The sequence below is a fragment of the Aeromicrobium tamlense genome (genome assembly GCF_013408555.1).
Lineage (GTDB): Bacteria > Actinomycetota > Actinomycetes > Propionibacteriales > Nocardioidaceae > Aeromicrobium > Aeromicrobium tamlense.
Map to the genome: position 1 here is coordinate 1,006,642 of NZ_JACBZN010000001.1, position 114,135 is coordinate 1,120,776.

Genomic DNA, 114,135 nt, shown 5'->3' on the forward strand with positions numbered 1-114,135 from the left:
CTCGGTGCGAGCGTCGTCGTGCTCGACGAGTCCGAGGGCGACGCCCACCGGCAGGAGCAGGCGCAGCTGCTCGAGGTCCTGGGTGCCGACGTGCGCCTGGGCCCCGGCACCGCCGCCGAGCTGCCGCGGGACGTCGACCTCGTGATCACGTCACCCGGCTGGCGCCCCACCGTGCCGCTGCTGGCCGAGGCCGCCGGCCGGGGCATCCCGGTCTGGGGCGAGGTCGAGCTGGCCTGGCGCCTGCGGGGCGCCGATCCCGCGCCGTGGCTGGCCGTCACGGGCACCAACGGCAAGACCACCACGGTGCAGATGCTCGAGGCGATCCTGCAGGCGGCGGGGCTGCGCGCCCAGGCCGTCGGCAACGTCGGCACCCCGATCCTCGAGGCCGTCATGGACCCCGAGGGCCGCGACGTGCTGGCCGTCGAGCTCTCCAGCTTCCAGCTGCACTGGACGCAGTCGATGGCGGCCGAGTCCGCCGCCGTGCTGAACCTCGCACCCGACCACTACGACTGGCACGGCGGGGCGCAGGCCTACGCCGCCGCGAAGGGCAAGGTCTACGAGCAGGTCCGGCGCGCGTGCGTCTACAACGTGGCCGACGAGGCCACGAGGCACCTGGTCGAGGAGGCCGACGTGGTCGAGGGCGCCCGCGCCATCGGGTTCACCCTGGGCATCCCCGAGCCCGGCATGGTCGGCATCGTCGACGACCTGCTGGTCGATCGGGCCTTCGTGGACTCCCGCGCCACGAGCGCCGCCGAGATGGCCTCGATCTCCGACCTCGACGACGACTCGCCGCACAACGTGCAGAACGCGCTCGCGGCCGCCGCGCTCGCGCGGGCCCACGGGGTCGCCCCGGTCGCGGTCCGCGACGGCCTGCGCGCCTTCCGCCTCGGACCTCACCGGATCAGCACGGTCGCCGAGCGCGACGGCGTCCGCTGGGTGGACGACTCCAAGGCCACCAACCCGCACGCCGCTCGCGCCTCGCTGCGCGCCTTCGACCACGTGGTCTGGGTCGCCGGGGGACTGGCGAAGGGCGCCACGTACGGCGACCTGGTCCGCGACGTCCGCGAGCACCTGCGGGCCGCCGTGCTCATCGGCGCCGACCGCGACCTCATCGCCGCCGAGCTGGCCGCCCAGGCGCCCGACGTGCCGGTCGAGCTCGCCGACGGCGACGACGCCGACGCGCTGATGGACGCCGTCGCGACCGCCGCCCGGCGCCACGCCCGTCCGGGCGACACCGTCCTGCTCGCTCCCGCCGCCGCCTCGATGGACCAGTTCCGCGACTACGCCCACCGCGGCGACGCGTTCGCGCAGGCCGTCGACCGCCTCGGCTGACCCCGGTCCGCTCGGAGGCGGTGAGTGGTCAACCACTCCCGGTGACCGCCGGTGACCGGTCAACCCTTCGGGGCTCCGTTCAGGTTGAGGGCTCACCGCCCCACCCCGGGTTCGGTTCCCCACTCACCGCTCCCGCGGCCGGACGCGGCGACACGCGCCCGGAGGTCCACGCGGCACGCCGTCCCACGGGCCACACTGGGGAGCAGTTTCCCTTTCTTCCCCGAAGGAACGCCATGAGTACCACCGCTTCTCGGCGGTCGTCGAGCACGCTCGAGACCGTGCGGAACCTGCTGGAGCGACCGCTCGCGTCGTACCAGCTCGTGCTCGGCACGACCGGCCTGCTGCTTGGGCTCGGTCTCATCATGGTCCTCAGCGCCAGCTCGGTGTTCGCGCTGCGCGTCTACGGCAACTCCTTCGAGATCTTCAGCCGCCAGGCGATCTTCGCTGTCGTCGGGCTCGTGGGCATGGTCATCGCGATGCGCATCCCGCTCGAGCGGGTGCGCCAGCTGTCGCGACCCGTCCTGCTCGTGGTCGTCGTGCTGATCGGGCTGACCTTCACGCCGCTGGGCATGGACATCAACGGCAACCGGAACTGGATCCCGCTGTTCGCCGGCTTCAACCTCCAGCCGTCCGAGTTCGCGAAGCTCGCGATCGTGATGTGGATCGCCGACCTCTACACCCGCCGACACCGACACCTCGGCACGCCGCGATTCGTCATCACGCCCGTCGTCCCGATCGCGGGAGCCGTCTCGGCGCTCGTCGTGTTCCAGAAGGATCTCGGCACCGCGGTCATCCTGTTCGCGATCATCGCGGGCATGCTGTGGGTCGCCGGCCTGCCGCTCAAGCCGATGCTGGGCTTCGGCGCCGGCCTCGTCGTGCTGCTGCTGTTCTTCGTGGCCACGGCGCAGCACCGCGTCGACCGCTTCATGTCGTTCCTCAACCCGATGGCCGATCCCGAGCAGTCGGGCTACCAGGCGATCAAGGCCATGATGGGCTTCGCCCGCGGGGGCTTCTGGGGCCTGGGCCTGGGCAGCAGTCGTCAGAAGTGGGGCGCCCTGCCCGAGGCGCACACCGACTTCATCCTCGCGGTCATCGGCGAGGAGCTCGGCCTGGCCGGCAGCCTCGTGATCCTGGCCCTGTTCGGCCTGCTGGCGTACACCGGCTTCCGCATCGCCCACCGCAGCCGCGACCGCTTCGCGCGCTACCTCGCCGCCGGCATCACGATCTGGCTCACGACGCAGGCGATCATCAACATCGGCATGGTGCTCGGCCTGCTGCCGGTCATCGGCGTGCCGCTTCCGCTCGTCTCGTACGGTGGTTCCAGCATGCTCGCCACACTCGCCGCGCTGGGCCTCCTGGCCAACTGCGCCACCACCGAACCCGGCGCCGCCCGCGCCCTGTCCGTCTCGCGTCGTGCCAAGGCGCGCAAGAAGCAGCGGGCGGGTCGCTGACGATGCGTGTCCTGCTCGCCGGCGGTGGTACCGCCGGTCACACGTCTCCGCTGCTCGCGACCGCCGCGGTCCTGGCCGACGCGGGCGACGACATCGTCTGCCTGGGCACTCCGCGCGGCCTCGAGGTCACGCTGATCCCGCAGGCCGGCCACGCGCTCGAGCTGGTGCCGCCGGTGCCGCTGCCGCGCCGCCCCAACGCCGACCTGGTGAAGCTGCCCGCCAACCTGCGCCGCTCGGTCTCGGCCACGCTCGAGGTCTTCGACCGGTTCCGTCCCGACGTCGTCGTCGGCTTCGGCGGCTACGTCTCGGTGCCGGCCTACCTCGCGGCCCGCAGGCGCAAGCTGCCCCTCGTCGTCCACGAGGGCAACGCGCTGCCCGGCATCGCGAACAAGCTCGGCGCGCGCCTCACCCGTCACGTGGCGACCAGCTTCCCCGACACCGAGCTGCGCCACGGCACCTACACGGGCCTGCCGATCCGTCGGCAGATCGCCGACCTCGACCGGTACGCCTCGCGGGCCGAGGGCCGCCGGCACTTCGGCCTCGACCCCGATCGCCCGACGATCCTGGTCACCGGAGGCTCGCAGGGCGCCCGTCGCATCAACACCACGATGGCCGCCGCCGCGCGTGACCTCGCCGACGCCGGCATTCAGGTGCTGCACGCGGCCGGTCGTCCCGAGGAGGTCGAGCTCGACAGCCGTGCGGACGACCCGCCCTACGTCGTCGAGCAGTACATCGACCGGATCGACCTCGCCTACGCCGCCGCGGACCTGGTGGTGTGCCGCTCGGGCGCCAACACCGTCACCGAGGTCGCGGCCGTCGGCCTGCCGGCCGTCTTCGTCCCGCTGCCGATCGGCAACGGCGAGCAGGCCCTCAACGCCCACCCGGTGGTGGGTGCCGGCGGTGCGCTGCTGATCGAGGACGGCGCGTTCACGCCGGCGTGGGTCGACAGCGCGATCGTCTCGCTCGTCACCTCGCCCGAGCGCCTCGAGCGCATGTCGCAAGCCGCCTCCGGCATCGTCCGGCGCGATGCCGCCGAGCGTCTCGCGCAGATGGTGCACGAGGCGGGGGAGGCCGGCCGGTGAGGATCGACCTGCCGTCCGAGGTCCTGCCCGCCGACCGGCTCGGCCGCGTGCACCTCATCGGCATCGGCGGCGCGGGGCTCTCGGCCATCGCCCTGCTGATGCACGAGGCCGGCGTCGACGTGAGCGGCAGCGACGGCAAGGACTCCGCCGTGCTCGACCGTCTGCGTGCCGCCGGCATCACGTGCCACGTCGGTCACGACGCCGCGCACCTGGCCGACCGCGACACGGTCATCGCGTCCACCGCGGTGCCCGAGGACAACCCCGAGGTCGTCGAGGCGCGCCGCCGCGGCCTGCGCCTGTGGCCGCGCTCGGCCGGCCTCATGTCGACGATGCTCGGCGACCGCCGGATCGCGATCGCGGGCACGCACGGCAAGACCACCACCACCGCGATGCTGACGTTCGCGCTGCGCGGCGCCGGCGCCGACCCGTCGTTCGCGATCGGGGCCGAGGTCGCCGGGCTGGGCACCAACGCCCGCCGCGGCACCGGTCCCGAGTTCGTCGTCGAGTCCGACGAGAGCGACGGCGCCTTCCTGCACTACCGCCCGCACGCCGCCGTCGTCACGAACATCGACGCCGACCACCTCGACACGTGGGGCACGGTCGAGGCGTACGAGCTCGCCTTCGCCCAGTTCGCCGCCACGGTCGACGAGGTCGTCGTGGTCTCGGCCGACGACCCCGGCTGCCGTCGCCTGCGCGACACCGTGAGCAGCCCGCGGATCCTCACCGCCGGGTTCGCCGAGGACGCGCACGTCCGCGGCACGGACGTCGAGGTCGCTGGCTCGACCACCCGCTTCACCCTCCACGTGCCGGGCCTGGAGCCCACCGAGGTCGTCCTCGCCGTCCCCGGACGGCACTACGCCGCCGACGCCCTGCTCGCGCTGGCCATCGGCCTCGAGCTGGGGCACGACCTCGCCGGGATGGTCGAGGGCCTGGCGGGCTACACCGGGGCCGCGCGCCGCATGGAGCCCAAGGGCGAGGCCGGGGGAGTGCGCGTCGTCGACTCCTACGCGCACCACCCCACCGAGATCGCGGCCGATCTGGCTGCCGCCCGCGCGCTCGCCGGCGACGACCGTCTCGTCGTGGTCTTCCAGCCCCACTTGGTCAGCCGCACCCGCCTGTTCGGCGAGCGCATGGGCCAGGAGCTCGCCGCCGCCGACCTCGTCGTGGTGGCCGACCTCTATCTCGCGCGCGAGGCCGCCGATCCCGCGGTCACCTCGGCCCTCGTCGTCGACGCGGCCGGCCCGGACGCCCACCTGGGCGGTCCGGTCGAGGACGTGCCCGCGTTCCTGCAGCCGATGCTGCGCCCGGGCGACCTCGTGCTGACGCTCGGCGCCGGCGACGTCACGACCGTGGGCCCGGCGCTGCTGGACCTCCTGCGGGACTCCGGCGATGAGTGACCGCTTCAGCGAGAAGCTCCGGCTCAAGCGGCGCAGGTCGCGCTGGCGCATCGCGGGGATCGTGCTGCTCGTCCTCCTCGTCGCGGGCGCGGTCTGGGCGATCTGGTTCTCGAGCCTCTTCGAGACGCGCGAGACCACGGTCTCCGGCACCGAGCACGTCCCGGTCGAGCGCGTGGTGCGCGTCGCCCAGGTGCCGCTCGGCGAGCCGGTGCTGCGCGTGGACACCGACGCGATCGAGGAGCGGGTCGCCGCGCTCAAGCCCGTCCGGTCGGTGCGCGTCGAGCGCGACCTCCCGCACACGATCCGCATCGTCGTCACCGAGCGCACGGCCGTGGCGTGGGTCGACCGCTCGGGCACGCCGTGGGCCGTCGACGCGACCGGCGTGGTCTACCGGCCGCTGAACTCGCGCCCGGGCCACCTGCCGCAGCTGGACGTCGACGCCGACGACCGCCGCGTCGTCGCGGCCACCGCCCGCGTGGCGGCCGACATCGCCGACGGCGACCGCGAGCTGCTCGCCGACACGAACGCCATCACGGCCGAGACGCGCGACTCGATCGAGCTCGCGCTGACGAGGGACCGCACGGTCGTGTGGGGGAGTGCGGAGGAGGCCGGGCCCAAGCTCGCCGTCCTGCGACCGCTGCTGCAGATCGAGGCCAGCAGCTACGACGTCAGCGCGCCCGAGCGCCCGACGACGCTCGAGTAGACGCGCGTCCCCCGAGTAGACGAACAACACGCCGCCGGCGCGGCGTGTCGTCCGAGATCGATCCGGCGTACCCACCTAGTGTCAAGACATCGACGAGGTTGACATAACTATAAGCCTCGACTTGAACGTTAAGGTTTCGAAGGGGAAGACGACATGGCGGTCCAGAACTACCTTGCGGTGATCAAGGTCGTCGGCATCGGCGGCGGTGGTGTCAACGCCGTCAACCGCATGATCGAGGCCGGGCTCAAGGGTGTGGAGTTCATCGCGATCAACACCGACGCCCAGGCGCTGCTGATGACCGATGCCGACGTGAAGCTCGACGTGGGGCGCGACTCCACGCGAGGCCTCGGCGCCGGCGCCGATCCCGAGATCGGCAAGAAGGCCGCCGAGGACCACGCCGAGGAGATCGAGGCGGCCCTCAAGGGCGCCGACATGGTCTTCGTCACGGCGGGCGAGGGCGGTGGCACGGGCACCGGCGGCGCTCCGGTGGTGGCGCGCATCGCGCGCTCGCTCGGCGCCCTCACCATCGGGGTCGTCACGCGACCCTTCAAGTTCGAAGGCCGCAACCGCGCGGCCCAGGCGGACGTGGGCGTGCAGCGACTCCGCGAGGAGGTCGACACCCTCATCGTCATCCCGAACGACCGACTGCTCTCGATCAGCGACCAGAACATCAGTCTGCTGGACGCGTTCCGCCAGGCCGACCAGGTGCTCTACCAGGGCGTCTCGGGCATCTCCGAGCTCATCACCACGCCCGGCCTGATCAACGTCGACTTCGCGGACGTGAAGTCGATCATGAGCGACGCCGGCTCGGCCCTCATGGGCATCGGCTCGGCGCGCGGCGAGCACCGTGCTGCCACGGCCGCCGAGCTGGCCGTCTCCAGCCCGCTGCTCGAGGCCTCCATCGAGGGCGCCCGCGGCGTGCTGCTGTCCATCGCGGGTGGCTCCGACCTCGGCCTGTTCGAGATCAACGAGGCCGCCGAGCTCGTCCAGGAGGCCGTCCACGACGACGCCAAGATCATCTTCGGCACGGTCATCGACGACTCGCTCGGCGACGAGGTGCGCATCACGGTCATCGCCGCCGGCTTCGACGGCGGCGAGCCGAAGCAGCGCGACGCCGCCCAGCCCGCGCTGCGGGGTCGCGACCAGCAGGCGCCCGCGAAGGAGTCGGCCCCGGCCGCCCCGAGCAAGCCCGCCGAGCGCACCGAGGCCTCCGAGCAGCGTGTCGTGTCCGAGCCCGTCCCGGTGTCCCAGCCCGCGGGCCAGGAGTTCGGCGACGGCCTCGACATCCCGGACTTCCTGCGCTGACCGTGCCCGACAGCACGCCCGGCTCCTCCGCGCCGTTCTGGTTCCGGTCCGACCTCGGGGTCGCGGCGTTCGGCTTCACCGACGCGCGCACCGACCTGGGTCGGGGCCCGATCGACGGATCACCCGCGGAGGGCCCGGGCGTCGTGGCCGCGGCGCTCGGGGGCCGGCCGGCCCTGATGCGCCAGGTCCACGGTGCCGACGTGGCCGTCGCCGACCCTGACGCCCAGCCCGAGGCCGACGCGCTCGTGCTCGACCGGCCGGGCGTCGTCGCGATCGTCCGGGTCGCCGACTGCGTCCCGATCGTCGTCGCGTCGCCCGACCGGCCACTGGCGGCCGTCGTGCACGCGGGTCGCGTGGGCATGGCGTCCGGCGTGGTCCCCGCGGCCGTGGCCGCCCTGCGCGAGCGCGGCGCCGACCGGCTCGAGGCGTGGGTCGGACCCCGGGCCTGTGGCTCCTGCTACGAGGTGCCGCAGGCGATGGCCGACGAGGTCGCCGCGGCCGAGCCCGCCGCCCGGGCCACCACCCGGCAGGGTACGCCCGGCCTCGACATCGGCGCCGGCGTGCTGGCCCAGCTCGAGCGCGACGGCGTGGTCGCCCACGACCTCGGTGGCTGCACGATCGAGGACGAGCAGTTCTGGTCGCACCGGCGTCAGGGTGAGGCCGCAGGACGCTTCGGCGCCGCGGTCGTCCTGCGCGAGGGGAGTGCCGATGTCGCGCCGTGACGCGCTCGCGCAGAACCTCGCGGCCGTCCGCGAGCGGATCGCCCGCGCCTGCGAGCAGGCCGGCCGCGATCCCGGCGAGGTCACCCTCGTCGTCGTCACCAAGACCCACCCGGCGAGCGACGTCGAGCTGCTCGCCGACCTCGGCGTCACCGACGTCGGCGAGAACCGCCACCCCGAGGCCGCCGACAAGCAGGCCGAGGTCGCGGCGAGCGGGGCCTCGCTGCGCTGGCACTTCGTCGGAGGGCTCCAGACCAACAAGGCCGGCGCCGTCGCCCGCTACGCCGACGTCGTCCACAGCGTCGATCGCGCGAAGCTCGCCCGGTCGCTCGACCGCGGGGCCGAGGCGGCCGGGCGCACGCTGCGCGTCCTCGTCCAGGTCGACTTCGACACCACCGACCCCGGCCGCGCGGGCGTCCCGCCGGCCGACGTGCAGGCGCTCGCCGACGTGATCGTGGGGGAGTGCCCGCACCTCGAGCTCGGGGGCGTCATGACCGTCGCGCCGCTCGGGCAGGACCCCGAGCCGAGCTTCGCGCACCTGCGCGAGATCAGCGCCGACCTGGTGCGCACCGTGCCGTCCGCGACCACGATCTCGGCCGGCATGAGCGAGGACTTCGAGGTCGCGATCCGGCACGGCGCGACACACGTGCGCGTGGGTCGTTCGGTGCTGGGGCAGCGCCCTGTACTGCAGTAGTCTCAACAACGTCAAGACCGAAGATCGGGAGTGAGCATGGCTGGCGCAATGCGGAGGATGGGCGAGTACCTCGGACTCGTCGAGCAGGCCGAGTACGACGAGGCGCTGGAGTACGAGCCGGAGGCCCCGGCACGCACCGCCGCGCCGGTGCGTCAGGCTGCCCCCCAGTCGGTCGCGCCGCGCACCGTGACGGCCCTCGACGACCGCCGTCAGCCCGGCCTGTCCGTGGCCGACCTGGCGCGCATCGAGACCGTCACACCCCGCACGTACAACGATGCCCGCACCATCGGCGAGTCGTTCCGCTCGGGCGTGCCGGTGATCATGAACCTCTCCGACATCGGCGACGACGACGCGAAGCGTCTCGTCGACTTCGCCGCCGGACTGGTCTTCGCCGTCCACGGCACGATCAACCGGATCACGGCGAAGGTCTTCCTGCTGTCGCCCGAGGGAGTGCAGGTGTCCGACGAGGACCGCGCCACCCTCGCCGCCGGCGGCTTCTACAACCAGAGCTGAGGCCCCGTGTCACCGATCGGGACCATTCTCTACAACCTCATCTACCTGGCGATCATCTTCGTGATCGCCAGGTTCGTCGTGGACTGGGTGCAGCTGCTTGCCCGCCAGTGGCAGCCCCGCGGCTTCATCGCGGTGCTGTGCGAGTTCATCTTCACCGTCACCGACCCGCCGCTGCGCGCCCTGCGCAAGGTCATCCCTCCGATCCGTCTGGGTGGCGTCATGCTCGACGTCTCGGCGATGGTCCTGTTGCTCCTGTTGTTCATCGCGCAGTCCCTGGTGGTCGTCATCTTTTAGGTGATCGTTGAGACTTGAGCACCGGCCCGCTGCCCGGTGCTTAGGATGAGGCGGTACCGTTGACGAGGCCCCGAATCTTTCCCCCGACAGACCCGACTCACACGCAGAGGTGACCAGATGGCGCTCACGCCCCAGGACATTCGCGACAAGCAGTTCACTGCCGTGCGCTTGCGCGACGGCTACGACATGGGTGAGGTCGAGCAGTTCCTCGATGAGGTCGAGGTCGAGTTCGAACGCCTCGTCAACGAGAACTCCGAGCTGAAGGCCAAGGTCGCCGAGCTCGAGGCCGCGCTCGAGGAGGCCTCCAAGGCCCAGCCCGCTCCCGCCGCCGCCAAGCCCGAGCCCGTCAAGGAGCCCGAGCCGGTCAAGGAGCCCGAGCCCACCCCGGCCCCCGCCGCTCCGGCCCCCGCCGCTCCGCAGGAGCTGCGCGTCACCTCCACCGCCGAGGCCTCCACGGCCGCCGCGCGCCTCCTCGAGATCGCGTCGGCCAACGCCGACCAGCTCATGGACGCCGCGAAGGAGGAGGCCGACACGATCATCGGTGAGGCCCGCGTCGAGGCCGAGCAGCTCTCGGCCGAGGCCCGTCGCAACGCCGACACGCTGCAGTACGAGTCGCGCAAGCGCGCCGAGCAGCTCGACGTCGAGACCGAGCAGCGCCGCAAGGAGGTCATCTCCAGCCTCGAGCGTGAGCGTCAGGAGCTCCAGGGCGAGATCGACCACCTGCGTGCCTACGAGCGCGAGTACCGCGCCCGCCTCAAGGCCTACTTCCAGGACCAGCTCGCGCAGCTCGAGGGCAGCTCGCCCGTCGCGCCGCAGCAGGGCTCCGCGCTGGACAGCAAGGACTGATCTCGCGGCACCGCGTCACTGAGTCGAACGACGGCGCCCGATCCCTCCGGGGATCGGGCGCCGTCGTCGTTCGTGATCGCGTGGCGTCGGGTGGAGAGACGCGAGCGGGGTGCCGGGACCGAAGTCCGGGCACCCCGCTTTCTCGTTCGAGGGTCAGGCGCGAGCCAGGCTCACTGCGAGGCCGAGATCCTCGTCGTGCACGTCGTCGGCCTCGCCGGGCGCGAACGCGACCGCCAGGACCTCCTCGGCGATGCTGTCGCCGTGCTCGCGCAGCGCCTCGGCGGTCTCGCCCTCGGCGGCCCACGTGAGCGTGATGCGGTCGGTGATCTCCAGCCCGGCGGCCTTGCGCGCCTCCTGGATCACGCGCACGGCCTCACGGGCCAGGCCCGCGCGGCGCAGCTCGTCGTCGATGGCCAGGTCGAGCGCGACGGTCTCACCCTGCTCGTTGACGACCGACCAGCCCTCGCGCGGACGCTCGGTGATGATGACGTCGTCGGCCTCGACCTGCCACGACTCGCCGCCAGCCGTGACGGTGGCCTCGCCGGACTCGAGCGCGCGGGCGAGCTCGCCGGCGTCGGTCGCGGCGATGGCCTGCGCGACCATCGGGGTCTGCTTGCCGTAGCGCTTGCCCAGCTGGCGGAAGTTGGCCTTGGCCGAGAACTCCACGAGGTCGGCGCCGGCGTCGGCCAGCGAGCCGAGCTCGACGATGTTGAGCTCCTCGCACACCTGCGCGCGCAGGTCCTCGCCGAGCGACTCGAAGTGGGCCGAGCCGATGAGCGCACGGCGCAGGGGCTGGCGCGTGCGGACCTTGGCCTCGGCGCGGGCGGCGCGACCGAGCTCGGTGACGCGTCGGGCCAGGCCCACGCGTGCGGCCAGGCCCTCGACGCGCAGCGACGCGTCGGTCTCGGGCCACGACGCGAGGTGCACCGACGGCGCGGCGTCGGGGTCGACGGGGACCACGAGGTCCTGCCAGACCCGCTCGGTGACGAACGGGACGAGCGGCGCCATGAGGCGTGTCAGCACGTCGAGCACCTCGTGCAGGGTGGCCAGGGCGGCCGCGTCGCCGCGCCAGAAGCGCTTGCGCGAGCGACGCACGTACCAGTTGGACAGGTCGTCGACGAAGGTCGCCAGGACCGCGCCGGCGCGCTGGGTGTCGAAGTCCTCCAGGGCCGACGTGACGTCGGTGACCAGGTCCTGCGTCTGCGACAGCAGCCACTGGTCGAGGACGCCGCGCTCGGCCACCGGGGGAGCGTCGGTGGCCGGGCTCCAGTCGGCGGCGCGGGCGTACAGGACGTGGAACGCCACGGTGTTCCAGTACGTCAGCAGCACCTTGCGCACGATCTCGGTGAGCGCGGTGGGGCCGATGCGGCGCGCCGACCACGGCGAGCCCGCGCACGCCATGAACCAGCGCAGCGCGTCGGCGCCGTGCTCGTCCATGAGCGGCATGGGCAGCAGGATGTTGCCCAGGTGCTTGCTCATCTTGCGGCCGTCCTCGGCCAGGATGTGGCCCAGGCACACGACGTTCTCGTAGCTGGACTCGTCGAACACGAGCGTGCCGACGGCCATGAGGGAGTAGAACCAGCCACGGGTCTGGTCGATGGCCTCGGAGATGTACTGCGCGGGGTAGGCGCGCTCGAACCTCTCCTTCGAGCCCTCCACGTGCGGGTAGCCCCACTGCGCGAACGGCATCGAGCCGGAGTCGAACCACGCGTCGATGACCTCGGGCACGCGACGGTACGTGCCGGGCTCGCCGTCGACCGTGAAGGTGACGTCGTCGATGTACGGGCGGTGGGGATCGAGGTCGGACTGGTCGGTGCCGGTCAGCTCGGACAGGTGGGCCAGCGACTCGACGCAGACGACCTTGCTCGGATCGGCGTCGTTGCGCCAGATCGGCAGGGGCGTGCCCCAGAAACGGTTGCGCGAGAGCGACCAGTCGATGTTGTTCTGCAGCCAGTCGCCGTAGCGGCCGTGCTTGATGGTCTCGGGGTACCAGTTGGTCTTCTCGTTCTGCGCGAGCAGCTCGTCCTTGCGCGCCGTGGTGCGGATGTACCAGGCGGGCAGCGCGAAGTACATGAGCGGCGTGTGGCAGCGCCAGCAGTGCGGGTAGCTGTGCTCGTAGTCCAGCGCGCGGAACAGCAGGCCGCGCGACTCGAGGTCGGCCACCAGCGTGGGGTCGGCCTCCTTGAAGAAGGCGCCGCCGACGAGCGGGACGTCGGCCTCGAAGTGGCCGTCGGGCGCGATCGGGTTGACCACGGGCAGGCCGTACGCCTTGCAGACCGCCATGTCGTCCGCGCCGAACGCGGGGGACTGGTGCACCAGGCCGGTGCCGTCGTCGGTGGTGACGTAGTCGCCCAGGACGACGAAGTGCGCGTCGGGGATCTCGACGAGGTCGAAGGGGCGACGGTACGTCCAGCGCTCCATGTCACGACCGGTGACGGTCTCGACGGTCTCCCAGCCCTCGCCGAGGGCGGAGGCGACGAGCGGCTCGGCCACGACGACGCGGTCGGTGCCGTTCGTGGCCACGACGTAGGTGACCTCGGGGTGCACGGCGACGGCCGTGTTCGACACGAGGGTCCACGGCGTGGTGGTCCAGACCAGCAGGTCGGTGCCCTCCCACGGGCCCGACGTCAGCGGGAAGCGCACGTAGACCGAGGGATCGACGACGGTCTCGTAGCCCTGCGCGAGCTCGTGGTCGGACAGCGTGGTGCCGCAGCGCGGGCAGTACGGCGCGACGCGGTAGTCCTCGACCAGCAGGCCCTTGCCGTGGATCTGCGACAGCGCCCACCACACGCTCTCGACATACGAGGCGTCCATCGTGCGGTAGGGGTCGGACATGTCGGTCCAGTACGCCATGCGCTCGGTCATGGTCTCGAACTGGTCGACGTTGCGCAGGACGGACTCGCGGCACTTCGCGTTGAACTCCGCGATGCCGAAGGCCTCGATGTCGGGCTTGCCGTTGAAGCCGAGCTCCTTCTCGACGGCGATCTCCACGGGCAGGCCGTGGCAGTCCCAGCCGGCCTTGCGCTCGACGTGGAAGCCCTGCATGGTCTTGAAGCGCGGGAAGACGTCCTTGAAGACGCGGGCCTCCACGTGGTGGGTGCCGGGGACGCCGTTCGCGGTGGGCGGGCCCTCGTAGAAGGTCCAGCGCGGCGCGTCGGCGCGGGTGCTCAGGCTGGCGGCGAAGGTGCCCTGCTCGGCCCACAGGTCGAGGATCTCGCGCTCCATCGCCGGCAGGTCGACGTGGGCCGGCACGGGCCGGTATCGCAGCGACTCAGCGGGGGTGGCGGAGGGACCGGATGCAGCCTGTGCTGCGGGGGCGTTCGGGGCGTCCTGACTCACTCGGCCAATCCTACGGTGGGGCGACTTGCACGCGTCCCGTGGTCGGTCTACTGTCCCGGGCATGCCCAAGACCACGTTGGCCGTCCGCGCGGACGAAGAGCCCTGGACCCCTGCGGAGGCCAAGGCCGTGCGCGAGGAGCTCGTCGAGGACCTCGCCCGCCTGAGGACCGAGCTCGACCACTCCGCCCGTGATCTGCAGGACATCCTGGCGGGCGGTGTCGACGGCGCGGGCAACGACCAGGCCGACGTCGGCTCGAACAGCCTCGAGCGCGACGCCGAGCTCTCGCTCGCCGCGAACCAGCGCGAGCTGCTGCTGCAGACCGAGAAGGCGCTGGCTCGTCTCGACGACGGCACCTACGGCGTCTGTGAGCAGTGCGGCGAGCCGATCGGCAAGCTGCGCCTCATGGCGTTCCCCCGCGCGACGCTGTGCATGGACTGCAAGCGTCGCGAGGAGCGTCGCTGACTCCCGTGACCCCGTCCTCGGACCCGTCGACCGAGCCGATCGGCCGTCGCCGGGTCGGCCTGTTCGCGTTCGTCGCGATCGCGGTCGTGGCGCTCGACCAGCTCACCAAGTGGTGGGCGGTCGCGCGGCTCGACGGCCGTGACGCCATCCCGCTGCTGGGCGACCTGCTGAGCCTGCGCTTCGTGCTCAATCCCGGCGCCGCGCTCGGCACCGCCGCGGGCTACACGATCGTGCTGAGCCTCGTCGCGATCGCCGTCACGGTCACCCTCATCGTCATCGCGCCCCGGCTGCGCGACCCGTGGTGGGCCGTGGGGCTCGGGCTGTTCCTCGGGGGCGCCGTGGGAAACTTGATCGACCGGCTCTTCCGTGAGCCGTCGTTCCTGCGGGGCCACGTCGTGGACTTCATCGACTACGCCGGCTTCTTCGTGGGGAACGTGGCCGATATCGCCCTGACGGTGGCGGCCGTGGTCATCATCTGGCGGTCGTGGCGAGGACATCGCTTCGACGGCACCCGGGAGGAATCGTGACCGACGACGCCACGCAGGTGCGCAGCGTCTACATCCCCGAGGGCCTGGCCGGCGAGCGCGTCGACGTCGCCCTGGCCCGGCTCTTCGGCGTCTCGCGCACGCGCGCCGGCGACCTCGTCGCCGAGGGGCTCGTGCTGCTCGACGGCAGCCAGCCGATCAAGTCCGAGCGCGTCGAGCCCGGCGCGCTGATCGAGGCCACCATCCCCGCACCCCGGCGCGCCGTGGTGGTCCCCACCGAGGTCGAGGGCATGTCGATCGTGCACGAGGACGACGACATCGTCGTGGTCGACAAGCCGATCGGCGTTGCGGCGCATCCCGGCGTGGGCTGGGACGGGCCCACCGTCTCGGGTCACCTGGCCGGCGTGGGCGTGCGGATCTCCACCAGCGGCGCGGCCGAGCGCCAGGGCATCGTGCAGCGCCTCGACGTCGGCACCAGCGGCCTCATGGTCGTGGCCAAGTCCGAGCGCGCCTACACCGTGCTGAAGCAGGCGTTCCGCGACCGCACGGTCGACAAGACCTACCACTCGCTCGTGCAGGGCCACCCCGACCCGCACACCGGCACGATCGACGCGCCGATCGCCCGGCACCCCAAGCACGACTTCAAGTTCACGGTCCGCGCCGACGGCCGCGCCTCGGTCACGCACTACGACACGCTCGAGGCGCACCGCTTCGCGTCGCTGCTGGAGATCAAGCTCGAGACCGGTCGCACCCACCAGATCCGCGTGCACATGGCCGCCATCAAGCACCCGTGCGTGGGCGACCCGTTGTACGGCGCCGACCCGGTGCTGGCCAAGCGCGTCGGCCTCGAGCGCCAGTGGCTCCACGCGGTGCGGCTCGGCTTCACCCACCCGGCGTCGGGGGAGTGGGTCGAGTACGAGAGCCCCTACCCCGACGACCTCCAGCGCGCGCTCGACGTCGTCCGCGAGCTGGACTGACCCGCAGTTTCCCCGGTTAACCGGGGAAACCGTCACCTCGCGAGGTTCGCGAACCTCGCGAAGTGACAGGAAACCTCGTTCAGTCGCCGCCGGGAGTCGCGGCCGGGAGGTGGAGGGCGTCCGGCACAATGGGCGCATGAGTCCTGTCGTGCGCCAGTCGGAGAAGTTGAGGGATGTCCTGTACGACATCCGCGGCCCCGTCAGCGCGCGAGCTGCCCAGCTGGAGGCCGAGGGTCATCGGATCCTCAAGCTCAACATCGGCAACCCGCAGCCGTTCGGGTTCGACGCGCCCTCGGAGATCCTCCAGGACGTCATCGCCGGCCTGCCCACGGCGCAGGGCTACTCCGACTCGCGCGGCATCCAGTCCGCGCGGCGTGCGGTGGTGCACCACTACCAGCTGCAGGAGGGCTTCCCGGCCCTCGACATCGACGACGTCTGGCTCGGCAACGGCGTCAGCGAGCTGATCCAGATCGCCCTGCAGGCGCTGCTCGACAACGGCGACGAGGTGCTGATCCCCACGCCGGACTACCCGCTGTGGACCGCGGTGACGAACCTCGCCGGTGGGCGCCCCGTGCACTACCGGTGCGACGAGGACAACGACTGGAACCCCGACCTGGCCGACCTCGAGGCGAAGATCACCGATCGCACCAAGGTCATCGTCGTCATCAACCCGAACAACCCCACGGGCGCCGTCTACAGCCGCGAGACCCTCACGGCGATCGCCGATCTCGCGCGCAAGCACGACCTGATCCTCATGGCGGACGAGATCTACGACAAGATCCTCTACGACGACGCCGTCCACATCCCCTTGGCCAGCATCGCGCCCGACGTCCTGACGCTGACGTTCAACGGCCTCTCCAAGGCGTACCGCGTGTGCGGCTACCGTGCGGGCTGGCTCGTCGTCACCGGTCCGCTCGAGCGCGCCCAGGACTATCTCGAGGGCCTCACCCTGCTGGCGTCGATGCGGCTGTGCCCCAACGTGCCGGCACAGAACGCGATCCAGGTGGCGCTCGGCGGCTACCAGTCGATCAAGGAGCTGATCCTGCCCGGCGGCCGCCTGCTGGAGCAACGCGACACCGCGGTCAACGAGCTGCGCAAGATCCCCGGCGTCAGCGTCGTCGCGCCGCGCGGCGCCCTGTACGCGTTCCCGCGCCTCGACCCCGAGGTCTACCCGATCAAGGACGACCAGCAGTTCGTGCTGGACCTGCTGATGTCGGAGAAGATCCTGCTGACCCAGGGCACGGGCTTCAACTGGCCCGATCCCGACCACCTGCGCATCGTCACCCTGCCGTGGTCGCGCGACCTGGCGGAGGCGATCCAGCGCATGGGCCATTTCCTCAGCACCTACCGCCAGGACTGACGCAGCCTCCCCAGCCAGCCAGTGCGCCGCTCGGGCTCCGGCGGGGGCGGCGTCGCCGCCTGGTCGGCGAAGTCCTTCTTGCGCCACCGGTGCTTGAAGGCCGGGTCGGGCGTGCTCCAGCCGGGACCGTAGATCGTCTCGAGGTAGCCCACGGGGTCGGCCGGCAGCGGCACCGTCACGCCGAGGAACTCCCGCTCGCTGGTGGGGAACATGGTCGCGCGGTCGAGGGCACCGCGCGTGCCGGGGTACCAGGCGATCCGGTCACCCTCGAACAGCGCCGAGAACACGTCGACGTTCTTGCCGCCCCCGGCGGGCGCGACGTGCCGGTGGCCGAAGAAGTCGCCCTTGACCGTGAAGCCGCGCGCCCGCAGGAAGTCCTCGACCAGCGCGTGGGCCTCGGGCAGCGTGGCGGCCTCGTGCGGCTCGAACGCCACGATGAGGTCGAGGTCGTCGTCGTGCGGGATGAGGTCGCCGTCGCGCACCACGGCCAGCGCCGCGCCGTAGCCGAAGCACACGTGAGGCGTCAGGTCCCGGAGCGCGTCGGCCACCGCGACGGTGGAGCGGACGTAGTCCTGCTTCTCCTCGGCCGACCAGAACCGGAAGGACCGCGTGGGACCGTGCGCCGTCCAGTCGAGGGAGCGGTCGTGGAGCACGCCCTCGCTCACGGTGCGGACGAACTCGCGGCGCGCCTCGTCGCTGAGCTGCTTCGCCGCCGACTTCATGGCCGTGCGGGCCGGCTGGTAGTGCCCCGCGACGGTGAGCGCGAGGGGTCCGGCGAGCAGCTCGAACGTCGGCCGCAGGTCGTCGGGGACGTCGACCGTCCGGGCCCGGACCCAGGCCTGCAGCTCCTCGGCGCGGCCGGGCGCGTCGTAGACCGTGACCCAGGGACCGCCGGGGGAGCCGATCAGCACGCGCACGTCGCGGCTCTCGATCGCGGCGCGGGCCGCGATGCCACGCAGGTGCAGGGCGGTGAGCTCGACCGGCTCGGCGAACGCGACCTCGGCCCACGGCAGAGCCTCGTGCTCGGTGCGGATCTGCACGCCGTGCGGGTGCTCCGCGTCGAGAAGACGCTCGGGGTCGAACGTCTCGCGGAACCCGTCGGCGAAGCTGCTCGCCGTGATCGTGACGCGAGCGGCCAGCTCGACGGGGGAGAGCGCCGGCGTGGTGGACACGCCCAGGGACTGCAGCCGCAGGATGGACGGCGAGGCCAGCTCGACGCGCACGCGGTCGACCGTGGTCGGTGGGAGGGCGACGTGCAGCTGGCCGGCGGGCCGGACGAAGTCGAGGTCGGGGAAGGCGGCGCGGGCCGACCGGACCGTCTCGGTCAGGAGCTCGCCGAGCGTCTCCACCTCAACGCCTCGTGAGCAGCGCCCGCGCGACGTAGGCGTCGTCCTCGCGGTACTTCGCGAAGCCGTAGCCCTCCACCGCGTAGGTGACGTCGAAGCCGTGCAGGACGGCCTGGGCGTTGAACGAGGTGGGGTCGACGAAGCGGCGGTAGTGGCGGCCGGTGACCTTGGCGCCGCTGGAGTCGCGCAGAGTGCGGTACTCGACGGCGAGCCGGTCGCCGGGCGAGGTGAGCTCGGCGACCAGGCGCAGGAACGCCGCCTGCTCGTCGTCGGTGATCGCGTGCACGAAGAAGCGTGCGTAGACGAGGGTGTTCCCGGGCTCGACGCGCAGCTGCGCGGCCAGCCCCTCTTGGTCGATCGAGGCACTGACGAACTCGACGTCGAGCCCCAGCTCCTCGGCCAGCTCGGAGCACGCCTCGACCGCGGCCTTCGAGCCGTCGACGCCGGTCACGTCGTGCCCGTGCGCGGCGAGGAAGAGCGAGTCGCGTCCCGATCCGCTGCCGAACTCGAGGATCCGCGTGGGCCCGTCGAGCTCGCCAGCCACGAAGGCGGCGAACTGGGACGGGACGGGACGCCGGGCGACGCCGCCGTCCGCGTAGAACGCGTTCCAGTAGTCCGTGCGCTCCGCCGGCACCACGCCGGACGGCTCGTCGGATCGACTCATGGGTCACCCCCTGCTCAGCACGCCCCGTGCGTCACGAGGCGAAATTCCGCTCACCGTACCGGCTCGGCGGGCCGTTCCGCGAGGGAATCGGCGGTCCGGCGTGTCAGCCGTTGCGGAAGCTGCGCCGCACCTCGCGGGCGCCGCGCTCGTCGAGCTCGCGCAGCTCGCGGGCGATGTCGGCGCTGGCCTTGCGGGCGTGGTTCAGGTCCTCGCGCACCTCCTGCAGGTGCTCCTTCCAGGTGCGCTCGAAGCCGTTCATGCTGCCGATCCGCTCGTCCTCGGGGGTGAGGCGGCCCTCGCGGATCGCGAGGCGGATCTCCTGCAGGCGCTCGGCGGCCGTGTCGAGGGCGCGCGCGCAGTCCTGCAGCTCCTCGCCGACGGAGGCGATGTCGTCGGGGCGCGACAGCCGTGTGGGATCGGGCGTGGACTGGTCGTCCCCGGACTTCACCGGCCCGGCGATCGCCTGCCGCTGCCGGGGGAGCTGCTCGACGAGCTGGTTGTCGAGGCGGTTCACCCCGCGCAGCGCCTCGACGAGCTCGTCGAAGATCGCCTGCACGGTCTGGCGGTAGCGCTCGGCGATCTGGTCGGCCTTGCCGTCGAGCATGATCGCGACGGACCCGTGCCGGTCGGTGAACTCGAGGCCGGCGAGGCGCCGCAGCGGGCCCTCGACCTGGTTCAGGACCTGCTGGTCCGCCATCTTGATCAGGTCGCTCGCCTCGGTGGGCGGCTCGGGCTCGCGGCGTTCGTGGTCGCGATCGGCGCCGCCGCCACCGCCGCCGCCGCCCTTGCGGTCCCTCTCGGCCCGCTCGCGCTCGCGACGCTCGGCCCGCTCGCGCTCGCGATGCTCGGCCCGCTCGCGCTCGGCCTCGCGGTGCTCGCGGGCAGCCTGCTCGTTGAGGTCGCCCACCTGGTCGCGCAGGTCCTGGCGGGCCTGACGCCAGCGGCGACGGGTCTCGTCGAGGGTGCCCAGGGCGTCGGTCATGCGATCGGCCTGGCGACGGATCAGCTCGACGAGATCGGAGAGCTGATCGGCGTCGGCCTCCAGGACCTGGCCGAGCGTGCCGGCGACGCGCGACATCGCGCGGACGGTGGGTCCGCGCGTCTCCTGCGGCGCGTCGGCCTCGCGCAGGCGCTTGCCGACGTCGGTCAGCTCGGCCACGAGGTCCTGGAGCTTCTCGGCACCGTGACGCAGACGATCCGGATCGCCCGGGACGTCGAGTGCGTCGGGATGGAAACGGATGACCTGCTGCAGGTCGACAGCCATGATGAACCCCCCGAGTTCGAGTCAGTGCTGGGCAATTTCTACCACTGACGGAACGAGTCGGCAGCCAAGGGCTGATTTCTGTCGGGTGTGTGGCCCATGATCGAGGGATGAGCGACATGATCCGCGCGACCGGACTGGTCAAGCGCTATGGCGACGTCGAGGCCCTCGCCGGGCTCGACCTGGCGGTGCCCGAGGGCACCGTCCTGGGACTGCTCGGGCCCAACGGTGCGGGCAAGACCACGGCGGTCCGCATCCTCACCACCCTGCTCACGCCCGACGAGGGCCAGGCCACGGTGGCCGGGGTCGACGTCCGGGCCGATCCCGACGGCGTGCGCCGGCGCATCGGCCTGTCCGGGCAGTACGCGGCGGTCGACGAGTACCTGACGGGCTACGAGAACCTCGAGATGGTCGGGCGGCTGTACGGGATGAAGGCCAAGGACGCCGGCGCGCGCGCCCGCGACCTGCTCGCCCGGTTCGGCCTGTCCGACGCGGCCGACCGGCCCTCGAAGACCTACTCCGGCGGCATGCGTCGCCGGCTCGACCTCGCGGGCGCTCTGGTCGCCGAGCCGCCGGTGATCGTGCTGGACGAGCCCACCACGGGCCTCGACCCGCGCAGCCGCCAGCAGATGTGGGAGGTCATCTCCGACCTCGTCTCCTCCGGCGCGACGGTGCTGCTCACGACGCAGTACCTCGAGGAGGCCGACCTGCTGGCCGACAACATCATCGTGATCGACCGCGGGCGGTCGATCGCCGAGGGCACGGCCGACCAGCTGAAGTCCCAGGTCGGCGGCGAGCGGATCGAGGTCGTGGTGGACGACCCGGCCCACGCGTCGCGCGTCCGCGACTTCCTCGCCGAGGTCGCCAAGGGCGAGGTCACGGTGCGCGAGCGCTCCGTGGCCGCCGCGGTCAGCGGCTCTGGCGCCGACGACCTCATGCAGGTCCTGGGCAACATCCGCGGGGCGGGCATCGACGTGCTCGACATCGGCCTGCGGCGTCCCACCCTCGACGACGTGTTCCTGTCCTTGACCGGCCACGAGGCCGAGGACGCCACCACCGATCAGGAGGTCACGCGATGACCACCCTCACCCAGCGCAGCGGTCCGCTCCGCGTGCTCAGCGACGGCTGGGTCTGCGCCAAGCGCAACCTCATCAAGATCAAGCGCGTCCCCGAGATCATGGTCTTCGTCCTGATCTCGCCCATCATGTTCGTCCTGCTGTTCGCGTACGTGTTCGGCGGCGCGATCGACGCCGGTCCGGGCCTGGACTACAAGGAGTTCCTGATCGGCGGCATCTTCGCGCAGACCGTGGTGTTCGGCGCCACGTTCTCCGGCGCGGCGATGGCCGAGGACATGCAGAAGGGCTTCATCGACCGGTTCCGGTCACTGCCGATGTCCCGCTCGGCGGTGCTCGTGGGGCGCACGGGCGCGGACGTCGTCTACAACGTGCTCTCGCTGATCATCATGGCGCTGACGGGCCTGCTCGTCGGCTGGCGCGCGCACAACGGCATCCCGAAGATGCTCGGCGCCTTCGCGCTGCTGCTCGTGTTCGCCTACGCGATCAGCTGGATCATGGCGTGGATCGGCCTCATCGTGCCCAGCGTCGACGTGATCAACAACGCGTCGTTCATCGTGATCATGCCGCTGACGTTCGTCTCCAACGCGTTCGTGCCCACCGAGTCGTTCCCCGACTTCCTCAAGCCGTTCGTCGAGTGGAACCCGGTCTCGGCCGTCACCCAGGCGGTGCGCGAGCTGTTCGGCAACGTCCCGGACGGCGTGCCCGTGCCCGACGCCTGGAGCCTGCAGCACCCCGTGATCTACACGCTCCTGTGGACCGTGCTGATCGTCGCGGTGTTCGTGCCTCTGTCGGTCCGCGCCTACCAGCGCGCCGCGAGCAAGTAGCGCACCGGGGGAGGACTCCCGCGCGGGCGTGCCCTACCGACTCCGGTCGGGCGCTCACGTAGGCTGGAGTCCTTCCCCGATCCCCGGCCGCCGACCCTGTCTGCGGCTTCGACCACTGTCCCCGGATCCGGGACCAGAACGACGTAGCGGAGGCCGACGGCGACCATGGCGAGTGACTCGAGCTTCGTGCACCTGCACGTCCACACGGAGTACTCGATGCTCGACGGACACTCGTTGCTGGACGGGCTGTTCGAGCGCACGGCGCAGCAGGAGATGCCGGCCATCGCGATGACCGACCACGGCAACGTGCACGGCGCCTACGACTTCTGGAACACCGCTCGCAAGCACGGCGTCAAGCCGATCATCGGCCTCGAGGCCTACCTCACGCCGGGCACGCACCGCAGCGAGAAGAAGCGCGTCCGCTGGGGCCGTGGCAACGCGGCCGAGGAGGGCGGCGACGACGTCGCCGGCGGTGGCGCGTACACCCACATGACGATGTGGGCCTCGTCCACCGAGGGCATGCACAACCTCTTCCGGCTGTCGTCCCTGTCCAGCCTCGAGGGCTACTACTACAAGCCGCGCGCCGACCGCGAGCTGCTCGAGCGCTACTCCACCGGACTCATCGCCACCACGGGCTGCCCGTCGGGCGCCGTCCAGACCCGGCTGCGGCTGGGCCAGTACGAGGAGGCCCGCCGCGAGGCCGCCGAGCTGCAGGAGATCTTCGGAAAGGAGAACCTCTTCCTCGAGCTGATGGACCACGACATCTCGGTCGAGCGCCGGGTCCGCGAGGACCTGCTGCGCCTCGGCCGCGAGCTCGGCATCCCGCCCGTGGCCACGAACGACTCGCACTACACGCACCCGCAGGACGCGGCCGCGCACGACGCGCTCATCTGCGTCGCGTCGGGCAAGCGCATCAGCGACGAGAAGCGCCTGCGCTTCGACGGCGGTGGCTACTACATCAAGTCCGCGGCCGAGATGCGGTCCCTGTGGGAGGACAAGCACGGGATGAAGGAGGCGTGCGACAACACGCTGCTCATCGCCGAGCGCTGCGACGTCGAGTTCACCGAGTCCACGGGCGGCTACATGGCCCGCGCCGACGTCCCCGACGGCGAGACCGAGGAGTCCTGGTTCCGCCAGGAGGTCTGGCGCGGCATCGAGGCCCGCTACGGGAAGGACTTCGGCGACGACGTCCGCGCCCGTACCGAGATGGAGCTCGCGGTCATCGCCCAGAAGGGGTACTGCGGCTACTACCTCGTGGTCGCCGACTTCATCAACTGGTCGAAGGACAACGGCATCCGCGTCGGACCCGGCCGTGGCTCGGGCGCCGGCTCGATCGCCGCCTACGCGCTGCGGATCACCGACCTGTGCCCGCTGCAGAACGGCCTGATCTTCGAGCGCTTCCTCAACCCCGAGCGCCCCTCGATGCCCGACTTCGACATCGACTTCGACGAGCGTCGTCGCGGCGAGGTCATCCAGTACGTCACGCGCAAGTACGGCACCGACAAGGTCGCCCAGATCGCCACGTTCGGCCGGCTCAAGTCCAAGGCCGCGGTCAAGGACGCCAGCCGCATCCTGGACTACCCGTTCGCGATGGGCGACAAGATCACCAAGGCGATGCCCGCCGACGTGATGGGCAAGGGCGTCAAGCTCGGCGACATCTTCGACGAGTCGCACAGCCGCTACAACGACGGCAAGGACTTCCGCGACCTGCATGCGCAGGACCCCGACGTCCGCAAGGTCTACGACATCGCGCTCGGCCTCGAGGGCCAGATCCGCAACTGGGGCGTGCACGCCGCCGGCGTCATCATGAGCAGCGACCCGCTGCTGGACATCGTGCCGATCATGAAGCGCGAGGCCGACGGCTCGGTCATCACCCAGTTCGACTACCCGATGTGCGAGTCGCTCGGCCTGGTCAAGATGGACTTCCTGGGCCTGCGCAACCTCACGGTCCTCAACGACGCCATCGAGAACATCAAGGCCAATCGCGACGTCGACCTCGTGCTGGAGGACCTGGGCTTCGACGACCCCGAGGCCTACGCGCTGCTGTGCCGCGGCGACACCCTCGGCGTCTTCCAGCTCGACTCGCCGCCGATCCGCCAGCTGCTCAAGCAGATGCAGCCGGACAACTTCGAGGACATCAGCGCCGTCATCGCGCTGTACCGCCCCGGACCGATGGGCGCGGACAGCCACACGAACTATGCGAAGCGCAAGAACGGTCGCCAGGAGATCGACTACATCCATCCTGAGCTGACCGAGGCGCTGAAGCCGATCCTGGGCACCACCTACGGGCTGATCGTGTACCAGGAGCAGGTCATGGAGATCGCCCAGGTGCTGGCCGGGTACTCGCTCGGACAGGCCGACAACCTGCGTCGCGCGATGGGCAAGAAGAAGCGCGAGGTCCTGCAGCAGGAGTTCGTGGGCTTCGAGGCCGGCATGATCGAGCGCGGGTTCTCCAAGGCCGCGGTCAAGACGCTGTGGGAGATCCTCGTCCCGTTCGCCGACTACGCCTTCAACAAGGCGCACTCGGCCTCGTACGGCGTCATCAGCTACTGGACCGCCTATCTCAAGGCGCGCTACCCCGCCGAGTACATGGCGGCCCTGCTCACCAGCGTCAAGGACGACAAGGACAAGTCCGCGCTCTACCTGGCCGAGTGCCGGCGCCTGGGCATCAAGGTGCTGCCGCCCGACGTCAACGACTCGGTCGCGAACTTCGCCTCGGTCGGGCCCGACATCCGCTTCGGCCTCACCGCCGTGCGCAACGTCGGCGCCAACGTCGTGGCCGGCATCATCGAGGCCCGCGAGACCAAGGGCGCGTTCACGGACTTCGCCGACTTCCTCGACAAGGTCCCCACGCAGGTGTGCAACAAGCGCGTGCTCGACTCGCTCATCAAGGCGGGTGCGTTCGACTCCCTCGGCCACGGCCGGCGGGCGCTCGCGTCGATCGCCGAGGAGGCCGTCGACCAGTACATCGACATCAAGCGCAACGCCGCGATCGGCCAGGACTCGCTGTTCGGCGCGTTCGAGGAGGAGTTCGACGGACTCGGCATCACGGTCCCCGACATCGCCGACTGGGACAAGACGCAGAAGCTCGCCTTCGAGCGCGACATGCTCGGCCTCTACGTGTCCGACCACCCGCTCGGCGGGCTCGAGCACGTGCTGGCCGCCAACTCCGACTCCTCGATCGGCACCCTGCTCGACGGCGACCGTCCCGACGGCGACGTCCTCAAGCTGTGCGGCCTGGTCACCAACGTGCAGCGCCGCATGAGCAAGAAGGGCGACACCTGGGCCACGATCACGCTCGAGGACCTCGAGGGCTCGGTCGACATCGCCGTGTTCCCGGCCGCCTACAACCTCGCGTCGTCGGTGCTCACGCAGGACTCGCTCGTGGTGGCCAAGGTCCGCGTGCGGCGCAACGACGAGGGCATGGACCTGTCGGCCAACGAGGTCACCCGGCCCGCGATCGGCGAGGGCCGCACCGACCAGCCGCTCGTCGTCAGCCTGGCGGCGTCGCGCTGCACGATCGACACGATCAACGCGTTCAAGCAGGTGCTGGGCTCGCACCCGGGCGTCACCGAGGTGCACCTGCGGCTCACGGGCCAGGGCAAGACCACCACGATGCGCCTCGACAAGGGCCTGCGCGTCTCCACGACGTCGTCGCTGTTCGCCGACCTCAAGGAGCTGCTCGGCCCGGGGTGCCTCGCATGACCCGCACCACCAAGGTGCTGCTGGCCGTCGTCGCCTCGGGAGCTCCCGCGGCGTTCGCCTGGTGGGCGTTCGCGCGGCCGTCGCAGTGGCTGGCCACCGAGCGCGGCCTCGTCCTCACCGAGGGCAACGCCGCCGGCACGTTCCAGGTCGTCGCGGTGTTCACGATCATCGGGATCGTGCTGGGCGTCGTGTCGGGCGTCGTGGTCCACCGCGTCACCCGGGCCGTCCGCTGGGAGATCGTGCTCGGCCTCACGGCGGCGTCCACCGCCGCCGCGCTGCTGTGCTGGCGCCTCGGCATCTGGCTCGGCCCCGGCCCGCTCGAGGACGTCACGGGTCTGAAGGCAGGGGAGCAGGTGTCCGCCCCGCTCGCGGTCGACGCCCTCGTCCCGTTCCTGGTGTGGCCGCTCGTCTCGGTGCTGAGCTACACGCTCTCGCTCTACCTCAGCACCGACGGGACCGAGGACGACGAGGAGATCGACGACGTCAGCGCGCGATCCGAGCGGTGACCGCCCGGGTGTGCGCCACGAGGTCCTCGGGCGCCAGCTCGAGGTCGAGGCCGCGCCGGCCGCCCGAGACGAACACGGTCGGGTGCGTCAGCGCGCTGACGTCGACCACGGTGCGGTGCAGCTTGCGCTGGCCGAACGGGCTGATCCCGCCCAGGACGTAGCCGGTGGCCCGCTGGGCCGCCGCGGCGTCCGCCAGCTGGGCCCGCTTGCCGTTCAGCGCCGAGGCGGCGCGCTTGAGGTCGAGGCTTCCCGAGACCGGGACCACCGCGACCGCCAGGAGGCCGTCGACGTCGATCATCAGCGTCTTGAAGACCCGCGCGTGCTCGAGGCCGAGCGCGTCGGCCGCCTCGTGACCGTAGGACCGGGCGCGGGGGTCGTGCTCGTACGTGTGGGCGGTGACCTCGACGCCGGCACGGTGCAGTGCCGCAAGCGCGGGGGTCGCCTCGCCGACCTTCTTGTTGGCCACGAGCGAGAGGCTACCTCCGTCCGGGGTCAGATTTCCGGCGTTACGGACCATTTCCTCGGCCGGCGAATCGTCAGGGGCGGTCGAGGGTGGCGCGCACTGCGAGGCCCAGCAGCAGGGCCCAGAACGCGGCGCCGACCGACAGCAGCGAGATCCCCGAGGCGGCGAGCAGGAACGTCAGTCCCGCGCTCGTGCGGTGCCGAGGCTGCTCGAACGCGCCCTGCAGCGATCCGACGAGCGCGCCGATCAGCGCGAGTCCGGCGACCGCCTCGATGATTCCCGGGGGAGCGACCGCGGCCAGCGCGACGACGAGTCCCGCGGCCGCCGCGATGACGAGGTACCCCACGCCGGCCGACACGGCGGCGACCCAGCGGCGCTCCCGGGGGCCGGCCTCGTCCCCGGCCGCGAGCGCGGCCGACAGCGCGGCGAGATTCATCGCGTGACCGCCGAACGGGGCGACGAGCGCGGTGCCGACGCCCGTCGCGACCACCGACGAGCGCCACGGCACGGAGAAGCCGAAGCTGCGCAGCACCGCTGCGCCGGGCAGGTTCTGCGAGGCCATCGTGACGATCGTCAGGGGCAGCGCGATGCCGACGATCGCGGGCCACGTCCACGTCGGGGTGGTCCACTCCAGCCGCGGGACCAGCGAGGCGGTGTCGAGCGACTGTCCGGAGCGGTTCGCGGCCACCGCGATCGCGCCGACGGCGACGAGCAGCGCCACCGGGACGGCCCAGCGCGGAGCCACGCGGCTCGTCACGAGCCACGCGAGGATCACCGGCAGGACGTACCCCGGCGAGTCCGCGAGGGCGAGGAACGGCGCGAGGCACAGCTGCAGCAGGATGCCGGCCAGCATCGCCTGGGCGATCTCGGTGGGGATCCGCGCCACGAGGTCGCCCAGCAGGGGGACCGCGCCGATCAGCGCGATGAGCACGCCCGTGACGACGAACGCGCCCACGGCGGCGGGCCAGCCGCCCTCGACGGCGCCCGTGGAGACCAGCAGTGCGGCGCCCGGCGTGGACCACGCGAGGGTCACCGGCACGCGGTGCACGAGCGCGAGCCCGACGATGAGCAGGCCGAAGCCCACGGTCAGCGCGAGCAGGCCGCTGGCCGCCTGCGACGGCGACGCCCCGACGGCGCGCAGGCCCGCCAGCACGACGGCGAACGACGACGTGAAGCCGACGAGGGCGGTGACGGCGCCGGCCGTGACGGGCTGCTGCCAGCGCACGGCGTCGGGGGAGCGGGACACGCTGCGAGGCTAGGCCATGGCGCGACCTAGACTTCACACGTGCTTCGACGACTCGACCTGAGAGACCAGACCGACGGCTACCGCGACGCGGTGCCCCGTGCCGAGGTCGACGTCGAGCATGCCCTCGCGGCCGTCGTCCCGATCTGCGACGACGTGCGCGATCGAGGCGCCGAGGCGGTGCTCGACGCGGGCGAGCGCTTCGACGGCGTGCGCCCCGAGCGGCTGCGCGTCTCGGCCGAGGACATCGAGAAGGCCCGCGCCGGACTCGACCCGGCCGTGCTCGACGCGATCGACGAGTCGATCCGCCGGCTGCGAGCCACCTGCGAGGCCGAGCTCGAGCGCACGGTCGAGATCGAGGTCGCGCCCGGCGCCACCGTCGAGCGGCGCATCGTGCCGATGCAGCGCGTCGGCCTCTACGTGCCCGGCGGCCTCGCGCCGCTGGTCAGCACCGTGATCATGAACGCCGTCCCCGCCCAGGTCGCGGGCGTCCCGGGCATCGCCCTGGCCAGCCCGCCACAGGCCGAGTTCGGCGGCCTCCCGCACCCCACGATCCTGGCCGCCTGCGCGCGACTGGGCATCGACGAGGTCTACGCCGCCGGTGGCGCGCAGGCGCTGGCGATGCTGGCGTACGGCACGCAGGAGAGCGAGCCGGTCAACCTCATCACCGGCCCGGGCAACATCTACGTCGCCGCCGCGAAGCGTCACCTGCAGGGCGTCGTCGCGATCGACTCCGAGGCCGGTCCCACCGAGATCGCCATCGTGGCCGACGCCACCGCCGATCCCGCGTTCGTCGCGGCGGACCTCATCAGCCAGGCCGAGCACGACCCGATGGCCGCCGCGGTGCTGATCACCGACTCGCTCGAGCTGGCCGACGCCGTCGACGCCGAGCTGGAGCGCCAGGTGCCCACCGCGCGCCACGAGGAGCGGATCCGCACCGCGCTCGCGGGCCAGCAGTCGGCGACCGTCCTGGTGCGCGACACCGGCCAGGGCGTCGACGTGGCGAACGCGTACGCCGCGGAGCACCTCGAGATCCAGACCGCCGACTCGGCGGCCGTGGCCGCCAGGATCGTCAACGCCGGCGCGGTCTTCGTCGGGTCGTTCGCGCCCGTGTCGCTGGGCGACTACGCCGCCGGCTCGAACCACGTGCTGCCCACCGCGGGCTGCGCGTGCCACTCGTCGGGCCTCTCGGTGCGCGCGTTCGTCAAGAACATGCACGTCGTGACCTACAGCGACGCCGCCCTGCGCGAGGTCGGACCGCAGGTGGTCACGCTCGCCGAGGCCGAGGACCTGCCCTCGCACGGCGCCGCCGTGACCGTCCGCCTGGAGCGCGAGGCGACGACGCGATGACGGTCCCCGCCTGGGTGCCCATCCGTGACGAGCTGCGCGACGAGGTGCCCTACGGCGCCCCGCAGATCGACGTCCCGGTGCGCCTCAACACGAACGAGAACCCGTACGGTCCCAGCCAGGAGGCCGCGGCCGACATCGCCGCGGCCGTGCAGGAGGCCGCGCTCGAGCTGAACCGCTACCCCGACCGCGAGGCGTGGGCGCTGCGCGAGGCCCTCGCCGGCTATCTCGGGCACGGCCTCACGGCCGAGCGCGTGTGGGCGGCCAACGGCTCCAACGAGGTCATGCAGCAGATCCTGCAGGCCTTCGGAGGCCCCGGCCGCACCGCCGTGTCCTTCGCGCCGACCTACTCGATGTACCCCGAGTACGCCCGCAACACCCACACCCGCTGGGTGGCCGGACGCCGGCGCGAGGACTTCGCGATCGACGTCGCCGCGGCGGTCGCGCTGATCGAGGCCGAGCAGCCCGAGGTCGTCTTCCTGACCTCGCCGAACAACCCCACGGGCACCGCGCTGGCGCCCGAGGAGCTGCGCGCCGTGCTCGACGTCGCTCCCGGCATCGTCGTGGTCGACGAGGCCTACGCGGAGTTCCGCCGCGCCGGCACGCCCACGGCACTCGAGCTGCTGGACGACCACCCGCGACTCATCGTCACGCGCACGATGAGCAAGGCGTTCGCGCTGGCCGGTGGCCGGCTCGGCTACCTCGCGGCCGACGCTGCGGTCGTCGACGCGCTGCGCATCGTGCGGCTGCCGTACCACCTGTCGGCCGTCACGCAGGCCACCGCGCTCGGCGCCCTGCGGCACACCGACGAGCTGCTCGCCCAGGTCGACGCGCTGCGCGAGACCCGCGACGAGACGGCCGACTGGCTGTCCGGACGCGGGTACGACGTGGCCGCCTCCGACGCCAACTTCGTGCTGTTCGGGCATTTCGCCGATCGCCACGCGGTGTGGGAGGGTTTGGTCGACCGAGGCGTCCTCATCCGCGAGGTGGGGCCCGAGGGCTGGCTGCGGGTGTCGATCGGCACCCCCGAGGAGATGCAGGCGTTCCGCGCCGCACTGATGGAGGTAGACCCCCGATGAGCGAGCGCAGGACCGCACGGATCGAGCGGAAGACCTCCGAGTCGCACGTCGTCGTCGAGCTCGACCTCGACGGCAGCGGCCGCACGGAGATCAGCACGGGCGTGGGCTTCTACGACCACATGCTCACGGCGCTGGGCCGCCACTCGCTGATGGACCTCACCGTCCGCTCCGAGGGCGACCTGCACATCGACGCCCACCACACGGTGGAGGACACCGCGATCTGCATCGGCCAGGCGATCCGCGAGGCGCTCGGCGACAAGGCCGGCATCCGCCGCTACGGCAACGCGATGGTGCCGCTCGACGAGGCCATCGCGCAGTGCGTGGTCGACGTCTCGGGCCGTCCCTACTTCGTGCACACCGGTGAGCCGGAGCGCCAGATCACCGCGATCATCGGCGGCTCCTACATCGGCTCGCTGACGTCGCACGTCTTCGAGTCGATCGCGCACCACGCCGGGATCACGATGCACATGAACCTGCTGGCCGGTCGCGACCCTCACCACATCGCCGAGTGCCAGTTCAAGGCGCTCGCCCGCGCCCTGCGCACCGCCGTCGAGCCCGACCCGCGTGAGACGGGCATCCCGTCCACGAAGGGCGCGCTGTGAGCGGAGCGGCCCGATGACCACGGTCGCGGTCCTGGACTACGGCTCGGGCAACGTGCGCTCCGCGGTGCGCGCGGTCGAGCGTGCCGGCGAGGCCACCCAGGTGTCGGTCGTGCTGACCTCCGACCGCTCGGTCGCCGAGCAGGCCGACGGTCTGCTGGTGCCCGGCGTCGGCGCGTTCGCGGCGTGCATGCGCGGCCTGCGCGAGGTCGACGGCGAGCGGATCATCGAGCGCCGGCTCATCGCGGGCCGTCCCGTGCTGGGCATCTGCGTCGGCATGCAGATCCTGTTCGCGGAGGGCATCGAGCACGGCGTGCGGACCACCGGCTGCGGCGAGTGGCCGGGCACGGTGGAGCGCCTCCAGGCGCCGATCGTGCCCCACATGGGCTGGAACACGATCGAGCCTCCCGCCGAGTCGCGGATGTTCGCAGGCCTGGAGTCCGAGCGGTTCTACTTCGTGCACTCCTACGGCGTGCGCGACTGGCTCGTCGACGCCGAGGGCACCGCGTTCACGCCGCCCGGCGTCACGTGGACCGGGTACGGCGGCGACCGCTTCGTCTCGGCCGTCGAGCACGGCCCGCTGTGGGCCACGCAGTTCCACCCCGAGAAGTCGGGCGACGCGGGCCGCCGCCTGCTCGAGAACTGGATCGCCACCCTCTAGCCGACGAACGATGAGGCATTCGGGTACCCCAGCGGGGCCGTATGCCTCATCCTGCGTCCCTCAGGCCCGGTAGCGCTCGGGACGGTGGTTGAACGCCAGCACGATGTTGAGGATGACCGCGCCCATCGCGGACAGCAGCACGTTGTCCCACGGCACGACGAGGATCGCCGCCAGCACCACCAGCACGTCGAGCGCCATCTGCACGTAGCCGGCGCGCAGGCCCGCCTGCTCCTGCGCGATGAGCGCCAGGACGCTGAAGCCGCCGAGGCTCGAGCCGTGCCGGAAGAGGATGAGGATGCCCGTGCCGGCGAGCAGGTTGCCGGTGACGATGCCGTAGACCGGGGCAAGGTCGGGGGAGGGGATCATCTCGGCGTGGATCGCGGTGAAGAACGAGAGCAGCGCGACGGCGATCACCGACCGGACGGTGAACTGCAGGCCCTTCTTCCACAGCGCGAGCGCGAAGAACGGCACGTTCGCCACGAGCAGGACCACCGGGAGCGGCAGCGCCACGGCGTAGGTGATCAGCAGCGAGAGTCCCGCGGTGCCGCCCGTGACGGCGTGCGCCTCGTAGAGCAGGTGCAGGCCCAGCGAGGCCAGCCACGTGCCCGTCAGGACGCCCAGGACGTCCTCGGCGGGAGTGTGGGGCAGGGTGACGGCGGTCGGCTCGGTGGGATCGTCGTCCTCGGGGGACGGATGCTCGGCGTGGCTGTCGTTCATGGCCCGCTCACTCTACGGAGGTGCCTCGATACGATCGCGGGGTGACTCTCGAACTCCTCCCCGCCGTCGACGTCGCCGAGGGACGGGCCGTGCGCCTCGTCCAGGGCGAGCTCGGCAGCGAGACGTCCTACGGCTCCCCGCTCGACGCGGCCCTGCAATGGCAGGCCGATGGCGCCGAGTGGATCCACCTGGTCGACCTCGACGCCGCGTTCGGGAAGGGCAGCAACCGCGAGCTGCTGGCCGAGGTCGTCGGCCGCCTCGACGTGAAGGTCGAGCTGTCGGGCGGGATCCGCGACGACGAGTCGCTCGACGCCGCGATGGCCACCGGCTGCCGCCGGGTCAACCTCGGCACCGCCGCGATCGAGGATCCCGACTGGTGCCGCTCGGCGATCGCCCGGTACGGCGACCGCATCGCCGTGGGCCTCGACGTCCGCGGCCGCACGCTGGCCGCCCGCGGCTGGGTCAAGGAGGGCGGCGACCTCTTCGAGACCCTGGCGCGGCTCGACGCCGACGGCTGCGCCCGCTACGTCGTCACCGACGTCACGAAGGACGGCACGCTGTCCGGCCCCAACCTCGACCTCCTGCGCCAGGTCTGCGAGCAGACCGACCAGCCCGTCGTCGCCTCCGGCGGCGTCTCCAGCCTCGACGACCTGCGCGCGATCGCCTCCCTCACGGGGATCGGCGTCGAGGGCGCGATCGTCGGCAAGGCGCTCTACGCGGGAGCGTTCACGCTGCCCGAGGCGCTCGACGCGGTCCGGGACTGACATGGGCGCGCAGGTCGACTGGAGCCGCTTCAGCGCCGACCCGCGCCGTCCCGAGGTCGCGGGCGTGCGCGCGTCCGACGCCGATCGCGAGACCGCGATCGAGTGCCTGCGCGAGGCGTACGCCGACGGCCGGCTCGACCGCATCGAGTTCGACCGGCGCTCCGCCGACGCGCTCGCTGCGACGCTGCTCGGCGAGTTCGCGCCGCTGCTGCAGGACCTCGAGCCGCAGCTGCCGCAGGAGTCGTCGGTCCACGAGCAGGCGGTGCGGCGCTACCGCCGCGAGGCGCGCGACGCCCGCAACGGATTCGTGGGCATCAGCGTCCTGACCACGGGCATCTGGGGCGCCACGAACTTCGGTGACATCCTCGCGGGGCAGGCCGGCTTCTTCTGGCCGGTCTTCCCGATCCTGGGCGTCGGCGCCGGCTGGCTGATGCAGGTCCTCAAGCGCAAGGACCGCATCGAGCACCACGAGCGCCGCATCGTGCGGCACCGCCGCGAGACGACGGAGGACTGAGGCTCAGCAGCCGTCGCGCATGAGGTCGGGACGCGTGCCCGTGGTGACCTCGAGCATCAGGACCTTGCTGGTCGGGCCGACCGCCTCGGTGTCCTCGGCGAACAGGAAGCCCAGCCACGCGTCGCCCTCGGTGACGAACACCCCGGTCTGGCCGTAGCCGGCCTCGGTCATCTCGGCGGTCTCGTAGACGCCGGTGACGTCCTTGAGCGTGCTGCCGACACCGAGGCCGTCGGCGGTGCGCGGCTGCTCGCCCCGCACGCCCAGCGACACGACGGTGCCGTCCTCCTTCGTCAGCACGTCGAGCGAGGAGGCGTACGCGGACTTCCAGCCCAGCGGCTCGGTGCGGCCGCACTCCTCGCCGGGCACCTCGACGTCGGCGTCGAACAGGCCGGTGGCGAGCGCCTCGTCCTTCGACATCCCGGTGGTGACGGGGCCGACGGCGCCGGGCACGACGGTGAGCTCCTCGATCGCCGGCAGCGGCGCGGGCGCCTCGGCGGTGGGCGACTCGGTGGTCGCGCTGGGCGAGGCCGAGGTCGTCGACCCGGTGGGATCGGGCGTCTCCTCGGGCGAGTCGGAGCACGCGGCGAGGGTCAGGGCAGCGACCGCGGCGACCACCCACAGGCGGCTCGTCGCGACGGCGGACCCACGGACTACGCTCATGGCCGTGAGCCTAGCCGTCCGTGTGATCCCCTGTTTGGACGTGGACGGCGGTCGCGTCGTCAAGGGCGTCAACTTCGTCGACCTGCGCGACGCGGGCGACCCGGTCGAGATGGCGCGCGTGTACGACGCCGAGGGCGCCGACGAGCTGACGTTCCTCGACATCACCGCCTCCAGCGGCGACCGCTCCACCACCTACGACATCGTCGGCCAGACCGCCGAGCAGGTCTTCATCCCGCTCACCGTCGGCGGGGGAGTGCGCACCGTCGACGACGTCGACCGGCTGCTGCGCGCGGGCGCCGACAAGGTCGGCATCAACACCGCCGCGATCGCCCGACCCGACGTGATCGGCGAGATCGCGCACCGCTTCGGGAATCAGGTGCTCGTGCTGAGCGTTGACGCTCGACGTGCAGATGATCAGCCCAGCGGGTTCGAGGTGACCACCCACGGCGGCCGGCGCTCCGCCGGCATCGACGCGATCGAGTGGGTGCGCCGCGGCTCCGAGCTCGGCGCGGGCGAGATCCTGCTCAACTCGATGGACGCCGACGGCACGCAGGCCGGGTTCGACCTCGAGATGATCCGTGCCGCCCGCGGCGTCACGGACGTCCCCCTCATCGCCAGCGGCGGCGCCGGTCGCCTCGAGCACTTCGCGCCCGCGGTCGACGCGGGCGCCGACGCCGTGCTCGCCGCCAGTGTCTTCCACTTCGGCACGCTGACGATCCCCGCAGTGAAGGAGACGCTGCGAGCCGCCGGACACGTGGTCCGGTGAGCGCCCCGGCTCTCGACACCCTCAGCGGCGGCGGCACCGACCGGCTGACCCGGCGCGGCTTCCGCGTCATGGGGCGCGGCATCGCGCGCCAGAAGGTCATGTTCACGTGGGCCGCGCTGGCCTCGCTGCTGTTCGGCGTCATGACCGTCGCCGACGCGTGGGTGCTGGGCTGGGCCACCGACCACGTCATCACACCATCGGTCGAGGCCGGCGCGATCGACTGGTCCACGCTGTGGACCGGCGTCGGGCTGTTCATCCTCGCGGCGCTGCTGCGCACCGTGGGCGTCGTCGGCCGTCGCCTGCTCGGCGGCGTCGTCTTCTACCGGCTCGTGCGCGACGACCGCCTGCGCGTCACCCGCCGCTACCTCCAGCTGCCGCTGCGCTGGCACCACCGCCACCCGGCCGGCCAGCTGCTCAGCAACGCCAACGCCGACGTCGAGGCCACGTGGTCGGTGTTCATGCCGCTGCCGATGGCCCTCGGCACGATCGCGATGCTCGTCGCGGCCATCGTCACGATGGTGCTGGCCGACCCGGTCCTCACGATCGTCGGCCTCGTCGTGATCCCGCTGCTGTTCGCCGCGAACGCGGTCTACCAGCGCTGGCAGGGGCCGCGGATCGCGCTGGCCCAGAGCCTGCGCGGCGACGTCTCCACCGTCGCCCACGAGTCCTTCGACGGCGCCCTCGTGGTGAAGTCGCTCGGTCGCGAGGCCGACGAGACCGCCCGCTTCCGCGCCGCCAGCGAGCGGCTGCGCGACGCCGCGATCGGCATCGGCCGCGTGCGCGCGATCTTCGACCCCGTGATCGAGGCGCTGCCCAACCTCGCCGTGCTCGCGGTCCTGGCGATCGGCGCCTGGCGGGTCGGCTCCGACGCCGCCGACGCGGGCGACGTCGTGCAGGTCGCGTACCTGTTCACCGTGATCGGCATGCAGATCCGCTCGTTCGGCTGGGTGCTCGGCGAGCTGCCCCGCGCCGTCGTCGGCTGGGACCGCGTCTCGCGCGTCATCGACGAGGACGACGCGATGGACTACGGCACCCAGGACGTCCCGGGCGCCGGTCCGGTCGACCTCACCGTCGACGGCCTCGACTACAGCCACCCCGACGAGCCCGACACGGCGGTCCTGCGCGACATCGCGTTCGAGGTCCCGGCGGGGAAGGTCACCGCGGTCGTCGGCGCCACCGGCAGCGGCAAGAGCACCCTGACCTCGCTCGTCACCCGCCTCGTCGACCCCGATCGGGGCGCCGTGCGCGTGGGCGGCACCGATGCCCGCGACCTGTCGCAGCAGGCACTCACGCGCGCCGTGGCCCTCGTGCCCCAGTCCACGTTCCTGTTCGACGACACCGTGCGCGCCAACGTCGCGCTCGACCTCGACGTCCCCGACGAGCGGGTCTGGGAGGTGCTGCGGATCGTGCAGGCCGACCGCTTCGTCAGCGCCCTGCCCGACGGGCTCGACACCGAGCTGGGGGAGCGCGGCACGTCGCTCTCGGGCGGCCAGCGCCAGCGCCTGGCACTGGCCCGCGCGCTCGTGCGCGACCCGCGCGTGCTCGTGATGGACGACGCCACCAGCGCGCTCGACCCCGAGGTCGAGCAGCGCATCCTGCGCGCCCTGGCCGACCGGGCCGGCTCGCCCACCACGGTGGTCGTGGCCTACCGCAAGGCCACGATCGCGCTCGCCGACGAGGTCGTCTTCCTCGCCGACGGTCGCGTGGCCGACCGTGGCACCGACGCCGAGCTGCGCGCGCGGTCCGCGGCCTACCGCAACCTCGTCGACGCGTACGACCAGGCCCGGGAGGAGGTCGACCATGAGTGACCCGAAGCAGCGCGAGGGCGGCATCTCCGTCCTGGCGCGCGGCATGCGCCGCAACCCCGAGATCACCGAGGGCATCTGGGTGACCCTGCTGCTGGCGCTGATCAGCACCGCCGGCGGCTCGCTCGTGCCGATCGTGGTGCGCGCCGCGCTCGACGACGGCTTCGCGGCCGGAGACGTCGACACCGGCCTCGTCACCCGCTACGTCGCGATCGCCGCGGTCCTCATGGTGGGCATCGCGATCGCCGGCTACTGGTCCAAGGTGCGGATCTTCACCGCGAGCGAGCGGGGCCTGGCCAACCTGCGCGTCGCGGCCTTCCGCCACGTGCACGACCTGTCGATGCTCACCCAGAACACGCAGCGCCGCGGCTCGCTCGTCTCGCGGGTCACGTCCGACGTCGACCAGATCAGCCAGTTCCTGCAGTTCACCGGGATCATGATGATCATCAGCGTCGGGCAGATGATCGTCGCCACGATCGTCATGGCGTTCCTGTCCTGGCAGCTCACGCTCGTCGTCCTCATCAGCTTCGTGCCGCTCGCGCTGAGCCTGCGGTGGCTGGCCGGCGCGATGTCGCGCGCCTACGACCACGTGCGGGCCAGCGTGGGCGAGATGCTCGCCGTCATCGCCGAGCCGGTCGTCGGCGCCTCCGTCGTGCGCTCGTACGGCATCGAGGACCGCACGCAGCAGCGCGTCGACGTCGCCGTCCGCGCCAACTACCGCAACAACATCCGCGCCCAGACGATCACCGCGGGCGCGTTCTCGGCCGCGATCCTGGTCGGCGGCATCGCGAACGCCGCGGTGCTGGCGATCGGCGTGTGGCTGGGCGTCCTGGGCGACCTGTCCGTCGGCACGATCGTCGCGTTCGTGTTCCTCGTCGGCCTGTTCACCGGCCCGGCGCAGATGGCCACGCAGGTGATCTCCGAGGCGCAGAACGCGATCTCGTCGTGGCGCCGCGTGCTCGACCTGCTCGACACCCCGGCCGACGTCGTCGATCCCGGCGCCGAGGCCGAGCCGCTGCCCGCCGGCGACCTCGAGGCCCGCTTCGAGAAGGTCTCGTTCGCCTACCCCGAGGGACCCACGGTCCTGGCGGGCGTCGATGTGACCATCGAGGCGCGCCAGCGCGTCGCGGTCGTCGGCGAGACCGGCTCGGGCAAGACCACGTTCGCGAAGCTGCTCACCCGACTGATGGATCCCGTCGAGGGACGGGTCGTGCTGGGCGGGGTCGACATCTCGCGCGTGGCCTTCGAGGACCTGCGTCGTCACGTGCTGATGGTGCCGCAGGAGGGCTTCCTGTTCGACGCCACGCTCGGCGAGAACCTGCGCTACGGGGCCCGCGACGCCACCGACGCCGACCTCGTCTCCGCCGTCGAGCGGCTGGGCCTGGCCGACTGGTTCGCGGCGCTGCCGCGCGGCCTGGAGACCCGCGTCGGCCAGCGTGGCGAGTCGCTCTCGGCGGGAGAGCGCCAGCTCGTCGCGCTCGTGCGGTCTGCGCTGGCCGATCCGGCGCTGCTCGTCCTCGACGAGGCGACGAGCGCGGTCGACCCGCAGACCGAGCTGCGCGCCACCCGCGCCCTCGACCGCCTGCTCGAGGGCCGCACCAGCGTCACGATCGCGCACCGGCTCTCCACCGCCGAGAACGCCGACCGGGTCCTCGTCTTCGACCAGGGGCGGCTCGTCGAGGACGGCCACCACCGCGACCTCGTCTCCGCCGGCGGCGTCTACGCCCGCCTGCACGCCTCGTGGGTCGCGCAGGCCACCCTCGCCTGATGCCGGCCGCCGGGCGCGGCCTGAGAGAATGAGGGACGTGAGCTCTCTCGATGCGGCGATCGCCGGCCGGCTGAAGCGCGACGACTCGGGCCTGGTCCCCGCGGTGGTGCAGGACGCGACGTCTCGCGCCGTCCTCATGGTCGGCTGGATGGACGACGAGGCGCTGCACCGCACGCTGACCACCGGCCGCTCCACGTTCTGGAGCCGCAGCCGCGGCGAGTACTGGGTCAAGGGCGAGACGTCGGGCCACACCCAGCACGTGCGCGAGGTCCGCCTCGACTGCGACGGCGACACGCTGCTCGTCGTCGTCGACCAGGTCGGTCCGGCGTGCCACACCGGCGCCACGACGTGCTTCGACGAGGACCTGCTGACGTGAGGCGCAACCTTCTCGGCCCGTCCGTCCTGCTGCTGCTGGCGCTGGGCGGCGGCACGCTGCTCGCCGTCCGCGCGGCGTGGGCCACGGCCACCGCGCAGGCCGCGGGACTGCCCGAGGTCGAGCTGAGCGTCTCGGGCGCCGACGCGGTGCCCGGCGCCGTCGGCCTCGCCGTGCTCGTGATGGCGGCCGGCCTCGGCGTGCTCGCGTCCGGCCCGCGGCTGCGCCGCGCGATCGGCACGCTCGTCGCGCTGGCCGGTGTCGTCGGCGTCGTGTTGACGGCCCGGGCCGGCGACGCGATCGCCACCGCCCAGCGCCGCGCGATCGACGAGGCGGCCGCCTCGGGCATCGACGTGCAGTGGAGCACCACCGCCGCGCAGCCCCTCGCGGTCGCCGGGTTCGCGCTCGTGGTCGCGGTCGGCGCCGCGGTCGCGTGGCTGGGTCCGCGGTGGGCCACGATGGGCCGCAAGTACGACGCCCCGGCCGCGCGCGAGCCCGACGCGAGCGACCTCTGGAAGGCGATGGACGACGGCGTCGATCCCACCGCCTGACGACCGAGTAGGCTGTCGTCCGAACCACCCCGAGCACCTCTAGGAGCACACCCCATGTCGCACGGATCGTCGCCGGCCGCCTGGACCGCCGTCCTCGTCAGCCTCGCCGGCTTCCTCGTCGGCGGGATCGGCCTGATCCCCGAGCCGAACTGGGTCATCTTCACGATCGGCGTCGTGCTCGCGGTGGGCGCCCTGCCGCTCGGCAAGGTGATGTCGCTCGCCGGCTACGGCACCAGCCGGGTGAAGGAGCACTGACCAGCCCGGTCATCCCGACGACCGCCTCGCGCGGTCACCTGCTGCGCGGCCCGCTGATCGCGGGTGCCGCCGGCGCCGCCGCGCTCGCGCTGCTGCACGTGCGCGACCCCCACGTCCAGGGCTCCTACGGGTTCTGTCCGTTCCTGGTGCTCACCGGGGAGCCGTGTCCCGGCTGCGGGGGCCTGCGCGCGGTCAACCTGCTGACCCGCGGCGACCTCGTCGCCGCCGTGTCGAGCAACCTGTTCGCCGTCAGCCTGGTGGCGATCGCCGTGGTGGCGTGGGCGGTGTGGCTCGTGCGCCGCGCGCGGGGGATCCCGGCGCGCTATCTCACCTGGTCGGCCCGCACCGTCACCGTGCTGGGAGTCGCCGCTGCCGTCTTCGGTCTCGCCCGCCTCACCCCGTGGGGCGCCTGGCTCGCTCCCTGACGTGAGCCAGATGTGTAGCGCTGACCACCGAAAGTCCCTCGGATCCACCGAATTCCGGGGGATACTGCTACAGATCTCGCGTCCCGGAGGGGCGTGACGATCCGCGAGTCCGAAGGAGTGCCGTGACCGACAGGGGGACGCCCGCCGCCGCGGGGGCCGAGGTCGCCGGGTCGGGGCGCCGTCGCGTGCCGCGGGTGCACCGCGCGTGGCTGGTCGCCGGGGTCACGTTCCTCGTCCTGCTCGCCTCGGCCGCGTTCCGGTCGAGCCTGGGCGTCCTGCTGGTCCCGATCGAGGAGGACCTGGGCTGGAGCCGCACCGACACCTCGATCGCGGTCTCGATCAACCTCATCGTCTACGGCGTCGCCGCCCCGTTCGCGGCGGCGCTGCTCGAGCGCATCGGCGTCCGCCGCACCGCCGTCGTGGCGCTCCTGCTCATCTGCCTCGGCTGCCTGGCGTCCACCGTCATGACTGCTCCGTGGCAGCTGTCCGTCCTGTGGGGCGGCGTGATCGGCGTCGCCACCGGCTCGGTTGCCCTCGTCTTCGGCGCCATCGTCGTCAACCGCTGGTTCGTCGCGCGCCGTGGGCTCGTGCTGGGCATCCTGGGCGCCGCGTGGGCCACCGGTCAGCTGATCTTCCTGCCGCTGCTCGCCGCGACGGTCGACGCCTTCGGCTGGCGCGCCGCCGCCTACGTCATCGCTGGCTGCTGCGCCGTGCTGCTGCCGGTGGTCGCCCTCGTGCTGCGCGACCGTCCGTCCGACGTCGGGCTGGAGCCCTACGGCGGCGTCGACGACGAGGTGGTCGTGGTCGCGCCGCCCACCGCGACGGCCGCCGTCGTCCATGCCGTCACCGTGCTGCGCGAGGTCGTCGCCACCCGCGCGTTCCTCTTGCTGGCCGGCACGTTCTTCGTCTGCGGCTGGACCACCAACGGCATCATCAGCAGCCACTTCGTGCCGGCCGCGCACGACCACGGGATGGCCGCGACCACGGCGGCAGGCCTGCTCGCGGTCGTGGGCGTCTTCGACATCGTCGGCACGATCGGCTCCGGCTGGCTCACCGACCGCTACGACCCGCGCGTCCTGCTGGCGGCCTACTACGGGCTCCGGGGCCTGGCGCTGCTCGCCGTGCCGGCGCTGCTGGGACCGTCGGTGGAGCCGCCGCTGCTCGTCGTGATCGCGCTCTTCGGACTCGACTGGGTCGCCACCGTGCCGCCGACCGTGGTGCTGTGCCGCTCGGCCTTTGGCGCCGAGCGCGGCGGCATCGTCTTCGGCTGGGTGTTCGCCGCCCACATGATCGGCGCGGGCGTCGCCGCGGCGGCCAGCGGCGCGATGCGCGCGGCGTCGGGCGACTACACGTCCGCGTGGATCCTGGCCGGCGCGCTCGCGGTGGCGGCGGCGGTGGGGGCGCTGCTGCTGCCCCGCCGGGTCAGCTGAGTGTGGCCAGGTCGATGAAAGCGCTGCCCATCGAGACGAGGGTGCCCAGCACGCCCAGCACGATGGCGGCGACACCCACCCAGAAGGCGGCCGTGACCATCGACGTGTCGGCGTAGGGCCCGCCCCACTGCTGCAGCCGGCTGCGCTCGGCGCGAGCCAGCACGACGGCCACGATGCCGCCGGCGACGCCGAGGATCCCGCAGCAGCAGCCGGCCGGGATGCTCACGATGGCGATGACCAGCGCCCACACGCCCTGGTTGCCGCTGTCGCCGGGGACCGGCTGTCCGTAGACGTAGCCGTACGGGGGCTGGCCGCCCGGCGGCGGGGGATGGCTCGACACCGGTCGAGCATAGGACGGCGCGACCCGGCTGCTCGCCGGGCCGCGCCGTGGGGGTCGATCAGGCGGCGACGGGCTGGTCCTGGAACTTCTTGTAGGCGTAGGCCGAGGCGATCGCCACGACGGGATAGGCGAGGAACAGCAGCAGGCCGCACGGGCAGGCGCCGATGAGGATGACCACGAAGGACAGGAGCGCCAAGAGGATCGAATTCCCGAGGTTGGCCCGGACGAGATCGATGCTCGCCTTGAGCGAGTCGACGGGGGAGAGCCCACGATCCACCAGGAACGTCATCGCGAAGTAGGTCAGGAAGGTCAGCACGAAGCCGACCAGCGACAGGATCGCGCCGAGGAACCCCGGAAGGAGGCTGCCGAGGTTGCCGATCAGCGCCAGGATCACCGACAGGACGATGACCGGCGCGAGATCGATCCGGCCCAGCGCGTTGCCGAGGTCGAATGCCCTTCCCTCGGTGGCGTCGAGCGCACCGCGGACGGCGACCGCATTGAGGATGGACAGGGCCACCGTCAGCGCGAATCCCATGAGGAAGAAGACGAGGAGACCGCCGAAGGAGGATTCGTCACCCGCCAGCGCGACGCCCACGGAGGAGAAGAAGATCGCGATGAAGAAGATGGCCATGAGGGCCAGGGCGATCAGGCCCAGGACCAGCCAGGGCCCGAGGTTCGCGGTGAGCTTGCGCCAGCCGTAGCCGATCGCGTCCGGGGCGCTGAACGGCTCGACGAACCCGGAGCCGCCACCGGGCGGCGGCGGGTAGCCGCCGTAGCCACCACCGCCGGGCGGCGGCGGGTAGGCGCTGCCGCCGTAGCCGGGCGCGTCGCCGGGCGGGGGCGGGTAGGCCGGCCCGTCGGACGGCGGCTGCGGGGGCGGCGGGGGCACGGGACCGTCCGGGCGCTCGGGGTCGGGGCCGAGGGGCGGTTCGTTCGTCGACATGCGCTGAGCATAGGGAGTATCGAGGAGGCCGTATACCGCCTCCGCCCCGTGTTGTCGTCCCGAAACGGAGGGCGCGTGCCACTTCCGGGCGTCCCGGGGCTACGCTGGAGGTCAGTTCGGAGCCGAGTCCCGACAGGGGAAGGGAGAGTGCGATGACCGTGCTCGACGACATCCTCGCGGGGGTGGCCGAGGACCGGGCCGAGCGCCAGGCCCGGGTGAGCCTGGACGATCTCAAGCGCCAGGCCGACAAGCAGCCGCCCGCGCTCGACCCGATGCCCGCCTTCCGGTCCGACGGCGTCTCGGTGATCGCCGAGGTGAAGCGGTCCAGCCCCAGCAAGGGCGCGCTCGCCGACATCAAGGACCCCGCCGCCCTGGCCGGCGACTACGCCGCCGGTGGCGCCTCGGCCATCAGCGTCCTGACCGAGCAGCGCCGCTTCGGCGGCTCGCTCGACGACCTGCGCGCCGTCCGCGCCGACGTCCACGTGCCGGTGCTGCGCAAGGACTTCATCACCACCTCGTACGAGCTGTGGGAGGCCCGGGCCGCGGGGGCCGACATGGCGCTGCTCATCGTCGCCGCGCTCGACCAGAACGCGCTCGAGTCGCTCATCGATCGCGCGCGCTCGATCGGCCTGACGCCGCTCGTGGAGGTCCACGACGAGGAGGAGGTGCGCCGCGCCGTCGCGGCCGACGCCGACCTCATCGGTGTGAACGCCCGCAACCTCAAGACGCTCGAGGTCGACCGCCAGACGTTCGAGCGCCTCGCGCCGCAGATCCCCGACTCGATCGTCAAGGTCGCCGAGTCCGGCGTCCGTGGACCCCACGACGTCATCGAGTACGCGCGCTTCGGCGCCAACGTCGTGCTCGTGGGCGAGACGCTCGTCAAGGGCGACGACCCGCGCGCCACCGTCGCCGACCTGGTCGCCGCCGGGCTTCACCCGGCCCTGCAGCATCGATGGCAGCCCAGCTGACTCCTCCAGCTTCCTGCCGACCCCTCACCCAGGACGACCATGACTGACATCTCCGGCCGATCGCCGTCGCGATCGGCGCTTCCCGACGGGCCCGGGCACTTCGGCCGCTTCGGCGGCCGCTTCATGCCCGAGGCCCTCATCGCCCCGCTCGACGAGATCACCCGCGAGTGGGAGGCCGCGCAGGCCGATCCCGCGTTCCGGAACGAGCTCGACCGGATGCTGCGCGAGTACGCCAACGTGCCGAGCCCGCTGTACGAGGCGCACCGCTTCAGCCGCGCCGTCGGCGCGCGGATCCTGCTCAAGCGCGAGGACCTCAACCACACCGGCGCGCACAAGATCCGCAACGTCATCGGCCAGGCGCTGCTGGCCAAGCGCATCGGCAAGCCGCGCTGCATCGCCGAGACGGGCGCGGGCCAGCACGGCGTCGCCTCGGCCACCGCGTGCGCCTACCTCGATCTCGAGTGCACCGTCTACATGGGCCAGGTCGACACCGAGCGCCAGGCGCTCAACGTCGCGCGCATGCAGATGCTGGGCGCCGAGGTCATCCCGGTCACCACCGGAAGCGCCACGCTCAAGGACGCGATCAACGAGGCGCTGCGCGACTGGGTCACCACGGTCGACACCACGCACTACCTGTTCGGCACCGCGGCCGGCCCGCACCCGTTCCCCACGATGGTGCGCGAGCTCACCCGCGGCATCGGCGACGAGGCCCGGGCCCAGGTGCTCGAGCTCGACGGCCGGCTGCCCGACGCCGCGGTGGCGTGCGTCGGCGGCGGCTCCAACGCGATCGGCCTGTTCACCGCCTTCGTGCCCGACGAGGGCGTGCGCCTCGTGGGCGTCGAGGCCGGGGGCGACGGCTTCGAGACCGGCCGCCATGCCGCCACGATCACGGCGGGCGAGGTCGGCGTGCTGCACGGCGCGCGCTCCTTCCTGCTGCAGGACGAGGACGGCCAGACCATCGAGTCGCACTCGATCAGCGCCGGCCTGGACTACCCGGGCGTCGGCCCCGAGCACGCCTACCTCGCCGACACCGGTCGTGCCGAGTACCGCCCGGCCACCGACGCGCAGGCCATGGCCGCGTTCGACCTGCTGTGCAAGACCGAGGGCATCATCCCGGCGATCGAGTCGGCCCACGCGCTGGCCGGCGCGGTGACCCTGGCCGAGGAGCTGGGGCCCGACGCCACGATCCTGGTCAACCTCTCGGGGCGCGGCGACAAGGACGTGCACACGGCGGCGACGTACTTCGGCCTGCTGGACGAGAACGACCGGGCGGAGACCGACCGATGAGCGTCACGAGCCCGATCGACGAGCTGTTCGAGCGCACGCGCGCCGAGAACCGCGCCGCGCTGGTGGGCTACCTGCCGGCCGGGTTCCCCACGGTCGACGGCTCCATCCGCGCGATCGAGGCGATGGTCGAGGCCGGCGTCGACCTGGTCGAGGTCGGCCTGCCCTACAGCGACCCCGTGATGGACGGTCCCACGATCCAGGCCGCCGCCGAGGCCGCGCTGGTGAACGGCACCCGCGTCGACGACGTGTTCCGCGTCGTGGAGGCGGCCTCCGCCGCCGGGGCCGTGACGGTCGTCATGACCTACTGGAACCCGGTCGAGCGCCGCGGCGTCGACCGGTTCGCGGCCGACCTGGCCGCCGCCGGGGGAGCGGGCCTCATCACGCCCGACCTGATCCCCGACGAGGCCACCGAGTGGGACCGCGCCTCGCGCGCCCACGGCCTCGACCGCATCTTCCTCGTCTCGCCGTCCTCGTCCGACGAGCGGCTCGCGATGACGGCCGACGCGGCCAGCGGCTTCATCTACGCCACGGCCGTCATGGGCGTGACGGGTCAGCGCGAGCAGACCAGCAGCCTCGCTCCCGAGCTCGTGGGACGGCTGCGCAAGGTCACCGACAAGCCCGTCGGCGTCGGCCTCGGCGTCAGCAACGGCGCCCAGGCCCACGAGATCGCCGCGTTCTCCGACGCGGTCATCGTGGGCTCGGCGCTCGTGCGCTGCCTGCTCGACCAGCCCGACGAGGCGTCCGGCCTCGCCGCCATCCGCGAGCTCGCGGCCGACCTGCGCGCCGGCGTCGAACGGGACTGACATGACGATCGCCACCTTCATCCCGTCGCCGGAGCAGGCCGTCTGGCACCTCGGGCCGCTGCCGCTGCGCGCCTACGCCCTGTGCATCATCGCGGGCGTCGTCGCCGCGATCTGGATCGGCGAGAAGCGCTTCGTGGCCGCCGGCGGCCGCCCGGGCGCGATCGGCGACATCGCGATCTGGGCCGTGCCCTTCGGCATCATCGGCGGGCGGATCTACCACGTCCTCACCGATCCCGAGCTCTACTTCGGCGACGGCCGCGACCCCATCGACGCGCTGAAGATCTGGGAGGGCGGCCTGGGCATCTGGGGCGCCATCGCGTTCGGCGGTGTCGGCGCGTGGATCGCCTGCAAGCGGTACGACATCGACTTCCTGAAGATGGCCGACGCGCTGGCGCCCGGCCTGCTCGTCGCGCAGGCGATCGGACGTCTGGGCAACTACTTCAACCAGGAGCTCTTCGGACGCCCCACCACGGTGCCGTGGGCCCTGGAGATCTCCGAGCGTCACCGGCCCGACGGCTACGAGCAGTTCGCCACCTTCCACCCGACGTTCCTCTACGAGGCGCTGTGGAACCTCGCGGCGGCCGCGCTGCTGGTGTGGCTGGGCAAGCGGTTCGCGCTGACCCACGGCAGGGTGTTCGCGCTCTACGTGATGCTCTACACGCTGGGTCGCGGCTGGATCGAGGCCCTGCGCATCGACACCGTGAATCACCTCGGCCCGTTCCGGCTGAACATCTGGACCTCGATCGTGGTCTTCTGCCTCGCCCTCGCGTACTTCGTGTGGGCGGGCCGCCACTACCGCGAGCGCGCTGAGCGTGACGTCTCCGGGGCTGACACGCCGTAATCGGCCCGCCAACGTCACTCCCAGCGCTGAGTCAGGCCTTCGGCTCGTCGTCGAGGCGCTCGGCGGCCTCCTTGAGCTTCGCCGCGGCGTCGTCGATCTTCTCGGTGAACTTGCCATCGGTGGCGCGGTCGGCGAGGTCGGCCACCTTGTCGATCGCGGCGTCGACCTCCTCGTCGCGTTGCGCGACCTCCTCCTTGACCCGGGCCACCATCTGCTCCGCGTCCTTGCCCTTGAACTTGTCCAGGAAGCCCACGGGGTTCCCCTCTCGTGTGTTGCGGTCCCGCCGGTCGGGTCCCGGTCGTCACGGTACTGCGGTCGGGCGCGGGCGGCCTGAAAGACTGGCCCCATGAGCGCGCCCCGTCCCGTCGTCGCCGTGGTGGGCCCGACGGCCTCGGGCAAGACCCGGCTCTCGGTCGACCTCGCGCGCGCCGTGCACGGCGAGGTCGTGAACACCGACTCCGTGCAGCTCTACCGCGGGATGGACGTGGGCAGCGCCAAGGCGACTCCGGACGAGCGCGGGGGAGTCCCGCACCACCTCCTCGACGTGCTCGACCCCGTCCAGGAGGCCAGCGTCGCCGCGTTCCAGCGCGAGGCGCGGGCCGCGATCGAGCAGATCCGCGCACGCGACGCCGTCCCGATCCTCGTCGGCGGGTCCTCGCTGTACGTGCGGGCCGTCCTGGACCCGCTGGACTTCCCCGGCACCGATCCCGCCGTGCGTCGCCGCTGGACCGAGCGCCTCGACGAGGTCGGCCCCGAAGTGCTGCACGAGGAGCTGGCGCGGCGCGACCCGGCCGCGGCCGAGGCGATCCTGCCCACGAACGGGCGTCGCATCGTGCGCGCCCTGGAGGTCGGCGAGCTCACCGGAGAGCCCTTCGCGGCCACGATGCCCGCGTACGCGTCGATCTACCCCGAGGTCGTGATGATCGGCCTCGACGTGCCGCGCGACGTGCTGGACGCGCGCATCGACGCCCGGGTCGAGCAGATGTGGGCCGATGGCCTCGTCGACGAGGTGCGAGGACTGCCCGGACTCGCCGGCTCGCCCACCGCGTCGCGGGCGCTGGGCTACCAGCAGGTGCTCGCGATGCTCGCGGGCGACCTCACCGAGGAGGAGGCGAAGGAGGAGACGAAGTCGGGCACCCGTCGCTTCGCCCGCCGCCAGGACCGGATGATGCGCAAGGACCCCCGGATCCACTGGCTGCCCTTCGACGATCCCGACCTGCTCGCGCGTGCTGTGGCACTCGCCGGAGCCCCGTAGGCTGAGGACATGGAATTCACGTGGTTCAAGGGACACGGCACCGAGAACGACTTCGTGCTGCTGCCCGACCACGACGGCACCCTGCACGGTGATCTCGACCCCGCCTTCGTGGCCGCCCTGTGCGACCGTCGTCGCGGCATCGGCGCCGACGGCGTCATGCGGGTCGTGCGGTGCACCGCGCTCGGTCACAACTCGCCCGCCGAGTGGTTCATGGACTACCGCAACGCTGACGGCTCGCTGAGCCAGATGTGCGGCAACGGCATCCGCGTCTTCGCCCGGCACCTGCTGGAGGAGGGCCTCGTCGAGGGTCCCGAGTTCCCCATCGACACCCGCGACGGACTGAAGTTCCTCACCGTCGTCGGCGACGAGATCGCCGTCGACATGGGCGCGTTCACCACGGGCACCCACTCGAAGGTCTCGGCCGGCGGCCAGTCCTGGGAGGCGCTCGAGGTCCACACCGGCAACCCCCACGCCGTCGCGTTCGTCGACCGCGTGGCCGACGCCGGCCCCCTGCTCGAGCAGCCCGGGTACGCCGAGTCCGTCTACCCCGAGGGCGTCAACATCGAGTTCGTCGAGCGCCGCGGCACGCACCACGTCGCGATGCGCGTGCACGAGCGCGGCTCGGGCGAGACCCGCTCGTGCGGCACCGGTGCCTGCGCCGTGGCGATCGCCACCGCGAAGGCCGACGGCGCCCCCGACCCCACCACCTACCGCGTCGACGTCCCCGGAGGCACCTTGCACGTCACCGTCTCACCCGATCGCACGATCCTGAGGGGCCCGGCGCGCATCGTCGCCGCGGGCACCATGGAGTGGCGCGGATGACCGAGGAGACCCGTCCCGACGTCGAGCTCCAGCCCGGCGAGATGGACCTGCAGGACCGGTCCTCGCTGCGCCGCGTCGCCGGCCTGTCCACCGAGCTCGAGGACATCACCGAGGTCGAGTACCGCCAGCTGCGGCTGGAGCGGGTCGTCCTCGTCGGCGTGTGGACCGAGGGCTCGGTGGAGGACGCCGAGAACTCGCTCACCGAGCTGAAGGCGCTCGCCGAGACGGCAGGCTCCGACGTGCTCGACGCGCTCATCCAGCGTCGTCAGAAGCCCGACCCGGCGACCTTCATCGGCCGCGGCAAGGTCGACGAGCTGCGCGACGCCGTGCAGGCCACCGGTGCCGACACCGTGATCTGCGACGGCGAGCTCGCGCCCAGCCAGCTGCGCAACCTCGAGGACCGCGTCAAGGTCAAGGTCGTCGACCGCGTCGCGCTGATCCTCGACATCTTCGCCCAGCACGCGAAGAGCGCCGAGGGCAAGGCCCAGGTCGAGCTGGCCCAGCTGCAGTACCAGACCCAGCGCCTGCGCGGCTGGGGCGGCAACCTGTCGCGCCAGGCCGGCGGCCGGGCGGCCGGCGGCGAGGGCATCGGCGGCCGCGGCCCCGGTGAGACCAAGCTTGAGACCGACCGTCGTCGCATCCAGGCCAAGATGGCCAAGCTGCGCCGTGAGCTCAAGGAGCTGCGCGGCACGCGCGAGACGAAGAAGGCCGAGCGCCGCCGCAACAAGATCCCGTCCGTGGCGATCGCGGGCTACACGAACGCCGGCAAGTCGAGCCTGCTCAACCGGCTCACGGGTGCGGGCGTGCTCGTCGAGGACGCGCTGTTCGCCACCCTCGACCCCACCACGCGTCGCGCCGAGACCTCGGACGGCCGCGTCTACACGCTGTCCGACACGGTCGGCTTCGTCCGGCACCTGCCCCACCAGCTGGTCGAGGCGTTCCGGTCCACGCTGGAGGAGGTGGCCGACGCCGACCTCGTGCTGCACGTGGTCGACGGCTCGCACCCCGATCCCGAGAGCCAGATCGCGGCGGTCCGCGAGGTGTTCGCGCAGATCGAGGCCTTCAAGGTCCCCGAGATCATCGTCATCAACAAGGCCGACCAGGCCGACCCGCTCGTGCTGAAGGCGCTGCTGGCGCGTGAGCCGCACGCCGTCGTCGTGAGCGCCCGCACGGGCGAGGGCATCGACGAGCTGCTGAGCGCCATCGAGGCCGACCTGCCGGTGCCCGAGGTGCTGGTCGACGCGGTCGTCCCGTACTCGCGCGGCGACCTGGTCAACCAGCTGCACCTGCACGCAGAGATCGAGACGCTCGAGCACGTCGCCGAGGGCACCCACGTGGTCGCGCGGGTGCATCCCGAGCTCGCCAACGACCTCGCCCCGTTCGCGCAGCAGCCCTGAGCGGCCTCGGGGGCGGTGCGTCCTCAGCCCTTCGCCGGCTGTCCCGGTGGGTGATCAACCGTATGGCCGGGGATGAGGTCGAAGGGTCACCGGAGCCGTGCGGGAGGGGTCGAGGACTCACCGCTCACCCCAGCCGGCCCCGTGACGGGGCGGGCTGTGGATCGGTGGTCGCTGCCGGGGGAGAGCCGGGTAGCGTTCTCGCATGCCCTCCCGACCCGGTGTGACCGACGTCCTCGGTGCCGCCGTCGCGGCGGTCGGCGGGGCCGAGCGCCCCGGACAGGTCGCGATGGCCGAGGCCGTCGCCCAGGCCCTCGCCGACGAGCGCCACCTGCTCGTGCAGGCGGGCACCGGCACCGGCAAGTCGCTCGGCTACCTGGTCCCGGCGCTGCTCCACGACAAGCGCGTCGTCGTCGCCACCGCCACGCTCAACCTCCAGCACCAGCTCGTCGAGCGCGACATCCCCGCGCTCAAGGAGGCGGCCCGCGACACCATGTCCACGGTGCCGCACCATGCCGTGCTGAAGGGTCGCGCGAACTACGCGTGCCTGCACCGCGTGCGCCAGGGTGCACCCGACGACCAGGGCGTCCTCGTCGAGGTGCCCGAGGGGTCGCTGGGGGCCGAGGTCGTCCAGCTGCGCGAGTGGGCCGAGGAGCAGGCCGAGGGCGGCCACACCGGCGATCGCGACGGCGCCCCGTCCCACGGCGAGCGGGCCTGGCGCCAGGTCAGCGTGTCGTCGCGCGAGTGCCTGGGCGCCTCTCGCTGCGAGTACGCGGCCGAGTGCTTCGCCGAGCGGGCGAAGGAGGACGCCGCCAACGCCCACGTCGTCGTCACGAACCACGCGATGCTCGCGATCGACGCGATCGAGGGCGTGCCGATGCTGCCCGAGTTCGACGCCGTGGTGGTCGACGAGGCCCACGAGCTGGCCGCGCGCGTCACCCAGGCCTCCACCGACGAGCTCGATCCCGGCCTCGTCGAGCGGGCCGCCCGCCGGGCCCGTCCGTACCTCGACGACGGCGGCACGGCCGACGACCTCGGCGACGCCGCCGACGCTCTGGCCGACGCCCTCACCCACGTCCAGCCCGGCCGCATCGACGCGATCGACCCGGCCCTGGCCGGTGCGCTCGCGCTCGTGCGCGACAGCGCCCGCGCCTGCTTCTCGAACTTCACGAAGGAGAAGGGCGAGGAGGCCGACCCCGGTCGCCAGCAGGCCCGCAGCACGATCGACGACGTCCGCCAGGTCGCCGAGCGGATGGCTGCCGGCCGCGAGACCGAGGTGCTGTGGCTGGGCGAGGGCCGCAGCGGTCTGCACCTGCGCATCGCGCCGATCGACGTGTCGGGCGCCCTGCGCGAGAAGCTCTTCGGCGAGAAGACCGTCGTGCTCACCAGCGCCACGCTCACGCTCGGCGGCTCCTTCGCCCCCGTCGCCGCCTCGCTCGGCCTCGACCTCAAGGGGTCGGACTGGACCGGGCTCGACGTCGGCTCGCCGTTCGACTACCAGCGCCAGGGCATCCTCTACGTCGCGAAGCACCTGCCGGCCCCCGGCCGCGACGGGCTCGAGGCCGAGCAGCTCGGCGAGATCACGGCCCTCATCAAGGCGGCCGGCGGCCGCACCCTCGGGCTCTTCTCGTCGCGTCGCGCGGCCGAGCGCGCCGCCCAGTACGTGCGCGAGTCGCTGCCCGAGCTCGAGATCCTCTGCCAGGGCGACGCCCAGCTGCCCGAGCTCGCGCGTCGGTTCGCCGACGAGCCCAGCGCGTGCCTGTTCGGCACCCTCAGCCTGTGGCAGGGCGTCGACCTCCCGGGCGACACCTGCACCCTCGTGCTCATCGACCGGATCCCGTTCCCGCGACCCGACGACCCGCTCAGCAGTGCGCGCCAGCGGCTGGTCGAGCGTCGCGGGGGCAACGGCTTCATGCAGGTCGCCGCCCAGCACGCCGCACTGCTGCTGGCGCAGGGCGTGGGCCGCCTGATCCGGCGCTCCACCGACCGCGGCGTGGTCGCGATCCTCGACCCGCGCATCGCCACCGCACGCTACGGCGGGTTCCTCGCGTCGTCCCTGCCGCCGCTGTGGCGCACCACCGACCGTCAGGTCGTGACCGCCGCACTGCGACGCCTCGACGAGTCGGCGAAGGCGGGGGATCCGGCCGCGGTTTGATACCGTGGCCCGGACTCATCGCTCAACCAGCTCGGGGATCCCATGCCGTTCCGTCTTCCCTCGCTCGCCGCTGCATGCCTGGCGCTCGTCGGATCTCTCTTCGTCACCGTCGCACCCGCGGAGGCCGCGGGCACGCTGTCGACCAAGACGTCCCTCGTCGCCATGACCAACGCCGGTTACGGCTCGGTCTGGGCGCGCTGCACCAAGAAGAAGGCCTGCAAGGGCACGATCTGGGTCGAGGGCGCCTCCGCGCAGAAGCGCAGCTTCAAGGTCAAGGCGAGGTCGGCCGGCTACGTCACCTTCCGCAACACGAACTGGCGCGCCAAGCCCAAGGCCGTGGTGCGCATGAGCGGCGCGTCCCCGCGCCCCATCACCCAGCAGGCCAAGGTCACCTACGGCACGATCGCCGGCACCGTCGCCCGCACGGGCGGCGCGGCCGCCACCGGCGTCAAGGTCGAGCTGTGGCGCATCGGCTCGCGCAACCGCAACGTGCTGGTCTCCACCGCCTCCGACGTCGAGCGCAACGCCGGTCGGTTCGCGTTCCGCGTCCGCATGGGCGCGAACAACTCGCCGTCGGCCACGTACAAGCTGCACGTCATCGGCACCTCCGGTGGCGAGCGTCGCTCCTGGTGGTGGCGCGGCAACGGCAAGGGCGCCTTCGTCGGCGGTGCGCGCGACATGGGCGCCGGCACCAAGATCAAGGTGACCCGCGGCCTCAACTACCGCTACGTGGCCAACGCCCGCTACTCCTCGATCCGCGGCCAGGTCGTCAACGGCTCCAAGGCCGTCTCCGGCACCGAGGTCACGGTCGTCGGCCGCCCGCCGTACTGGTCGAGGTCCTCGCGCGTGCTGCGTGACCTCGACTTCATGTCCTGCGGCAACGTCTACGGCCGCACCCGCACGAACTCCAGCGGCCGCTACGAGGTCGGCTTCCTGCCCACCTCGGCGAACCGCATCTACGCGGTCAAGCCCGCGGGCAGCCTGTGGTTCGGCTCGAACGACCGTGCCTGGGGCACGTGCCACGCCGTCGTGAACAACCGCGGCGAGTCGCGCTCCACCGCGCGCATGCTGCACCTGCCGAACGCCGGCCTGACCGGCCGTGTGCAGAACATCGGCCGCGGCCGCACCACGGTCAGCGTCGTCGCCGGCGGCTACCAGGGCAAGGCCAGCTCGGCCAAGGTCGACCGCTACCTCACCGTCCGTGAGTACGCGAAGGGCCGCAAGATCCTGGCCTCCGACGTCGTGCGCGCCGGGACCGGCCGCAAGGTCAGCCTCGGCGAGGGCTGGTACTGGTTCGAGATGGGCCGCCGCACCGGCTGCCACGCCTGGTACAAGAGCCGCTACAAGAACAACGACGGCTACTTCAACGGCCTCGACCGTGGCTTCGAGAAGTGGAAGGCCAAGAACTACCGGATGTACCGCCAGCACTGCCGTGCCTGGACCTCGGGCACCTACAAGCTGGTCTACGTCAAGGGCTCGTCGATGCGGGTCGGCCTGAAGAACTACAAGGGCGGCTCGGTCAGCGGCCGCGTGACGGCGGCGAAGGTCAAGCCCCGCACCGAGCTGATGATCCGCCTGACGTCCACCGACGGCAAGAAGGTCTACCGCACCGCGATGACCGACGGCGCCGGCAAGTTCAAGGTCACCGGCCTGGCGTCGGGTCGCTACCGGATCGTCGTGAACGCCGACTCGTGGCGCGGCATCTCGCGCGGCTTCTCCGGGGCCAAGACCGTCAAGGTCACCCGGGGCAAGAACAAGTCGGTCGGCACCCTGCGCTTCCGGCAGTAGTCCGGCGCCCTAGGCTGCCACCATGGCGATCCTGGTCACCGGCGGAGCCGGGTACATCGGCGCGCACGTGGTCCGGGCGCTCGAGCGGGCGGGTCTGGAGTCGGTCGTCGTCGACGACCTCTCCAGCGGCCACCGCGAGTTCGTCCGGCCCGGCGTCCCGTTCATCGACCTCAACGTCCTGCACGCGAAGCAGCTGGTCGACCAGCTCGCCGATCTCCAGATCGAGGCGGTCATCCACCTCGCCGCATTCAAGTACGCGGGCGTCTCGGTGGAGCAGCCGGTGCACACGTGGCGCCAGAACGTCGGCGGCACGCTGAGTCTGCTCCGAGCCATGGAGCGTCTCGACATCGGTGCGATCGTGTTCTCCAGCAGCGCCGCGGTCTACGGCACCCCCGACGTCGAGGTGGTCACCGAGGACACCGCGACCCATCCGGAGTCGCCGTACGGCGAGTCCAAGCTCGTGGGGGAGTGGATGATCCGCGACCAGGGGGTCGCCACCGGACTGCGTCACACCTCGCTGCGGTACTTCAACGTGGTCGGCTCGGGTGAGCCCGACCTGTACGACTCGAGCCCGCACAACCTCTTCCCGCTGGTGATCAAGGCGCTCTCGCAGGGACACCGACCGAGGATCTTCGGCGAGGACTACCCGACGCCCGACGGCACGTGCGTGCGTGACTACGTGCACGTGGCCGACCTCGCCGAGGCGCACGTGACCGCGGTGCGCCGACTGCTGGACGGCCGGGACCTTGAGCCGGTCTACAACCTCGGCAACGGCGACGGCGTGTCCGTGCGCCAGATCATGCAGGCGGTCTCGACCGCCACGGGCGTGGACTTCGAGCCCGAGGTCATGGGACGACGCCCCGGCGACCCGGCCCGCATCGTGGCCTCGGGGGAGCGGGCGGCGCGCGACCTGGACTGGAAGCTCACGCACACCCTCGACGACATGGTCGCCAGTGCGTGGCAGGCCCGACCGGTCGAGCCTGCCGACGACTGAGCGTCAGACGCGACGCAGGACCGCGGTGACCTTGCCGATGATCTGTGCGTCGGTGCCGTCGATCGGCTCGTAGGCCGCGTTCTGGGGGAGCAGCCAGACCTGGCCGTCCTTGCGGCTGAGCGTCTTCACCGTGGCCTCGCCGTCGATCATGGCGGCGACGATCTCGCCGTTCTCGGCGACCTGCTGCTGGCGGATCACGACGTAGTCGCCGTCGCAGATCGCCGCCTCGACCATCGAGTCGCCCTTGACCTCGAGCAGGAACAGGGTGCCGTCGCCGACGAGCGAGCGGGGCAGCGGCATGACCTCCTCGACGCGCTGCTCGGCCAGGATCGGGCCGCCGGCCGCGATGCGGCCCACCATCGGCACGTAGGCCGGCTGGGGGACCGCGTCGCCGCTGTCGGTCTCGTCGACCTCGGCCGGACGGCTGCGCATCGCGGGCTTCGCGTCGGGCAGGAAGATCTCGAGCGCGCGCGGACGGTTCGGGTCGCGGCGGATGAAGCCCTTGCGCTCGAGCATCCGGAGCTGGTGCGAGACCGAGGACGTGCTGGCCAGGTCGCACGCGGCGCCGACCTCGCGCATGCTCGGCGGGTAGCCGCGCGACTCGATGTGGTCCTTCAGGAAGACCAGGATGCGCCGCTGGCGCTTGGTCAGTCCCGTCAGGTCGACCGGCTCGTCCAGGTTCTCGCTCATGGCACGACGGTAGCCGCGGGGCGACCGCGGATCAAACACGTGTTCGATACGGCGTGTCCGGTGTCGGTGGCCTAGGGTGTGGGCGTGAGCTACGTGGTCGTGGGTACGCGCGAGGGCGACGGCTGGACGGTCGACGTGTCGGGGGTGGGTCGTTCCACGGCCGACGACCTGGCCGAGATCGAGGCGTCGGCCCGCGAGGTGCTGCGCGAGCACGGCGTCGCCGACCACGCCACGGTCGACCTGCAGCTGCTGCTGCCCGACTTCGAGGTCGACCTGCAGCGTCGCGGCGTGCCCGACCACGGGCTGCGCCCGGTCGAGATCGTCAGCGGGGTCATCGCGCTGGTCGTGGTGGTCGGCGCGCTCGCCTTCCTCCTCGGCCGCCTGCTCGGCTGAGTCCTAGCGCCGGGTCTGGTCGTCGAGCTCGTCGGTGAAGCGGTCGAGACCCGCCGCGATCTCGGCCTCGTGGGAGCGCCGGCGTGCCAGCTCCTCATCCTCGCTGAGGGTCTCGCGCGTGACGATGTGCTCGCGGGCGGCCTCGACGCAGGCGCCCAGCAGGATCGCGTACATGCCGATCCAGAGCCACAGCAGCAGTACGACCACGCCGGCGAGCGCGCCGTAGGTCTTCGAGTAGTTGCCGAACAGGTCGACGTACAGCGAGAAGCCCACGGACACCAGCAGCCACAGCGCGGACGCCATCAGCACGCCCTTCGTGACGATGCTGCCCGTGGCCGGACGGTCGGGCGCCACGCGATAGAGCACGCCGATCGCCACGACGATGCCGCCGGCCAGCAACACCCAGCGCAGCACGTTGGCCAGCAGCCTGATCCCCGGCACGACGTCGACGAGGTTGAGGACGGCGGGCACCACGGCCACGAGGGAGATCGCGACGAGGCCGAACACCACGCCGGCACCCGTCAGGCCGAGGGCGAGCGCCTTGCTCCTCACGAACGACCGTCCGTCCTGCACGCCGTACAGCTGGTTGATCGCGGTGACGAGGTTGCCGATGCCGCCCGACGCGGCGTAGACGGCGAGCACGATGGCGATCACGGCGCTGAGTCCCAGCGAGCCGGACGGGGCGGAGGTCAGCTGCTCGAGCTGGCCGTTGACGAGCGACGCCGCGTCGGCGGGCAGGGCGTCGGAGATCCGGGTGGTCTGCTCGGCCACCGTCTCGGGGTCGGCGACCAGGCCGTAGATCGAGACGGCGGCGATGAGCGCGGGAAAGAGCGACGTGAACAGGTAGAAGGCGACGCCCGCGGCCAGCAGTGGCGCCTGGCGGGCCGAGGCCTGACGCCACGCGGTGAGGAAGGTGCGCACGATCGACATGCCTCGACGCTAGCGGCGCGTGCGGCCGCCCGCACGACACGCCGATTCGAACAAAATTTCGACGATGCTCGATTCTGTCGGAGCCGACCCGTACAGTCGTTCGTGTGTTCGATAGAACACCTGATCGAATCGAACAGCACGACAGCCCGAACTTCCCCGGAGGCCATCATGAGCATCACCCTCGACCACACCCCGTTCCCGGCGCTCGACCTGCGTCGCCCCGCCGTGACCCGCACGACCTACGTGTCGGCCGCCGCGCAGCCCGCGGCCCCGCTGCGGCTCACGGGCCGGGGCCGCGCCGTGATCGTGGCCGTGGCGCTCGCCGTCATCACGACGCTCGCGATCGTCTTCGGCTCCGCGGTCGCGGCCACCGACTCGGCCTCCGAGCCGGGCATCGTCACCACGGTGACCGTCCAGCCCGGACAGACCCTGTGGAGCATCGCCGCCGAGGCGCGTCCCAACGCCGACATCCGCTCGACCGTCGACGAGATCGTCAAGCTGAACGCGCTCGAGGACGGCGCCTCGCTGCCGATCGGCTCCACCCTCGCGGTGCCGGTCCAGGACTGACCTCTCCGGTCGTCCGCCGCGCCAGCACACGGCGCTCATCGTTGCCTCGGGGAAGGGGCCGGTGGGCGCCGTGTGCGTCTGTTCTCCCGTCGTTCGACACGCCTTCGTGCGGTAGTGGTCCCGCCGGACGCCGGGGCGGCGTAGCGTGGACGAGGACAACGATGTCGAGGAGGTCGTCGCCATGGCCATCGTCGCCCACGGTCACCACATCCACGTGATGACGCGGTTCCGCGGACAGGTGCTCAGTCGCGCCGCGGTGCTGCTGCTCGCCAGCGCGGTCACCTGGCTCGTGCCCGACCGCGCCGGGGCGCACGGGATCGACGCGCCCGCCGCCTGGCTCGGCAGTGCGCTCACCGAGATCCTCTGGCCCGCCGCGGCCGTCCTGCTCGTCGTCCTCGCGGTGGTCGGCTGGGCCTGGCAGCGCGGTCGTCCCGCCGACATGGGCGCCCTGGCCTGGGTCGTGGCCGGGGGAGCGCTCGGCTTCGTCTCCCTGGCCATCGTGCTCGTCAGCGGGCTGGGCGAGGGACCGGTCTACTGGTGGCTCGGCTCGGCCGTCGTCATCACGTCGATGACCCTGCAGGTCCTCGCCGCGCTGGCCGGCCACGGGATCGCCGTGCTGCAGGCCCGGCGCTCCGCGGCCGCCCCCGCCTGACGCCCTGCGCGCGGAACGCCCCCGGTCCGACGGACCGGGGGCGTTCTCGGGTGTGGGGGAGTGTCAGCTCTTGAGCTCGCCGCCAGCGCTCTCGAGGTGCGCGCGGACGAACCAGTGGAACAGCTCCAGCGTCTTGATCTGTCCGATGACCATGTCCTCGGTCACGGGATCGAGGTCGGCGACGGCGGCCTGGGCCTTGCGGTGGTCGTCGATGAGGCCGATGTAGACCTCGTCGAGTGCCTTGAGGTGCTCGGTCGTGGTCGCGCGGCCCAGCGGGTAGTCGTCCCACGAGCGGCCCTCCACGATCGCGGCGGGCGTGCCCAGCGGCACGGCGCCGAGGGTGGCGATGCGCTCCGCGGTCTCGTCGACCATGTCGCGCACCTCCACGACGTGGGGATCGATCATCTCGTGCACGGCGATGAAGTGGGGGCCCACGACGTTCCAGTGCACATGCTTCAGGGTCAGCATCAGGTCGTTGAGTGCGTTCAACCGGTCCTGCAGCGTCTTCGCGATGCTCTCGCCATCGGCGATGCTGAGACCGGGAACCGTGTACTTGGGTTTGGTGGCCATGCCTCCACCGTAGGGTGCTCGCAGCGGCTCGCAACCGCAGCGAATGTGACGTGACTAGCGCTCGACCTCGCCGCGCAGCCTCTGGTGCTCCGACGCGCTGCGCGCGCGTGCGACCGCTGCGGTCCATGCTCGGTCTGCCTCCTCGGCGCGGCCCATCCGGCGCAGCAGCTCGGCACGGGTGGCGTGGAAGAGGTGCGTGTCGACGCCCATGCGCTCGACCGACTCCAGCGCGGCCTCGGGGCCCGTCACCTCGGCCACCGCACACGCGCGCCCGAGCGCGACGGCGTCGGAGGGTGCGAGCTCCATGAGGCGGTCGTACAGCGTCAGCAGGCGGGGCCAGTCGGTGTCGGACGCCTCGTGGGCCGTGACGTGCGCGGCCTGGATGGAGGCGCGGACCTGGTAGGGGCCGGTGCGCCCCTTGCGCTGGCTGCCCCGCAGCAGGAACAGCCCTTCCTCGATCTCGGCGTGGTGCCACAGGTCGCGGTCCTGGACCTCGAGCGCGCGCAGGGTGCCGTCGGACTCCTGACGTGCGTCGCGTCGCGCCCGGGTGAGCAGCATGAGCGCCAGCAGGGCGCGTGGCTCCTGCTCGCCATGGAAGAGCTCGATGAGCACCCGGGTGGTCTCGACCGCCTCCCACGGCAGGTCGACGGGCGCATGGGGGTGCACGACGCCGTCGTCGAAGATCAGCATCAGGACGTCGAGCACACGACCGAGCTGCGCCGAGACGTCCTCCTCGGCGATCGGCTCGCCGAGGCTCGGTCGCACCCGCATCTCGGCCCAGGCGATCCGCTGGGCCATGACCGGCTCGGGGGCGGCGAACACGTGCCCGATGTCATCGGTGGACAACCCAGCGGCCGCGCTGAGCACGAGCGCGATGCGTGCCGCTTCGGGCAGGGATCGATGAGCGCACGTCGCCAGCAGACGCAGGACGGGAGCGGTGTCGTCCGCGGGGACCCTGCCGGGAGGCCGCTCCAGCCCGGCGACCTCCCACGCCCGCGCCAGGATGGCGTCGGGCTCCCAGTCGTCAGCGCCTCGCGGCGGCGCGGCCAGCGCGGCGTCGAGCGCTGTGCGGGCTGGGGTGACGTCGCCCAGGCGGTCGGTCAGGACGGCCAGGGCGCGCAGGCGTGCGGAACGGAGCTCGCGAGGCAGGGACGTTGTCATCGGGTGACGGGCGACGCGGTGGCGGCGCGCGGGCTCCTCTCGATTCTCGGGGCGGCGATCGCGGGCGGGTGACCCCTCGATGGTGGCCGACACGCCGGGACTCCGCGACTCGAGAGACCGTCGCCCCCGTTCCCACCAGCGCAAACGCCGGGGTTGCAGGGGCGTCGACGCATTCTGTCGGACGTGTCTGCGAAGTTGTTGCTTACGGGCTCACTGGCACGTAGAGTGACCACTACATCTAGTAGTTACACGGATGTGATTCTCCACATATAGGTCCACAGCAATCCTGCTGTTGCCCACAGCCCGCGAGGATCTGTCCACAGTTCGTCCCCAGGCCCGTCCACGGGGACCCCGATCCGCCCGACGCGAGGAGGAAGCCATGCACTGCCCGTTCTGCCGGAACACCGACACCCGCGTGCTCGACTCCCGCGTCGCCGACGAGGGCGGCTCGATCCGTCGTCGTCGCGCGTGCTCGCAGTGCGAGAAGCGCTTCACCACGATCGAGCAGATGCAGCTCATGGTCGTGAAGCGCTCGGGCGCCACCGAGCCGTTCGTCCGCGAGAAGGCGGTCGCCGGCGTCGCCAAGGCCTGCAAGGGCCGCCCGGTCTCCACCGACGACCTCGCGTGCCTGGGCCAGCAGGTCGAGGACACCCTGCGGGCCTCGGGCCAGGCCGAGATCAACACGCAGGACATCGGACTGGCCATCCTCGAGCCGCTGCGCACCCTCGACGAGGTTGCGTACCTGCGGTTCGCCTCGGTCTACAAGTCCTTCGACTCCGCCGACGACTTCGTCGCCGAGATCGCCGGGCTGATGGCCGACCACGCCGACATCTCCACGCTGGACGAGGCCGAGCTCGACGCGGCCGACCCCGGACACGGGTCTTGACGGACCCCCACCAGACGCCACACCCAACCACGCAGCACCACCAGGACAGGAGCACCACATGACCGAGACGGTCGGCGGGAACTCGGGACCCGCCCCTCGCACCAGCCGCAAGTCCGCCTCCAAGGCCGGACTCAAGATCGAGCGCGTCCACACCACCGAAGGCGTGCACCCCTACGACGCGGTCACGTGGGAGCGTCGCGACGTCGTCCAGACCAACTGGAAGACCGGCGAGACCGTCTTCGAGCAGCGTGGCGTGGAGTTCCCCGACTTCTGGAGCCTCAACGCCTCCACCATCGTCACCACCAAGTACTTCCGCGGCGCCGTGGGCACGCCCGAGCGTGAGCAGAGCCTGCGCCAGCTGCTCGACCGCGTGGTGCTCACGTACGTCAAGGCCGGCAAGGACTTCGGCTACTTCTCCTCCGACGCCGACGCCGAGATCTTCGAGCACGAGCTGACGTACATGCTCCTGCACCAGGTCTTCAGCTTCAACAGCCCGGTGTGGTTCAACGTGGGCACGTCCAGCCCGCAGCAGGTCAGCGCGTGCTTCATCCTGGCGGTCGACGACTCGATGGACTCGATCCTGAACTGGTACCGCGAGGAGGGCCTGATCTTCAAGGGCGGCTCCGGTGCCGGCCTGAACCTGTCGCGCATCCGCTCGAGCAAGGAGCTGCTCCGCTCCTCCGGCGGCACCGCCTCGGGCCCGGTCTCCTTCATGCGTGGCGCCGACGCCTCCGCCGGCACGATCAAGTCCGGTGGCGCCACCCGTCGCGCCGCCAAGATGGTCGTGCTCGACGTCGACCACCCCGACATCGTCGAGTTCGTCGAGACCAAGGAGCGCGAGGAGGAGAAGATCCGCGTGCTGCGTGACGCGGGCTTCGACATGGACCTGGGTGGCTCCGACATCACCAGCGTCCAGTACCAGAACGCCAACAACTCGGTCCGCGTCAACGACGAGTTCATGGAGGCCGTCGAGGCCGGCACCGCCTTCGGCCTGCGCGCCCGCACCACCGGCGAGGTCATCGAGGAGATCGACGCCCGCGACCTGTGGGGCAAGATGGCCCAGGCCGCGTGGGCCTGCGCCGACCCGGGCATCCAGTACGACTCGACGATCAACGACTGGCACACCACGCCGGAGTCGGGCCGCATCACCGCCTCGAACCCGTGCAGCGAGTACATGCACCTGGACAACTCCAGCTGCAACCTGGCCAGCCTCAACCTGCTGAAGTTCCTCACCGACGAGGGCACCTTCGACACGCAGAAGTTCGTCAAGAGCGTCGAGTTCATCATCACCGCGATGGACATCTCGATCTGCTTCGCCGACTTCCCGACCGAGGCGATCGGCGACACCACCCGCAAGTTCCGCCAGCTCGGCATCGGCTACGCCAACCTCGGCGCCCTGCTGATGGCCTCGGGCCTGGCGTACGACTCCGAGGGCGGCCGCGCGCTCGCCGCGTCGATCACGTCGCTCATGACGGGCACGTCCTACCGTCGCAGCGCCGAGCTCGCGGGTGTCGTCGGCGCCTACGAGGGCTACGCGGCCAACGTCGACGGCCACCAGCGCGTCATGCGCAAGCACCAGGCGGCCAACGACGAGATCCGCTCCAAGCACGCGATGGACATCGCCGTGCAGAAGGAGGCCACCAAGCAGTGGGCGGCCAACCTGAAGATCGGTGAGAAGAACGGCTGGCGCAACTCGCAGGCCTCGGTCCTGGCGCCCACCGGCACGATCGGCTTCATGATGGACTGCGACACCACCGGCATCGAGCCGGACTTCTCGCTGGTCAAGTTCAAGAAGCTCGTCGGCGGCGGCTCGCTGCAGGTCGTCAACCAGACGATCCCCGTCGCGCTGGAGAAGCTGGGCTACACCGGCGAGACCATCGAGGCGATCGTTGAGTACATCGCCGAGAAGGGCCACGTCATCGACGCCCCGGGCCTGCGCCCCGAGCACTACGAGGTCTTCGACTGCGCGGTCGGCGAGCGTGCGATCAAGCCGATGGGCCACGTCCGGATGATGGCGGCCTGCCAGCCGTTCCTGTCCGGCGCCATCAGCAAGACGGTCAACATGCCCGAGACCTCCACGGTCGACGAGATCGCCGACGTCTACTTCCAGGGTTGGAAGCTCGGCCTGAAGGCGCTCGCGGTCTACCGCGACAACTGCAAGGTCGGCCAGCCGCTGTCCAGCCAGAAGGCCCAGGACGACAAGACCGACGCGCCGAAGGCCACCGAGGTCCAGGTCGTCGAGAAGATCGTCGAGAAGCCGATCCGTCGTCGCCTGCCGAAGTCGCGCGCGTCGATCACCACCAGCTTCAGCGTCGGCGGTGCCGAGGGCTACATGACCTCCGGCGCCCACGACGACGGCACGCTGGGCGAGATCTTCCTCAAGCTCGGCAAGCAGGGCTCGACCCTGGCCGGCGTGATGGACGCGTTCAGCATCGCGGTGTCGATCGGCCTGCAGTACGGCGTGCCGCTGGAGACCTTCGTCAGCAAGTTCACGAACCTCAAGTTCGAGCCCGCCGGTCTGACCGACGACCCGGACGTGCGGATGGCGCAGTCGATCATGGACTACGTGTTCCGCCGGGTGGCGCTGGACTACCTGGACTTCGACACCCGTTCGGCGATGTCCATCCACTCGGTCGAGGAGCGTCAGCGCTACCTGGACACGGGCTCGTACGAGCCGGTCAAGGGTGACGGCACGACGGCGGCCGAGCTGGTCTCCGAGGAGCCCGCGGGTGCCTCGAGCGAGGCCGCGGCCGAGCTGAAGGCCGAGGCGCAGGTCGCCGACGCCGCGGCGGTCGAGGTCCAGATCGAGACGGCGCGTCCGGCCTCCGGCCAGGCGCACACCTCGGCGGAGCTGCTGGAGGAGATCACGGGCGCGGCGGTCGACAGCCCGCTGTGCATGACCTGCGGCACGAAGATGCGGCCGGCCGGATCCTGCCACGTCTGCGAGGGCTGCGGCAGCACCAGCGGCTGCAGCTGACCGTCACGAGCCGCGGCGCGGTCGACCCTGGGGAAGGGGTCGGCCGCGCCGCTCTCGTGTGTCCGGGGTCGGGCGCTCAGGACAGGAGCAGGACGGTGGCCAGCGCCAGGAGCGTGGAGTCGATCCGGTCCAGCAGCCCGCCGGCGCCGGCCATCATGGTGCCGGAGTCCTTCGCCCGCACGCCGCGCTTGACGAGGGACTCCAGGAGGTCGCCGGCCGGGGCGCCGACGGCGACCGCGATCGCGGTGGGCCACGTCAGCGCGCCGAGCAGCGCGAGCACGGCGATGCCCGCCGCGGCACCGACCAGCAGGCCGCTCCACCGCTTCGCCGGGGACAGGGGCGACAGCCGTGGTCCGCCGAGTCGGGGCCCGGCGAAGAACGCGACGATGTCGGCCACCGACACGGCGACGAACAGGGCCAGCGCGGTGCCCCCGAGCGTCACGAGCCCGGCGAGCGGAGCCAGCCAGGCGAGCCCCAGGAGCCCACCGCTGATCCGGCGCAGCCCCTCGTCCGCGTCGCCCTGCAGGAGCGGCGGCGCCACGACGAGCAGCGCCCCGGCGCCCAGCGCGTGCAGGACGAGGTCGGGCTCGAGCCAGGAGGTGCCCACGACGCCGACCAGGGCGACGCCGAGCACCACGACGTCCTCGCGGCGCAGCCCGAGCAGGATCCCGAGCTCGATCGCCGCGACGATGCCGGCCACCGAGGCGAGCAGGGCCGTCCCGGGCCCGCCCCACCAGAACAGGGCCACGACGACCGGCACGGCTCCGGCCCAGATGAGCCAGCGACGGATCAGCTCCCCGCGCCGGGACGCCAGGACCGCGATCCCGCCGATCACCAGGGCGCCGCCGATCCAGGGGACGAGCGACTCGACGGAGACCATCAGCGGCCCAGCACCTCGGCGCAGGCGGCGACGATGCGGTCGTTCTCCTCCACGTCACGCACCGCGACCCGTACGGTCCGGCCCTCGTAGGCGGGCGAGAGCGGCGACAGGTCGCGCAGGAAGACGTCGTGCTCGCGCAGCGCGGCGACGAAGGAGGCCGCGCTCGGCCCGCCGCGGGGGAGGGTGAGGCACAGGAAGTTCGCCTCGGAGTCCTCGACCTCGAGGCCTCCGATCCCGTCCAGCCGCTTGGCGAGGTCGCGGCGCAGCTCGTGGGTCCGGTCCCAGGCGTCGCGGTAGTGGTCGGGATCGCGCAGCGCCGCGACGGCGGCGACCTGCGCCGGGAGACTGACCTGCCACGGCGGGGTGAGGCGGCGCATCGCGGTCGCGGTCTCGGGGCGCGCCACGAGGTAGGCGGCGCGCATCCCCGACAGTGCGTACATCTTCGACAGCGAGGTGCACACGACGAGGCGCGGGTCGGTGGCGGCCAGCCCGGCCAGGGACTCCCCGGGGCCGACGTAGCCCAGGTAGGCCTCGTCGACCCACCAGCGGGTCCCGTCCGGCGATGCGGTGATCGCACGACGGAGGTCCTCCGCGGGCGTCAGCCGACCCGTGGGGTTGTTCGGGTTCACCACCACGACGAGGTCGTACGCGCCCGCGGCCACCGTGGCCGCGAGGGCCCCGGTGTCGACGCGCCAGCCGTCCTCGCGCCGGAGGACGAACCGCTCGACGTGGCAGCCGACGACGCGCTCGGTGACGTGGGCGTACTCGCCGTACCCGGGGTCGACGAGCAGCACCCGGCTGGACGGCGTGAGCCAGGACGTGAAGGCGCGGAAGATGAGGTCGGAGGACCCGGACCCCACCGCGAGCGCGTCGACCGGCAGACCGCGGTGGGCGGCGATCTCGGCGAGCAGTCCCTCGGCGACCGACGGCGGGGACGTGCGGGCGAGCCACCCCGGATCCTCGGCGAGCAGGGCGCGCGCGCCGGGCGCCGGCTCGAACCAGGCGTCGAGGACGTCGGCGGCGACGACCTCGGTGCGGCGCTCGAGCGTGCGGAAGGCGGTGCCGATCGCGCCGAACGACGCGCCGCCGTGCTCGCAGCCGTCGGGGCGGGTGGCGAACGGGGCGTCGAGCTCCCACGTGACGGTGGTCCGCCAGCGCTCGACGAGCTCCGCGAACGGACCGAGCGCGAGCGCCGTGAGAGCGGCGACGGACGTGCTCATGACCTCGAAGTCGACCGAGCCGCTGCTCACCGTGCGGCCGGTGGGCACGAGCCCGACGCCGCGGTAGAGGTCCATGACCTCGCTGCGTCCCATCGCGACGATCGTGCGACCGCCGCGGCTGGCCACCCAGCGCATCGCGGCGTACATCAGCAGCGTGGCGACGCCGGTGTGCCGCTGGTCGGGCCGCACCGTGAGGATGCGGACCTCGAACACGTCGGGCTCGTCGAGCAGCGGGAGCTCCGCGCGGGTGACGTACTTGTCGAGGCCGAACCGGCCCACCCACGGCGGCGTGACGCTCACGAAGCCGACCGGCTCGCCGTCGCGGGCCGCGACGAGGTAGACGTTGTCGCCGTCCAGCGTGTCGGTGAGGAGGCCGTCGGCGTTGGTCGGGTGCTGCCCGAGCTCCTCCGCATAGACGCGGTGCCGCAGGGCGAGGGCCCAGGACACGTCCTCCGGCGTTGCGGTACGAATCGTCAGGTCGTCGTTCACGTGGATCTCCTCGCGGGGCGGCCGAGTGGCCAACCTACGGCACCGCGGGGGTGCGTGGGGGCACATCGTCTCCGCGCGCGGGGTTGCGTCGCGGCCCGCGGGGCGGACGATGGGGGCATGGAGCGACTCGTGATCGTCGGAGGAGGACTGGCCGCCGCGAAGGCGGTCGAGCGACTGCGTGAGGAGGGGTACGAGGGATCGGTGACCGTCGTGGGCGCCGAGGGGAGCCCGCCGTACGAGCGGCCGCCGCTGTCGAAGGACCTGCTGCTCGGCAAGGACACCGACCCGACGGTGCTCGACGCCGACTGGTGGTCCGAGCACGACGTGCAGCTGATGACGGGCACGCGGGTCACCGCGCTCGACCGCGAGGCGCGGCGGGTCGAGCTGGAGTCGGGGGACCGGCTCGAGTACGACCTGCTGGTGCTGGCGACCGGCGCCGAGCCGCGGGTGCCCGACCTGCCGGGCGCCGACCGGGCGCTCTACCTGCGCACCCTCGAGGACAAGGACCGCATCCTGGCCACGCTGGAGTCCGGGAGCCGGCTCGTCATCGTCGGCGCGGGCTGGATCGGGCTGGAGGTGGCGGCCGCGGCGCGCAGCCACGACGTCCGAGTCACGGTGCTCGAGCGCGACGACCTGCCCCTGCAGCGGGTGCTCGGCGACGAGCTGGCCACGCACCTGGCCGCGTTGCACCGCTCCCACGGGGTCGACCTGCGCACCGGGGTCACGGTGGAGGAGATCGTGCTGGGGGACGACGGACCCGTCGGCGTCCGCGCGTCGGGGGAGACCATCGAGGCCGACCACGTCCTCGTCGCGATCGGTGCGGTGCCGGCGACGGCGCTGGCCGAGGAGTCCGGCCTCGAGGTGGACGACGGCATCGTCGTGGACGAGCGGTTCCAGACCGCCGACGAGCACGTCCTGGCGATCGGCGACGTCGCGGGAGCGTGGAACGTGACGCTCGAGGACCGGCTCCGCGTCGAGCACTGGGACAACGCGATCCGGCAGGGCCGCGCCGTGGCCGACGTGCTGCTGGGCCGCGACACGGTGCACGACTGGTACCCGTACTTCTACACCGACCAGTTCGAGTTCTCGATGGAGTACGTCGGGCGCCCCGGACCCAAGGACACGGTGGAGATCCGCGGCGACCTCGAGGCGAATGCCTTCATCGCCTACTGGATCGACGAGGAGTCGCGGCTGACCGCGGGCATGAACGTGGGGATCTGGGACGTGAACGACACGCTGCGCGAGATGGTCGGCACCCGAGTGGACCGCTCGGAGCTGACCGACTTGAGCTGAGCGGGCCGCCGCCGGGGTGGGGCCCCGGTCTGCACCACACCGCCCGGGGCCCCGTCCCGAGCTGCGGGGGCGTGCGCGGGACCCCTCGACCGTAGGTGACGAACGACACGAGGGCAACTCGCAGTTACCGTCGCTCTGCACTGGTGCAAGGTTTGCACGACTGCATAGAATGCAGTTGTGCAAACTGAAGTCGTCAGCCCTCTCGTGGCCGAGCGCCAGCGCCAGACGTGGACCGCCATCCACCATGCCGCGGCCACGGCCGCCCTCGAGCACGGTCCCGACGCCGTCACGGTCGCGCAGATCGCGGCCACCGCCGGCATCTCGCCGCGCACCTTCTTCAACTACTTCGAGTCCAAGGAGGACGCCATCGTCGGCGTCCGTCCGGCGCGGGTCACCGAGGAGACGCTGCAGGCGCTGCGCGACTCCGAGGGCCAGCCCGCGCTCAAGCGCGTCAGCCTCCTGGTCCTGGAGGTCGCCTCCAGCACCATCGGTCCCGAGGTCGACCTCGCCCAGCGCCGCGCGCTGTCCGCGGCCAACCCGCGGCTGCGCTCGCGACTCACCCAGGTCTTCACCGACGCGCGCAAGCTCGTCGTCGCCCGCTTCGTCGAGGACGTCGAGATCCCGTGGCTCGGCATCGCCGGCCTCCCGGCCGACCTGCACGAGGCCCGCGCCCTGATCCTGCTGGCCGGATCGGTCGTCACGCTCGCGTGGACGAACGATCCCGACCAGCTCATGTCCCACCGCGACGACGCTCTCGACGCGGCCATCGCCACCTTCCGGAAGGTCACCTCCACCGCCCTATGACCACGACATCCCCCTCCACCACGACGCACGAGAAGCGCACCGTCACCCTCGTCTTCGCCGCGCTCATGCTCGTCATGCTGCTCGCCTCCCTGAGCCAGACGGTCCTGTCGACCGCGCTGCCGACGATCGTCGGCTCGCTCGACGGCGCCGACCACATCGCGTGGGTCATGACCGCCTACCTGCTGGGCATGACCGTCACGATGCCGATCTACGGCCGCCTCGGCGACCGCGTCGGCCGCAAGCCCATGCTGCTGATCGCGATCACCCTGTTCACGATCGGCTCGCTCGTGGGCGCCCTCGCCCAGGACATGACCGTCCTGATCGCCGGCCGCGCCGTCCAGGGCCTCGGCGGCGGCGGCCTCATGGTGCTGTCGCAGGCCGCCATCGCCGACGTGGTGCCGGCCCGCGATCGCGGCAAGTACATGGGCATCCTCGGTGCCGTGTTCGGCCTCTCCTCAGTCGCCGGCCCGCTGCTCGGCGGCTGGTTCACCGAGGGTCCCGGCTGGCGCTGGACCTTCTGGATCAACGTGCCGCTGGGCATCATCGCGGCCGTCGCCGTGGTCGCGCTGCTGCACAAGCCCACCACCGAGCGGGCCCGGACCCGGGTCGACTTCCTCGGCATGGCGCTGCTCGCCCTCGCGACGAGCTCGCTGATCCTCGCCGCGACGTGGGGCGGTCACCAGTACGACTGGAACAGCCCGCAGATCATCGGCCTCATCGTGACGACCATCGTCGGCGCGATCGCGTTCGTCGCGGTCGAGCGTCGCGCGGAGGAGCCCGTCATGCCGCTGGCGCTGTTCCGCGACCGGAACTTCAACCTCACGACGGTAGGCGTCATCATCCTCGGCGTCGCGATGTTCGGGTCGCTGTCGTACCTGCCCACCTACCTGCAGATGTCGGTCGGCGTCGACGCCACCCACGCGGGCCTCATGATGATCCCGATGATGGGCGGCATGCTCGTCACGTCCATCGTCGTGGGCCAGGCCGTCAGCCGCACGGGCAAGTACCGCTGGTACCCGATCGCCGGCGCGCTGGTCACGGGTCTCGGCCTGTTCCTGCTCTCCACGATCGAGATCGGCGACTCGCGCTGGCAGATCGAGGGCTCGCTGCTGGTGCTCGGCATCGGCATCGGCCTGGGCATGCAGATCCTGACGCTGATCGTGCAGAACTCGTTCTCGCACCGCATCGTCGGCACGGCCACCGCGGCGAACAACTACTTCCGCCAAGTGGGCGGCACGCTCGGTGCCGCGGCCGTGGGCTCGATCTTCACGTCGCGCCTGACCGAGTCGCTCGCGACCAGGCTGCCGTCGGCCGGCGAGGCGCACAGTGGGTCGTCCTCGCTGACGCCCGACTCGGTGGCCCACCTCCCGCAGGAGATCCACGACATCGTCGTGACCGCCTACAACGGCGCGCTGATGCCGATCTTCCTGTGGCTGGCGCCGCTGACGCTGGTCTCGGCCCTCGTGCTGTGGTTCGTGCACGAGAAGCCGCTGCGCCACACGATCGAGGCGTCCAAGCAGGAGGAGTCGCTCGGCGAGCAGACCCTCGACGCCACGGAGGCGATGACCGGCGCCGAGCGCTGACCTATCGCACCGCTGCTCGGGCGGCGAGTCGCTCCGCGATCCCACTGGATCGGGCGACTCGCCGCCCGATCGCCGTCCGGATGTCCTCGGTCGTGCCGATCACGGTCACCGCGGCGACCGAGCGGGTGATCGCCGTGTAGAGCAGCTCGCGCGTCATGGCGCGCGAGTCCGGACCCGGCAGCAGGACGGTGACGTGCTCGAACTCACTGCCCTGGCTGCGGTGGATCGTCATGGCGTAGCCGGTCTGGACGTCGGGCAGCCGCGACGTCGCCAGCTCGCGGACGGGATCGCCGTCGAGGACGACCTCGACGTGCCCGTCGCGCGCCACCACGACGCCGCCGTCGCCGTTGAACACGCCCAGCGGCGCGTCGTTGCGGGTGACCAGCACGGGTCGGCCCGGGTACCAGTCGTCGTAGCCGACGTCGGGTCGCAGCCAGGCGGTGACGTGGTCGTTCCAGGTGGTGGCACCTGTGGGCCCGTCGCGGTGGGCGCACAGCAGGCGGTGCCCGCCGAGCCGCCGGAGCGCGGTGGCGGCGTCGCCGGCGCGACCGGCGGCGACGAGATCGCGGGCCAGGGGGAGCAGCGTGCCCTCGAGCTCGGCCTGGGCGCGGGCCGGGTCGACGAGACGGATGGTCGGATCGCCGGCCGTCAGCAGGGCGACGGCAGTGTCGGCGTCGCCGTCGCGGACGGCCTCGGCCAGGCGGCCGATGCCCGCCCCGAAGCGATGGCTGCGGATGAGCCGGACGACGTGCTGGTCGGACCAGCCGGCCACCACGTCGTGGAGCACCGCGCCGGCCTCGACCGAGGCGAGCTGGTCGGCGTCGCCGACGAGGATGAGCCGCGTGTCGGGCCGCAGCGCCTCGAGCAGCCGCGCGACGTTCTCCAGCGACGCCATCGAGGTCTCGTCGACGACCACGACGTCGTGCGGCAGCCGCCGCGTGCGGTCGTGGCGGAACCGCGTGTGGTTGTCGTGGCGCCAGCCCAGCAGGCGGTGCATCGTCGAGGCGGGCAGCGCCGTGAGCCACTCGCGCTCGTCGGGGGTGAGGTCGAGCCGGGCGGCGGTGGCCGCCACGGCCTCGCGCATGCGGGCCGCGGCCTTGCCCGTGGGCGCCGTCAGCGCGACGCGCAGCGGACGGCCGAGGGTGGCCAGCGACTGCGCCTGCAGGATCGCCAGGACGCCCGCCACCGTGGTGGTCTTGCCCGTGCCCGGCCCACCGGTGAGCACGATCGTGCCGACCCGTGCGGCGCGCTCGGCAGCCGCGCGCTGGTCGAGGTGGTCGGCGCCGGGGAACAGCCGGTCGAGGTCGGCGACGAGCCGTTCCTCGTCGAGCGCCGGCGGCGTGGCGGCGGCCCGGGCGGCGAGGTCGTCGCACAGCGCGACCTCGAGCTCGCGGTAGCGGTCGAGGTAGAGCAGGTCGTGCTCGACCAGGAGCACGCGCCCGAGCCGGCTGGAGCGGACGGCGTCGAGCCAGGCCCGCGGGTCGGGCCAGGCCAGGCCGGGGACCTCGGGGTCCTGGCGCGGGTCGAAGCACGTGGACCCGTGCCGGACGGCACGGACCGCGAACGCCAGCGCGAGCAGCGGCAGCGGCGCCGTCTCGCCGGTGAGCCGCGCGAGGCGCGCCGTCATGAGTGCGTCGCCGGTGGTGAGCTCCTCGGCGGCGACGAAGTCGTCGATCGTGGCGGGGGCGGTCACGAGGCCTCCTCGCGGGTGGTGCCGTCGAGCAGGTCGGACAGGGCGAGGACGAGCCCGGTGGGCGGCCGCCACGAGAAGACGCCGTAGGGCACGCCGTCGACCCGCGGCGCGTCGGCACCGACCATGCCGCGCACGTAGAGGTAGAGGACCCCGCCGAGGTGCTCCTGCGGGTCGTAGCCGCGCACCCGCCAGCGCAGGAAGCGGTGCAGGACGACCGCGTACAGCAGCGCCTGTAGCGGGTAGGTACCCGAGTTCATCGCGGTGGCGAGCGCGTCGGGTCGGTACCCGCCGATCGTGAGCGGCGCGTCGGGGGCGCCGAGCCAGTTCGTCTTGTGGTCGACCACGAGGAACCGTCCGGACGGCAGCCGGAGCGCGAGGTCGATCGAGCCGGTCAGGTACCCCCGCAGCGGCTGGTCGGCCAAAGCGGGAGCGCGGAGCCGGTCGGCGAAGGGTCGCAGCGGGTCGTCGGCGGGCAGGTGCTGCTCGAGCAGGTCGGCCAGCTGGCCCAGCCGTCCGATCGTGGCCACCGGATGGTCGCCGCCGCCCAGGGGCAGCTCGAAGTCGAGCTCCTTGAACTGGCGCTCCGCCAGGACCGTCGCGAGGTCGAGGTCGTCCGCCAGCGGACCGAGCGGCGTGGTGAGGATGGCCTCGAACGCGGCGACCGTGGCGTCGACGTCGAGCTCGACCGGCCACAGGGCGATCTGCTCGAGGACACGCTCCTCGAGCTCGGCGCGCAGGTCGGCGGCCGTGACGTCGACCTCCTCGAGGACGGCGTGCACGAGACTGCCGAACGTGGCGCCCTTGGGCAGGTCGGCCATGGGGGAGGGCCGCTCGTCGCGGTCGGTGGCCACGACCGGCAGGTCGATCTCGTCCGTGGTGCCCTCGGCGTCGGGCTCGGTGCCGGCGTGCGGTGCGGCCTCCTGCTCGGCACGGATGAGCCCGGAGTAGGAGGTGCGCCGCCACATGGTGTCGAGCCCGCGGTCGAAGGTGCGCACGGCGAGGTCGGCGGGCTCGTCGCGCGGGGCGGTGGCGGGCACGGTGCGCGCGTCGACCCGCTCGAGCTCGGGCCCGCCGCGCTCGTGCCAGCCGCGCAGCACCGACCACGCCGTGGGGTCGTCGGGCGCCGGGACCTCGTCGGGCACCTCGGGGCGCGCGGGATCGGGCCGGAACAGCAGGCGGTGCAGGCCGGAGTTGCGGGCGTCGCGCGTGGGCGCCCACCAGGCGACCAGCTGCGACTTGGCGCGGGTCATCGCGACGTAGGCCAGCCGCAGGACCTCGCCGGCGTCCTCGGTCTGGGCGGCGCGGGAGTGCGCAGCGAAGTCGGGCGAGCCCGGGCCGCCGACGTCGAGGATCCGGGCGCCCGACGCGTCGTGGAAGCGCGGTCGCTCGTCGCGGTCGGGACGCCAGCGGTTGAACAGGAACGGCAGGTGCACCACAGGGAACTCGAGGCCCTTGCTGGCGTGGATTGTGAGCACCTGGACGGCCTTCGCGTCGCTGTCGAGGCGACGGGTCAGCTCGGCCGACTCGCCGGTCTCGGCCCGCTTGCGCCGCAGCCATTGGACGAGGCCCGAGAGGCCGAGCCGCTCGCGCAGGGCGACCTCGTGCAGCAGGTGCGCGACGTGGCGCAGGTCGGTCATCCGCCGGTAGCCGTCGGGTCGGGCCAGGATGCGTGCGGCGAAGACCTCGTCGGTGAGGGACTCGACGACCGCGGCCACCCCGCGGGCGCCCAGCAGGTCGGCCAGGTCGCGGACCCGGGTGGCGAGCGCGTCGGTCAGCCGGTCGCCGCCGGCGACGAGCGTGGCCGCGTCGTGGCCGAGGAGGTCGGTGAGCCCCGCGGCGCGCACCAGCCCGGAGCGCTGCGGCGACTCCATCGCCTCGAGCAGGGTGAGCCAGTCGTCGGCGGCCTGGCTGACGAGCACGTTGCTGCCGCCGCCGAGGACCGCCGGGATGCCGTGCCGGGCGAAGGTGCGGCGCACGAGGTCGGCCTCGACACCCGTGGCGACGAGGACGGCGATGTCGCCGGCGGCCAGGGGTCGCACCTCGGAGCCGGAGTCGTAGGTGGCGCCGGACGCCAGCGCCTCGGCGACGTCGAGCGCCAGGTCCTCGACGATCCGCTCGCGCGCGGCTGCCACGGGCAGGTCGCGCTCGGGCTCGTCGGCGTCCTCGCGGTCGAGCACCCGCAGCCGGAACGCCGCGGGGTGCGGCAGGCCCACCAGCCGGCTGCCCGCGTGCCGCGCCCGGACGGGACGCACCGCGATGTCGGGGTGGCCCAGCTGCGCGCCCGCGAAGGTGGCGCCGAGCGCGTCGACCAGCGGCGCGTCGCTGCGCCAGTTGACGGGCAGGGTGCGCCGCTCGGTGGCCGTGGCCGCCGCGCGCAGGTAGGTGTGGACGTCGCCGCCCCGGAACGCGTAGATCGCCTGCTTCGGGTCGCCGATGAGCACGAGCGTGGCCGCGCCGCTGAAGGCGCGGTCGAGCACGTTCCACTGGACGGGGTCGGTGTCCTGGAACTCGTCGACGAGCACGACCCGCCAGCGCGACCGCATGAGCGCGCGGGCGGGCGAGTCGGGATCCTCCAGCACGGTCTCGAGCCGCTTCAGCAGGTCGTCGTAGTCGAGCAGGCCGAGCTCGCGCTTGCGCTGGTCGAGCCGTCGCCGGACGGCGTGGGCGAACCGGACGCGCACGCCCGCCGGGGAGTCCGGGTCGGCCTCGACCGGGACGAGGGCCGCGTGCGGGTCGGAGACGACGGCCTGGGCCAGCGTGCGGGCCTGGCCGTGCGAGAGTGCGGGCCCGTCCTCGTTCGCGTACTTCGCGACGTAGAGGTCGTCGACGATCTGGTCGACCAGCTCGGTGAGGTCGTCGGTCAGCTCGGCCGAGCCGTCGGAGTCGCCGGCGGTGCCCAGGCTGCGCAGGACGGTCTGGCAGAACTGGTGGGTGGTCGCGATCGTCGCGCCGTCGAAGTCGGCCAGCGCCGCGCGGAGGCGGGCACGGCGGGCGGCGCGCTCGGCCTCGGGGACGTCGACCAGCAGCGCGAGCAGCGGGTCGTCGCCGTCGCGGTGCGCCGCCGGGTCGGCGAGCGCGGCCTCGGCCGCCACGAGCTGGTCGCGGACGCGCTCGCGCATCTCGCGGCTGGCGGCCCGGCCGAACGTGATGACGAGGAGCTCGGGCAGCGTGACGACGCCCTCGGCGACGTAACGGGAGACGAGCGCGCCGATGGTCCAGGTCTTGCCGGTGCCGGCGCTCGCCTCGAGCAGCGTCGTGCCGCTCGGCAGCGGATCGGCGATGTCGAACGGACGCAGGTCGGTGGGGCGGTCGTCCGCCGGGGGAGTGGTCACAGCGCGGCCTCCTGCTGGTGGTCGAGCGCGCCGTCCCACAGGCGCGCGGCGAGCGACGTGAACCCGTCGGCGACGAGCGCCGAGAACGGCGCCTTCGGACCCCACACGCGCACGATCTCCTCCGCGTCGCGGTCGGCGGGTGGGCCGTAGGCCTTGGGCTCGCGCTGCCATTCGCGCGCGGCGATGCGGGCTGCGGCCTGCGGGCCGCGGGCCCGCTGCTGGAACGCGAACAGCCGGGCCAGCTCGACCGGCAGCGGCAGCGGCCGCACGAGTCCCGCGTCGCGCAGCTCGACGAGATCGGCGAGCAGGCCGAGCGCCTCCTCGCGCGAGTCGGGGGCGCGGGTGACGACCTGGGCCGTGCCACGACCGACCTTGCCGGCGAGGTGGGCGACCCACGGCACCTCAGGACGCTCGCACGCCAGCGCGAGCAAGCGCACCCAGTCGCGCAGGCGATGCCGACCGTGCACCGTGGAGTAGGAGACCGTGACGAGACGGTCGTCGTGCACGCCCTCGACCGTGCCGGTGAGGCGCCGTCCGTCGGGCAGCGCGACGTCGACGTCGATCGTGGAGGCGTCGCCGGTGCGTAGTGCGGCGGTGCCCGCGACGAGGGTGGCCACGCGCGTGCCGACGTCGGTGCCCACGGCCTCGCCCAGCCGGCCCGGCGGCATCATCCCGGCGCGCCACACGGCCGACCAGGCGTCGGCCGGGGCGACGCCGCGCACGGCGTCGTCGAGCAGGCGCTGGCCGATGCGCCACCGTTCGAGCCCGTCGAGCGTGATGGGCAGGTCCTCGTCGAGCAGGTCCTCCTCGCCCCGCAGCAGCACGTCGAGCCGCTGCCGCCAGAACGCCCGGACCGGGTTCTGCACGAACCCGACGAGGTCGGCCAGCACGAGGTCCTCGCGGGCGGCCGCGGGCAGCGGCTCGGACAGGAACGGTGGGGGCTCGGTGCGCGGCCGCAGGCTGGCCCGGGCCCCGGCCAGCGCGGCGGGGTCGAAGCTGAAGGGACGCCCGTCGGCGGTGATCGCGCCGGGACGCAGGTTCCGCGGGTCGAACGGCTGCAGCGGGTGATGGGTGACGACGTCGACCTCGCCCGCCGTGCGCCGCACCTGGTCGAGCAGCTCGCCGAGCGGGACGGCCGGCGGACGCGGCTGGCCGCGGTGCTCGTCGGCGCCGGTGTAGGTGACGACGAGGGTCTCGGTGGCCGACATGACCGCGTCGAGCAGCAGCTGACGGTCCTCGGCCCGCGCGTCGCGCTCGCCCGTGAGCGGACGGCGGGCCAGCACGTCGTCGCCGTCGACGTGGGTGGCCCGCGGGAACGTGCCGTCGTCGAGGCCGACCAGGCACACGACCCGGTGGGGCACCGAGCGCATCGGCACCATCGTGCAGACGGTGAGGCTGCCGGTGCGGAAGCTGGCGCGCGACGGGCGGCCGGCCCAGCGGTCGCGGACCATCGAGAGGACCTCGCCCGGGCGGAGCACCGTGGACTCGTCGTCGAGGCGCTCCAGCTCGCGCTCGACCTGCTGGCGCTGCCACGCGTCGCGGTGCGGGACCTCGGCGAGGTCGTCGAGCATCGCCGCGATCCGCGCCGACCACTGCGCCATGGTGGCGTCGCGCCCGAACGCCTCGACCGCCTGCTCGAGGCCGTCGACGAACGTGACCAGTCGGCCCGCGAGGTCGACGTCGCCGCTGGGGACGTCGTCGAGCGGCAGCACGTCGGCCACGGGCCGGCTGGGGTCCTCGGTGGCCACGACGCCGGCGACGAGGCGGTCGAGCCCCGCGCGCCAGGTGTTCTGCTCGACCCGCAGACCGAAGCGCCGTCGGTGCTCGGCATCGAATCCCCAGCGCACGCCGCTGGACTCGACCCAGCCGGCGATCCGCTCGATCGCGTCGTCGTCGAGGTCGAAGCGCTGCCGCACGGGCTCGGTGCCGAGCAGGTCGAGCACCTCGGCGTTGGTGGCGCGGCCGCGCCGGGCGAGCTCGAGCACCGCGACGGTCAGCCCGAGCAGGGGATTGGTGCGCGAGGCGGCACGGTCGGCGAGCATGACGCGCAGCCGGTGGCCGGGATGGTGGGGCGTGTCGCCGAGGACCTCGGACTGGCCGAAGGCCGCGTGGAACAGCGGGGCGTAGGCCTCGATGTCGGGCACCATGACGAGCACGTCGCGCGGCTCGAGCGTGGGGTCGTCCTCGAGCAGGCCGACGACGACGTCGCGCAGCACGTCGACCTGCCGCGCGCGACCGTGGCAGGCGTGCACCTGCACCGAGCGGTCGGACGCCGGCGGGACCGGTCCGCCGGCACCGGGCCGATCGGCGGCGACGTCGGCCTGCAGCCGCCCCAGCAGCGTGTCCGGGCGAGGCACGGGGAGCGACGGGTGCGTGACGGCTTCAGGGGCAACCGAGGCGAGCGACCGCTGGAGCTCGCGCACGTCGCGGCCGAGGGCGGCCAGCAGGGGATTCTCGACCCGCTCGGCGGTGTCGTCGTCGGCGCGCGGGACGATCGCGGCGACGTCGTCGAGGCGGTCCCAGGCGACGGGGGAGGCGTGCGGCAGCCACAGGTGCACGTCGCGCTGCGCGGCGAGCGCCGCCAGCACCTGCAGCTCGCCGAGCGGGAGGCGGCTGTGGCCGAAGAGGCTGACGCGGGCGGGGAGGTCGGCGGCGGCCGCGGACGCGCCGAGGTCGGCGATCGTGGCGGCGATGCGCTCGTCGGGCGAGGGCGCGTCGATCCGCGCCCGCACACGGCGCCACACCTCGGCCTGCCAGCGCACGTCGGCGGGCAGCGCGGCGCCGGTGCCGTCCTCGTCGCGGCCCTGCGACCACGCCCGCGTCATCGAGGGACGCTGGCGCGCGTAGGCGTGCAGCCGGCCGGCGACGCTCCGCGCGACGCCCAGCCGCCGGTCGAGACGCAGCTCGCGCTCGAGGCCGGAGTGGCCCTCACCGACGTGGCGCGCGACGGGCGCCAGCCACGGCTCGCCGAGCGACGCGTCGAGCACCTCGAGCACCCGCCACACCAGGGCGTCGGGTCGCCACGGGTCCTGCTCGTCCTCGCCGAGCAGCTCGGCGACGATCGAGTGCGGCCGCGCGAACCGGACGCCGGCCGTGACCCCGTCGCCCCCGCCGGGGGACGCGCCCAGCCGGTGGCTGAGCCGCTGCGACAGCCAGCGCTCGGTGCCCAGGGCCGCGACGACGACGAGCTCGGTGGCGAACGGGTCGTCGGTGGGCTCGGCCAGCAGGGCGGCGAGGCCGTCGGCGAGCACGTCGGTGCGCTCGGCGCGGTGCAGGTGGAAGGTCATGTCGAGCCTCAGTCTGCCGTGTCCCACCGACACGCGGAGCGGCCCCGGTGAACGGGTGAGACCTCGGTCTCACACAAATCCGCGAAACCGCGTCATGGCGCGCCGGAAGGCGCGTCTCACTGGCATGAGCAGAAGGACGGTGCGCAGCGTGGACCCGCTGTCGCGCCCCAGACTGACGGTCGTGCGCGGCGAGGCCGCCGCCGAACCCACTCCCGCACCTGAGCGCGCCGACGCCACCGACGTGCTCTCCACGATCCTGATCGACGCCTTCGGCGATCGGGTCCTGTTCCTGTTCCACCGCCGCATCCCCGGCCAGACGGGCGACCTGCCCGTCATCGCCGTGACGTCCACGGGCGTGCACCTGGTCGAGCCGCGCTCGTACCCGGGCAAGAAGGTCCGCGCGTGCCGCGACGGCAGCACGTTCGAGATCGACGGCGTGCGCCACACCCGGCTCTCCGAGCAGATGGCCGAGCACGCCGAGGCGCTGCAGGCGGCCGTCTCGACGGGCCCGCTGCCCGAGGCGCCGGTGCACACCAGCTACTGCTTCGTCGAGGGCGAGCTGCCGATGCGCCCGCTCGAGGTCGACGGGGTGCGGGTGCTCTCGGTCCGCTCCACCCTGCGCCGGCTGCGGGCGGGCGGACCCCTGGACGAGCGTGAGGTCGAGGCGCTGCACCGCGACCTCGCGCGCCGCCTCGTGCGCAGCTGACGCGCGAAGACGACGATGGGGCGGCCTCTCGGGGCCGCCCCATCGTCGCGTCTGCCAGGTGCTCGTCCTCAGTGGTCGAGCGCCTTGCCCTCCGCGCCCGCACCGGTGAGGGCGCGGACCTCCATCTCCGCGGCCTTGATCTCCAGGTGCTCCTTGCTGGTGAGCGTGCCGATGATGCCCAGCAGGAAGGAGGCCGGGATCGACACCAGGCCCGGGTTGGCCAGCGGGAACCACGACCAGTCCTGGTCGGGGAACATCGCCGTCTCGGAGCCCGACACCGCGGGGCTGAAGACGATCAGCCCGACCGTGATGATGAGGCCACCGTAGATGCTCCAGAGGCAGCCGCGGGTGTTGAACCGCTTCCAGAACAGCGAGTAGAGGATCGTCGGCAGGTTGGCCGAGGCCGCGACCGCGAACGCCAGCGCGACGAGGAACGCGATGTTCTGGCCGTTGGCCGCGATGCCACCGAGGATCGCCACGATGCCGATGACGATCGCCGCGATGCGGGCGACCTTGACCTCCTGGCCGTCCGGCGCCTTGCCGCGGTGGATCACGTTCGTGTAGATGTCGTGCGCGAACGAGGCCGACGCGGTGATGGTGAGGCCGGCGACGACCGCGAGGATCGTCGCGAACGCCACCGCCGACACGATGCCGAGCAGGAGGGTGCCTCCCAGCTCGTACGCCAGCAGCGGTGCCGCCGAGTTGGCCGCGCCGGGTGCCGCCGCGATCCGCTCCGGACCGACGAGCGCCGCGGCGCCGTAGCCCAGGGTCAGCGTGAACAGGTAGAACAGGCCGATCAGCCAGATGGCCCACACGACCGACTTCCGGGCCTCCTTGGCCGTGGGCACGGTGTAGAAGCGCATGAGGATGTGCGGCAGGCCCGCGGTGCCCAGCACCAGGGCGACCGACAGCGAGATGAAGTCGATCTTCGTGACGCCGTCGAGGCCGTACTTCTTGCCCGGCTCGAGGGCGGCACCGGCGGCGGCGCCGTCACCGAGCAGGTCGGAGAAGTTGAAGCCGTACTGCGCCAGGACCCACACGGTCATCAGCAGCGCGGCGCCGATCAGCAGGATCGCCTTGATGATCTGGACGTAGGTCGTGCCCTTCATGCCGCCGACGAGGACGTACACGATCATCAGCGCGCCGACTCCGGCGATGACCAGGGCCTGGCCGAAGGAGTCGTTGATGTTGAGCAGCAGGGCGACCAGGCCACCGGCGCCGGCCATCTGGGCCAGCAGGTAGAAGAAGGACACGACGAGCGTCGAGACGGCCGCGGCGGTGCGCACGGGACGCTCCTGCATGCGGAAGCTCAGCACGTCGGCCATCGTGAACCGGCCGGTGTTGCGCAGCAGCTCGGCCACCAGCAGCAGGGCGATGACCCAGGCCACGAGGAAGCCGATGCTGTAGAGGAAGCCGTCGTAGCCGGTCAGCGCGATGGCGCCGGCGATCCCCAGGAACGAGGCGGCCGACAGGTAGTCGCCCGAGATGGCGAAGCCGTTCTGGCGACCCGTGAAGGACGCGCCGGCGGTGTACATCTGCGACGTGCTCTTGTTGGTGCGGCTCGCCCGGATCACGAAGACGAGGGTCAGCACCACGAAGGCCGCGAAGATCGCGATGTTCAGGGTGGTGTTGCCGACCTGCTCGGACTCGGCGGCCCGCGCGAGGGCGGGCAGGGAGGTGGTGATCATGCGAGGCCCTCGGCTTCCATCTCGTCGCGGATCTTGGCCGAGCGGGGATCGAGCTCACGGTCGGCGTAGCGGACGTACGCCATCGTCACCACGAAGGTCGCGACGAACTGCAGCAGCCCGAAGACGAGCCCGACGTTGATGTTGCCGAACAGCTTCTGGCTCATGAAGTCGACGGCGTACGTGGACGCGAGGACGTAGACGAAGTAGAAGACCAGGGCCGCGCCCGTGGCCGGCAGGACCCAGTTCCGGTGCTTGCGCTTCAGCTCCTGGAACTCCGGCGACGCGAGGACGGCGATGTACGCGGCCTCGCGCTCGGTCGGCGCCGGGGACGCCGAGTCGGATTCGGTCGACTTGCTCACAGCTTCACCTCCAGGGTGATGATCGGAGTGCGTGACCGGCATCACAGTGACGGCGGTCACATCCGACGCTAGGTGGGGTGGCTCTCCGGCGCCGTCCCGCCACGGCGCGCGTGCGATGAACGACCGGATTCTGCGACGAACGGTCGTGCCGGGAGCCTTCGTCGCCGCTCGGCGGCGCGCTCAGCCCGCCGCGGTGGAGCCCGTGATCTCGGCCTCGAGGGCGGGCAGGACGCCCGGACCGAGCCGCGCCACGTGGTGCCCGGCGTGCATCAGGAAGCGCGCTTGCCGGCGCAGCTCCGCCGGCATCGGCGGCAGGTCGCGCTCGGCCTCGCCCAGTGCGCCCGCCACCTCGGGCCCGATCCGGTCGGACGCGAGCGTCGTGCTGCGCGCGTCCACGATCCCGAGTCCGGCGCCCGCCTGGGCGGCGCTGCGCAGCACGTCGACCACGTGGGGCAGGTCGTCGGGGGAGGCGTCGATCGGCAGCAGCGGCACGAGGTGCGCGGTCAGCAGGTCGGCGACCTCGTGCGCCTCGGGCGTGAACGCGGCGTCCAGCCCGAGGCGATGGGTCGTGGACGCGCCGAATCCCGTGCGGGCGCCGGGGTCGTCGGCCGGCCAGGTGCGGCCGTCGAGCGTCGGGGTCGCGAGGACGACCGCGCGCTCGCGTCGCCGACGACGTGTGAACCAGCCCACACTCGTAGGGTACGCGGGACAACCAGGGTGACTCGTGGAAGAAATGTGACGAGAGTTGCGTCATGGGGCGCGTGCCGCGCCGTCTCACCGTCGCAGGCAACAGGACCGAGCGGCGGACGAAGGGAGGCGGGACGGTGAAGGTCGAACGCATCTGGTGGCGCGAGATCAGCCCCGAGGACTACTACTCGATGGAGAAGTCCACGCGGGTGCTGCGCGGGAGGACGAGCGTGGAGATCCGCCAGGTCGCCGACCTGCTGGAGTTCGCCGGCCTCGACCGCTTCGCCTCGCCCGACGGCTGGCAGGACGTGCGCATCGTCCCGCACGTCGTCGGCGATCCCTCCGTCTCCGCGCCGCTCGTGTTCAAGGCCCACCGGCGTCACGGCGTCTACGAGCTGACCGGGCAGAACCGCCACGACGAGCGGCACGAGCGTCACCCCGCGTGGCTCCCGCTGCACGGCTGGCCCGACCTGCGCATCCCGACCTCGGTCGAGGACGCCAAGGCCGTCCTGGCCGAGCTCGGCGGCCTGCACGTCTACGTCGCGCGCACCGTCACGGGCCAGTACTTCGCCGGCCACACCACGGGGGCCTCGCTGCCGCCCGGCTGGCCGTCGTCGTGCCAGCCGCTGTTCACCGGCTCGGAGTCGGGCGTCATCAGCGTCGGCAGCGGCTCGGTGCAGAGCCTGACGCCGCTCGCGCGCAAGATCCTCGACGCCTTCCGCGACCGCAAGAACGTCCTCATCTACGGACCTCCGGCCACCGGCAAGACGCACGCCGTCGCGCAGGTCCGGCAGATCCTCGACGACAAGTGGACCGGTGGCGAGGCCATCGAGATCGACCCCCACCGTGTCGACCATCCGTTCAGCTCGGGCTTCGAGGCGTCGCCGGTCGTGCCGCCCGTCATCACCGACTGGGTCACCTTCCACCAGGACTACGGCTACGAGGACTTCATCGTCGGCCTGCGTCCCACTGGCGAGGGCATCCGCCTGGCGCCGTTCGCCGGCCGCCTGCTCGACCTCGCGATCCGGCTCGACCGTCAGGGCCGCGGCTCGGCGCTGCTCGTCATCGACGAGATCAACCGTGGCAACGTGCCGAAGATCCTCGGCGACTTCATGACCTACATGGACACGTCCTACCGCCGCGGCCGCGACGGGAACACCCGCTCGGCCATCCCGGTGAACCTGCCGAAGGTCCAGCGCAGCCCCACGGGCGACCCCGTCACCGAGCCCATCTGGATGCTCTCGGGCGACTCGTACATGCTGCCGCAGCCGTGGACCTTCCCCCACGACGTGCACATCCTGGCCACGATGAACTCGGTCGACCGCGCGGTCGCGCCGCTGGACTCGGCGATCGGCCGGCGCTTCGAGCGCATCGACGCCTACGCCGACCTGGACTTCCTCGCCCAGCACCTCGGGGTCAGCCTCGAGGTCGCGACGGCGCCGGACATCGACGCCGAGCACTGGACGCCCCAGGCCGCGGCCGTCGCGCTGCTGGCCTACCTGAACGACGAGATCACCGAGCGGCTCGGGCAGGACTACGAGCTCGGGCACCTGTACTTCTGGAAGATCGCGACATGGGAGGACCTGCAGCGCGTGTGGGACCACGACATCTGGCCGCAGATCCGGGACCGCTTCGGCGCCCGACCCGATCAGCTGGCCGACCTGCTGCGCGTGAACTCGCGCAACGCTCCGGCGAACTACCCCTTCCGCACGCGGACGGTCACGGGCCGGGCCCTGGCCGTCGACAGCCTCATGGGACAGTCCCACGAGGACACCGCCATCACCCTGGACTTCCTGGTGCGCGGATGATCGGCGCGCAGACCCTCCTCGAGGGCGGCCCCGCCCAGCCGTTCACGGGCACCGCGTCGGACCTCGCCGAGCTGCGCCTGCGCTCGTCCGAGCTGGCCACCCGACTCGGCCTGGCCGAGGAGCCGTTCGTCATCGACGAGGCCGCGGGCACGGTCGAGGTGCGCGGCGTCGCGGGCTTCGTCTCGCTCGGCGACTCGACGATCGAGATCATGCCGCACTTCCTGCGCCACGACCCGGGCTGGCGCGTCTCGATGCTGACGATCCTCACCACAGTGCACCACCTCGAGTGGGTGCCGCGGGTCGACCGCGGCACGCGCCACGCGGGCCTGTCGGACCTGCTCGGCATGATCGTCGCCGGTGCCATGGGGCGCGCCTCGTCCGAGGGCGTGCCGCGCACCTACGTCGAGCGCACGGCCGTCACGGCCTCGATCCGCGGCCAGGTCGACGCGGGCCGGATGTGGCGCCGCGTCGTCGACCCGTACAGCGTCGACTGCCGCTTCTCCGAGTTCGTCGCCGACGGCCCGGTCACCTCCGCGCTCACGTGGGCGTGCACCGAGCTCGCGGGCGCCGTGCAGCAGCCGTGGCTGGAGTCCGAGCTGCGCGCCTACGCCGACCTGTTCCCCGAGGCCTCCCGCGACCTGCCGCCGCCGGCGATCATGGACGGCCTCCGGCTGACGCCACAGTTCGGCTTCCTCGGCGAGGCGCTCGACGTCGCGCGGATGCTGGCGATGGGCCCGCAGAACGGCACCGGCGGTCGCGCCGACGGCCCGACGCGGGCGTTCCTGTGGAGCACCGAGCAGCTGTTCGGCGACTTCGTCCAGGTCGTGGCCGAGCGGGCCGCGAAGTCCGCCGGCTTCACCGCCTACCGTGGAGGCCGCTCGCGCCGCCTCAACGACGCCTCCGCCGCCGCGGGCACCGTCGACACGATCGTCGAGTCCGACGCCGAGCTCGTCGCCACGTCGGTGTGCGCCCGCGACTACACCGAGGACCTCGCCGACGAGATCGCGGCGGGACTGATCTCCGCCGGACGCGGTCTGGGCGCCTCGGACGTCGCGATCGTGTTCCCCGCGAGCATGGGCCTGCGCCCGGGCACGCAGATGCGCGTGCGCGAGGCCGGCGGGCCGTCGATGCTGCACCTGCTCACCGTCGACCCGTCGGGGCTGGGCGAGAGCGGTGGCATGGCCCGCGTCGTCAACGAGTTCGAGCTCGACCTGGGGATGGTGCTGACCATCGCGCAGCGCCGTCCGGTGGGATCGCGCCGCCGCCTCGGCGGCACCGCCTGACCGCGGCGCTCAGTAGCGCAGCTGGACCAGGACCTCGAGCTCGGCGTCGGTGAGCTCGGTGAGCGCGCCCTCGCCGGCGTTGACGACCGCGTCGGCCAGCGCGCGCTTGGCGCTGATCAGCTCGGCGATCGACTCCTCGATCGTGCCCTCGGCCACGAGGCGGTGCACCTGCACGTTCCTCGTCTGGCCGATGCGGTGGGCGCGGTCGGTGGCCTGGTCCTCGACGGCCGGGTTCCACCAGCGGTCGTAGTGCACGACGTGGTCGGCACGGGTCAGGTTGAGGCCCGTTCCAGCGGCCTTGAGCGACAGCACGAAGACGTCGGTCTGGCCGTCCTGGAACGCGCGCACCATCTGCTCGCGCCGGCTGACGGGCGTGCCGCCGTGCAGGAAGTCGTGACGCACCTTGCGCTCGCCGAGCCGCCGCGCGAGCAGCCGGCCCATCTGCGCGTACTGGGTGAACACGAGCGCGGCGCCGCCCTCGTCGACGATCTCCTCGACGAGCTCGTCGAACGCCTCGAGCTTGCCCGAGCGCCCGGGCAGCCGGGCCTCGGGCTCGTGCAGGAACTGCGCCGGGTGGTTGCAGATCTGCTTGAGCTGGGTGAGCAGCTTGACGACCAGACCCCGGCGGCGGATGCCGGTGGAGTCGGCGATCTCGGACATCGTGCGCTGGACGACCGCCTCGTAGAGCCCCACCTGCTCACGGGTCAGCGGCACGCGGTGGTCGGTCTCGATCTTCGGCGGCAGCTCGGGCGCGATGCCGGGGTCGGACTTGCGGCGACGCAGCACGAACGGCCGGATCAGCTGCGAGAGCTGGGCGGCGCGCTCGGTGTCGTGGTCGCGCTCGATCTGGCGTGACCACTCGCGGCGGAACTGCTCGCGCGTGCCCAGCAGGCCGGGCGTGGTCCAGTCGAGCAGCGCCCACAGCTCGCCGAGGTGGTTCTCGACCGGGGTGCCCGTCAGCGCCATGCGGGCCTCGGAGTCGATCCGGCGCAGGGCCTGCGCGGCGCCGCTGCCGGGGTTCTTCACGTGCTGGGCCTCGTCGGCGACGACCAGGTTCCAGCGGTGACGGCGCAGCTCCTCGACGCTCGACCGCATCGTGGCGTAGGTGGTGACGACGAAGCCGGTCTTGGCGTCGTCGAGGGTGCGGCGCGGACCGTGGTACCGGGACACGGGCACGCTCGGCGCGAAGCGCGCGATCTCCCGCTCCCACGTGGCCAGCACCGACGCCGGACACACGACCAGCGTGGGCTCGGGGGAGTCCAGGTGCAGGTGCAGCGAGATGAGCATGAGTGTCTTGCCCAGGCCCATGTCGTCGGCGAGGATGCCGCCGAGCCCGAGGTCGACGAGCTGGCTCATCCAGCGCAGGCCGCGCAGCTGGTACTCGCGCAGGCTGCCGTCCAGGCCGTCGGGCTGCACGGCGGGTGCGATGTCGGCGTCCTGCTCGGCCAGTCGGCGTCGCACGTCCTCGAGCCAGCCAACGGTGTCGACCTCGGTCTCGAGCCCGTCGATCTCCAGGCTGCCCGTGACGGCGGCGCGCAGGGCCTCGCCGGCGCCCAGGGTGCGGCCGTGGCCCTCCAGCACGCGGGCGACCTGGGCCTGGTCGACCATGACCCAGCGGTCGCGCAGGTGGAGCATGCCCGACTGCGACTCCGCGAGCTGCTCGACCTCGGCTCGCGTGAGGTGCTCGCCGCCGACCGAGACGCTCCAGTCGAAGCGGAACAGCTGGTCGGACGTGAAGGCGCGGGGCCGGTCGTGCTCGCGGTCGAGGCGGGGCTCCTCGCCGTCGACCCGGCTGACGACGCCGGTGGCCTGCACGTCGCGACGCAGCCCCTCGGGCCACGCGATCTCGATCCGGTTGGCCAGCGCGGCGATGAGCGGCTGTCCCTGGCCGAGCGCGCCGAGCTCCTCGGGGGTCACCCGGGCGCGGCCCTCGCGGGCGAGCTGGTCGGCGGGCGGCCAGCTGACGGCGAGGCGCTCGAGCATGGCGACGAGGGCGGGACGGGCGGCCTCGCCGAGGTGGTGGTCGTCGCGCGTCAGCACGGCGGGCGCGGGCACGGACGCGCGGTTCAGGGCCTGCGGGCGCACCTGCAGCTCGAGGTCGGCCATCGCGTCGGCGTCCTCGCTGAGCGTGATGTCGAGGCGGTACGAGAAGCTCGTGGGCCGCTCGATCGTGGGGCGCGGCTGCTCGGTCTCGCGGCGGCGCTGCGGGGTGGTGGCCACGGCGGGCGCGCCCGCGACGAGCGCGGCGAGGAAGGCGCGGATCGCGGCCTGGCCCTCGGCCGGCGTCGGGCCGACCGACCGGCCGGCGTCGAGCATCTGCTGCAGCTCCGAGGAGCCGGGGGAGGCGAGCGTGCCCGTGGCCATGAGGCGCAGCGCGACGATCGACGGGGTGGCCCACGCCCGGACGCTGGGGTCGGCCGTGAGGGCGCGGATGCCGCCGCTGAGCGGGCCGACGGCCTCGTTCGCGGTGGCCTCGAGGGGGCCGCTCGGGGTGTCGAAGACGAAGACCGACCGGGCCGGGTCCTCCTGGTCCTGAACGAACCTGACCGGGTGCCGGAGTGCGATCTGCAACTCGGTCGGGGTGGCCATCCCTCCATTGTCGCGCACGCTCGCAAACGTCCCGTCGTCTGGTATAGTTGAACCATCAACTATCAGGAGTCGATGATGAACCTGCGACCCGAGACCGTGCCCACGCACTCGCTCTCCGACCTCACGAACCGGCTCGTCCCGAGCCCGCGGATGCCCGTGCTGTTCGTCGGTCACGGCAACCCGATGAACGCGCTCGCGGACAACACGTTCACCCGCGAGTGGGAGCGCGTCGGCGCCGGCCTGCCGGACGCCCAGGCGATCGTGGTCATCAGCGCGCACTGGCTCACGCCCGGCGGCACGCACATCACCGACGCGCCGAGGAACCCGATCATCTACGACTTCGGCGGCTTCCCCGACGAGCTCTACCGCGTGAAGTACGAGTCGCACGGCGACGAGCAGGTCGCGCGCCTCCTGGCCGAGCACCTCGTGGAGTACGAGGCGCGCCTCGACAGCCAATGGGGCCTCGACCACGGCACGTGGAGCGTCCTGAAGTTCCTCGCGCCGGCGCCTCAGGTGCCCGTGCTGCAGATCAGCATCGACTACTCGATGCCGCTGCCGCAGCTGTACGACCTGTTCGCGCGCCTGCGCGACCTGCGCCGCCGCGGCGTCGTGTTCATCGGCAGCGGCAACATCGTGCACGCGCTCGGCCGCGTCCGCTGGGGCGGCGGACCCGCCTGGGACTGGGCGCAGGAGTTCGACACCCAGACCGCCGAGGCGCTCGCCACGCGCGACGTGGCCAGGCTGGTGGATCCGTACCGGAACTGGTCGGCGGCCCGCATCGCGGTGCCCACCGACGACCACTACCGCCCGATGGTCGCCGCCCTGAGCCTGCTCGAGGCCGACGAGGAGATCGGCTTCTTCAACGCCGAGATCGACCTCGGCTCGATCGGCATGCGCTCGTTCATCACGGCTGCGTGACGTCCCAGCCGCCGAGCACGGCGCCGGTGAACGAGTCGAACGTGAGGTCGTCCGGGCCGGCGGGCTTCGGACCCAGCCGGACGGCGACGAGGTCCTCCGACGGCACCACCGCGAGGAGCTGGTTGCCCCAGCCCAGCGCCCAGAAGGCGTCCTCCGGCGCGGACGGGGCCAGCCGGCCCTCGTACGGCTCGCGGTCGACGTCGAAGCCCGCGGCGCGGCGGACCTCCACGACCCGACCCTGCGCGTTCGTCCACCACAGCAGGCCGTAGGCGGCGTTCCGGTCGGACGAGGTGGTGGTCAGCTCGGACACGGCCGCGGGGGACAGGATCTGGCGCCCCTCGAACCGCCCGCCGTCGCGCATCATGACGCCGAGCCGGGCCAGGTCGGCGCACGAGGAGACGATCCCGGCGTAGGTCTTCACGTTCCCGGCGGCGTCGCGCTCCCACGAGGTGTCGGCGAGTCCGAGCGGTCCGAAGAGCCGCTCGCGCGCGTAGGCCTCGACGTCGCCCACGGCGGACTCCAGGACGGCCGAGAGCACCTGGCTGGCCAGGTTGTCGTACCGCCACTGCTCGCCCGCGGGGTCCTGCTGCCCGGTCGCGAGTGCGGCGGCGGTCTGGTCGCCCGTGCGGATCATCGCGGCGTCGAGCGCCTCGGTCCAGGCCCGACCCGACGTCATGGACATGAGGTGGCGAATCGTCACGTCGGCGGACTCGTCGGGCCACTGCGGCACGTGGCGCGCGACGGGGTCGTCGAGGTCGAGCTCGCCCTCGGCCGCGGCGGCGGCCAGCAGCACCCCGGTGACCGACTTGGTGATCGAGTAGACCCGACGGGTCGCGTGGCGCGAGTCGGCGGGGTGCTCGTGGACGACCTCGTCGCCGCGCAGCACGAGCGTGCACGTGGACCCGGACGCGTCGACGAGCCGGTCGAGCGCCGCGAAGTCCGGCGGGGGAGTCGGCTCCGGGCTCGGGCTCGGCGAGGCGGACACGGTGGGCAGCGAGGCGTCGGACAAGTCGGTCCTTCCGGGAGCGTCGGTGGTGCAGGCGGCCAGCGCGGCGCACGCCACGAGGACGGTCGCCGCGCGCCCCCACCTCGTTACTTCTGGAACGCGCTGCACCGTTCTGAGCGCCAGAACGGTGCAACGCGCTCCAAGAGTGGGAACGGGTTGGCGGGTCACATGCGGCCGGTGTCGAGGTAGCGCTGGTGCCACGAGAGGGCCTCGTCCAGCAGGTGCGGGGTGTGGCGGGCGTCGGGGCGCTGCGCCAGCGCGCGCTCGAGGTAGTCGCGCAGCCGTGGCCGGAAGTCGGGGTGCGCGCAGTTCGCGATGATCCGCTCGGCCCGCGCCCGCGGCGACAGGCCACGCAGGTCGGCCAGGCCGTGCTCGGTGACGACGACGTGCACGTCGTGCTCGGTGTGGTCGACGTGGCTCACCATCGGCACGATCGTGGAGATCGCGCCGCCCTTCGCCGTCGACGGCGTCAGGAAGAAGTTGAGGTACGCGTTGCGCGCGAAGTCGCCGCTGCCGCCGATGCCGTTCATCACCGAGCTGCCCATCACGTGGGTCGAGTTCACGTTGCCGTAGATGTCGGCCTCGATCATCCCGTTCATCGCGATGACGCCGAGCCGGCGCACGACCTCGGGGTGGTTCGAGATCTCCTCGCTGCGCATGAGGATGCGGCCCTTGTACCCGTTGATCCCGGAGTGGAAGCGCTCCATGCCCTCGCGCGACAGGCCGAACGAGGCCGTGGACGCCGCCCGCAGCGTGCCCGAGTCGAGCAGGTCGAGCATGCCGTCCTGGAGCACCTCGGTGTACGCCACGAGACTGGTGAACTCGCTGTCGTCGAGTCCCTGCAGCACCGCGTTGGCGACGTTGCCGACGCCGGACTGCAGCGGCAGCAGCTCGGGCGGCATCCGGCCGGCGCCGACCTCGCCGCGCAGGAAGTCCAGCGCGTGACCGGCGATCGCCCGGGAGACGTCGTCGGGGGCGGAGAACGCGGCGCCGGCGTCGGGCTCGCGGGTCTCCACCACGGCGACCACCTTGGCGGGGTCGACCTTGAGGTAGGGCTCGCCGATGCGCTGCATCGGCTCGGTCAGCACGAGGGGTCGCCGGTGGGGCGGCAGCGCCGTGCCGGGGTAGATGTCGTGGAAGCCCTCGAGCTCGCGCGGCTGCCAGTGGTTGACCTCGAGGATCACGCGGTCGGCCTGGTCGAGCCAGGTCTTGTTGTTGCCCACCGAGCTGCCCGGCACGAGCAGCCCGTCGGGCAGGACGGCGGTGACCTCGATCACGGCCACGTCGAGCGGGCCGTAGAAGCCGAACCACATCTGCTGCGCCGAGTGGCTCAGGTGGGCGTCGACGTAGTCGACCTCACCGGCGTTGATCTGGCGCCGCAGCAGCGGGTCGGAGTTGTACGGGAGGCGCTTGGAGATCGCGTGCGCCTCGGCCAGGACGCCGTCGGCCTGCGGAGCGGTGGAGGCACCGGTCCACAGGCCGATCCGGAAGTCCTCGCCGGCGTCGTGAGCGGCGCGCGCCTTCGCGGCGAGCGCGGGCGGGATCGCCTTGGGGTAGCCCGCGCCGGTGAAGCCGCTCATCCCGACGTTGTCGCCGGGACGGATGAACTCGACCGCCTCCTCGGCGGTCATGATGCGCGAGGACACCTCGGGGCACGTCACACGACTCATGACCCCAGTATCCCAGCGCGGGGACTCAGTTCTGCGAGGCCTCCGGGACGTCGGGCGACTGGGCCTGCTCCTGCTCGGCGATCTCGCGGCGCACCTGGTCCATGTCGAGTGCGCGGACCTGGCCGATGATCTCGTCGAGGGCGTCGGCGGGCAGTGCGCCGGGCTGGGCGTACAGCAGCACGCCGTCGCGGAACGCCATCAGCGTGGGGATCGAGGAGATCTGCACGGCGGCGGACAGCTCCTGCTCGGCCTCGGTGTCGATCTTGGCGAAGGTGATGTCGGGGTGGCGGTCGCTGGCGGCCTCGTAGACCGGCGCGAACTGCATGCACGGCCCGCACCAGCCGGCCCACCAGTCCACCAGGGTGATGCCGTCCGAGGTCACGGTGTCCTGGAACGTGTCGGCGGTCAGGTTGATCGTGGTCATGATGGCCTTTCGTCGGTTACTGCTGTCAACGTCCTCGTCCACTGTGGCATTCCACGACTAGGGCGAGTCCGCTGGTTGCGGCATGATCGGGTCATGGATCGCAGGAGCGTCATCGTCGGCGGAGCCGCGCTGGGCGCCGCCTGGCTGGCCGGGTGCAGCGGCGACGATCCCGAGCCGCGTCCCAGCCGGTCCACGGGCTCGAGCCCCTCCGCCTCGCCGACCACCACCGCCACCACGACCACCCCGCCGGCTCCGCAGGCCGTCGACCCGCGGGTCGACGGCACCGTGGCCACGGGCCTGAACGTGCCCTGGGCGATCGCGTTCCTCGCCGACGGCACGGCCCTGGTCACCCAGCGCGACGACGCCTCGATCGTGCGGGTCACCGCCGACGGCGACGTCTCGAGGGTGGGCGACGTGCCCGGCGTGGCGCCGGGGGGAGAGGGCGGTCTGCAGGGCCTCGCCGTCGCGCCCGACGAGTCGGCCCTCTACGTCTACCTCACCGGCCCGGAGGACAACCGCGTCGTGCGGTTGGCGTTCGACGGCGAGCGCATCGGTCGCGCCGAGCCGATCCTGACGGGCCTCGCGAAGGCCTTCAACCACCAGGGCGGCGCGCTGACCTTCGACCGTCGCGGCCACCTGTTCGTCGCCGTCGGCGACGCCGCCAACACCGGCACGCCGCAGGACCGCGACTCGCTCAACGGCAAGATCCTGCGCATCGACACCGAGGGGCGCGCGGTCGACGGCAACCCGTTCGGCAACGAGGTCTGGTCGTACGGCCACCGCAACGTCGAGGGCCTCGCCTGGGACGGCGAGGGCCGGCTGTGGGCCAGCGAGTTCGGTGACCGCAGCCAGGACGAGCTCAACCGGATCGTCAAGGGCGGCAACTACGGCTGGCCGATCGTCGAGGGCGACAGCGACGACGGCCGCTTCGTCCGTCCTAAGGTCACGTGGCCCACCGCCGACGCCTCTCCCGCGGGGCTCGCGATCAGCGGCGACCGCGCGTTCGTGGCGGCGTTGCGCGGAGAGCGCCTGTGGCAGGTGCCGCTCGAGGGCACGTCCACGGGGGAGCCGCGCGCCTTCTTCACGCGTGAGCTCGGCCGGCTGCGCGCCGTGGCCGCCGCGCCCGACGGCTCGCTGTGGCTCGGCACCTCCAACACCGACGGCCGCGGCCGTCCCCGTGACGGCGACGACCGGATCGTGCGCGTCGCGATATCCGCCTGAGATTTCACTGGCGTTTCGAGGTGCGGGTCGGTTATCGTCATCGGTGGGGGACGACTCGGCTCGCCGACGTCATGGGGAATGCAGCGCCTCTGGGCCACGGGCCCGCGCGGCTTTTCGAATCGTCCTTCCGTCACCCCTCGTGACTGCTTCGGAGACGCGAGCGGGTGGAGGCGGTTCGCCGCCCTGTGAGTCCGGCTCCCTCCCGGCACTGACAGCAAGAACCCCACCACCTCGCGGTGGTGGGGTTCTTGGCGTTCAGCGTTCAGGCTGTGCAGCCGTCAGGCAGTGAGTCCGTCTCAGAGGGGACGGATGTTCGCGGCCTGGAGGCCCTTCTGGCCCTGCTCGACGTCGAACTCGACCTTCTGGTTCTCGTTCAGCGAGCGGTAGCCGCTGGACTGGATCGCGCTGTAGTGCGCGAAGACGTCCTCGCCGCCGTCGTCGGGGGCGATGAATCCGAAGCCCTTGTCGGCGTTGAACCACTTGACGGTACCGGTGGCCATGGTCTTTCTCCTCTTGATCCTTCTGGCGATGGTCGGACGCGATGGTCACGGCCGACGGTCGCGACGCACATCCAACCGCGAGAGGAACCACGCCCCGGAGGGAACCGCATCCTTTTGCTGTCCAACGTCGTGCAACTGGCACCACCCTACGACACGGGAAGGGGTCGGGGCAGGCCCCTGAGACACCGCGTCGGAGTGAATGTCGCGTGAACGCGGCGCGCCGCGACACCCACCCGAGTGACTACGTCGGTATAGTCAGGAAGAACCACCCGCCAGGGGTGGTGCCCGCCGGTCCGCCGGAGGGCCGAGCGGGGGGCGTGCATCCGGGGGGACGGCGCGTCCCCCGCACCTGTTCCGGCCCCGCTCAGCGGCGGTCGGCCGTCTCGAAGTCGTCGATCGCGCCGGGCGCCCCGCCGAACTCGTCGGCGACCTCTCCCGCCACCTCACCGGCCTCGCGATCGGCGTGCGCGTCCTCGTCCATCCCGGCGTCCGCACGGCGCAGGGCGGCATGGTTCGTGGTCAGGACGGCGATGGCCGCGAGGCAGGCGAGCGAGGCGATCGCGAACGGCACGTGCAGGTTCGTGGCCTCGACCAGCTGGCCCGCCGCGAACGGCGCGAGTCCGCCGCCGATGAAGCGCACGAAGCCGTACGCGGCCGACGCCACCGGGCGCTCGACGGGCGAGATGACCATGACGGCCTGGGTGGTGAGCGTGTTGTTGATGCCGATGAAGACGCCCGACACGATCACGCAGGTCACCAGGACCGCGCGGTCGTCGGGGAAGGCCGCGATGCACGCCAGCACCACCGCGAAGCCGGCGAGTGCTCCGTACAGCGACACGGCCGTGCCGAAGCGGGCCTGCAGGCGCGGCGCGCCGACGACCGAGAAGATCGCGACCAGCACGCCCCAGCCGAAGAACACCCAGCCCAGCTGCATCGCCTCGAGCTCCATCGGGAACGGCGCGTAGCCCAGCATCGTGAAGAAGGCCCAGTTGTAGAGCAGAGCGGTGAGGCTCATGAGCAGCAGGCCGCGGTGGCGCAGGGCGCGCAGGGGAGCGGACAGCGAGGTCGGGGTGGCGGGCTTCGGGGTGGCCGGCAGCAGCAGCGTCGTCGCGACGAGGGCCAGCGACATGAGCAGCGCCACGCCGTAGAACGGGCCGCGCCAGCTGATGTCGCCCAGCACGCCGCCGAGCAGCGGACCGGCGGCGATGCCCAGGCCGAGCGCCGCCTCGTAGAGGATGATCGCGCCGGCGAAGCCGCCCCGGGCGCTGGAGACGATGGCCGCGAGACTCGTCGCGATGAACAGGGCGTTGCCCAGGCCCCAGCCCGCACGGAAGGCGACGATGCCGCCGATGCTGTCGGCCGAGCCGGCCAGCGCGCTGAAGACCACGATGATCGCCAGTCCGACGAGCAGCGTGCGCTTGGCGCCGATGCGGCTGGACACCCAGCCGGTGACGAGCATCATCACCGCGGTGACGACGAGGTAGCTGGTGAACAGCAGCGTGACCTGGCTCGGCGTCGCGTCCAGCTCGGATGACAGCGCCGGCAGGATCGGGTCGACCAGGCCGATCCCCATGAAGGAGATGACGCAGGCGAAGGCGACGGCGTACACGGCCTTCGGCTGGCGGAACAGGTGCGGGGCTTCAGCGTGACTCATGCGACTCCGTGAAGTGGGTGAGGGCGGACAGGGCGGCGGCGATCGCGGCGCGGTCGTCGGGGGAGAGGCGCGCGACGGTCGCGGCGATGAGCTCGTCCTGCAGGCGCAGTCGCTCGTGCAGCACGGCGAGGCCTTCGGGCGTGATCGAGATGAGGCTGGCCCGCGCGTCGGCCGGGTCGGCGGCGCGCGTGACGAGGCCCTGGGCCTCGAGCCGCTGCACGAGGTTGGTCATCGCAGGCTGCGACACCGCCTCGCGCTCGGCCAGGGCGGTGATGCGCTGGGGACCCTCGGAGTCGAGGATGGCCAGGCTGCTCGCCGCGGCTCGGCTGGTCTCCAGCCGGGGCGTGCGGCGCGCGATCGTGTTGCTCAGCCGACGCAGCACGTCGGTGATGTCGGCGATCTCTTCCATAGCCCCGTTATATCACGGGGCTATGTATCTGCCGCTCAGCCGAGGTCGTAGTCGATCGTGAGCGGCGCGTGGTCGGACCAGCGCTCGCCCCAGCTGGCCGCCCGGTCGACCGTCGCGGCGCGGGCCGACTGCGCCAGCTCGGGGGTCGCGATCTGGTAGTCGATCCGCCAGCCGGTGTCGTTGTCGAAGGCCTGGCCGCGCATCGACCACCACGTGTACGGGCCCTCGACGGGTCCGGCGAGGTGACGGTGCACGTCGTACCAGCCCAGGTCGCCGAAGAACTGGTCGAAGTACGCGCGCTCCTCGGGCAGGAAGCCCGCCTTCTTGCGGTTGCCCTTCCAGTTCCGGATGTCCAGCTCGGTGTGGCCGACGTTGAGGTCGCCGGTGACGAGCGCGTGCCCGTCCATCCCGCCGAGCTCGGCCATCCGCTTGGTCATCTGGTCGAGGAAGCGGTACTTCTCCTCCTGGCGCGGCGTGCCGGCCTCGCCCGAGTGCACGTAGACGCTGACGACCGTGAGGACCGAGCCGTCGGCCAGGGTGAGGTCGGACTCGATCCAGCGTCCGGCGTCGTCGAAGAACGCGTCGCCGTTGCCGACGCGGTGGCTGGTGGGCTCGAGGCGGCTGATCACCGCGACGCCGGCGCGGCCCTTCGCCGCGGCCTCGGTGTGCACCACGTGGTAGCCGGTGCCCTCGAGGATCTCGTGCACGATCGCGTCGGGCGCGCGCACCTCCTGCAGAGTGATGATGTCGGCGTCGCGGCCCTCGAGCCACTCCTTCATCCCCTTGCGCCACGCGGCGCGGATGCCATTGACGTTGACGGTCGAGATCCTCAGCACCCCGCGAGGGTACCGGCCCCCACCCACCACTTTTGGAACGGGAGGCACGCTTCCGGGCGGCGAAAGCGTGCATCGCGTTCCAGAAGTGCGGAGGGCGGGCGAACGTCAGTCGGAGAAGGGCGGGCGCTCGTCGAGGCGGATCGAGCGGCGGCCGGCCCAGCGCCAGACGCGCGCGGTGAGGTCGTGGTCCTCGTCGGTGACGAGGTTGCCCATGACGCGCAGGGCGATCGTCATGAGCGCGTGCGAGCGCATGCCGATCGGGCCGGCGGCGGGCAGCAGGTGCGGCACGGTGAGCAGGCCCGCGAGACGCCGTGCGATCGAGAAGGCGGGGCCGTAGTGCGCGGTCAGCATGGCCGGCCACGCCGCGGCGGGGGAGTCGCCCGTGGCGAGCAGCTCGGCGCCGATGCGTCCGGTCTCGAGCCCGTAGTCGATGCCCTCGCCGTTGAGCGGGTTGACGCAGCCGGCGGCGTCGCCGATGACGATCCAGTTGGGTCCGGCGACGCCGGACACGGCGCCGCCCATCGGCAGCAGCGCCGAGGTGGGCAGGTGCAGGTCGGCGCCGAGGTCCCAGTCCTCGCGGCGCAGGGTGGCGTAGTACTCCATGAGCGGGCGGATCTGGACCTTCGCCGGGCGCTTCGCGGTGGCCAGCGCGCCCACGCCGAGGTTCACGCGACCGTCGCCCAGCGGGAAGATCCAGCCGTAGCCGGGCAGCAGCTCGCCGCTCTCACCGCGCAGCTCGAGGTGCGACGAGATCCACGGGTCGTCGCCGCGTCCCGACTTGACGTAGCTGCGGCCCGCGACGCCGTACGCGGTCTCGCGGTGCCACTCGCGCCCGAGCACGCGGCCCAGCGGAGAGCGGACCCCGTCGGCCACGACGAGGCGACGGCACGCGATCGTGTGGCGGCCGGCGGCCGTGTCGAAGACGACGCCGGTGACCGAGCCGTCGGGACCGCGCTCGACGTCGACCGCACGGGCGCCGTCGATCCCGGTGGCGCCGGCGTCGATGGCGCGCTGCCGGATGCGGTCGTCGAGCTCGGTGCGGGGGACCGCCGAGCCGTGGTCGGGCAGCGAGCCGCCGGGCCACGGCAGCAGCAGCTCCTGGCCGAAGCCGGCGGCGCGCAGGCCGCGGTTCACGGTGTGGCCGCGCACCCAGTCACCGAGGTCGAGACGCTCGAGCTCGGCGATCGCGCGCGGGGTGAGTCCGTCGCCGCAGGTCTTGTCGCGCGGGAACGTGGCCGCGTCGGCCAGGACGGTGTCCAGCCCGAGTCGCGAGGTCCACGCGGCGGCCGAGGAGCCGGCGGGACCGGCGCCGACGACGAGGACGTCGGTGGTGGTCGGCAGGCTCATGTGACGATTCTCCCACCGGGCCCACGCCGGGTCGGCGCGGGGCGCGCCGTGGGAGGATGGCGGTCGTGTCCCACACGTCCACGCCGAGCCCCGACGTCGTCCGGTTCGCCTCCCGCGGCTCCACCCACTACGACGTCCTGATCGCGATGTTCTGCGTCGTGATCGTCGTGTCGAACATCGTCGCGAGCAAGGCCGTCGAGATCGGCTCCGGCCAGGTGATGCTGGGTCCGGTGCAGCTGTGGCCGCTCGTCGTCGACGGCGGCGTCGTGCTGTTCCCGCTGGCCTACGTGCTCGGCGACGTGATCTCCGAGGTCTACGGCCTGCGCGCCGCCCGCCGAGCGATCCTCACCGGCTTCGCGGCCGCCGCGCTGGCCACCGCCACGTTCTTCGTGGTCCAGCTGCTGCCCGGCGCGTCCTGGTACGAGAACCAGGCGGCGTACGAGGCCGTCCTCGGCCCGGTCGCGCAGATCGTGCTGGCCAGCCTGGCCGGCTACGTCGTCGGGCAGCTCCTCAACTCGTGGGTCCTGGTGCGGATGAAGCAGCGCTCGGCCGAGCGTCGCCTCGTCGCCCGACTCATCGGCTCCACCGGAGTGGGCGAGGTCGCCGACACCCTGATCTTCTGCGCGATCGCCGCCTCCGCGATCGGCGTCACCACGTTCGGCGCCTTCGTGAACTACTTCGTCATGGGCGTCGTGCTGAAGGTCGGCGTCGAGCTGCTGGTCATGCCCGTCACGGTGCGGGTCATCGCGGGGCTCAAGCGGCGCGAGCCCAGCTACCTCGCGGCCTGACTCAGCGCCGGCCCGCCAGGTAGCGGCCCAGCCAGTCCTGCTTCAGCTCGGCGAAGTCGCCGTTCTCGATGGCCGCGCGCATCGCGTCGACGAGCCGCACGAAGAACCGCTCGTTGTGGATCGAGCACAGCGTCGCGGCGTTGTACTCGTTCGCCTTGAACAGGTGGTGCAGGTACGCCTTCGTGTAGTGCGTGCAGGTGTAGCAGTCGCAGCCGTCCTCGATGGGCCCGAAGTCGCGGCGCGAGGCCGCCACCATGAGGTTGTAGCGACCAGTGGCGCTGTAGACGCGCGACGAGCGCGCCACCCGGGTGGGCGTGACGCAGTCGAAGGTGTCGCAGCCGGCCTCGACGCCCTCGAAGAGGTCCTCGGGCTCGCCGATGCCGAGCAGGTGCCGCGGGCGGTCGTCGGGCAGCTCGTCGGTCACCCAGCGCACGATCGTGCCGAGGCTCTCCTTCTCGATCGCGCCGCCGACGCCGTAGCCGTCGAAGGCCAGGTCGGCCAGGCCCCGGGCCGCGCGGCGCCGCAGGTCCTCGTGCTGGGCGCCCTGCACGACGCCGTAGAGCGCCTGGCGCGGACGGTCGGGGTGCAGCGCGCGCAGCCGCTCGATCTCGTCGAGGCAGCGCCGCGCCCACGCCTGCGTGCGCGCGAGCGACTCCTCCTGGTACTCGCGGGAGTTCATCAGCGTGGTCAGCTCGTCGAACGCGAAGATGACGTCCGCGCCGAGCTGGTGCTGGATGCCCATCGAGACCTCGGGCGTGAAGCGGTGCCTCGAGCCGTCGAGGTGGCTCTTGAACGTGACGCCGTCGTCGTCCACGTGGGCGAGGCGGTCCTTGCCGGGGGCGATGACGTCGTCGGCCTCGGTGCCCACCGCGTCCATCGCGAGGGTCTTCTTGAACCCGGCGCCCAGGCTCAGCACCTGGAAGCCACCCGAGTCGGTGAAGGTGGGACCGGGCCAGTTCATGAAGGCCCCGAGCCCGCCGGCCTCCTCGACGATGTCGGCGCCGGGCTGCAGGTACAGGTGGTACGCGTTGGCCAGCACGGCCTGCCCGCCCAGCTCGGAGATCGACTCGGGCAGCACGGCCTTGACCGTGGCCTTCGTGCCCACGGGGACGAAGGCGGGGGTCCGGATCGAGCCGTGCGGGGTCTCGATGGTGCCCGATCTTCCGGGGGCGTCCGGCAAGGTGCTTCCGACGGTGAACACGGCCCCATCCAAACAGACGGGGCCGTGCTCGCGGTCAGTCGGCGGGGCGGTCGACCAGCTCGACGCGCGTGGCGTCGCGCGCGCTGGAGCCCATCGCGGCGGCGAGGCGGTGGTGCACCGCGCCCTCGCGGTGACGACTCTGCCGGTCGAGCGACAGGCCGAGCGCGGTCTGCGCCCAGGCGCTCGTGGGCTCGAGATCGACCAGCGTGCGGAACGCCTCCTCGGCCGGGCCCAGGTGGGCGGCGGCGAAGTGCGCACGGCCCAGCAGCTCCCACACGGCGGCATTGCGCGGCTCGGCCTCGGTAAGCGGCCGCAGCACGCGGGCGGCCTCACGCGGGAAGCGCGAGTCCAGCAGCTCCTCGGCGTAGCGGAACGCCGCCAAGGGCTCCATCGCCTCGATCTTCTCGTCGGTCAGCGTGGGCTTCATCCAGATGGTCATTCCGCTCTCCTCTCGTCACCGCTTCCAACGGCGGGAGGGTGCGGAATGTTCCCGGCTACTCCTGGGCCCCGGCCGTGGGCTCCGGCGTGGGCTCGACCGTGGGCGCGGTGGTCGGATCCGGCACCTGCGGCGCGGGCGCGGGTGCGGTCGTCGGGGCCGTCGTGGGCGCCGTCGTCGGAGCCGTGGTGGGGTCGGCGGTCGGGTCCGCGGTGGGCCGCGTCGACTCCGAGGGCGCCGGTTCGTCGTTCGACTCGCCGCCGCTGCCGCGGTCCTGCCACGGGCGGCTGATCGTGGGGTTGTCGGCCTTGCCGAACGAGGACCCGGTGGCCAGCTCGTACCCGCCGATGACCAGCAGCGCCGTGCCCAGGCCCAGCGCGGTCCAGGTCAGGACGCGCTTCCACGAGAAGGCTCGCTCGGAGTCCTCGACGGCCACGGTCGACTCGTGCTCGGTGACGAGGATCTCGCCCTCCTCGACTCCCTCCACCTCGCCGGCGGGCGCCGCGCGCGAGACCACGGTGCCGCTCTCGGTGATGAACGTCGTGCCGCGGTCGAGGCCGCGCACGTAGAGGGCGCTGGCGATCGACGCCACGAGGCTGCCGACCGCCGCGCCGATGATCGTGCCGGCCACGCCGAGGTACGACGCGACCCACGCAGAGGTCATCGCGGCGAGTGCACCGGCCACCAGTTGGAGCCAGGACAGACCGGTGGCAGGACCTTTGCGGGACATGACCTCGAGCCTAACGAACGGCTGAGCGCCGCCGTAGTGACTCGAGTCTCAGGCCAGAGCCTGCTCCAGGTCCTCCAGGAGGTCCTCGACGTCCTCGATCCCGACCGACAGGCGGACCAGGTCCTCGGGCACCTCGAGCTGCGACCCGGCCGTGGAGGCGTGGGTCATCGCACCGGGGTGCTCGATGAGCGACTCGACGCCGCCGAGGCTCTCGGCGAGCGTGAACACCTTCGTCCGCGAGCACAGGTCGAGCGCGGCCTCGCGACCGCCGGCCAGTCGCAGCGAGATCATGCCGCCGAAGCGGCGCATCTGGCGCGCGGCCACCTCGTGACCGGGGTGGTCGGGCAGGCCGGGGTAGCTCACGTGGCTGACGGCGTCGTGGTCGACGAGCATCCGCGCGATCGCCTCGGCGTTGTCGCAGTGGCGGTCCATGCGGACGGCGAGGGTCTTGATCCCGCGCATCGTCAGGTAGGCGTCGAACGGACCGGGCACGCCGCCCGCGCCGTTCTGCAGGAACGCGAACGCCTCGTCGAGCTCGGCGTCCGACGTGACCAGCGCGCCACCGACGACGTCACTGTGACCGCCCAGGTACTTCGTGGACGAGTGCAGCACGATGTCGGCGCCGAGGGCCAGCGGCTGCTGGAGGTACGGCGAGGCGAACGTGCTGTCGACGAGCAGCCGGGCGCCGGCGTCGCGCGCGATCGCCGAGACGGCCTCGATGTCGGCCACGTTCAGCAGCGGGTTCGTGGGCGTCTCGAGCCAGACCAGCTTCGTGCGATCGGTGATCGCCGCGGCGATGGCCTCGGGGTCGTTGACCGGCGCCGGCGTGTGCTCGATGCCCCAGTGCGAGAACACCTTGTCGATGAGCCGGAACGTGCCGCCGTACGCGTCGTCGGGGATCACGAGGTGGTCGCCCGGACGCAGGATCGCACGCAGGGCCGTGTCGGTGGCCGCCATGCCGGAAGAGAACGCCCGGCCGTACGTGCCTCCCTCGAGCGCGGCGAGGTTGGCCTCGAGCGCCCGACGGGTGGGGTTGCCGGTGCGGGCGTACTCGAAGCCCTCGCGCATGCCGCCGACGCCGTCCTGCGCGAACGTGGAGCTGGCGTAGATCGGGATGTTGACCGCGCCGGTGCGCGGGTCCGGGTCCTGGCCGGCGTGGATCGCGCGGGTGGAGAAGCCTCCGCCGTTCTCGCTCATACGTGCACTCCCAACAGGTCGTGGCGGGTGAGGACGCCGAGTGGCTTGCCCTCGTCGACGACCATCAGCGCGTCGCTGCCCTTGAACGCGTCGAGGGCGGCGGCGAGGTCCTCGCCGGAGCCGATGATCGGCAACGGCGGCTCCATGTGCTGGGCGACCGCGTCGGTCAGCTGGGCGCGGCCCTCGAAGACGGCGCTGACGAGCTCGCGCTCGCTCACGCTGCCGGCGACCTCGCCGATCACGACCGGCGGCTCGGGACCGACGACCGGCATCTGCGAGACGTTGTACTCGCGCAGGATCTCGATCGCGTCGCGCACCGTCTCGGACGGGTGCGTGTGCACCAGGGCCGGCATCGCGCCGCTCTTGCGACGCAGGATGTCGCTCACGTGCAGGTCGGCGGCGTGGCCGTCGAGCGGCGTCCGCAGGAAGCCGTAGGACGCCATCCAGTCGTCGTTGAAGATCTTCGACAGGTAGCCGCGGCCGCCGTCGGGCAGCAGCACGACGACGAGGTCGTCGGGGCCGAGTCGCTCGGCCACGCGCACGGCGGCGACGACCGCCATGCCGCACGAGCCGCCGACGAGCAGGCCCTCCTCGCGGGCGAGGCGGCGGGTCATGTCGAACGAGTCGGCGTCCGAGACGGCGATGATCTCGTCGGGGATCGCGGGGTCGTAGGCCGAGGGCCAGAAGTCCTCGCCGACGCCCTCGACGAGGTACGGGCGACCCGAGCCACCGGAGTAGACCGAGCCCTCGGGGTCGGCGCCGATGACCTTGAGGTCGGGGTTCTGCTGCTTGAGGTAGCGACCGGCTCCCGTGATGGTGCCGCCGGTGCCGACGCCCGCGACGAAGTGCGTGACGCGACCGTCGGTGTCACGCCAGATCTCCGGGCCCGTCGTCTCGAAGTGGCTGGCGGGACCGGCCGGGTTCGAGTACTGGTCGGGCTTCCAGGCGTTCGGGGTCTCGCGCACGAGCCGGTCGGAGACGTTGTAGTAGGAGTCCGGGTGGTCCGGCGGGACCGCCGTGGGGCACACCACGACCTGCGCGCCGTACGCCTTGAGCGTGTTGCGCTTGTCCTCGCTGACCTTGTCGGGGCACACGAAGATGCACGAGTAGCCGCGCTGCTGCGCGACGAGCGCGAGGCCGACCCCCGTGTTGCCCGAGGTGGGCTCGACGATGGTGCCGCCCGGCTTGAGCGCACCGGACGCCTCGGCCTCGTCGACCATCTTGACCGCGATGCGGTCCTTGGCGCTGCCTCCGGGGTTCAGGTACTCGAGCTTGGCCACGACGGTGGCCGCGCCTTCGGGTACGACGGAGTTCAGCCGGACTAGGGGAGTGTCGCCGATGAGGTCGACCACGTGGTTCGCGATGGCCATGACCCCATCATCGCACCGTGTGTCACACGCGTCCGATCAGGACCTGAGCGGGCGCCCGTTAGCGTCCTTGGAGTCCGACACGAGGATCAGGATCCCGTCGATGAACGGCCACAGCGCACCGATGCCGCACGTGACGAGGGTGACCACCAGCTGGGCGACGCCCATGCTCGTGTGTCCGGTGTAGAACCGGCCGATCCCCAGCGGGATGATCAGCTGGAGCAGGCCCGCGACGATCTTGGACTTGTCCGAGAACGGGATGCCGGTCTTCGGGTCGATCCCGTACGGCGCCCCCGGGACGCCCCAGCCCGGACCCTGCCCCGGAGGGGGCGGGGGCGGGAAGGACGCACCCGGAGGCGGCGGCGGAGGCGGGGGAGGCGGGGGCTGTGCCCCGCCGAACCGCACCGTCGGATCGTGGTCGCCCGCGTGCGGATCGGGATCCGGCTGCGGGTCGTTCGGCGGGGTCGTCATGACCCGAACGGTACCGCGCGATCAGACGATCGCGCCCTCGTCCGGCATGCCGCGCCCGTCGACGATGTGGGCGTACGGATCGACCTTGTTCCGCGGGTCCTTGTCCGGGTTGTACGGCCAGCGCTCCTCCAGCAGCAGGCCGAGCGTGGCCGCCGTGAACACGGTGGAGAAGTGGCCGAACAGCAGGCCCAGCAGCACCGCGATCGAGAAGTCGCGCAGCGAGTCGCCGCCGAGGAACATGAGCGCCGCGAGGATGAACGTGGCACCCATGGCGGTGTTGATCGTTCGTGGCAGCGTCGACAGGATCGCCTCGTTGACCATCTCGCGCAACGGGATGTCCCGGGTGCGCGTGCGTTCTCGGATGCGGTCGAGGACGACGATCGAGTCGTTGACCGCCAGGCCGATGATGGACAGGATCGCGGCGAGGAACACGCCGTCGATCGGCTTGCCCCACCAGGCGAACACGCCGACCACGGCCAGCACGACCGACGCCATCGAGACGATGGCGGCCGCGGCCCAGGTCCAGCGGAAGCGCCAGGCGAGGTACGCCATCTGGGCCGCCACCGCGATGAGGAACGCCAGGATCGCCTTGTTGCGCAGCTCCTTGCCGAGCGTGGGGTCGATCGTGTCGGAGCGGACCTGGACGGTCTCGCCGCCGACCTCGGCGATCGAGGCACGGACCTGCTCGGCCTGGTCCTCGTCGATGTTGGGCAGGCGAACCGAGATGTTCTCGCCGCCGTCGCCCGAGGACGACTGGACCACGGCCTCGGGGAAGCCGGCGTCCGCGACCGCCTCGCGGGCCTGGTCGGGGGTGATCTCCTCTGCGGTCGTGTACTCGATCTGGCGACCACCGGCGAACTCGACGCCGAGGTCGAGGCCGCGCACCACGATGCCGCCGATGGCGACCGCGGCCACGGCCAGCGAGACCGCGACCCACATGCCCGCGCGACGCACGAGGTAGGGGCCGTGGTCGTTCAGCCAGCGACGCACGCTGGAGATGCCGGCGATGCCGCTGACCTGCGGGTGCTGGCGCACCCAGCCGCGCTTGACCAGCCACTCGGTCAGCCAGCGGGCCACGACGAGCGCGGAGAACATCGAGGCGATGACGCCGATGGTCAGCGTGATGCCGAAGCCCTTGACCGGTCCGGCGGACAGGAAGAACAGGAGCAGCGCCGCGAGGACGGTGGTGACGTTGGAGTCGATGATCGCGGACCAGGCCTTGGAGAAGCCGGTGGTCAGGGCCGAGAGCAGACCGGCCTTCGGATTCTCGTGATACTCCTCGCGCGCTCGTTCGTAGACCAGGACGTTGGCGTCGATGGCCAGACCGATCGCGAGCACGAAGCCGGCGAGGCCGGGCAGGGTCAGGGTGGCGCCCAGCAGGACCAGTGCGCCGTAGGAGATGAGGGCGTAGACGCACAGGGCGATCGTGGCCATCACGCCGGTGAGGCGGTAGATGAAGATGATGAAGAGGCCGGTGAGGGCCAGACCGATGATCGAGGCCTGGATGGAGGCGTCGATGGCTGCGGCGCCGAGCGTCGGGCCGACGGTGCGCTGGTCGATGATCTCGACCGGCACGGGCAGCGCGCCGCCCTTGATCAGCGCGGCGAGGTCCTCGGCGCTGGCCTGCGTGAAGTCGCCGGTGATGCTGGTGGAGCTGCCGCCGCCGGACTGGCACAGCTCGGGGACGATGCCGGGCGAGGAGATGACCTCGTTGTCCAGGATGATCGCGATGCGGTTGCCCGCGGCGGTGTTCTGGCAGGCCGAGGTGACCAGGTCGCGCCACGGCCCGCGGCCGGTGCCGTTGAACTCCACGTTGACGACCCAGTCGCCCAGGCCCTGCTGGGGGAGCGCGGCGTTGGCGTCACTGATGCCGTTGCCGTCGAACGCGACGGGGCCCAGGAGCAGGCTCTGGCCGGACTCGTCGGGCAGGACGACCTCACCCTTCGCGGGCTTGGTGCTCTCGTCGGCCGGAGCCTTGACCTCACGGAACTCCAGGCTGGCCGTCTGGCCGATGACCTCGGCGGCCTTCTTCGGGTCCTGGACGTTGGGGAGCTCGACGATGATCCGCTTGTCGCCCGAGCGCGCGAGCGTGGGCTCGGAGACGCCGAGGGCGTCGACGCGGCCGCGCAGGACCTCGAGGGCCCGGTCGGTGGACTCGGCGTCGGCCGTGACGCGATCGGTGGACTTCGTCTCGAGGGTGAGCTGCGTGCCGCCGCGCAGGTCGAGGCCCAGGTTGGGCTTCATGGTGAACGCGACGGCGATCGACCCGACGATGACGGCGAGGCAGATCAGCCCGCGCCAGAAGTTGGTCTTGGAGCGCATGGGTGACTTTCGATGGGGGCCGCGGGGCGCGGCGAGGAAGAACAGGGGTGGCGGGACGGACCGGGGATCCGGTCAGGCCAGCGGCGGGGCGCGGCCGGCGGGCGCCGGGACGGCCCGACCCACCTGCGCGACGACGAGTGCCACGGCCAGGGCCACGAGGCCGGCCGCCGTGAGGGTCAGCGCGGCGTCGATCGTGCCCGCGGGCAGGTCGACGGAGATCGCGTGATCGTCGGAGGTCGCCTTCGCGACCGTGACCCGGGGCTGCGCGGGACCGTCCTGGCCGGCCGACATCGTCGTGCCGCTGGCCCGACGGTCCGAGCCGGAGAAACCGGCGACGGCACCCAGTCCCAGCATGCCGGCGAGCAGCACGGCGGCCAGGGCCGCGACGAGACGTCGCGCGGCGTGGGTGGTCCGGATCACCCGGCGAGTGTAACCGTCCTACGGTGGGGGCGTGAGCACACGACACGTCCTGGGCACGAGCGGCATCGAGGTCGGACCGGTGGGGATCGGCTGCAACGCGTTCGGAGCGCGCATCGACGGCGACCAGGTGGCCGCCGTCGTCGACGCGGCCTTCGAGCACGGCGTGCGATTCTTCGACACGGCCGACACCTACTCCCTCGGCGAGAGCGAGACGCTCCTGGGCGCCGCGCTGCGCGGCCGGCGCGACGAGGTGGTGATCGCGACGAAGTTCGGCATGGACATGCAGGGACGCAACGGCGACGACGGCGGACGCCGCGGCAGCGCGGCCTACGTGCGCCGCGCGGCCGAGGCGAGCCTGCGGCGGCTCGGCACCGACGTCATCGACCTCTACCAGCTGCACACGCCCGATCCGGGCACGCCGGTCGAGGAGACCCTCGGCGCGATGACCGAGCTCGTCGACGAGGGCAAGGTCCGCGCGATCGGCTGCTCGAACTTCACGGCCTGGCAGCTCGTCGACGCCGACTGGGTGTCGCGCACGGCCGACCTCGCGCACTTCGTGACGGCGCAGAACGAGTACTCGCTCTACAACCCGGCGGCCGAGGTCGAGCTGGTCCCGGCGTGTGTCGAGCTGGAGGTGGGGATCCTGCCGTACTTCCCGCTCGCCTACGGGCTGCTGACGGGCAAGTACTCGCGCGACGCCGAGCCCGAGGCGGGCACCCGCCTCGCAGGTCAGCGGGCGCGCTGGGAGGGCGCGGACTGGGACCGGATCGACGCGCTCCAGGCGTTCGCCGACGAGCGCGGGATCAGCCTGCTCGAGCTCGCGATGGGCGGGCTCGCGTCGCGTCCCGCGGTGGCCTCGGTGATCGCGGGCGTCTCGCGCCCGGAGCAGGTGGCCGCGAACGCGCAGGCGGCGCAGTGGACCCCCACGGCGCAGGACTCCGAGGGGCTCGACGAGCTGATGGCGCCCGCGCGCTCGTACACGACGTTCGCGCCCCGCTGAGGGCGTGGAGGGGGAGGGGCGCGCCGGGTCGGGAGCGCCTCACGGCGCGTGGCCGCTCGTAGCGGCTGATGTTGGGACCCGGGGCTACCTCGACCCGGCGCGGGAACCAGCCTAGACGACCGGACCCAAACTCAGTGCAGCTCTCCGTGTCGCTCGGCCTCGGCCGCGGCGCGCAGGTGGCGCGCCGTGTCGACGAGGCGCGCGGCACTGGCCGGATCGCTGTCGTCGATCTGTCCGCGGCCCACGCCGACGATGTGCGCGAAGGCCGCGGCCCGGTCGAGGGCGACGTCGAAGTCCGCCGTGACGATGCCCCGCACGACGGTGTCCGCGAGCTCGATGACCTCGTTCGGCCCGGGCGGGTCGACGACTCCGGCCAGGACCTCCTGCACCGGCGCGTAGGCGCGTCCGGCCGCGAACTCGCGCGACGCCTGCACGGGGTTGTTGCGCACCCACGTGCGCAGGACGTAGAGCCGCCACAGGGCGCCCGCCACGGTCTCGGGCGGCGCCTTGGACCACAGCTCGGCGATGACGCCCATGCCCTCGGAGTCGGCCAGGTGCAGGACGCGGTCGATCAGGTCACGATCGCTCGGGTCGTGCGCGCCGCGCACCAGCAGGTTCGCGATGCGATGGCCCGCCGCCGTGCGCTCGGCCGGGTCGTCCCGGTCGGGCACCGCGTCGAACAGGGCGGCACCGGGCAACGACGGCTTGTGGAAGTCGGCCATGCGTTCGAGCGTAGACCCGCGGCGGTGAGGTGACGCGCAGGTTCGTTCGGATGCGGCTCAGGGGTCGACGAGCGCCGCGGCGATGGGCGCCGCGACCAGCTCGATCTGCCAGTTCCGGCTGCCGCGCTCGCGCAGCTCGGCCGCGATCGACTCGGGATCGAGGTCGGCCGGCGGCTGCCAGGCGAGGCCGCGGACGAGGGCGGGCCCCACGAGGTTCTCGGCCGGCAGGTTGTGCTCCTCGGCGATGCCGGCGACCACGGCGCGCACCCGCACGAGGCGGGCCGCGGCGACGGGGTCCTTGTCTGCCCAGGCGCGTGGCGGCGGCGGGCCCTCGGAGCGCTGGCCCGAGGTGGGCAGCTCGTCCTCGGGCAGGCCGAGCGCCGACTCGATCGCCGTGAACCAGTCGTCGAGGAACCGGCGCGGGCCGCGGCGACGCATCGTGGGGTCGTCCTTCAGCGCCGAGAGGCTGGTCGGCGCCTGCGTGGCGAGCGCGACGATCGACGCGTCGGGCAGGATCCGCCCGGGCGTGACGTCGCGGTCGGCGGCGATGGCGTCGCGGGCGTGCCACAGCGCGCGCACGATGGCCAGCGACCGGCGGCTGCGGATCTTGTGGATGCTCGAGGTGCGCCGCCACGGGTCCTTGCGCTCCGGCGGGCCGGTGAACGACAGCAGGGCGTCGAACTCCTCGCGCGCCCAGCCGTCCTTGCCGGCGGCGACCAGGTCGGCCAGCACGAGCTCGCGCAGCTCGAGCAGGACCTCGACGTCGAGGGCAGCGTACTCCAGCCACGGCTCGGGCAGGGGCCGCGTGGACCAGTCGGCCGCCGAGAACTCCTTGGCCAGGCTCATCCCGAGGTAGTGCTCGACGAGGGCCGCCAGGCCGACGCGCGGCAGGTTGAGCAGGCGCCCGGCGAGCTCGGTGTCGAACAGCGACGCGGGGCGCAGGCCGACCTCGGCCAGGCAGGGCAGGTCCTGGGTGGCGGCGTGCAGGATCCACTCGGCGTCGCCGAAGGCCAGGCCGAGCTCGGTGAGGTCGGGGAAGGCGATGGGGTCGATCAGCCACGAGCCGGAGCCCTCGCGACGCACCTGCACGAGGTACGCGCGCTGGGAGTAGCGGTAGCCGGACGCGCGCTCGGCGTCGAGGGCGATCGGGCCCTCGCCCAGCGAGATCTCGGCGCACGCGCGCGCCAGGGCGTCCTCGGTGTCGACGACCGGGGTCAGCGGCTCGCGGAGGCCGAGGCGGGGGAGGACGGGCTCGGGCGCCTCGTCGGGGATGATCTCTTCCGGTTCGTTCGTCAACGGGCCGAGCGCCTACGCGTGAGGGGGACGACGCCGGGCGCCATCGGGGGGAGGCCGGCCAGCTTGCCGAGCAGCTCCATCCACGCCGCGGCGTGCGGCTCGAGGTCACCGTGCGGCGTCCACGAGGCCCGGACCTCGATCTGGGCGTCGGTCTCGTCGTCGGCCATCGCGCCGAACCCCTCGGAGCGGACCACGGTGATGCTGCCGGCCGGGTTCGCGTGCTCGGCACCGGCGCCGTCGAGCGCATCGGTCAGCCAACTCCAGCCGACCTGCGTGATGAGCGGGTCGGAGGCCATCTCCTGCTCGATGTCGGCCCGGGCGAACGTGACGCAGCGGAACGTGCCGTCCCAGGCCTCGTTGCCGGCCGGGTCGTGCAGCAGGATGAAGCGACCGGTGCCGAGGTCGGCGCCGGCGACGACGACGTCGGCGGTCATGGCGTGCGCGAAGGGCGCGATCCGCTGCGGGGCCGGCATCTCGCCGATCTCGAGCTCGGGGCGCGCGACGGCACGCTTGACCTCCTCGACAGCCCGCGTGAACGGTGCCGGGATGCCTTCAAGCTTGGTTCGGGCGCCCACACCGTGATCTTAGGCACGGATCGCGGGGGCCGGGGGCTCGACACGCAGGGCGTGACAGACTCGGGACGTGACCACCGACGCTCGCACCACCCCCCTCGACGATGCCATCACGAGCCCGTTCCTGCGGGCCTGCCGGGGTCTGGAGCCCTCGCACACGCCGGTGTGGTTCATGCGTCAGGCCGGTCGGTCCCTGCCGGAGTACCTCGCGATCCGCGAGGGCGTGCCGATGCTGGAGTCGTGCTTCCGCACCGACATGGTCGTCGAGATCACGATGCAGCCGGTCCGCCGTCACGGCGTGGACGCGGCGATCTTCTTCTCCGACATCGTGGTGCCGCTGAAGGCGATCGGCGTCGACCTGGACATCGTGCCGGGCACCGGGCCCGTCGTGGCCGAGCCGATCCGATCGGCCGAGCAGGTGGGCGCGCTGCGCGACCTCGAGCCCGACGACGTCACCTCGATCACCGATGCCGTGCGCGGCCTCGTGCAGGAGCTCGACGGCACGCCGCTCATCGGCTTCGCGGGCGCGCCGTTCACGCTCGCGTCCTACCTCGTCGAGGGCGGACCGTCGCGCGACCACCGCCGTACGAAGGAGCTGATGTACGGCAACCCCGACCTGTGGCACGCGCTGCTGGGGCGGATCGCGGCGATCGCGGGCCAGTTCCTGCGGCTGCAGGTCGAGGCCGGGGCCTCGGCGATCCAGCTGTTCGACTCGTGGGCGGGCGCGCTGTCGCCGGCGGACTACGACACCTACGTGCGGCCGCACTCGACCGCCGTGCTCGAGTCGGTGGCCGACCTCGACGTGCCGCGCATCCACTTCGGCGTCGGCACGGGCGAGCTGCTGTCGCGGATGGGCGACGCCGGTGCCGACGTCGTGGGCGTCGACTGGCGCGTGCCGCTGGCCGACGCGATCGGCCGGGTCGGCCCGAGGGCGGTGCAGGGCAACCTCGACCCCACGCTGCTCTTCGCCCCCACCGAGGTCGTCCACGCACGGGCCGCCGAGGTCATCGAGGCCGGACGCGCCGCGCGCGGCCACGTGTTCAACCTCGGCCACGGCGTGCTGCCCGCCACCGACCCCGACGCGCTGACGCGCCTGGTCGACTTCGTCCACTCCTACGAGCCGGAGGCCTGACGTGCGGGTCGCCGTCGTCGGCGGCGGGATCGCCGGGCTGTCCGCCGCGTTCCACCTCGCGGCCGCGGGCGCCGAGCCCGTCGTGCTCGAGGGCTCGCCCAAGATCGGCGGCAAGCTGCGCCAGGCGCGACTGGGCGACCTCACCGTGGACGTCGGGGCCGAGGCGATGCTGGCGCGGCGGCCCGAGGCGCTCGAGCTGGTCGCCGCGGCAGGCCTGTCCGGCGACGTCGTCGCGCCCGAGCCGATCCCGTCGATGGTGTGGAGTCACGGCGCGCTCCGGCCGCTGCCGCCCACGATCATGGGCGTGCCGACCGACCTGTCCGCGCTGGAGGCGTCCGGGATCCTCACCGATCCGGTGACGTCGGTGGCGGTGCCCGTGCCCGACGAGGACCTCTCCGTGGCGCAGTTCGTCGGCGACCGGCTGGGCCGCGACGTCGTCGACCGCCTCGTCGAGCCGCTGCTCGGCGGTGTGTACGCCGGTCACGCCGATCGCCTCTCGCTGCGGGCTGCGGCGCCGGTGATCTCCGAGCTCGGTCCCGACCTGCTGGCTGGTGCCGCCGAGCGTGCTGCCCTGCCGAAGGCCTCGGGCCCGGCGCTGGTGGGCGTGCGCGGGGGAGTCGGGCGCGTGCCAGGAGCGGTCGTCGAGACCGGCGGCTTCGAGGTGCGCACCGGAGCCACCGTCCGCTCGGTCCGTCGCGACGGTGACGGCTGGGAGCTCGTGGTCGGGCCCACGACCGCTGCCGTCCGCGAGCGCTTCGACGCCGTCGTGATGGCCACGCCCGCGCCGGCTGCCGCGCGACTGCTGGCCGAGGCCGCGCCCCGGGCCGCGTTCGCGCTGGCGGGCGTCGACTACGCCTCGATGGTGGTGGTGTCGCTGCTGCTCGAGGGCGCCGAGCTGCCCGCGGGCACCGGCTTCCTCGTGCCGCCGGTCGAGCCGCTGGAGATCAAGGCGGCCACGTTCTCGTCGCGCAAGTGGGCCTGGCTGGCCGAGGAGGCCGGCGGCGCCACGGTGCTGCGCGCCTCGATCGGCCGCGCCGGCGGCACCGCCGTGCTCCAGCGCGATGACCCCGCGCTCGTGGACCTCGCCGTCACCGATCTGCGGTCCGTGCTGGCGTCGGCCGGCTCGCTCGGCACGGTGTCCGCGTCGGCGGTCCAGCGGTGGGGCGGTGGCCTCCCGCAGTACGAGGTCGGGCACCGCGAGCTCGTTCGCACCGTGCTCGACGACGTCGCGACCGTGCCGGGTCTTGAGGTGTGCGGCGCGGCCTACGAGGGCGTCGGGATCGCCGCGGTGGTGGCTTCGGGGAGGGCTGCTGCCGAGCGAACCATGGCCGGGTGAGAATGGACGTATGAGTTCGCACGAGGTCGACCCCGAACAGATCAACTCCACCATCCGGTACGCGATGTACTCGGTGTTCCGGGTCGAGCGTCCACTCGGCGACGGTGACCGGGCCGCGATGGCGGCCGAGGTCGACGCGCTGTTCGACAAGCTCGACGACGTGGTCGTGCGCGGCACCTACGACCTGAGTGGCATGCGCGCCGAGGCCGACCTGATGATCTGGTGGCACGCGGCCACGGCCGACGCGTTGCAGGACGCCTACAACGCCTTCCGCCGCACCGAGCTGGGCTCGCACCTGGCGCCCGTGTGGTCGAACGCGGGCCTGCACCGCCCGGCGGAGTTCAACCGTTCGCACGTCCCCAACTTCCTCGCCGACGAGAACACCCTGAAGTACATCTGCGTGTACCCGTTCGTCCGCTCGTACGAGTGGTACCTGCTGCCGGACGACGAGCGCCGCCACCTGCTGCGCGAGCACGGCGAGGCCGCCCGCGACTACGCCGACGTCCGCGCGAACACGATCGCCTCGTTCGCTCTGGGCGACTACGAGTGGCTGCTGGCCTTCGAGGCCGACGAGCTGCACCGCATCGTCGACCTCATGCGCGAGCTGCGCGCCACCGGCGCCCGCAACCACGTGCGCGAGGAGCTGCCCTTCTACACCGGCCGCGCCCTCTCGCTCCCCGAGCTCACCCAGCTCTGGCCCTGACCGCCGCGCCGCGGTCACGCGGTCCCCGCGCGCGAGATGTGTAGCGGTATCCACCCTTTTTCGGGCCTGACGGCCTGAAAGGCGTGGATGCCGCTACACATCTTTCGCTAGCGGGTGAGGACGGGTCTGGCTTCGCGGATGCGCAGGGTCGTGGCGGGGCCGGTGGCGGTGATGGTGGTGTCGAGCTGCTGCCAGTCGCCGTCGTCGATGCGGTAGGTCACGCGGTAGGTGACGTCGACGCGTGCGCTGGCTCGTCCTGGCTCGCGGTAGCGGTGGACGATGTCGAGGGCGGGGTAGGGGCGGCCTGGGCTGCTGGTGGTCTGGGTGGTGCCGTCGCCGTGGTGCCAGGTGTAGCCGGCGGGCGTGGCGCGCAGGTCGACGGTGGAGTCGAGGATGTCGACTGATCGTTCGAACGGCGTGGCGCTGGTGTAGAAGATCGTCTCGAGGTTCACGAGCGTCGACCCCGCGGGCTGGACCGCCACCTGGAGCCGTGGGAGCCCGACGCGCTCGATCGCCTCGACGACGTCGCCGGGCCTGACCTCGCGCTCCGGCGCCTCGGTTGGGTCCGCCGGCTCGGG

Annotated in this window: 105 protein-coding genes (2 of these 105 cut by a window edge); 62 read left to right on the forward strand and 43 right to left on the reverse strand. The window is 72.3% G+C overall.

Features of this window, described 5'->3' with window-relative positions:
- From murD to BJ975_RS05100, 11 genes are all read left to right on the forward strand, one after another.
- Positions 1–1,332, forward strand: the 3' portion of a protein-coding gene (gene murD, locus BJ975_RS05050; RefSeq protein ID WP_317628322.1) for a UDP-N-acetylmuramoyl-L-alanine--D-glutamate ligase. The gene continues 117 nt to the left of window position 1, outside the view; only the last 1,332 of its 1,449 coding nucleotides appear in the window; its start codon lies off the left edge, out of view; its stop codon occupies positions 1,330–1,332.
- Positions 1,333–1,565: 233 nt separating this feature from the next.
- Entirely contained in the window at positions 1,566–2,783 is a 1,218-nt protein-coding gene (gene ftsW, locus BJ975_RS05055) for a putative lipid II flippase FtsW (protein WP_179424102.1), read from the forward strand.
- Between the two features lie 2 nt (positions 2,784–2,785).
- The gene (murG, locus tag BJ975_RS05060; protein WP_179424103.1) at positions 2,786–3,865 is read left to right on the forward strand and encodes an undecaprenyldiphospho-muramoylpentapeptide beta-N-acetylglucosaminyltransferase; all 1,080 of its coding nucleotides are present in this window, start codon (positions 2,786–2,788) and stop codon (positions 3,863–3,865) included.
- Positions 3,862–5,262, forward strand: coding sequence for a UDP-N-acetylmuramate--L-alanine ligase (gene murC, locus BJ975_RS05065; RefSeq protein WP_179424104.1), 1,401 nt, complete (start codon positions 3,862–3,864; stop codon positions 5,260–5,262). The genes murG and murC overlap by 4 nt, the downstream gene beginning before the upstream one ends.
- The gene (locus BJ975_RS05070) at positions 5,255–5,965 is read left to right on the forward strand and encodes a cell division protein FtsQ/DivIB (protein ID WP_179424105.1); all 711 of its coding nucleotides are present in this window, start codon (positions 5,255–5,257) and stop codon (positions 5,963–5,965) included. Before murC ends, BJ975_RS05070 begins: the two co-directional genes overlap by 8 nt.
- A gap of 153 nt (positions 5,966–6,118) precedes the next feature.
- Positions 6,119–7,270, forward strand: coding sequence for a cell division protein FtsZ (gene ftsZ / locus BJ975_RS05075; RefSeq protein ID WP_179424106.1), 1,152 nt, complete (start codon positions 6,119–6,121; stop codon positions 7,268–7,270).
- Positions 7,271–7,272: 2 nt separating this feature from the next.
- Positions 7,273–7,992 carry a polyphenol oxidase family protein gene (locus BJ975_RS05080; protein WP_179424107.1) on the forward strand — a complete coding sequence of 240 codons (720 nt, stop codon included), beginning with the start codon at positions 7,273–7,275 and terminating at the stop codon, positions 7,990–7,992.
- Positions 7,979–8,683 carry a YggS family pyridoxal phosphate-dependent enzyme gene (locus BJ975_RS05085; RefSeq protein WP_179424108.1) on the forward strand — a complete coding sequence of 235 codons (705 nt, stop codon included), beginning with the start codon at positions 7,979–7,981 and terminating at the stop codon, positions 8,681–8,683. Before BJ975_RS05080 ends, BJ975_RS05085 begins: the two co-directional genes overlap by 14 nt.
- A 36-nt stretch (positions 8,684–8,719) precedes the next feature.
- Complete coding sequence (locus BJ975_RS05090; RefSeq protein WP_179424109.1) at positions 8,720–9,196, forward strand: cell division protein SepF; 477 nt, start codon at positions 8,720–8,722, stop codon at positions 9,194–9,196.
- Positions 9,197–9,202: 6 nt separating this feature from the next.
- The gene (locus BJ975_RS05095) at positions 9,203–9,490 is read left to right on the forward strand and encodes a YggT family protein (protein ID WP_179424110.1); all 288 of its coding nucleotides are present in this window, start codon (positions 9,203–9,205) and stop codon (positions 9,488–9,490) included.
- A 117-nt stretch (positions 9,491–9,607) separates the two neighbouring features.
- Positions 9,608–10,336, forward strand: a complete 729-nt coding sequence (locus BJ975_RS05100) for a DivIVA domain-containing protein (RefSeq protein ID WP_179424111.1) — start codon at positions 9,608–9,610, stop codon at positions 10,334–10,336.
- Positions 10,337–10,489: 153 nt separating this feature from the next.
- Here the strand turns inward: BJ975_RS05100 and ileS are convergent, their stop codons facing one another.
- On the reverse strand, positions 10,490–13,675 hold the full coding sequence (ileS, locus tag BJ975_RS05105) for an isoleucine--tRNA ligase (RefSeq protein ID WP_396336574.1): 3,186 nt from the start codon (positions 13,673–13,675) through the stop codon (positions 10,490–10,492).
- A 61-nt stretch (positions 13,676–13,736) separates the two neighbouring features.
- Between ileS and BJ975_RS05110 the strand changes: the two genes are divergently transcribed.
- The 4 genes from BJ975_RS05110 (at position 13,737) to BJ975_RS05125 (ending at position 16,960) form a co-directional block, all read left to right on the forward strand.
- Positions 13,737–14,138 carry a TraR/DksA family transcriptional regulator gene (locus BJ975_RS05110; RefSeq protein ID WP_179424113.1) on the forward strand — a complete coding sequence of 134 codons (402 nt, stop codon included), beginning with the start codon at positions 13,737–13,739 and terminating at the stop codon, positions 14,136–14,138.
- A 5-nt stretch (positions 14,139–14,143) separates the two neighbouring features.
- Positions 14,144–14,665 carry a signal peptidase II gene (gene lspA / locus BJ975_RS05115; RefSeq protein ID WP_269302607.1) on the forward strand — a complete coding sequence of 174 codons (522 nt, stop codon included), beginning with the start codon at positions 14,144–14,146 and terminating at the stop codon, positions 14,663–14,665.
- Positions 14,662–15,600: an RluA family pseudouridine synthase gene (locus BJ975_RS05120; RefSeq protein ID WP_179424114.1), complete on the forward strand. Its 939-nt coding sequence runs from the start codon at positions 14,662–14,664 to the stop codon at positions 15,598–15,600. The genes lspA and BJ975_RS05120 overlap by 4 nt, the downstream gene beginning before the upstream one ends.
- A gap of 136 nt (positions 15,601–15,736) precedes the next feature.
- On the forward strand, positions 15,737–16,960 hold the full coding sequence (locus BJ975_RS05125) for a pyridoxal phosphate-dependent aminotransferase (RefSeq protein ID WP_179424115.1): 1,224 nt from the start codon (positions 15,737–15,739) through the stop codon (positions 16,958–16,960).
- Here the strand turns inward: BJ975_RS05125 and BJ975_RS05130 are convergent.
- From BJ975_RS05130 to BJ975_RS05140, 3 genes are all read right to left on the reverse strand, one after another.
- Positions 16,945–18,309, reverse strand: coding sequence for a hypothetical protein (locus BJ975_RS05130; RefSeq protein ID WP_179424116.1), 1,365 nt, complete (start codon positions 18,307–18,309; stop codon positions 16,945–16,947). The genes BJ975_RS05125 and BJ975_RS05130 overlap by 16 nt on opposite strands.
- 1 nt (position 18,310) lies before the next feature.
- A complete protein-coding gene (locus BJ975_RS05135) occupies positions 18,311–18,970 on the reverse strand; it encodes a class I SAM-dependent methyltransferase (protein WP_179424117.1) in 660 nt (219 codons plus the stop codon).
- A gap of 103 nt (positions 18,971–19,073) precedes the next feature.
- Positions 19,074–20,234, reverse strand: a complete 1,161-nt coding sequence (locus BJ975_RS05140; RefSeq protein WP_179424118.1) for a hypothetical protein — start codon at positions 20,232–20,234, stop codon at positions 19,074–19,076.
- A 107-nt stretch (positions 20,235–20,341) separates the two neighbouring features.
- Here BJ975_RS05140 and BJ975_RS05145 point away from each other — a divergent pair, with 107 nt between their 5' ends.
- The 4 genes from BJ975_RS05145 to BJ975_RS05160 all read left to right on the forward strand — a co-directional run bounded on the left by BJ975_RS05145 (position 20,342) and on the right by BJ975_RS05160 (position 26,342).
- Positions 20,342–21,310 (forward strand): ATP-binding cassette domain-containing protein, encoded by a 969-nt coding sequence (locus BJ975_RS05145; RefSeq protein ID WP_179424119.1) that lies wholly within the window; start codon positions 20,342–20,344, stop codon positions 21,308–21,310.
- Positions 21,307–22,131: an ABC transporter permease gene (locus tag BJ975_RS05150; RefSeq protein ID WP_179424120.1), complete on the forward strand. Its 825-nt coding sequence runs from the start codon at positions 21,307–21,309 to the stop codon at positions 22,129–22,131. Before BJ975_RS05145 ends, BJ975_RS05150 begins: the two co-directional genes overlap by 4 nt.
- A 165-nt stretch (positions 22,132–22,296) precedes the next feature.
- Positions 22,297–25,836, forward strand: coding sequence for a DNA polymerase III subunit alpha (dnaE, locus tag BJ975_RS05155; RefSeq protein ID WP_179424121.1), 3,540 nt, complete (start codon positions 22,297–22,299; stop codon positions 25,834–25,836).
- Positions 25,833–26,342 (forward strand): hypothetical protein, encoded by a 510-nt coding sequence (locus BJ975_RS05160; RefSeq protein ID WP_179424122.1) that lies wholly within the window; start codon positions 25,833–25,835, stop codon positions 26,340–26,342. The genes dnaE and BJ975_RS05160 overlap by 4 nt, the downstream gene beginning before the upstream one ends.
- On the opposite strand, the gene ybaK is transcribed toward BJ975_RS05160, so the two are convergent.
- Positions 26,320–26,808: a Cys-tRNA(Pro) deacylase gene (gene ybaK / locus BJ975_RS05165; RefSeq protein WP_269302596.1), complete on the reverse strand. Its 489-nt coding sequence runs from the start codon at positions 26,806–26,808 to the stop codon at positions 26,320–26,322. The genes BJ975_RS05160 and ybaK overlap by 23 nt on opposite strands.
- 70 nt (positions 26,809–26,878) lie before the next feature.
- Complete coding sequence (locus BJ975_RS05170; protein ID WP_179424124.1) at positions 26,879–28,051, reverse strand: benzoate/H(+) symporter BenE family transporter; 1,173 nt, start codon at positions 28,049–28,051, stop codon at positions 26,879–26,881.
- 39 nt (positions 28,052–28,090) lie between these two features.
- Between BJ975_RS05170 and hisD the strand changes: the two genes are divergently transcribed.
- The 4 genes from hisD to hisH are packed head-to-tail and all read left to right on the forward strand — an operon-like array spanning position 28,091 to position 31,734.
- Positions 28,091–29,398, forward strand: a complete 1,308-nt coding sequence (hisD, locus tag BJ975_RS05175) for a histidinol dehydrogenase (RefSeq protein WP_179424125.1) — start codon at positions 28,091–28,093, stop codon at positions 29,396–29,398.
- A complete protein-coding gene (locus BJ975_RS05180) occupies positions 29,395–30,474 on the forward strand; it encodes a histidinol-phosphate transaminase (RefSeq protein WP_179424126.1) in 1,080 nt (359 codons plus the stop codon). Before hisD ends, BJ975_RS05180 begins: the two co-directional genes overlap by 4 nt.
- On the forward strand, positions 30,471–31,076 hold the full coding sequence (hisB, locus tag BJ975_RS05185) for an imidazoleglycerol-phosphate dehydratase HisB (protein WP_179424127.1): 606 nt from the start codon (positions 30,471–30,473) through the stop codon (positions 31,074–31,076). The genes BJ975_RS05180 and hisB overlap by 4 nt, the downstream gene beginning before the upstream one ends.
- Positions 31,077–31,089: 13 nt before the next feature.
- Entirely contained in the window at positions 31,090–31,734 is a 645-nt protein-coding gene (gene hisH, locus BJ975_RS05190; RefSeq protein WP_179424128.1) for an imidazole glycerol phosphate synthase subunit HisH, read from the forward strand.
- A 60-nt stretch (positions 31,735–31,794) separates the two neighbouring features.
- Here the strand turns inward: hisH and BJ975_RS05195 are convergent, their stop codons facing one another.
- Positions 31,795–32,451: a YitT family protein gene (locus BJ975_RS05195; RefSeq protein ID WP_179424129.1), complete on the reverse strand. Its 657-nt coding sequence runs from the start codon at positions 32,449–32,451 to the stop codon at positions 31,795–31,797.
- A 41-nt stretch (positions 32,452–32,492) separates the two neighbouring features.
- Here BJ975_RS05195 and priA point away from each other — a divergent pair, with 41 nt between their 5' ends.
- A complete protein-coding gene (gene priA / locus BJ975_RS05200) occupies positions 32,493–33,215 on the forward strand; it encodes a bifunctional 1-(5-phosphoribosyl)-5-((5-phosphoribosylamino)methylideneamino)imidazole-4-carboxamide isomerase/phosphoribosylanthranilate isomerase PriA (protein WP_179424130.1) in 723 nt (240 codons plus the stop codon).
- A 1-nt stretch (position 33,216) separates the two neighbouring features.
- The gene (locus BJ975_RS05205; protein ID WP_179424131.1) at positions 33,217–33,729 is read left to right on the forward strand and encodes a DUF1707 SHOCT-like domain-containing protein; all 513 of its coding nucleotides are present in this window, start codon (positions 33,217–33,219) and stop codon (positions 33,727–33,729) included.
- 3 nt (positions 33,730–33,732) lie between these two features.
- Here the strand turns inward: BJ975_RS05205 and BJ975_RS05210 are convergent, their stop codons facing one another.
- On the reverse strand, positions 33,733–34,389 hold the full coding sequence (locus tag BJ975_RS05210; RefSeq protein WP_179424132.1) for a hypothetical protein: 657 nt from the start codon (positions 34,387–34,389) through the stop codon (positions 33,733–33,735).
- Between the two features lie 4 nt (positions 34,390–34,393).
- Here BJ975_RS05210 and hisF point away from each other — a divergent pair, with 4 nt between their 5' ends.
- From hisF to BJ975_RS05250, 8 genes are all read left to right on the forward strand, one after another.
- Positions 34,394–35,155 carry an imidazole glycerol phosphate synthase subunit HisF gene (gene hisF, locus BJ975_RS05215; RefSeq protein WP_269302582.1) on the forward strand — a complete coding sequence of 254 codons (762 nt, stop codon included), beginning with the start codon at positions 34,394–34,396 and terminating at the stop codon, positions 35,153–35,155.
- A complete protein-coding gene (locus BJ975_RS05220; RefSeq protein ID WP_317628321.1) occupies positions 35,152–36,963 on the forward strand; it encodes an ABC transporter ATP-binding protein in 1,812 nt (603 codons plus the stop codon). Before hisF ends, BJ975_RS05220 begins: the two co-directional genes overlap by 4 nt.
- Entirely contained in the window at positions 36,956–38,728 is a 1,773-nt protein-coding gene (locus tag BJ975_RS05225; protein ID WP_179424134.1) for an ABC transporter ATP-binding protein, read from the forward strand. The genes BJ975_RS05220 and BJ975_RS05225 overlap by 8 nt, the downstream gene beginning before the upstream one ends.
- A gap of 28 nt (positions 38,729–38,756) precedes the next feature.
- Positions 38,757–39,104, forward strand: coding sequence for a phosphoribosyl-AMP cyclohydrolase (gene hisI, locus BJ975_RS05230; RefSeq protein ID WP_179424135.1), 348 nt, complete (start codon positions 38,757–38,759; stop codon positions 39,102–39,104).
- Positions 39,101–39,652 carry a Trp biosynthesis-associated membrane protein gene (locus BJ975_RS05235; protein ID WP_179424136.1) on the forward strand — a complete coding sequence of 184 codons (552 nt, stop codon included), beginning with the start codon at positions 39,101–39,103 and terminating at the stop codon, positions 39,650–39,652. Before hisI ends, BJ975_RS05235 begins: the two co-directional genes overlap by 4 nt.
- A 54-nt stretch (positions 39,653–39,706) precedes the next feature.
- Complete coding sequence (locus BJ975_RS05240) at positions 39,707–39,907, forward strand: HGxxPAAW family protein (RefSeq protein ID WP_179424137.1); 201 nt, start codon at positions 39,707–39,709, stop codon at positions 39,905–39,907.
- Positions 39,908–40,005: 98 nt separating this feature from the next.
- On the forward strand, positions 40,006–40,332 hold the full coding sequence (locus BJ975_RS05245) for a DUF2752 domain-containing protein (RefSeq protein WP_218845740.1): 327 nt from the start codon (positions 40,006–40,008) through the stop codon (positions 40,330–40,332).
- A gap of 122 nt (positions 40,333–40,454) precedes the next feature.
- Positions 40,455–41,762, forward strand: coding sequence for an MFS transporter (locus BJ975_RS05250; RefSeq protein WP_317628320.1), 1,308 nt, complete (start codon positions 40,455–40,457; stop codon positions 41,760–41,762).
- Here BJ975_RS05250 and BJ975_RS05255 read toward each other — a convergent pair.
- A complete protein-coding gene (locus BJ975_RS05255) occupies positions 41,755–42,102 on the reverse strand; it encodes a hypothetical protein (protein WP_179424138.1) in 348 nt (115 codons plus the stop codon). The genes BJ975_RS05250 and BJ975_RS05255 overlap by 8 nt on opposite strands.
- A 58-nt stretch (positions 42,103–42,160) precedes the next feature.
- Positions 42,161–43,045, reverse strand: a complete 885-nt coding sequence (locus tag BJ975_RS05260) for a DUF2189 domain-containing protein (protein WP_179424139.1) — start codon at positions 43,043–43,045, stop codon at positions 42,161–42,163.
- 152 nt (positions 43,046–43,197) lie between these two features.
- On the opposite strand from BJ975_RS05260, the gene trpC reads away from it, so the two are divergent.
- The 4 genes from trpC to lgt are packed head-to-tail and all read left to right on the forward strand — an operon-like array spanning position 43,198 to position 46,944.
- Positions 43,198–44,013: an indole-3-glycerol phosphate synthase TrpC gene (gene trpC / locus BJ975_RS05265; RefSeq protein ID WP_179424140.1), complete on the forward strand. Its 816-nt coding sequence runs from the start codon at positions 43,198–43,200 to the stop codon at positions 44,011–44,013.
- 39 nt (positions 44,014–44,052) lie between these two features.
- Complete coding sequence (gene trpB, locus BJ975_RS05270) at positions 44,053–45,300, forward strand: tryptophan synthase subunit beta (RefSeq protein WP_179424141.1); 1,248 nt, start codon at positions 44,053–44,055, stop codon at positions 45,298–45,300.
- Positions 45,297–46,103 (forward strand): tryptophan synthase subunit alpha, encoded by an 807-nt coding sequence (gene trpA / locus BJ975_RS05275; protein WP_179424142.1) that lies wholly within the window; start codon positions 45,297–45,299, stop codon positions 46,101–46,103. The genes trpB and trpA overlap by 4 nt, the downstream gene beginning before the upstream one ends.
- Before the next feature lies 1 nt (position 46,104).
- Complete coding sequence (gene lgt / locus BJ975_RS05280) at positions 46,105–46,944, forward strand: prolipoprotein diacylglyceryl transferase (RefSeq protein ID WP_179424143.1); 840 nt, start codon at positions 46,105–46,107, stop codon at positions 46,942–46,944.
- A 31-nt stretch (positions 46,945–46,975) separates the two neighbouring features.
- On the opposite strand, the gene BJ975_RS05285 is transcribed toward lgt, so the two are convergent.
- Positions 46,976–47,197, reverse strand: a complete 222-nt coding sequence (locus tag BJ975_RS05285) for an Rv0909 family putative TA system antitoxin (RefSeq protein ID WP_179424144.1) — start codon at positions 47,195–47,197, stop codon at positions 46,976–46,978.
- A 93-nt stretch (positions 47,198–47,290) separates the two neighbouring features.
- On the opposite strand from BJ975_RS05285, the gene miaA reads away from it, so the two are divergent.
- The 6 genes from miaA to galE all read left to right on the forward strand — a co-directional run bounded on the left by miaA (position 47,291) and on the right by galE (position 55,352).
- Positions 47,291–48,199 carry a tRNA (adenosine(37)-N6)-dimethylallyltransferase MiaA gene (miaA, locus tag BJ975_RS05290; protein WP_179424145.1) on the forward strand — a complete coding sequence of 303 codons (909 nt, stop codon included), beginning with the start codon at positions 47,291–47,293 and terminating at the stop codon, positions 48,197–48,199.
- Between the two features lie 9 nt (positions 48,200–48,208).
- Positions 48,209–49,021 carry a diaminopimelate epimerase gene (gene dapF / locus BJ975_RS05295; RefSeq protein ID WP_179424146.1) on the forward strand — a complete coding sequence of 271 codons (813 nt, stop codon included), beginning with the start codon at positions 48,209–48,211 and terminating at the stop codon, positions 49,019–49,021.
- Positions 49,018–50,418, forward strand: coding sequence for a GTPase HflX (hflX, locus tag BJ975_RS05300; protein WP_179424147.1), 1,401 nt, complete (start codon positions 49,018–49,020; stop codon positions 50,416–50,418). The genes dapF and hflX overlap by 4 nt, the downstream gene beginning before the upstream one ends.
- Before the next feature lie 202 nt (positions 50,419–50,620).
- Complete coding sequence (locus BJ975_RS05305; RefSeq protein WP_179424148.1) at positions 50,621–52,570, forward strand: ATP-dependent DNA helicase; 1,950 nt, start codon at positions 50,621–50,623, stop codon at positions 52,568–52,570.
- A 42-nt stretch (positions 52,571–52,612) separates the two neighbouring features.
- Positions 52,613–54,358: a carboxypeptidase-like regulatory domain-containing protein gene (locus tag BJ975_RS05310; RefSeq protein WP_179424149.1), complete on the forward strand. Its 1,746-nt coding sequence runs from the start codon at positions 52,613–52,615 to the stop codon at positions 54,356–54,358.
- 22 nt (positions 54,359–54,380) lie between these two features.
- The gene (gene galE, locus BJ975_RS05315; RefSeq protein ID WP_179424150.1) at positions 54,381–55,352 is read left to right on the forward strand and encodes a UDP-glucose 4-epimerase GalE; all 972 of its coding nucleotides are present in this window, start codon (positions 54,381–54,383) and stop codon (positions 55,350–55,352) included.
- Positions 55,353–55,355: 3 nt separating this feature from the next.
- Here galE and lexA read toward each other — a convergent pair whose 3' ends face one another.
- Positions 55,356–56,042, reverse strand: a complete 687-nt coding sequence (lexA, locus tag BJ975_RS05320) for a transcriptional repressor LexA (RefSeq protein ID WP_218845741.1) — start codon at positions 56,040–56,042, stop codon at positions 55,356–55,358.
- 84 nt (positions 56,043–56,126) lie between these two features.
- Here lexA and BJ975_RS05325 point away from each other — a divergent pair, with 84 nt between their 5' ends.
- On the forward strand, positions 56,127–56,435 hold the full coding sequence (locus BJ975_RS05325) for a hypothetical protein (protein ID WP_179424151.1): 309 nt from the start codon (positions 56,127–56,129) through the stop codon (positions 56,433–56,435).
- A 3-nt stretch (positions 56,436–56,438) separates the two neighbouring features.
- On the opposite strand, the gene BJ975_RS05330 is transcribed toward BJ975_RS05325, so the two are convergent.
- On the reverse strand, positions 56,439–57,365 hold the full coding sequence (locus tag BJ975_RS05330; protein ID WP_179424152.1) for a YihY/virulence factor BrkB family protein: 927 nt from the start codon (positions 57,363–57,365) through the stop codon (positions 56,439–56,441).
- A gap of 168 nt (positions 57,366–57,533) precedes the next feature.
- Between BJ975_RS05330 and BJ975_RS05335 the strand changes: the two genes are divergently transcribed.
- The gene (locus tag BJ975_RS05335) at positions 57,534–57,932 is read left to right on the forward strand and encodes a LysM peptidoglycan-binding domain-containing protein (protein WP_179424153.1); all 399 of its coding nucleotides are present in this window, start codon (positions 57,534–57,536) and stop codon (positions 57,930–57,932) included.
- A 145-nt stretch (positions 57,933–58,077) separates the two neighbouring features.
- Complete coding sequence (locus BJ975_RS05340) at positions 58,078–58,584, forward strand: hypothetical protein (protein ID WP_179424154.1); 507 nt, start codon at positions 58,078–58,080, stop codon at positions 58,582–58,584.
- Between the two features lie 63 nt (positions 58,585–58,647).
- Here BJ975_RS05340 and BJ975_RS05345 read toward each other — a convergent pair whose 3' ends face one another.
- A complete protein-coding gene (locus BJ975_RS05345) occupies positions 58,648–59,154 on the reverse strand; it encodes a Dps family protein (protein ID WP_179424155.1) in 507 nt (168 codons plus the stop codon).
- A gap of 54 nt (positions 59,155–59,208) precedes the next feature.
- Complete coding sequence (locus BJ975_RS05350) at positions 59,209–60,315, reverse strand: DUF6596 domain-containing protein (protein ID WP_179424156.1); 1,107 nt, start codon at positions 60,313–60,315, stop codon at positions 59,209–59,211.
- 379 nt (positions 60,316–60,694) lie between these two features.
- Here BJ975_RS05350 and nrdR point away from each other — a divergent pair, with 379 nt between their 5' ends.
- Positions 60,695–61,201: a transcriptional regulator NrdR gene (nrdR, locus tag BJ975_RS05355; protein ID WP_179424157.1), complete on the forward strand. Its 507-nt coding sequence runs from the start codon at positions 60,695–60,697 to the stop codon at positions 61,199–61,201.
- Positions 61,202–61,259: 58 nt separating this feature from the next.
- Positions 61,260–64,178: a vitamin B12-dependent ribonucleotide reductase gene (locus tag BJ975_RS05360; protein ID WP_179424158.1), complete on the forward strand. Its 2,919-nt coding sequence runs from the start codon at positions 61,260–61,262 to the stop codon at positions 64,176–64,178.
- A 76-nt stretch (positions 64,179–64,254) separates the two neighbouring features.
- On the opposite strand, the gene BJ975_RS05365 is transcribed toward BJ975_RS05360, so the two are convergent.
- Both BJ975_RS05365 and BJ975_RS05370 read right to left on the reverse strand, forming a co-directional pair.
- Entirely contained in the window at positions 64,255–65,058 is an 804-nt protein-coding gene (locus BJ975_RS05365) for a phosphatidate cytidylyltransferase (RefSeq protein ID WP_179424159.1), read from the reverse strand.
- Positions 65,058–66,767 carry an aminotransferase class I/II-fold pyridoxal phosphate-dependent enzyme gene (locus BJ975_RS05370; protein WP_179424160.1) on the reverse strand — a complete coding sequence of 570 codons (1,710 nt, stop codon included), beginning with the start codon at positions 66,765–66,767 and terminating at the stop codon, positions 65,058–65,060. Before BJ975_RS05370 ends, BJ975_RS05365 begins: the two co-directional genes overlap by 1 nt.
- Before the next feature lie 117 nt (positions 66,768–66,884).
- Here BJ975_RS05370 and BJ975_RS05375 point away from each other — a divergent pair, with 117 nt between their 5' ends.
- From BJ975_RS05375 to BJ975_RS05385, 3 genes are all read left to right on the forward strand, one after another.
- Positions 66,885–68,060, forward strand: coding sequence for an NAD(P)/FAD-dependent oxidoreductase (locus tag BJ975_RS05375; RefSeq protein WP_179424161.1), 1,176 nt, complete (start codon positions 66,885–66,887; stop codon positions 68,058–68,060).
- A gap of 177 nt (positions 68,061–68,237) precedes the next feature.
- The gene (locus BJ975_RS05380; RefSeq protein WP_218845742.1) at positions 68,238–68,864 is read left to right on the forward strand and encodes a TetR/AcrR family transcriptional regulator; all 627 of its coding nucleotides are present in this window, start codon (positions 68,238–68,240) and stop codon (positions 68,862–68,864) included.
- Positions 68,861–70,447 (forward strand): MDR family MFS transporter, encoded by a 1,587-nt coding sequence (locus BJ975_RS05385; RefSeq protein WP_179424162.1) that lies wholly within the window; start codon positions 68,861–68,863, stop codon positions 70,445–70,447. The genes BJ975_RS05380 and BJ975_RS05385 overlap by 4 nt, the downstream gene beginning before the upstream one ends.
- 1 nt (position 70,448) lies before the next feature.
- Here BJ975_RS05385 and recD read toward each other — a convergent pair whose 3' ends face one another.
- Genes recD through recC form a run of 3 tightly spaced genes read right to left on the reverse strand, consistent with a single transcriptional unit; the run spans position 70,449 to position 78,759 of the window.
- Complete coding sequence (gene recD / locus BJ975_RS05390; RefSeq protein ID WP_179424163.1) at positions 70,449–72,140, reverse strand: exodeoxyribonuclease V subunit alpha; 1,692 nt, start codon at positions 72,138–72,140, stop codon at positions 70,449–70,451.
- The gene (locus tag BJ975_RS05395) at positions 72,137–75,472 is read right to left on the reverse strand and encodes a UvrD-helicase domain-containing protein (protein ID WP_317628283.1); all 3,336 of its coding nucleotides are present in this window, start codon (positions 75,470–75,472) and stop codon (positions 72,137–72,139) included. Before BJ975_RS05395 ends, recD begins: the two co-directional genes overlap by 4 nt.
- Positions 75,469–78,759, reverse strand: a complete 3,291-nt coding sequence (recC, locus tag BJ975_RS16680; RefSeq protein WP_179424164.1) for an exodeoxyribonuclease V subunit gamma — start codon at positions 78,757–78,759, stop codon at positions 75,469–75,471. The genes BJ975_RS05395 and recC overlap by 4 nt, the downstream gene beginning before the upstream one ends.
- 124 nt (positions 78,760–78,883) lie before the next feature.
- On the opposite strand from recC, the gene BJ975_RS05405 reads away from it, so the two are divergent.
- Entirely contained in the window at positions 78,884–79,465 is a 582-nt protein-coding gene (locus tag BJ975_RS05405; protein WP_179424165.1) for a hypothetical protein, read from the forward strand.
- 68 nt (positions 79,466–79,533) lie between these two features.
- On the opposite strand, the gene BJ975_RS05410 is transcribed toward BJ975_RS05405, so the two are convergent.
- From BJ975_RS05410 to BJ975_RS05420, 3 genes are all read right to left on the reverse strand, one after another.
- The gene (locus BJ975_RS05410) at positions 79,534–81,153 is read right to left on the reverse strand and encodes a solute symporter family protein (RefSeq protein ID WP_179424166.1); all 1,620 of its coding nucleotides are present in this window, start codon (positions 81,151–81,153) and stop codon (positions 79,534–79,536) included.
- Positions 81,150–81,512, reverse strand: coding sequence for a DUF485 domain-containing protein (locus BJ975_RS05415; protein WP_269302529.1), 363 nt, complete (start codon positions 81,510–81,512; stop codon positions 81,150–81,152). Before BJ975_RS05415 ends, BJ975_RS05410 begins: the two co-directional genes overlap by 4 nt.
- 180 nt (positions 81,513–81,692) lie before the next feature.
- Positions 81,693–82,202, reverse strand: a complete 510-nt coding sequence (locus BJ975_RS05420; RefSeq protein WP_179424167.1) for a hypothetical protein — start codon at positions 82,200–82,202, stop codon at positions 81,693–81,695.
- 134 nt (positions 82,203–82,336) lie between these two features.
- On the opposite strand from BJ975_RS05420, the gene BJ975_RS05425 reads away from it, so the two are divergent.
- Positions 82,337–84,007, forward strand: a complete 1,671-nt coding sequence (locus tag BJ975_RS05425; RefSeq protein WP_179424168.1) for an AAA family ATPase — start codon at positions 82,337–82,339, stop codon at positions 84,005–84,007.
- Positions 84,004–85,290: a 5-methylcytosine restriction system specificity protein McrC gene (locus BJ975_RS05430; RefSeq protein WP_179424169.1), complete on the forward strand. Its 1,287-nt coding sequence runs from the start codon at positions 84,004–84,006 to the stop codon at positions 85,288–85,290. The genes BJ975_RS05425 and BJ975_RS05430 overlap by 4 nt, the downstream gene beginning before the upstream one ends.
- Before the next feature lie 9 nt (positions 85,291–85,299).
- Here the strand turns inward: BJ975_RS05430 and BJ975_RS05435 are convergent, their stop codons facing one another.
- A complete protein-coding gene (locus BJ975_RS05435; RefSeq protein ID WP_179424170.1) occupies positions 85,300–87,879 on the reverse strand; it encodes a DEAD/DEAH box helicase in 2,580 nt (859 codons plus the stop codon).
- 75 nt (positions 87,880–87,954) lie between these two features.
- Between BJ975_RS05435 and BJ975_RS05440 the strand changes: the two genes are divergently transcribed.
- Positions 87,955–88,797 (forward strand): dioxygenase family protein, encoded by an 843-nt coding sequence (locus BJ975_RS05440; protein ID WP_179424171.1) that lies wholly within the window; start codon positions 87,955–87,957, stop codon positions 88,795–88,797.
- On the opposite strand, the gene BJ975_RS05445 is transcribed toward BJ975_RS05440, so the two are convergent.
- The 3 genes from BJ975_RS05445 to BJ975_RS05455 all read right to left on the reverse strand — a co-directional run bounded on the left by BJ975_RS05445 (position 88,784) and on the right by BJ975_RS05455 (position 91,939).
- Complete coding sequence (locus tag BJ975_RS05445) at positions 88,784–89,806, reverse strand: serine hydrolase domain-containing protein (protein WP_179424172.1); 1,023 nt, start codon at positions 89,804–89,806, stop codon at positions 88,784–88,786. The two genes, BJ975_RS05440 and BJ975_RS05445, sit on opposite strands and share 14 nt — an antisense overlap.
- A gap of 161 nt (positions 89,807–89,967) precedes the next feature.
- Positions 89,968–91,473, reverse strand: coding sequence for an acetyl-CoA hydrolase/transferase family protein (locus BJ975_RS05450; RefSeq protein ID WP_179424173.1), 1,506 nt, complete (start codon positions 91,471–91,473; stop codon positions 89,968–89,970).
- Positions 91,474–91,498: 25 nt separating this feature from the next.
- Positions 91,499–91,939, reverse strand: coding sequence for a thioredoxin family protein (locus BJ975_RS05455; RefSeq protein ID WP_325064599.1), 441 nt, complete (start codon positions 91,937–91,939; stop codon positions 91,499–91,501).
- A 51-nt stretch (positions 91,940–91,990) separates the two neighbouring features.
- Here BJ975_RS05455 and BJ975_RS05460 point away from each other — a divergent pair, with 51 nt between their 5' ends.
- Positions 91,991–93,118 (forward strand): PQQ-dependent sugar dehydrogenase, encoded by a 1,128-nt coding sequence (locus BJ975_RS05460; protein ID WP_179424175.1) that lies wholly within the window; start codon positions 91,991–91,993, stop codon positions 93,116–93,118.
- A gap of 296 nt (positions 93,119–93,414) precedes the next feature.
- Here the strand turns inward: BJ975_RS05460 and cspE are convergent, their stop codons facing one another.
- The 5 genes from cspE to BJ975_RS05485 form a co-directional block, all read right to left on the reverse strand.
- Positions 93,415–93,618, reverse strand: coding sequence for a transcription antiterminator/RNA stability regulator CspE (gene cspE / locus BJ975_RS05465; protein ID WP_179424176.1), 204 nt, complete (start codon positions 93,616–93,618; stop codon positions 93,415–93,417).
- Between the two features lie 364 nt (positions 93,619–93,982).
- Positions 93,983–95,272 (reverse strand): MFS transporter, encoded by a 1,290-nt coding sequence (locus tag BJ975_RS05470; protein ID WP_179424177.1) that lies wholly within the window; start codon positions 95,270–95,272, stop codon positions 93,983–93,985.
- Complete coding sequence (locus tag BJ975_RS05475) at positions 95,259–95,681, reverse strand: MarR family winged helix-turn-helix transcriptional regulator (RefSeq protein ID WP_179424178.1); 423 nt, start codon at positions 95,679–95,681, stop codon at positions 95,259–95,261. The genes BJ975_RS05470 and BJ975_RS05475 overlap by 14 nt, the downstream gene beginning before the upstream one ends.
- A gap of 35 nt (positions 95,682–95,716) precedes the next feature.
- The gene (locus BJ975_RS05480) at positions 95,717–96,517 is read right to left on the reverse strand and encodes an exodeoxyribonuclease III (RefSeq protein ID WP_179424179.1); all 801 of its coding nucleotides are present in this window, start codon (positions 96,515–96,517) and stop codon (positions 95,717–95,719) included.
- Between the two features lie 105 nt (positions 96,518–96,622).
- Complete coding sequence (locus BJ975_RS05485) at positions 96,623–97,864, reverse strand: geranylgeranyl reductase family protein (RefSeq protein ID WP_179424180.1); 1,242 nt, start codon at positions 97,862–97,864, stop codon at positions 96,623–96,625.
- A gap of 65 nt (positions 97,865–97,929) precedes the next feature.
- Here BJ975_RS05485 and BJ975_RS05490 point away from each other — a divergent pair, with 65 nt between their 5' ends.
- On the forward strand, positions 97,930–98,652 hold the full coding sequence (locus BJ975_RS05490; protein WP_396336570.1) for a queuosine precursor transporter: 723 nt from the start codon (positions 97,930–97,932) through the stop codon (positions 98,650–98,652).
- Between the two features lies 1 nt (position 98,653).
- Here BJ975_RS05490 and tgt read toward each other — a convergent pair whose 3' ends face one another.
- Positions 98,654–99,853: a tRNA guanosine(34) transglycosylase Tgt gene (tgt, locus tag BJ975_RS05495; RefSeq protein ID WP_179424182.1), complete on the reverse strand. Its 1,200-nt coding sequence runs from the start codon at positions 99,851–99,853 to the stop codon at positions 98,654–98,656.
- A gap of 34 nt (positions 99,854–99,887) precedes the next feature.
- Positions 99,888–100,292: a tetratricopeptide repeat protein gene (locus BJ975_RS16685; protein ID WP_179424183.1), complete on the reverse strand. Its 405-nt coding sequence runs from the start codon at positions 100,290–100,292 to the stop codon at positions 99,888–99,890.
- 107 nt (positions 100,293–100,399) lie between these two features.
- Between BJ975_RS16685 and BJ975_RS17250 the strand changes: the two genes are divergently transcribed.
- Positions 100,400–100,858, forward strand: a complete 459-nt coding sequence (locus BJ975_RS17250; RefSeq protein ID WP_396336571.1) for a hypothetical protein — start codon at positions 100,400–100,402, stop codon at positions 100,856–100,858.
- Positions 100,859–101,067: 209 nt separating this feature from the next.
- On the opposite strand, the gene BJ975_RS05510 is transcribed toward BJ975_RS17250, so the two are convergent.
- The 5 genes from BJ975_RS05510 to BJ975_RS05530 form a co-directional block, all read right to left on the reverse strand.
- The gene (locus BJ975_RS05510) at positions 101,068–102,216 is read right to left on the reverse strand and encodes a cystathionine gamma-synthase (RefSeq protein WP_179424185.1); all 1,149 of its coding nucleotides are present in this window, start codon (positions 102,214–102,216) and stop codon (positions 101,068–101,070) included.
- Positions 102,213–103,586: a cystathionine beta-synthase gene (locus BJ975_RS05515; protein ID WP_179424186.1), complete on the reverse strand. Its 1,374-nt coding sequence runs from the start codon at positions 103,584–103,586 to the stop codon at positions 102,213–102,215. The genes BJ975_RS05510 and BJ975_RS05515 overlap by 4 nt, the downstream gene beginning before the upstream one ends.
- Before the next feature lie 36 nt (positions 103,587–103,622).
- Positions 103,623–104,054: a TM2 domain-containing protein gene (locus tag BJ975_RS05520; RefSeq protein ID WP_179424187.1), complete on the reverse strand. Its 432-nt coding sequence runs from the start codon at positions 104,052–104,054 to the stop codon at positions 103,623–103,625.
- A 21-nt stretch (positions 104,055–104,075) separates the two neighbouring features.
- Positions 104,076–106,376, reverse strand: coding sequence for a protein translocase subunit SecD (gene secD / locus BJ975_RS05525; protein WP_179424188.1), 2,301 nt, complete (start codon positions 106,374–106,376; stop codon positions 104,076–104,078).
- 72 nt (positions 106,377–106,448) lie between these two features.
- Positions 106,449–106,796 (reverse strand): hypothetical protein, encoded by a 348-nt coding sequence (locus BJ975_RS05530; protein ID WP_179424189.1) that lies wholly within the window; start codon positions 106,794–106,796, stop codon positions 106,449–106,451.
- 31 nt (positions 106,797–106,827) lie between these two features.
- Between BJ975_RS05530 and BJ975_RS05535 the strand changes: the two genes are divergently transcribed.
- Positions 106,828–107,796 carry an aldo/keto reductase gene (locus BJ975_RS05535; RefSeq protein ID WP_317628284.1) on the forward strand — a complete coding sequence of 323 codons (969 nt, stop codon included), beginning with the start codon at positions 106,828–106,830 and terminating at the stop codon, positions 107,794–107,796.
- A 131-nt stretch (positions 107,797–107,927) separates the two neighbouring features.
- Here the strand turns inward: BJ975_RS05535 and BJ975_RS05540 are convergent, their stop codons facing one another.
- The 3 genes from BJ975_RS05540 to BJ975_RS05550 are packed head-to-tail and all read right to left on the reverse strand — an operon-like array spanning position 107,928 to position 110,389.
- The gene (locus BJ975_RS05540; protein ID WP_179424190.1) at positions 107,928–108,518 is read right to left on the reverse strand and encodes a hypothetical protein; all 591 of its coding nucleotides are present in this window, start codon (positions 108,516–108,518) and stop codon (positions 107,928–107,930) included.
- 57 nt (positions 108,519–108,575) lie between these two features.
- A complete protein-coding gene (locus BJ975_RS05545; protein ID WP_179424191.1) occupies positions 108,576–109,814 on the reverse strand; it encodes an HRDC domain-containing protein in 1,239 nt (412 codons plus the stop codon).
- Complete coding sequence (locus BJ975_RS05550) at positions 109,811–110,389, reverse strand: DUF3000 domain-containing protein (RefSeq protein WP_179424192.1); 579 nt, start codon at positions 110,387–110,389, stop codon at positions 109,811–109,813. The genes BJ975_RS05545 and BJ975_RS05550 overlap by 4 nt, the downstream gene beginning before the upstream one ends.
- Positions 110,390–110,456: 67 nt before the next feature.
- On the opposite strand from BJ975_RS05550, the gene hemE reads away from it, so the two are divergent.
- The 3 genes from hemE to hemQ are packed head-to-tail and all read left to right on the forward strand — an operon-like array spanning position 110,457 to position 113,557.
- On the forward strand, positions 110,457–111,518 hold the full coding sequence (gene hemE, locus BJ975_RS05555) for a uroporphyrinogen decarboxylase (RefSeq protein WP_179424193.1): 1,062 nt from the start codon (positions 110,457–110,459) through the stop codon (positions 111,516–111,518).
- Position 111,519: 1 nt separating this feature from the next.
- Positions 111,520–112,854 (forward strand): protoporphyrinogen oxidase, encoded by a 1,335-nt coding sequence (gene hemG, locus BJ975_RS05560; protein ID WP_179424194.1) that lies wholly within the window; start codon positions 111,520–111,522, stop codon positions 112,852–112,854.
- 10 nt (positions 112,855–112,864) lie between these two features.
- Complete coding sequence (gene hemQ / locus BJ975_RS05565) at positions 112,865–113,557, forward strand: hydrogen peroxide-dependent heme synthase (protein ID WP_179424195.1); 693 nt, start codon at positions 112,865–112,867, stop codon at positions 113,555–113,557.
- A 107-nt stretch (positions 113,558–113,664) separates the two neighbouring features.
- Here the strand turns inward: hemQ and BJ975_RS05570 are convergent, their stop codons facing one another.
- Positions 113,665–114,135: the 3' portion of a hypothetical protein gene (locus BJ975_RS05570; protein WP_179424196.1), read on the reverse strand. The gene runs 219 nt beyond the window's last position; 471 of the gene's 690 nt are visible here — the last part of the coding sequence; the start codon falls outside the window, past its right edge; it ends in the stop codon at positions 113,665–113,667.

Bases quoted from the DNA above. Each gene is read 5' to 3' on its own strand.
- BJ975_RS05460 (WP_179424175.1), top strand. From the start codon at position 91,991: ATGGATCGCAGGAGCGTCATCGTCGGCGGAGCCGCGCTGGGCGCCGCC.
- BJ975_RS05125 (WP_179424115.1), top strand. From the start codon at position 15,737: ATGAGTCCTGTCGTGCGCCAGTCGGAGAAGTTGAGGGATGTCCTGTAC.
- BJ975_RS05260 (WP_179424139.1), bottom strand. From the start codon at position 43,045: ATGTCGACGAACGAACCGCCCCTCGGCCCCGACCCCGAGCGCCCGGAC.
- trpC (WP_179424140.1), top strand. From the start codon at position 43,198: ATGACCGTGCTCGACGACATCCTCGCGGGGGTGGCCGAGGACCGGGCC.
- BJ975_RS05520 (WP_179424187.1), bottom strand. From the start codon at position 104,054: ATGACGACCCCGCCGAACGACCCGCAGCCGGATCCCGATCCGCACGCG.
- BJ975_RS05225 (WP_179424134.1), top strand. From the start codon at position 36,956: ATGAGTGACCCGAAGCAGCGCGAGGGCGGCATCTCCGTCCTGGCGCGC.
- ftsW (WP_179424102.1), top strand. From the start codon at position 1,566: ATGAGTACCACCGCTTCTCGGCGGTCGTCGAGCACGCTCGAGACCGTG.
- BJ975_RS05070 (WP_179424105.1), top strand. From the start codon at position 5,255: ATGAGTGACCGCTTCAGCGAGAAGCTCCGGCTCAAGCGGCGCAGGTCG.
- recC (WP_179424164.1), bottom strand. From the start codon at position 78,759: ATGACCTTCCACCTGCACCGCGCCGAGCGCACCGACGTGCTCGCCGAC.
- BJ975_RS05540 (WP_179424190.1), bottom strand. From the start codon at position 108,518: ATGGCCGACTTCCACAAGCCGTCGTTGCCCGGTGCCGCCCTGTTCGAC.
- BJ975_RS05475 (WP_179424178.1), bottom strand. From the start codon at position 95,681: ATGGAAGAGATCGCCGACATCACCGACGTGCTGCGTCGGCTGAGCAAC.
- BJ975_RS05335 (WP_179424153.1), top strand. From the start codon at position 57,534: ATGAGCATCACCCTCGACCACACCCCGTTCCCGGCGCTCGACCTGCGT.
- BJ975_RS05305 (WP_179424148.1), top strand. From the start codon at position 50,621: ATGCCCTCCCGACCCGGTGTGACCGACGTCCTCGGTGCCGCCGTCGCG.
- BJ975_RS05510 (WP_179424185.1), bottom strand. From the start codon at position 102,216: ATGAGCGAGAACGGCGGAGGCTTCTCCACCCGCGCGATCCACGCCGGC.
- BJ975_RS05085 (WP_179424108.1), top strand. From the start codon at position 7,979: ATGTCGCGCCGTGACGCGCTCGCGCAGAACCTCGCGGCCGTCCGCGAG.
- BJ975_RS05150 (WP_179424120.1), top strand. From the start codon at position 21,307: ATGACCACCCTCACCCAGCGCAGCGGTCCGCTCCGCGTGCTCAGCGAC.
- nrdR (WP_179424157.1), top strand. From the start codon at position 60,695: ATGCACTGCCCGTTCTGCCGGAACACCGACACCCGCGTGCTCGACTCC.
- BJ975_RS05435 (WP_179424170.1), bottom strand. From the start codon at position 87,879: ATGGCCACCCCGACCGAGTTGCAGATCGCACTCCGGCACCCGGTCAGG.
- BJ975_RS05410 (WP_179424166.1), bottom strand. From the start codon at position 81,153: ATGATCACCACCTCCCTGCCCGCCCTCGCGCGGGCCGCCGAGTCCGAG.
- lgt (WP_179424143.1), top strand. From the start codon at position 46,105: ATGACGATCGCCACCTTCATCCCGTCGCCGGAGCAGGCCGTCTGGCAC.
- BJ975_RS05210 (WP_179424132.1), bottom strand. From the start codon at position 34,389: ATGAGCGTAGTCCGTGGGTCCGCCGTCGCGACGAGCCGCCTGTGGGTG.
- BJ975_RS05160 (WP_179424122.1), top strand. From the start codon at position 25,833: ATGACCCGCACCACCAAGGTGCTGCTGGCCGTCGTCGCCTCGGGAGCT.
- BJ975_RS05405 (WP_179424165.1), top strand. From the start codon at position 78,884: ATGAGCAGAAGGACGGTGCGCAGCGTGGACCCGCTGTCGCGCCCCAGA.
- hisH (WP_179424128.1), top strand. From the start codon at position 31,090: ATGACCACGGTCGCGGTCCTGGACTACGGCTCGGGCAACGTGCGCTCC.
- trpB (WP_179424141.1), top strand. From the start codon at position 44,053: ATGACTGACATCTCCGGCCGATCGCCGTCGCGATCGGCGCTTCCCGAC.
- BJ975_RS05440 (WP_179424171.1), top strand. From the start codon at position 87,955: ATGAACCTGCGACCCGAGACCGTGCCCACGCACTCGCTCTCCGACCTC.
- hisI (WP_179424135.1), top strand. From the start codon at position 38,757: ATGAGGGACGTGAGCTCTCTCGATGCGGCGATCGCCGGCCGGCTGAAG.
- hemQ (WP_179424195.1), top strand. From the start codon at position 112,865: ATGAGTTCGCACGAGGTCGACCCCGAACAGATCAACTCCACCATCCGG.
- dapF (WP_179424146.1), top strand. From the start codon at position 48,209: ATGGAATTCACGTGGTTCAAGGGACACGGCACCGAGAACGACTTCGTG.
- BJ975_RS05100 (WP_179424111.1), top strand. From the start codon at position 9,608: ATGGCGCTCACGCCCCAGGACATTCGCGACAAGCAGTTCACTGCCGTG.
- lexA (WP_218845741.1), bottom strand. From the start codon at position 56,042: ATGAGCGAGAACCTGGACGAGCCGGTCGACCTGACGGGACTGACCAAG.
- BJ975_RS05145 (WP_179424119.1), top strand. From the start codon at position 20,342: ATGAGCGACATGATCCGCGCGACCGGACTGGTCAAGCGCTATGGCGAC.
- BJ975_RS05180 (WP_179424126.1), top strand. From the start codon at position 29,395: ATGACGGTCCCCGCCTGGGTGCCCATCCGTGACGAGCTGCGCGACGAG.
- BJ975_RS05515 (WP_179424186.1), bottom strand. From the start codon at position 103,586: ATGGCCATCGCGAACCACGTGGTCGACCTCATCGGCGACACTCCCCTA.
- BJ975_RS05345 (WP_179424155.1), bottom strand. From the start codon at position 59,154: ATGGCCACCAAACCCAAGTACACGGTTCCCGGTCTCAGCATCGCCGAT.
- cspE (WP_179424176.1), bottom strand. From the start codon at position 93,618: ATGGCCACCGGTACCGTCAAGTGGTTCAACGCCGACAAGGGCTTCGGA.
- BJ975_RS05135 (WP_179424117.1), bottom strand. From the start codon at position 18,970: ATGAGTCGATCCGACGAGCCGTCCGGCGTGGTGCCGGCGGAGCGCACG.
- miaA (WP_179424145.1), top strand. From the start codon at position 47,291: ATGAGCGCGCCCCGTCCCGTCGTCGCCGTGGTGGGCCCGACGGCCTCG.
- hflX (WP_179424147.1), top strand. From the start codon at position 49,018: ATGACCGAGGAGACCCGTCCCGACGTCGAGCTCCAGCCCGGCGAGATG.
- galE (WP_179424150.1), top strand. From the start codon at position 54,381: ATGGCGATCCTGGTCACCGGCGGAGCCGGGTACATCGGCGCGCACGTG.
- BJ975_RS05430 (WP_179424169.1), top strand. From the start codon at position 84,004: ATGATCGGCGCGCAGACCCTCCTCGAGGGCGGCCCCGCCCAGCCGTTC.
- BJ975_RS05330 (WP_179424152.1), bottom strand. From the start codon at position 57,365: ATGTCGATCGTGCGCACCTTCCTCACCGCGTGGCGTCAGGCCTCGGCC.
- BJ975_RS05360 (WP_179424158.1), top strand. From the start codon at position 61,260: ATGACCGAGACGGTCGGCGGGAACTCGGGACCCGCCCCTCGCACCAGC.
- BJ975_RS05195 (WP_179424129.1), bottom strand. From the start codon at position 32,451: ATGAACGACAGCCACGCCGAGCATCCGTCCCCCGAGGACGACGATCCC.
- hisB (WP_179424127.1), top strand. From the start codon at position 30,471: ATGAGCGAGCGCAGGACCGCACGGATCGAGCGGAAGACCTCCGAGTCG.
- BJ975_RS16685 (WP_179424183.1), bottom strand. From the start codon at position 100,292: ATGACCATCTGGATGAAGCCCACGCTGACCGACGAGAAGATCGAGGCG.
- BJ975_RS05470 (WP_179424177.1), bottom strand. From the start codon at position 95,272: ATGAGTCACGCTGAAGCCCCGCACCTGTTCCGCCAGCCGAAGGCCGTG.
- BJ975_RS05110 (WP_179424113.1), top strand. From the start codon at position 13,737: ATGCCCAAGACCACGTTGGCCGTCCGCGCGGACGAAGAGCCCTGGACC.
- BJ975_RS05365 (WP_179424159.1), bottom strand. From the start codon at position 65,058: ATGGTCTCCGTCGAGTCGCTCGTCCCCTGGATCGGCGGCGCCCTGGTG.
- BJ975_RS05090 (WP_179424109.1), top strand. From the start codon at position 8,720: ATGGCTGGCGCAATGCGGAGGATGGGCGAGTACCTCGGACTCGTCGAG.
- trpA (WP_179424142.1), top strand. From the start codon at position 45,297: ATGAGCGTCACGAGCCCGATCGACGAGCTGTTCGAGCGCACGCGCGCC.
- secD (WP_179424188.1), bottom strand. From the start codon at position 106,376: ATGCGCTCCAAGACCAACTTCTGGCGCGGGCTGATCTGCCTCGCCGTC.
- ftsZ (WP_179424106.1), top strand. From the start codon at position 6,119: ATGGCGGTCCAGAACTACCTTGCGGTGATCAAGGTCGTCGGCATCGGC.
- BJ975_RS05375 (WP_179424161.1), top strand. From the start codon at position 66,885: ATGGAGCGACTCGTGATCGTCGGAGGAGGACTGGCCGCCGCGAAGGCG.
- BJ975_RS05240 (WP_179424137.1), top strand. From the start codon at position 39,707: ATGTCGCACGGATCGTCGCCGGCCGCCTGGACCGCCGTCCTCGTCAGC.
- BJ975_RS05385 (WP_179424162.1), top strand. From the start codon at position 68,861: ATGACCACGACATCCCCCTCCACCACGACGCACGAGAAGCGCACCGTC.
- BJ975_RS05350 (WP_179424156.1), bottom strand. From the start codon at position 60,315: ATGACAACGTCCCTGCCTCGCGAGCTCCGTTCCGCACGCCTGCGCGCC.
- BJ975_RS05485 (WP_179424180.1), bottom strand. From the start codon at position 97,864: ATGAGCCTGCCGACCACCACCGACGTCCTCGTCGTCGGCGCCGGTCCC.
- BJ975_RS05205 (WP_179424131.1), top strand. From the start codon at position 33,217: ATGGGCGCGCAGGTCGACTGGAGCCGCTTCAGCGCCGACCCGCGCCGT.
- BJ975_RS05310 (WP_179424149.1), top strand. From the start codon at position 52,613: ATGCCGTTCCGTCTTCCCTCGCTCGCCGCTGCATGCCTGGCGCTCGTC.
- dnaE (WP_179424121.1), top strand. From the start codon at position 22,297: ATGGCGAGTGACTCGAGCTTCGTGCACCTGCACGTCCACACGGAGTAC.
- BJ975_RS05450 (WP_179424173.1), bottom strand. From the start codon at position 91,473: ATGAGTCGTGTGACGTGCCCCGAGGTGTCCTCGCGCATCATGACCGCC.
- murG (WP_179424103.1), top strand. From the start codon at position 2,786: ATGCGTGTCCTGCTCGCCGGCGGTGGTACCGCCGGTCACACGTCTCCG.
- BJ975_RS05140 (WP_179424118.1), bottom strand. From the start codon at position 20,234: ATGGCTGTCGACCTGCAGCAGGTCATCCGTTTCCATCCCGACGCACTC.